Origin of the sequence: Parachlamydia acanthamoebae (genome assembly GCF_000875975.1) — a bacterium.
Lineage (GTDB): Bacteria > Chlamydiota > Chlamydiia > Chlamydiales > Parachlamydiaceae > Parachlamydia > Parachlamydia acanthamoebae.
The window spans coordinates 519,042-634,384 of record NZ_BAWW01000066.1 but is presented as its reverse complement, the minus strand read 5'-3'; the positions used below and the strand labels follow the sequence as shown (position 1 = coordinate 634,384).

Annotated in this window: 95 protein-coding genes, 3 tRNA genes and 5 pseudogenes (2 of these 103 cut by a window edge); 47 read left to right on the top strand and 56 right to left on the bottom strand. The window is 39.4% G+C overall.

All coding sequences use genetic code 11. From position 1 onward, the window contains the following. The 3 genes from AOM43_RS12375 to AOM43_RS12355 form a co-directional block, all read left to right on the top strand. Nucleotides 1-29 carry the end of a ribonucleoside-diphosphate reductase subunit alpha gene (locus AOM43_RS12375; RefSeq protein WP_013924059.1) on the top strand. It extends 2,827 nt beyond the left edge of the window, so the window shows 29 of its 2,856 coding nt (coding positions 2,828-2,856); its start codon lies off the left edge, out of view; the stop codon is at nt 27-29. A 44-nt stretch (nt 30-73) separates the two neighbouring features. Further along, entirely contained in the window at nt 74-1,111 is a 1,038-nt protein-coding gene (locus tag AOM43_RS12370; RefSeq protein ID WP_013924060.1) for a ribonucleotide-diphosphate reductase subunit beta, read from the top strand. A gap of 973 nt (nt 1,112-2,084) precedes the next feature. After that, nucleotides 2,085-2,402 (top strand): hypothetical protein, encoded by a 318-nt coding sequence (locus AOM43_RS12355; RefSeq protein WP_006340706.1) that lies wholly within the window; start codon nt 2,085-2,087, stop codon nt 2,400-2,402. Between the two features lie 57 nt (nt 2,403-2,459). On the opposite strand, the gene wecB is transcribed toward AOM43_RS12355, so the two are convergent. From wecB to AOM43_RS12335, 4 genes are read right to left on the bottom strand one after another with little or no spacing between them, the layout of a single operon-like run. Continuing rightward, nucleotides 2,460-3,536: a non-hydrolyzing UDP-N-acetylglucosamine 2-epimerase gene (gene wecB / locus AOM43_RS12350; RefSeq protein WP_059360512.1), complete on the bottom strand. Its 1,077-nt coding sequence runs from the start codon at nt 3,534-3,536 to the stop codon at nt 2,460-2,462. Between the two features lie 11 nt (nt 3,537-3,547). Beyond that, complete coding sequence (locus AOM43_RS14040; protein WP_013924062.1) at nt 3,548-5,215, bottom strand: Gfo/Idh/MocA family oxidoreductase; 1,668 nt, start codon at nt 5,213-5,215, stop codon at nt 3,548-3,550. 15 nt (nt 5,216-5,230) lie between these two features. Then, nucleotides 5,231-6,337 carry a DegT/DnrJ/EryC1/StrS family aminotransferase gene (locus AOM43_RS12340; RefSeq protein ID WP_059360510.1) on the bottom strand — a complete coding sequence of 369 codons (1,107 nt, stop codon included), beginning with the start codon at nt 6,335-6,337 and terminating at the stop codon, nt 5,231-5,233. Between the two features lie 21 nt (nt 6,338-6,358). Further along, nucleotides 6,359-7,657 carry a nucleotide sugar dehydrogenase gene (locus tag AOM43_RS12335; RefSeq protein WP_059360507.1) on the bottom strand — a complete coding sequence of 433 codons (1,299 nt, stop codon included), beginning with the start codon at nt 7,655-7,657 and terminating at the stop codon, nt 6,359-6,361. Nucleotides 7,658-7,866: 209 nt separating this feature from the next. Here AOM43_RS12335 and AOM43_RS12330 point away from each other — a divergent pair, with 209 nt between their 5' ends. Further along, nucleotides 7,867-8,343 (top strand): hypothetical protein, encoded by a 477-nt coding sequence (locus tag AOM43_RS12330; protein ID WP_013924065.1) that lies wholly within the window; start codon nt 7,867-7,869, stop codon nt 8,341-8,343. On the opposite strand, the gene AOM43_RS12325 is transcribed toward AOM43_RS12330, so the two are convergent. Beyond that, nucleotides 8,321-9,439 (bottom strand): hypothetical protein, encoded by a 1,119-nt coding sequence (locus tag AOM43_RS12325; protein WP_013924066.1) that lies wholly within the window; start codon nt 9,437-9,439, stop codon nt 8,321-8,323. The two genes, AOM43_RS12330 and AOM43_RS12325, sit on opposite strands and share 23 nt — an antisense overlap. Before the next feature lie 356 nt (nt 9,440-9,795). Between AOM43_RS12325 and AOM43_RS12320 the strand changes: the two genes are divergently transcribed. Beyond that, nucleotides 9,796-9,883, top strand: a tRNA-Ser gene (locus tag AOM43_RS12320). Between the two features lie 177 nt (nt 9,884-10,060). Here AOM43_RS12320 and AOM43_RS12315 read toward each other — a convergent pair. The 7 genes from AOM43_RS12315 to AOM43_RS12285 form a co-directional block, all read right to left on the bottom strand. Further along, complete coding sequence (locus tag AOM43_RS12315; RefSeq protein WP_059360504.1) at nt 10,061-12,391, bottom strand: S9 family peptidase; 2,331 nt, start codon at nt 12,389-12,391, stop codon at nt 10,061-10,063. Between the two features lie 307 nt (nt 12,392-12,698). Beyond that, nucleotides 12,699-13,979 carry a toxin-antitoxin system YwqK family antitoxin gene (locus AOM43_RS12310; RefSeq protein ID WP_059360502.1) on the bottom strand — a complete coding sequence of 427 codons (1,281 nt, stop codon included), beginning with the start codon at nt 13,977-13,979 and terminating at the stop codon, nt 12,699-12,701. 2 nt (nt 13,980-13,981) lie between these two features. Continuing rightward, nucleotides 13,982-14,605 (bottom strand): hypothetical protein, encoded by a 624-nt coding sequence (locus tag AOM43_RS12305; protein ID WP_013924069.1) that lies wholly within the window; start codon nt 14,603-14,605, stop codon nt 13,982-13,984. 6 nt (nt 14,606-14,611) lie between these two features. Further along, nucleotides 14,612-16,315: a type IV pilus biogenesis protein PilM gene (locus tag AOM43_RS12300; RefSeq protein WP_059360500.1), complete on the bottom strand. Its 1,704-nt coding sequence runs from the start codon at nt 16,313-16,315 to the stop codon at nt 14,612-14,614. A 104-nt stretch (nt 16,316-16,419) separates the two neighbouring features. Continuing rightward, nucleotides 16,420-16,818, bottom strand: coding sequence for a hypothetical protein (locus tag AOM43_RS12295; RefSeq protein ID WP_013924071.1), 399 nt, complete (start codon nt 16,816-16,818; stop codon nt 16,420-16,422). Nucleotides 16,819-16,930: 112 nt separating this feature from the next. Then, a complete protein-coding gene (locus AOM43_RS12290; RefSeq protein ID WP_226987529.1) occupies nt 16,931-17,974 on the bottom strand; it encodes a hypothetical protein in 1,044 nt (347 codons plus the stop codon). Nucleotides 17,975-18,117: 143 nt separating this feature from the next. Beyond that, the gene (locus AOM43_RS12285; RefSeq protein WP_006340720.1) at nt 18,118-18,897 is read right to left on the bottom strand and encodes a class I SAM-dependent methyltransferase; all 780 of its coding nucleotides are present in this window, start codon (nt 18,895-18,897) and stop codon (nt 18,118-18,120) included. A 159-nt stretch (nt 18,898-19,056) separates the two neighbouring features. Between AOM43_RS12285 and AOM43_RS12280 the strand changes: the two genes are divergently transcribed. The 3 genes from AOM43_RS12280 to AOM43_RS12270 are packed head-to-tail and all read left to right on the top strand — an operon-like array spanning nt 19,057 to nt 21,700. Continuing rightward, on the top strand, nt 19,057-19,806 hold the full coding sequence (locus tag AOM43_RS12280) for a glycosyltransferase family protein (RefSeq protein ID WP_013924074.1): 750 nt from the start codon (nt 19,057-19,059) through the stop codon (nt 19,804-19,806). Nucleotides 19,807-19,814: 8 nt separating this feature from the next. After that, entirely contained in the window at nt 19,815-20,699 is an 885-nt protein-coding gene (locus AOM43_RS12275; RefSeq protein ID WP_059360496.1) for a glycosyltransferase, read from the top strand. A 2-nt stretch (nt 20,700-20,701) separates the two neighbouring features. Then, complete coding sequence (locus tag AOM43_RS12270) at nt 20,702-21,700, top strand: hypothetical protein (RefSeq protein WP_036746024.1); 999 nt, start codon at nt 20,702-20,704, stop codon at nt 21,698-21,700. On the opposite strand, the gene AOM43_RS12265 is transcribed toward AOM43_RS12270, so the two are convergent. After that, complete coding sequence (locus AOM43_RS12265) at nt 21,697-23,037, bottom strand: alanine/glycine:cation symporter family protein (protein WP_059360494.1); 1,341 nt, start codon at nt 23,035-23,037, stop codon at nt 21,697-21,699. The two genes, AOM43_RS12270 and AOM43_RS12265, sit on opposite strands and share 4 nt — an antisense overlap. A 448-nt stretch (nt 23,038-23,485) precedes the next feature. On the opposite strand from AOM43_RS12265, the gene AOM43_RS12260 reads away from it, so the two are divergent. Continuing rightward, a complete protein-coding gene (locus AOM43_RS12260) occupies nt 23,486-23,839 on the top strand; it encodes a hypothetical protein (protein WP_006340725.1) in 354 nt (117 codons plus the stop codon). An 82-nt stretch (nt 23,840-23,921) separates the two neighbouring features. On the opposite strand, the gene AOM43_RS12255 is transcribed toward AOM43_RS12260, so the two are convergent. Next, nucleotides 23,922-24,887: a histone deacetylase family protein gene (locus AOM43_RS12255; RefSeq protein ID WP_059360492.1), complete on the bottom strand. Its 966-nt coding sequence runs from the start codon at nt 24,885-24,887 to the stop codon at nt 23,922-23,924. Between the two features lie 89 nt (nt 24,888-24,976). On the opposite strand from AOM43_RS12255, the gene AOM43_RS12250 reads away from it, so the two are divergent. After that, on the top strand, nt 24,977-25,957 hold the full coding sequence (locus AOM43_RS12250) for a KamA family radical SAM protein (protein ID WP_059360490.1): 981 nt from the start codon (nt 24,977-24,979) through the stop codon (nt 25,955-25,957). Here the strand turns inward: AOM43_RS12250 and AOM43_RS12245 are convergent. The 7 genes from AOM43_RS12245 to pyrH form a co-directional block, all read right to left on the bottom strand. Beyond that, nucleotides 25,954-27,039 (bottom strand): CDP-glycerol glycerophosphotransferase family protein, encoded by a 1,086-nt coding sequence (locus AOM43_RS12245; RefSeq protein WP_059360486.1) that lies wholly within the window; start codon nt 27,037-27,039, stop codon nt 25,954-25,956. The genes AOM43_RS12250 and AOM43_RS12245 overlap by 4 nt on opposite strands. A 6-nt stretch (nt 27,040-27,045) precedes the next feature. Next, complete coding sequence (locus tag AOM43_RS12240; protein ID WP_006340729.1) at nt 27,046-28,110, bottom strand: protein arginine kinase; 1,065 nt, start codon at nt 28,108-28,110, stop codon at nt 27,046-27,048. Continuing rightward, nucleotides 28,097-28,660, bottom strand: a complete 564-nt coding sequence (locus AOM43_RS12235; RefSeq protein ID WP_013924081.1) for a UvrB/UvrC motif-containing protein — start codon at nt 28,658-28,660, stop codon at nt 28,097-28,099. Before AOM43_RS12235 ends, AOM43_RS12240 begins: the two co-directional genes overlap by 14 nt. A gap of 163 nt (nt 28,661-28,823) precedes the next feature. Next, nucleotides 28,824-28,895, bottom strand: a tRNA-Lys gene (locus AOM43_RS12230). Between the two features lie 10 nt (nt 28,896-28,905). Beyond that, nucleotides 28,906-28,980, bottom strand: a tRNA-Glu gene (locus AOM43_RS12225). Nucleotides 28,981-29,074: 94 nt separating this feature from the next. Then, the gene (gene frr / locus AOM43_RS12220; RefSeq protein WP_006340731.1) at nt 29,075-29,626 is read right to left on the bottom strand and encodes a ribosome recycling factor; all 552 of its coding nucleotides are present in this window, start codon (nt 29,624-29,626) and stop codon (nt 29,075-29,077) included. Between the two features lie 18 nt (nt 29,627-29,644). Further along, complete coding sequence (gene pyrH / locus AOM43_RS12215) at nt 29,645-30,373, bottom strand: UMP kinase (protein WP_013924082.1); 729 nt, start codon at nt 30,371-30,373, stop codon at nt 29,645-29,647. A gap of 331 nt (nt 30,374-30,704) precedes the next feature. On the opposite strand from pyrH, the gene ung reads away from it, so the two are divergent. From ung to AOM43_RS12185, 6 genes are all read left to right on the top strand, one after another. Next, nucleotides 30,705-31,421, top strand: coding sequence for a uracil-DNA glycosylase (ung, locus tag AOM43_RS12210; protein ID WP_006340734.1), 717 nt, complete (start codon nt 30,705-30,707; stop codon nt 31,419-31,421). Between the two features lie 73 nt (nt 31,422-31,494). Continuing rightward, nucleotides 31,495-32,670, top strand: coding sequence for a TraB/GumN family protein (locus tag AOM43_RS12205; protein WP_006340735.1), 1,176 nt, complete (start codon nt 31,495-31,497; stop codon nt 32,668-32,670). Nucleotides 32,671-32,742: 72 nt separating this feature from the next. Further along, the gene (locus AOM43_RS12200; protein ID WP_013924083.1) at nt 32,743-32,982 is read left to right on the top strand and encodes a hypothetical protein; all 240 of its coding nucleotides are present in this window, start codon (nt 32,743-32,745) and stop codon (nt 32,980-32,982) included. A gap of 7 nt (nt 32,983-32,989) precedes the next feature. Next, nucleotides 32,990-34,252: an ArsB/NhaD family transporter gene (locus AOM43_RS12195; RefSeq protein ID WP_059360484.1), complete on the top strand. Its 1,263-nt coding sequence runs from the start codon at nt 32,990-32,992 to the stop codon at nt 34,250-34,252. A 2-nt stretch (nt 34,253-34,254) separates the two neighbouring features. Next, nucleotides 34,255-35,121, top strand: coding sequence for a DUF58 domain-containing protein (locus AOM43_RS12190; protein ID WP_013924085.1), 867 nt, complete (start codon nt 34,255-34,257; stop codon nt 35,119-35,121). After that, entirely contained in the window at nt 35,118-36,101 is a 984-nt protein-coding gene (locus tag AOM43_RS12185) for a hypothetical protein (RefSeq protein WP_039378003.1), read from the top strand. Before AOM43_RS12190 ends, AOM43_RS12185 begins: the two co-directional genes overlap by 4 nt. Here the strand turns inward: AOM43_RS12185 and AOM43_RS12180 are convergent. The 9 genes and pseudogenes from AOM43_RS12180 to AOM43_RS12135 form a co-directional block, all read right to left on the bottom strand. After that, nucleotides 36,088-37,047, bottom strand: coding sequence for a small ribosomal subunit Rsm22 family protein (locus tag AOM43_RS12180; RefSeq protein ID WP_059360482.1), 960 nt, complete (start codon nt 37,045-37,047; stop codon nt 36,088-36,090). The genes AOM43_RS12185 and AOM43_RS12180 overlap by 14 nt on opposite strands. Before the next feature lie 347 nt (nt 37,048-37,394). After that, entirely contained in the window at nt 37,395-38,720 is a 1,326-nt protein-coding gene (locus AOM43_RS12175) for a hypothetical protein (protein ID WP_152618871.1), read from the bottom strand. A 186-nt stretch (nt 38,721-38,906) separates the two neighbouring features. Next, nucleotides 38,907-39,650, bottom strand: a pseudogene (locus AOM43_RS13190) (IS5 family transposase). Between the two features lie 131 nt (nt 39,651-39,781). Next, complete coding sequence (locus AOM43_RS12160; RefSeq protein WP_059360478.1) at nt 39,782-41,179, bottom strand: hypothetical protein; 1,398 nt, start codon at nt 41,177-41,179, stop codon at nt 39,782-39,784. A 63-nt stretch (nt 41,180-41,242) separates the two neighbouring features. Further along, on the bottom strand, nt 41,243-41,662 hold the full coding sequence (locus AOM43_RS12155; RefSeq protein ID WP_059360476.1) for a hypothetical protein: 420 nt from the start codon (nt 41,660-41,662) through the stop codon (nt 41,243-41,245). Nucleotides 41,663-41,938: 276 nt separating this feature from the next. Beyond that, nucleotides 41,939-43,010 (bottom strand): annotated as a pseudogene (locus tag AOM43_RS14205) (IS701 family transposase). 271 nt (nt 43,011-43,281) lie between these two features. Further along, nucleotides 43,282-43,446: pseudogene (locus AOM43_RS12145) on the bottom strand (IS256 family transposase); the annotation flags it as partial. A 328-nt stretch (nt 43,447-43,774) separates the two neighbouring features. After that, complete coding sequence (locus AOM43_RS12140; protein WP_059360474.1) at nt 43,775-44,020, bottom strand: hypothetical protein; 246 nt, start codon at nt 44,018-44,020, stop codon at nt 43,775-43,777. A gap of 75 nt (nt 44,021-44,095) precedes the next feature. Beyond that, nucleotides 44,096-44,266, bottom strand: a complete 171-nt coding sequence (locus AOM43_RS12135) for a transposase (protein WP_152618869.1) — start codon at nt 44,264-44,266, stop codon at nt 44,096-44,098. A 179-nt stretch (nt 44,267-44,445) separates the two neighbouring features. Between AOM43_RS12135 and AOM43_RS12130 the strand changes: the two genes are divergently transcribed. From AOM43_RS12130 to sdhB, 4 genes are all read left to right on the top strand, one after another. Next, entirely contained in the window at nt 44,446-44,865 is a 420-nt protein-coding gene (locus AOM43_RS12130) for a hypothetical protein (RefSeq protein ID WP_226987527.1), read from the top strand. 208 nt (nt 44,866-45,073) lie between these two features. Then, on the top strand, nt 45,074-46,093 hold the full coding sequence (locus tag AOM43_RS12125; protein WP_059360472.1) for a succinate dehydrogenase/fumarate reductase transmembrane subunit: 1,020 nt from the start codon (nt 45,074-45,076) through the stop codon (nt 46,091-46,093). A 13-nt stretch (nt 46,094-46,106) separates the two neighbouring features. Beyond that, on the top strand, nt 46,107-48,005 hold the full coding sequence (gene sdhA, locus AOM43_RS12120; protein ID WP_059360470.1) for a succinate dehydrogenase flavoprotein subunit: 1,899 nt from the start codon (nt 46,107-46,109) through the stop codon (nt 48,003-48,005). An 11-nt stretch (nt 48,006-48,016) separates the two neighbouring features. Then, on the top strand, nt 48,017-48,793 hold the full coding sequence (sdhB, locus tag AOM43_RS12115) for a succinate dehydrogenase iron-sulfur subunit (protein ID WP_059360468.1): 777 nt from the start codon (nt 48,017-48,019) through the stop codon (nt 48,791-48,793). Here sdhB and AOM43_RS12110 read toward each other — a convergent pair whose 3' ends face one another. From AOM43_RS12110 to AOM43_RS13175, 7 genes and pseudogenes are all read right to left on the bottom strand, one after another. Beyond that, nucleotides 48,794-49,630 (bottom strand): GNAT family N-acetyltransferase, encoded by an 837-nt coding sequence (locus tag AOM43_RS12110; RefSeq protein WP_059360466.1) that lies wholly within the window; start codon nt 49,628-49,630, stop codon nt 48,794-48,796. 151 nt (nt 49,631-49,781) lie between these two features. Further along, a complete protein-coding gene (gene cyoE / locus AOM43_RS12105; protein ID WP_013924098.1) occupies nt 49,782-50,630 on the bottom strand; it encodes a heme o synthase in 849 nt (282 codons plus the stop codon). Next, on the bottom strand, nt 50,623-50,985 hold the full coding sequence (gene cyoD, locus AOM43_RS12100; protein ID WP_013924099.1) for a cytochrome o ubiquinol oxidase subunit IV: 363 nt from the start codon (nt 50,983-50,985) through the stop codon (nt 50,623-50,625). The genes cyoE and cyoD overlap by 8 nt, the downstream gene beginning before the upstream one ends. Continuing rightward, nucleotides 50,986-51,582: a cytochrome o ubiquinol oxidase subunit III gene (gene cyoC, locus AOM43_RS12095; RefSeq protein WP_013924100.1), complete on the bottom strand. Its 597-nt coding sequence runs from the start codon at nt 51,580-51,582 to the stop codon at nt 50,986-50,988. It lies immediately after the preceding gene. Next, nucleotides 51,579-53,549, bottom strand: a complete 1,971-nt coding sequence (cyoB, locus tag AOM43_RS12090) for a cytochrome o ubiquinol oxidase subunit I (RefSeq protein WP_013924101.1) — start codon at nt 53,547-53,549, stop codon at nt 51,579-51,581. Before cyoB ends, cyoC begins: the two co-directional genes overlap by 4 nt. A gap of 7 nt (nt 53,550-53,556) precedes the next feature. After that, nucleotides 53,557-54,444 (bottom strand): ubiquinol oxidase subunit II, encoded by an 888-nt coding sequence (gene cyoA / locus AOM43_RS12085; protein ID WP_013924102.1) that lies wholly within the window; start codon nt 54,442-54,444, stop codon nt 53,557-53,559. A gap of 570 nt (nt 54,445-55,014) precedes the next feature. Beyond that, nucleotides 55,015-55,853, bottom strand: a pseudogene (locus AOM43_RS13175) (IS5 family transposase). 195 nt (nt 55,854-56,048) lie between these two features. Between AOM43_RS13175 and AOM43_RS12065 the strand changes: the two are divergent. Both AOM43_RS12065 and AOM43_RS12060 read left to right on the top strand, forming a co-directional pair. Further along, nucleotides 56,049-57,566 (top strand): ArnT family glycosyltransferase, encoded by a 1,518-nt coding sequence (locus AOM43_RS12065; RefSeq protein WP_059360460.1) that lies wholly within the window; start codon nt 56,049-56,051, stop codon nt 57,564-57,566. Then, nucleotides 57,560-57,895 (top strand): DUF6176 family protein, encoded by a 336-nt coding sequence (locus AOM43_RS12060; RefSeq protein WP_226987526.1) that lies wholly within the window; start codon nt 57,560-57,562, stop codon nt 57,893-57,895. Before AOM43_RS12065 ends, AOM43_RS12060 begins: the two co-directional genes overlap by 7 nt. Here AOM43_RS12060 and AOM43_RS12055 read toward each other — a convergent pair. The 6 genes from AOM43_RS12055 to AOM43_RS12030 all read right to left on the bottom strand — a co-directional run bounded on the left by AOM43_RS12055 (nt 57,885) and on the right by AOM43_RS12030 (nt 66,341). Further along, on the bottom strand, nt 57,885-59,018 hold the full coding sequence (locus AOM43_RS12055; protein WP_226987525.1) for a glycosyltransferase family protein: 1,134 nt from the start codon (nt 59,016-59,018) through the stop codon (nt 57,885-57,887). The two genes, AOM43_RS12060 and AOM43_RS12055, sit on opposite strands and share 11 nt — an antisense overlap. A 29-nt stretch (nt 59,019-59,047) precedes the next feature. Next, on the bottom strand, nt 59,048-61,057 hold the full coding sequence (gene uvrB, locus AOM43_RS12050) for an excinuclease ABC subunit UvrB (protein WP_059360458.1): 2,010 nt from the start codon (nt 61,055-61,057) through the stop codon (nt 59,048-59,050). Beyond that, nucleotides 61,054-62,124 (bottom strand): tryptophan--tRNA ligase, encoded by a 1,071-nt coding sequence (gene trpS / locus AOM43_RS12045; RefSeq protein ID WP_226987524.1) that lies wholly within the window; start codon nt 62,122-62,124, stop codon nt 61,054-61,056. Before trpS ends, uvrB begins: the two co-directional genes overlap by 4 nt. A gap of 14 nt (nt 62,125-62,138) precedes the next feature. Then, nucleotides 62,139-63,356 carry an amino acid permease gene (locus AOM43_RS12040; RefSeq protein WP_006341673.1) on the bottom strand — a complete coding sequence of 406 codons (1,218 nt, stop codon included), beginning with the start codon at nt 63,354-63,356 and terminating at the stop codon, nt 62,139-62,141. 4 nt (nt 63,357-63,360) lie between these two features. Beyond that, nucleotides 63,361-64,581, bottom strand: coding sequence for an amino acid permease (locus AOM43_RS12035; RefSeq protein ID WP_013924112.1), 1,221 nt, complete (start codon nt 64,579-64,581; stop codon nt 63,361-63,363). A gap of 311 nt (nt 64,582-64,892) precedes the next feature. Then, entirely contained in the window at nt 64,893-66,341 is a 1,449-nt protein-coding gene (locus AOM43_RS12030) for an ankyrin repeat domain-containing protein (protein ID WP_059360456.1), read from the bottom strand. A gap of 200 nt (nt 66,342-66,541) precedes the next feature. On the opposite strand from AOM43_RS12030, the gene AOM43_RS12025 reads away from it, so the two are divergent. Continuing rightward, entirely contained in the window at nt 66,542-68,569 is a 2,028-nt protein-coding gene (locus tag AOM43_RS12025) for a methyl-accepting chemotaxis protein (RefSeq protein WP_158308653.1), read from the top strand. A gap of 7 nt (nt 68,570-68,576) precedes the next feature. Here the strand turns inward: AOM43_RS12025 and AOM43_RS12020 are convergent, their stop codons facing one another. Next, complete coding sequence (locus tag AOM43_RS12020; RefSeq protein WP_059360454.1) at nt 68,577-69,065, bottom strand: TspO/MBR family protein; 489 nt, start codon at nt 69,063-69,065, stop codon at nt 68,577-68,579. A 99-nt stretch (nt 69,066-69,164) separates the two neighbouring features. Further along, nucleotides 69,165-70,058 carry an ADP-ribosyltransferase domain-containing protein gene (locus tag AOM43_RS12015; protein ID WP_059360452.1) on the bottom strand — a complete coding sequence of 298 codons (894 nt, stop codon included), beginning with the start codon at nt 70,056-70,058 and terminating at the stop codon, nt 69,165-69,167. 119 nt (nt 70,059-70,177) lie between these two features. Here AOM43_RS12015 and AOM43_RS12010 point away from each other — a divergent pair, with 119 nt between their 5' ends. Then, on the top strand, nt 70,178-70,780 hold the full coding sequence (locus tag AOM43_RS12010; RefSeq protein WP_059360450.1) for an HAD family hydrolase: 603 nt from the start codon (nt 70,178-70,180) through the stop codon (nt 70,778-70,780). On the opposite strand, the gene AOM43_RS12005 is transcribed toward AOM43_RS12010, so the two are convergent. Further along, the gene (locus tag AOM43_RS12005) at nt 70,777-71,466 is read right to left on the bottom strand and encodes a response regulator transcription factor (RefSeq protein WP_006340752.1); all 690 of its coding nucleotides are present in this window, start codon (nt 71,464-71,466) and stop codon (nt 70,777-70,779) included. The two genes, AOM43_RS12010 and AOM43_RS12005, sit on opposite strands and share 4 nt — an antisense overlap. Before the next feature lie 160 nt (nt 71,467-71,626). Between AOM43_RS12005 and AOM43_RS12000 the strand changes: the two genes are divergently transcribed. From AOM43_RS12000 to AOM43_RS11980, 5 genes are all read left to right on the top strand, one after another. Further along, nucleotides 71,627-73,099, top strand: coding sequence for a lipopolysaccharide biosynthesis protein (locus AOM43_RS12000; RefSeq protein WP_059360448.1), 1,473 nt, complete (start codon nt 71,627-71,629; stop codon nt 73,097-73,099). A 3-nt stretch (nt 73,100-73,102) separates the two neighbouring features. Next, nucleotides 73,103-74,323, top strand: a complete 1,221-nt coding sequence (locus tag AOM43_RS11995) for a glycosyltransferase (RefSeq protein ID WP_059360446.1) — start codon at nt 73,103-73,105, stop codon at nt 74,321-74,323. Then, a complete protein-coding gene (locus tag AOM43_RS11990; RefSeq protein WP_059360444.1) occupies nt 74,301-75,590 on the top strand; it encodes a hypothetical protein in 1,290 nt (429 codons plus the stop codon). The genes AOM43_RS11995 and AOM43_RS11990 overlap by 23 nt, the downstream gene beginning before the upstream one ends. A 63-nt stretch (nt 75,591-75,653) precedes the next feature. Next, nucleotides 75,654-76,904 carry a TerC/Alx family metal homeostasis membrane protein gene (locus AOM43_RS11985; RefSeq protein ID WP_013924121.1) on the top strand — a complete coding sequence of 417 codons (1,251 nt, stop codon included), beginning with the start codon at nt 75,654-75,656 and terminating at the stop codon, nt 76,902-76,904. Next, nucleotides 76,897-78,060, top strand: a complete 1,164-nt coding sequence (locus tag AOM43_RS11980; RefSeq protein ID WP_059360607.1) for an MFS transporter — start codon at nt 76,897-76,899, stop codon at nt 78,058-78,060. Before AOM43_RS11985 ends, AOM43_RS11980 begins: the two co-directional genes overlap by 8 nt. Before the next feature lie 4 nt (nt 78,061-78,064). Here the strand turns inward: AOM43_RS11980 and AOM43_RS11975 are convergent, their stop codons facing one another. After that, entirely contained in the window at nt 78,065-79,462 is a 1,398-nt protein-coding gene (locus tag AOM43_RS11975) for an efflux transporter outer membrane subunit (protein ID WP_013924123.1), read from the bottom strand. A gap of 84 nt (nt 79,463-79,546) precedes the next feature. Between AOM43_RS11975 and AOM43_RS11970 the strand changes: the two genes are divergently transcribed. From AOM43_RS11970 to AOM43_RS11955, 4 genes are all read left to right on the top strand, one after another. Next, entirely contained in the window at nt 79,547-82,759 is a 3,213-nt protein-coding gene (locus AOM43_RS11970) for an efflux RND transporter permease subunit (RefSeq protein ID WP_013924124.1), read from the top strand. Next, nucleotides 82,752-83,945 carry an efflux RND transporter periplasmic adaptor subunit gene (locus tag AOM43_RS11965; protein ID WP_059360442.1) on the top strand — a complete coding sequence of 398 codons (1,194 nt, stop codon included), beginning with the start codon at nt 82,752-82,754 and terminating at the stop codon, nt 83,943-83,945. Before AOM43_RS11970 ends, AOM43_RS11965 begins: the two co-directional genes overlap by 8 nt. A gap of 167 nt (nt 83,946-84,112) precedes the next feature. Next, the gene (locus tag AOM43_RS11960; protein WP_013924125.1) at nt 84,113-84,412 is read left to right on the top strand and encodes a hypothetical protein; all 300 of its coding nucleotides are present in this window, start codon (nt 84,113-84,115) and stop codon (nt 84,410-84,412) included. A gap of 17 nt (nt 84,413-84,429) precedes the next feature. Beyond that, nucleotides 84,430-85,446: a U-box domain-containing protein gene (locus tag AOM43_RS11955; RefSeq protein WP_059360440.1), complete on the top strand. Its 1,017-nt coding sequence runs from the start codon at nt 84,430-84,432 to the stop codon at nt 85,444-85,446. Nucleotides 85,447-85,453: 7 nt separating this feature from the next. On the opposite strand, the gene recD is transcribed toward AOM43_RS11955, so the two are convergent. From recD to AOM43_RS11940, 3 genes are read right to left on the bottom strand one after another with little or no spacing between them, the layout of a single operon-like run. Then, nucleotides 85,454-87,247 (bottom strand): exodeoxyribonuclease V subunit alpha, encoded by a 1,794-nt coding sequence (recD, locus tag AOM43_RS11950; RefSeq protein ID WP_006341231.1) that lies wholly within the window; start codon nt 87,245-87,247, stop codon nt 85,454-85,456. Further along, complete coding sequence (locus tag AOM43_RS11945; RefSeq protein ID WP_059360438.1) at nt 87,235-90,738, bottom strand: UvrD-helicase domain-containing protein; 3,504 nt, start codon at nt 90,736-90,738, stop codon at nt 87,235-87,237. Before AOM43_RS11945 ends, recD begins: the two co-directional genes overlap by 13 nt. Next, nucleotides 90,731-94,165 carry an exodeoxyribonuclease V subunit gamma gene (locus AOM43_RS11940; RefSeq protein WP_059360436.1) on the bottom strand — a complete coding sequence of 1,145 codons (3,435 nt, stop codon included), beginning with the start codon at nt 94,163-94,165 and terminating at the stop codon, nt 90,731-90,733. Before AOM43_RS11940 ends, AOM43_RS11945 begins: the two co-directional genes overlap by 8 nt. A gap of 293 nt (nt 94,166-94,458) precedes the next feature. On the opposite strand from AOM43_RS11940, the gene AOM43_RS11935 reads away from it, so the two are divergent. The 4 genes and pseudogenes from AOM43_RS11935 to AOM43_RS11920 form a co-directional block, all read left to right on the top strand. Beyond that, nucleotides 94,459-94,941: a BON domain-containing protein gene (locus tag AOM43_RS11935; RefSeq protein WP_006341228.1), complete on the top strand. Its 483-nt coding sequence runs from the start codon at nt 94,459-94,461 to the stop codon at nt 94,939-94,941. A gap of 35 nt (nt 94,942-94,976) precedes the next feature. After that, nucleotides 94,977-95,531 (top strand): hypothetical protein, encoded by a 555-nt coding sequence (locus AOM43_RS11930; RefSeq protein ID WP_006341227.1) that lies wholly within the window; start codon nt 94,977-94,979, stop codon nt 95,529-95,531. Nucleotides 95,532-95,699: 168 nt separating this feature from the next. Beyond that, a complete protein-coding gene (locus AOM43_RS11925) occupies nt 95,700-96,212 on the top strand; it encodes a ferritin-like domain-containing protein (RefSeq protein ID WP_059360434.1) in 513 nt (170 codons plus the stop codon). Between the two features lie 55 nt (nt 96,213-96,267). Further along, nucleotides 96,268-96,459, top strand: a pseudogene (locus AOM43_RS11920) (CsbD family protein); the annotation flags it as partial. A 125-nt stretch (nt 96,460-96,584) separates the two neighbouring features. Here the strand turns inward: AOM43_RS11920 and AOM43_RS11915 are convergent. Next, nucleotides 96,585-97,658: an AI-2E family transporter gene (locus tag AOM43_RS11915; RefSeq protein ID WP_059360432.1), complete on the bottom strand. Its 1,074-nt coding sequence runs from the start codon at nt 97,656-97,658 to the stop codon at nt 96,585-96,587. Nucleotides 97,659-97,773: 115 nt separating this feature from the next. Here AOM43_RS11915 and AOM43_RS11910 point away from each other — a divergent pair, with 115 nt between their 5' ends. The 4 genes from AOM43_RS11910 to AOM43_RS11895 are packed head-to-tail and all read left to right on the top strand — an operon-like array spanning nt 97,774 to nt 99,707. After that, complete coding sequence (locus AOM43_RS11910) at nt 97,774-98,103, top strand: hypothetical protein (RefSeq protein ID WP_059360429.1); 330 nt, start codon at nt 97,774-97,776, stop codon at nt 98,101-98,103. 2 nt (nt 98,104-98,105) lie between these two features. After that, a complete protein-coding gene (locus AOM43_RS11905) occupies nt 98,106-98,696 on the top strand; it encodes a YtxH domain-containing protein (protein ID WP_013924134.1) in 591 nt (196 codons plus the stop codon). A 5-nt stretch (nt 98,697-98,701) separates the two neighbouring features. After that, the gene (locus AOM43_RS11900; protein WP_059360427.1) at nt 98,702-98,953 is read left to right on the top strand and encodes a YtxH domain-containing protein; all 252 of its coding nucleotides are present in this window, start codon (nt 98,702-98,704) and stop codon (nt 98,951-98,953) included. 52 nt (nt 98,954-99,005) lie between these two features. Further along, nucleotides 99,006-99,707, top strand: a complete 702-nt coding sequence (locus AOM43_RS11895; RefSeq protein ID WP_006341219.1) for a 2OG-Fe(II) oxygenase — start codon at nt 99,006-99,008, stop codon at nt 99,705-99,707. A 7-nt stretch (nt 99,708-99,714) separates the two neighbouring features. Here the strand turns inward: AOM43_RS11895 and AOM43_RS11890 are convergent, their stop codons facing one another. The 3 genes from AOM43_RS11890 to AOM43_RS11875 form a co-directional block, all read right to left on the bottom strand. Further along, nucleotides 99,715-100,902, bottom strand: coding sequence for an FIST signal transduction protein (locus AOM43_RS11890; RefSeq protein WP_059360425.1), 1,188 nt, complete (start codon nt 100,900-100,902; stop codon nt 99,715-99,717). 759 nt (nt 100,903-101,661) lie between these two features. After that, entirely contained in the window at nt 101,662-102,855 is a 1,194-nt protein-coding gene (locus AOM43_RS11880) for an FIST signal transduction protein (RefSeq protein ID WP_013924139.1), read from the bottom strand. A gap of 395 nt (nt 102,856-103,250) precedes the next feature. After that, nucleotides 103,251-104,504: a CinA family nicotinamide mononucleotide deamidase-related protein gene (locus AOM43_RS11875; protein ID WP_059360423.1), complete on the bottom strand. Its 1,254-nt coding sequence runs from the start codon at nt 104,502-104,504 to the stop codon at nt 103,251-103,253. Nucleotides 104,505-104,927: 423 nt separating this feature from the next. Between AOM43_RS11875 and AOM43_RS11870 the strand changes: the two genes are divergently transcribed. Genes AOM43_RS11870 through murI form a run of 3 tightly spaced genes read left to right on the top strand, consistent with a single transcriptional unit; the run spans nt 104,928 to nt 107,168 of the window. Then, nucleotides 104,928-105,644, top strand: a complete 717-nt coding sequence (locus AOM43_RS11870) for an OmpA family protein (RefSeq protein WP_006341532.1) — start codon at nt 104,928-104,930, stop codon at nt 105,642-105,644. Between the two features lie 8 nt (nt 105,645-105,652). Further along, complete coding sequence (locus tag AOM43_RS11865; protein WP_006341531.1) at nt 105,653-106,321, top strand: LysM peptidoglycan-binding domain-containing protein; 669 nt, start codon at nt 105,653-105,655, stop codon at nt 106,319-106,321. Between the two features lie 4 nt (nt 106,322-106,325). Continuing rightward, complete coding sequence (gene murI / locus AOM43_RS11860; RefSeq protein WP_006341530.1) at nt 106,326-107,168, top strand: glutamate racemase; 843 nt, start codon at nt 106,326-106,328, stop codon at nt 107,166-107,168. Here murI and AOM43_RS11855 read toward each other — a convergent pair. Together AOM43_RS11855 and AOM43_RS11850 are read right to left on the bottom strand one after the other, a co-directional pair. Further along, nucleotides 107,144-108,334, bottom strand: a complete 1,191-nt coding sequence (locus tag AOM43_RS11855; protein ID WP_013924142.1) for a Rho GTPase-activating protein — start codon at nt 108,332-108,334, stop codon at nt 107,144-107,146. The two genes, murI and AOM43_RS11855, sit on opposite strands and share 25 nt — an antisense overlap. 158 nt (nt 108,335-108,492) lie before the next feature. Beyond that, complete coding sequence (locus AOM43_RS11850; RefSeq protein ID WP_013924143.1) at nt 108,493-109,947, bottom strand: NADP-dependent isocitrate dehydrogenase; 1,455 nt, start codon at nt 109,945-109,947, stop codon at nt 108,493-108,495. 171 nt (nt 109,948-110,118) lie between these two features. Between AOM43_RS11850 and AOM43_RS11845 the strand changes: the two genes are divergently transcribed. The 3 genes from AOM43_RS11845 to AOM43_RS11835 all read left to right on the top strand — a co-directional run. Continuing rightward, the gene (locus AOM43_RS11845) at nt 110,119-111,078 is read left to right on the top strand and encodes a KpsF/GutQ family sugar-phosphate isomerase (protein WP_006341527.1); all 960 of its coding nucleotides are present in this window, start codon (nt 110,119-110,121) and stop codon (nt 111,076-111,078) included. A gap of 135 nt (nt 111,079-111,213) precedes the next feature. Further along, complete coding sequence (secA, locus tag AOM43_RS11840; RefSeq protein WP_039378110.1) at nt 111,214-114,285, top strand: preprotein translocase subunit SecA; 3,072 nt, start codon at nt 111,214-111,216, stop codon at nt 114,283-114,285. Nucleotides 114,286-114,287: 2 nt separating this feature from the next. Next, nucleotides 114,288-115,343, top strand: partial view of an amino acid aminotransferase gene (locus AOM43_RS11835; protein ID WP_013924146.1) — the 5' portion only. Its footprint extends 138 nt past the window's final position; the window shows 1,056 of its 1,194 coding nt (coding positions 1-1,056); its start codon is at nt 114,288-114,290; the stop codon falls past the right edge of the window.

The window sequence follows — 115,343 nt, the reverse complement described above, 5'->3', positions numbered from 1 at the left end:
CTGGCGATGAATGTGAAAGCTGTCAGTAAGGAAAAGATGAAAATATTTAAATTAGTAATTGGAGGAAGGAATCATGTCGAGTTGTCTTATTCCTGAGGAAGCGGAAGCAGCCGCACAACAAAAGCGCATTTTAAATTGCAAGCAAGTTGATGTGAATCAACTGATGCCTTTAAAATATCATTGGGCTTGGGAACATTATTTGAATGGGTGTCATAACAACTGGATGCCTTCAGAAGTTCCGATGCAGAAAGATATCGAATTATGGAAATCAAATCGTTTAAGCAACGACGAAAGACTTGTGATTATGCGCAACCTTGGCTTTTTCAGCACAGCTGAAAGCTTGGTGGGAAACAACATTGTTTTGGCTATTTTTAAGCACTTAACAAATGCTGAAGCGCGTCAGTATTTGCTAAGACAAGCTTTTGAAGAAGCTGTACATACGCATACTTTTCATTACATCGTGGAATCTCTTTCTCTTGATCAAAGAGAAGTTTTTGACATGTATAATGCTGTAAACTCCATTCATGCAAAAGATGCGTTTGAGATGAAGCTTACAGAAGAAGTTATGCAGGAAGGGTTCACGACAGATACTCCAGAAGGGGTTCAAACGTTTTTGAAGAACTTGATTGGATTTTACATCATTATGGAAGGAATCTTCTTCTATAGTGGATTTGTGATGATCCTCTCTTTCCATCGTAAAAATATTATGACGGGAATTGGCGAACAATTTCAGTACATTTTAAGGGACGAAAGTATCCACCTCAACTTCGGAATCGATTTGATTAATACAATCAAAGAAGAAAATCCAGAAGTGTGGACACCTGAGTTTAAAGATCAAATCATAGACATGGTAAAAGAAGCTGTTGAGCTTGAAATTCAGTATGCGGCTGATTGCTTGCCAAATGGAATTTTGGGTTTAAATGCGGCTCTTTTCCGCGACTATGTCGGTTATATTGCGGACCGACGATTAGAAAGAATTGGTTTAAAGCCTCAATATAATACAGCGAATCCATTCCCTTGGATGAGTGAAGTCATGGACTTAGACAAAGAGAAAAACTTCTTTGAAACACGTGTGACTCAATACCAAAGCGGCGCAGCCCTCGTTTGGTAATCTTCCAATAAAAGCCTAGAAGAACTTCCTCTCTTCTAGGCTTTTTATTTCTTAATCAAATTTATGAAATCCTTCCCATCTAAAAATAGTCCTCCTTGGCTGGGAGCAGAAAAATCTCTCGAGTGAACCACGAATTTGGCTTTTTCCCATCAGATTTGATGAGTGTCTTATTTTTTGAAATTTTTATTTCAAAATCTTTTGAGCATGGAGTCGAGATAATTTATTCAATCTGCATGTGGAGTTCGATTTTTCAGATAAACGAATGGTCGGTTCAAGGCCATTAACTCCACTAATTTAACGTGGTTGGTTGATCTTGGTATGGACGCCAGACTAATCCAAGTGGCGGTTCGATATATGAACGTTTGGTCTATCCCTTGGTGAGTTGCTATATGCATTAACCCCGCTTTTCTCCAAAAGATTTGAGTCGTGCGTGACCCTCTTGACTCCTAAGATGGATTGTTCCTTTATAGAGAGTTTCCCCGTTGACGAACTTCCAAAAAACAGATTCATCGGAAAATGTCAGCGATTGATTTTCATCAAGAGATTGCAAGCGGGAAGCCTATACGTGGCAGGACTGCGCGCATTAAAACATTTATTGCTATTCAAAAAAAGTAAACTTGTGCTCTCAACCGCTAGCGCTATGAGAGAAAAGAAGAGAAATTTTAATCTATGAACAATTGATTTGTTGAGTTAAGTTATTTTTAATTTCGATTAATTTTATTCAATCAATATAAAATGTGCGTTTTATTTAAAAAATATTTAATTAGCAAATGAAAAGTAGATACAATTCAATCTACTTTTGCGATCTTCCGTCAATTTTTCCAAATGTTGCCTTGGAGACTTAACATAATAAATCAGCCCAACTTGATGGATATAAATCGCTAAAGTTTTCCTTGAACAAGGAAAGAAAAACATTATTTGACAAAATAAAAAAAACATTTTAGCTTCCGATCAAACCTACAAGGAGGATTTTATGGATATCGTGAGTCTCATTATAAGTTTATTGAGCGGTGTTGCTGGAGGAAATCTTGCTGGTGCTGCAATGAAAGAAAAAGATCTAGGTGGATTAGGCAACACAATTGTTGGCTTAATCGGAGGTGGTGCAGGTGGGTCTCTTCTCCAAATGTTAGAGACATTGCATAAAAGTGGTGTAACGGATGCAATTGGACATGCTGCAGGCTCTGGCTTAGATATCGGTTCTATCCTTGCCAATATCGGAAGTAGCGGTATCGGCGGAGCTGTTTTAACAGCTGTTGTTGCTTTAATTAAAAGTGCGCTGAGCAAATCATAAGCGACCGAAAGAGTTTCTCTTTCCTTGGAACCCATGCAAGTGTTTGGATGGGTTTTTTTATTTTAGAAAGCTGACAATTGCTTTCGCAGCTTCTCCGTTCCCGTATAATGAAACATTCCAATCAGGATTCATGGAGCTGTGAGCATCATATTGCTCTTCAATAGCGCGGGCTTGAATCGGAACTAAGCGATTAAAACCGTAATCAACAAGCTCAACCCACTCCGTTTCTTCTCTTAAGGTTAAGCAGGGGACCTTAAAGAAATAGGCTTCTTTTTGTACGCCACCCGAATCTGTCAAAATCAACCTAGCGTGATTTTCAAGTTGCGTCATATCGAGATAGCCCACTGGATCAACTAACGTCACATGCTGTTTAATGGAGTCCAATAAAGCGAGTTTTTGAAGTGCTTGTTGTGTCCGAGGATGGAGGGGAACCACGACAGACGTACGACGCCCTATGGCAGATAACCCCAAAAATATCTCTCTCAGACGATCTGGGTCATCTGTATTTTCGGCACGGTGAATTGTGGCTAATACGAACTGCTTAGACTGGAGGTTGAGGCGATTAAGAATGGTGCTTGTTTGATGGGACTTTTCTAAATAGAAAAGGGCAGTATCATACATCACATCGCCTGCTTGAATAATTTTTTCTTCCGAAACACCTTCACGTTTAAGTTGTTGCGTTGCATAGGTTGTCGGAGTGAAAAGCAAATTCGAACAATGATCTGTCAAAATGCGATTAATTTCTTCTGGCATTTTGCGATTGAAAGAGCGGAGCCCTGCTTCAACATGTGCAACAGGAATGTGTAGCTTAACTGCTGCTAAGGCTCCCGCTAGGGTTGAATTTGTGTCGCCAAAGACGAGTACCCAATCCGGTTTTTCTTGCAGTAAAATTTCTTCAATTTTTTCAAGCATACGACCCGTCATAGCTCCTTGAGAACACCCTCCTACCCCAAGTTGGTAAGTGGGGGTAGGAATGCCCATTTCGGAAAAGAAAACATCCGACATATTGCGGTCATAATGTTGTCCCGTATGAATAAGAATTTCCTGAATATGATCGTGTTCCGAAATGGCACGACTTAAAGCTGCAGCTTTGATGAATTGAGGGCGCGCCCCGATAATTGTGGCAATTTTCATGAAAAAATTCCTTAGAATGCTTCTTGAAGAAGGTTTTCGGATGCTACTTGGGAAATATCTACTGGTACAATTCGATTCCCTTTTAATTGATAACGTTCTCCTGTGACAGGGCAGGATGCTTCAAGTATTTCATCTTCAGGAATAGAAACTGGCAAATCGAGTTTTTCTCCATGGCGGCTCATCCAACCAATCTGACGGCCAGGATTTCCTACGATAAGAGCATATGGAGGAATATCTTTTGTAATCACAGCGCCGGATCCAATAAAACAATATTCGCCAAGCTCAACACCACAAACAATGGTTGCATTGGCACCGATTGTAGCTCCCTTACGAACGAACGTTTTTTGATATTCGCCGCGTCTATTGACTGCACTGCGGGGATTAATCACGTTTGTGAAAACCATGCTAGGACCTAGAAAAACGTGGTCCTCGCAAATGACGCCCGTATAAACACTGACGTTGTTTTGAACTTTGACATTTTTCCCTAGCACAACAGAGGGGCTAATCACCACATTTTGACCGATATTGCATGCTTGGCCGACTTTTGCTCCATCCATGATGTGGCTGAAATGCCAAATTTTAGTGCCCACTTCAATTTCTGCTTGAGGACCAATTATAGCCGTGGGGTGGGCATAATATTGAGGAGAGGTTTGCTCTAAAGAAGATTTAATGGATGGATTTTTTTCCGCTCCGTCCTCATTTAAGCTAGCTTGAGCAGCTTGTAAAACCTTCAGCACTTGTAACCCTTCTTTACCATCAGTTCGGGGGGCAATCCGCTCTTGGCAGCATTTAATGAAGTGAAGGCATTCCTCTCTGAGAGGCTCAGCTTGAGGAACAACGACTTTTTCGGCTTCATTTTTGTTTGCCAAGGGAATATTTCCATCTGTCCAAGTTACGTGATTTCGATAAAGCACAAGCTTTTCATCCCACGGTTTTGTGTCGTCGAAAACCGCCATTCCAGTCGATCCAATCACCACAAGTTTTTGCTCTTTAAAAGGGTGCAACCAGCTGACATAAATATGAGCGCGCACATCATTGGCAAAGCGAAGAGTTGTCATGGTCGTATCGGCAACACCTTTAGAAAGGTAGTCAGCACCAGTACAACGCACTTGATGAGGAAGGTTGTGTCCTACTAAAGACAGAATGACGGAAATGTCATGTGGAGCAAAGCTCCACAGCGCATTTTCTTCTGTGCGAATGCTGCCGAGATTTAAACGGTTTGAAACGATATAGTGTAATTTTCCTAGCTCTCCTCGTCCCAAAAGCTCTTGCAAAGCTTTGATGCAAGGATGGTATTGCAAAAGGTGTCCTACCATGAGGATACAGCCTTTTTCTTCAGCTAAATGGATGAGCTCTTCCCCTTCTCGGCTATCTAAACACAAAGGTTTTTCGACATAAACATCTTTTCCAGCAAGAAGAGCCTTTTTTGCAAGAGCATAATGAGCAATAGCTGGTGCAGCAATGACCACAGATTGAATGTGTGAATTGTTCAGAACTTCATCATAAGAAGACGTCAGATGGAGTTCCGGGTAATTTTGCCGAAAGGTTTCTAAAGTGGTTGGATGAGAGTCGCATAATGTATGCAATACACCCAACTGATAGAAATTTCTGGCCAAGTTTTTTCCCCAGCGCCCACCGCCTATCAAAGCAAGGTTTTTATTATACGATAAAGTTGTCATTACAAAAAGCTCCTTTTAGCATGCAGCTGGGGCACAGCAAAATTCTTTAATCATGTTTATGATATGATGTTGATCTTCTTCTGTTAACCAAGGGTGCATTGGAAGGCTAATCACTTCATCTGCCATTTTTTCTGCAACAGGCATCGATCCCCTTGCATAGCCCAAAGGTTTGAAGACGGGTTGTTCATGCACACATTTTGGATAATAAATGCCTGTTGGCACACCTTTAGCTTGTAAATACTTGGCTAGTTCATCTCTTTCGGGTGTTCGAATGGTATACTGTGCATATACATGCGTATTGCCAGCTTGAATTTCGGGGATAACACAATAACCAGCTAGTTCTTGGGAATAAAAATGGCCAATGCTTGCGCGTGCTTGCGCTTCCTGATCAAAATGTGGAAACTTTGCTAATAAAATGGCTGCTTGCATGGTGTCTAAACGACCGTTCATCCCGAGGCACGTGTGATGGTGGCGTCTTTCACCGCCATGCGTGCGAATTGCGCGCATTTTTGCCGCTAAAGTGTCATCATTTGTAAAGAGGGCTCCGCCGTCACCATAGCAACCGAGAGGTTTAGCTGGGAAAAAACTCGTTGAACCAATGGTTGTAGCAGAACAGCTTTTTCGGCCGTGTTGAGTCGCTCCAAAACTTTGAGCACCGTCTTCAATGACGGGCAAGCCATATTTGTTGGCAATTTCATTAATGGCTGTGTAATCAGGCATTTGGCCAAATAGACTAACAGGAAGAATGGCTTTTGTTTTAGGTGTAATGGCTTTTTCAAGTTGTTCGACATCGATATTATAGGTGCGGTCTTCGATGTCGACAAAAACGGGTGTGGCTCCGACTAGACCAATGACTTCAGTCGAAGAAATCCAGGTGAAAGGCACGGTAATCACTTCATCACCAAAACCAACTCCAAGAGCCATAAGAGCAATTTGTAAACTGTCTGTCCCACTTGATACCGTAATGCAATGCTTGGTATTTGTATATTGAGCAAGAGTGCTTTCTAGAGTGCGTACTTGTTCGCCCATAATAAAATTTCCTTGGTCAAGAACTTCATGAATGGCCAAGTCGATCTCTTTTTTGTACAGTTGATACTGTTTTTTGATGTCAATGAACTCCATGATTCCTCCTTAAAAATTTCACTAGGCTTTAAAGACAAGTGAGTTTTCTGGTAAAAAATTTCTTGTGTCTACAGTGGGGACCCTAAATGATAAAATGTGATCTGCCGAAAAATAGCTGTGTTTAGTTGCCAAAACAAAGCAGTCATAATTTTCAGACAAGGAAACGCTTTTTTTGCCTTCTAAGAAGCTGTATTCTCTACTCATTCCAATTTCAGGAATGTGATTGTCGTGATAATCAACAACCGCTCCTTTTTCTTGCATCATTTTGATCAGCTCTAAGCTGGGACTTTCGCGCATATCGTCGATGTCAGATTTATAAGCGAGCCCTAAAATCAAAATTTTGGATCCTTTCATTGCTTTTTCAGATTGATTTAAGCAATCTTGAACTTTGCTTACCACATAGCGTGGCATGGATCGGTTGATTTCGCCGGCAAGTTCAATGAAGCGTGTTTGCACGCCAAATTCTTTGGCCTTCCATGTGAGGTAAAAAGGATCAATCGGAATACAGTGTCCGCCTAATCCTGGGCCTGGCCAAAAAGGCATGAAACCAAATGGCTTGGTGGCTGCTGCTCGAATGACTTCCCAAACGTCAATACCCATAGGGTCACAAATCAATTTTAATTCATTCACTAAGGCGATGTTAACACTGCGAAAGATATTTTCGAATAATTTAGCAGTCTCAGCTACGCGCATGCTGGAAAGGGGAACGATATTTTCGATTCCAAGTCGATATAATTCTACGGCAAGTTCTAAACTTTTTTCGTTTGCTCCACCCACAAGTTTCGGAATATTTTTTGTGCCAAAAGACTTGTTACCTGGGTCTTCCCTTTCAGGGCTAAAGCAAAGGTAAAGATTTTCATTAAGGCGCACTTTTCCGGATTTTTCTAAAATGGGAAGAACGACTTCATCAGTTGTGCCAGGCCATGTGGTGCTTTCTAAAGAAACTAAAGTGTAGGGTTGCAAATGAGGAGCAATCGATTCACATGTTTCTTCTACAAAGCGTAAATCAGGCTCCAAGTGATGATCAAGTGGCGTAGGGACGCAAATAATGACAGCATCGCAGTGGGAAATTTGTTCATAATTCGAAGTTGCAGTAAATTGATCGTTTTCTCGTACCTTTTGCAATCGACCATGATTAATATGATGAATGTAGCTTTTACCTTCTTGAATGGCAGAAATCTTGTTAACATCGATATCAAAACCAATAACACGAACATTTGCTTCAGCAAAAACTAGAGAAAGAGGAAAACCCACATAACCTAAACCCACAATGCCAATCGTAATTTGTTTGGATTTAATTCTTTCAATTGAAATGGGCATAATAAGTTCCTTAATTCGGGAGCATTTACAAATTAGATTTTACGGTTTCTTTCTTGATTTAGAAAAGGCCTCTAAGGCGCACGACTGTATCAAATTTTGAACCGGATTACAATAGATTTATGAATGAAAATTCAGCGAAAGAGAGATGATTTACAAGCGATGGGAATCATCTTTTCTTTTTTAATACAAACAAATAATAAGGAGTAACTATGAATCCAATATTAGAAAACTTATATAAATTAGATAGCAGTTTGGAAAAGCTAGGAATGACACCTCAATCTGCTAAAGAAGCACTAGAGTGGCATTATGCACCCGAAACCAAATTTCGGAAGCCAACTAAAGAATGGATCATCGAGAAAATGGATAATCTCTCAAGAGAAGACACGGATCGGATTATTGGGAATATTTTTAGAAAAAATGGATCGAAAGCAGAAGAAATCCCACTCTATCAAGGTTTTAAAAAAGGTATGGCTGAAGAAGCTGCTCATGTGTTTTCAGTAAGCTACATTAGTCAAAAACTTGCTCTTCCAGAGAATTGCCAACTTGTAAAACAAATTGCAGAAAAAGCCATGCCCATTATCCAAAAAGAAGTTGATGTTCAGATCGATATCCTCTATTCCCTTTTTGTGAAAGACAGAATTCATTACTTTCTAAGACCAGCTCCTAGCTTTTATCGTGAAGGCTAGGACCTTTGCTGACGTGAGTAATCATTTGCCCCTTTTCTCTGAAGTACTTTGCAGCCGCTTCGAGAAAATTGGGGCAACTCACTTCTAAAGGAACTGAAATGACGGTACGGCTGTCTGATGAGTCAAGGGGAGCATAATTGTAGAAGACCTTTGTTGTTGTTTCGGGAACAAAGATCACTTGGCATGTTTGAGGGACGTTAAGACTATCCCTCAGATGTTCAAATCTTTTGGGGAGCAAAACTACATCGAAGGATCTAGGATCAATATTGGCTAGAATTTTGATTTCACGACAGCCATCAAGTGCTTCAGTTTCTGTTTGCTCTTTAAAATCATGGATCACTGAGTTTTCAATCGAAAGAGATTCTCCACCGTTATCGACGAGTTGCATTTTTTGTGGTGTTGTTAAAATAAGTAAACTGCTATTTGCTCGATCAGATAAGATCGAGAGAGCTTCTTCAGTAAAAGTTGGCCCTTTATCCTTTAACTTCAATTTTGTGAATGTTTCTTTTAGGGTAGCTGGTAAACCTTCCAGGGATTTTTCTTCTTCAGGTGTGAGTTGAGCGGGAGGTAAGTCTTCAGTTAATGTATCATGTTTACGCTCGAGGGCAACGGATAAAGCTCCTTTTGCTTTGCTTGTCTCTGCTGAAGGTCCATTCACAGCAACTTGAATTCCTTTTAAATCCGAGATACAATTAACCTCAACTTCATTAGGAGGGCGTGGATTTTTGTCTAAGGAGCTAACTTGCTTAATTCCTAAAAGAATGGCTCGGTTAGAGCTGACGATGCCATGCTCAAATATCCCATTCAGGTAGTCAACAAATTTCTGTTCGTAATCTCTCACCTTTTCACTAACAACAGATTCGAGCATTTTTTCTCGAATATTTGTAGGTAAAATTTCTTCGTTAGAGGGAGGGAATTGATGATCAACGGGAATGGTTTCATTTTGATCCATTAGAGTCGCTTTAACCATTTCTAAGACGACTTGTTTCAGAGGCTTAAAAGATGTGGGGTGGGAAACCGCCCTTTCTTTTTCTTCTTCGAAGAACTGACCTTTTTGCATGGAGTCAACATAAGGAGAACCTTCATACTTATTCATTATATCACCATAGTTAAATAAATATTCAAGGCAGAAAGATTTGTTACTTTATTATAACAAAAAGATCTTTTTGTAATTAAATTATTTAAATACCTTCTTGGTGATGCAAATTATTTTTATCTGTATTATTCGTCCCATTTTCTTATGCTCCATATGAAGAGCGTTTATTGATAAATTTGTTATGAATGATTGTTAATGGCATTTATCATAAAATGCGAGCGATGCATTGCTCTGTTTATCTGAATGGGCAAGATTGATCTTTGCTAGCTTACGCAATGTAAAGCCGCTTTACATGAAACAGATTGATTTAGCTCTTGCAGGATAATCCAAATTCAACTACACTTTTCTTTCATTTCGGAGGAGTGTCTGAGCGGCCGAAAGAGCACGCTTGGAAAGCGTGTGTACGTTTATCGCGTACCGTGGGTTCGAATCCCACCTCCTCCATTCTTTTTTTCTTATTCCAGAAAACATCAATATTTTTTGATTCATACGAGGATCGAGCTCAGATCGGAAAAAGTGCGTTTTTATCTACTTGGGATTTGACAAAAAATTTTTCAAAATTTTGGAAGATGTCATATCTTTTTATTTAAATTCAATAGCCTACGAAATATAGCTTGATTTTCATCGATTTGATATTGTGTCCGTTGATGCCACTAATCTCTTTTCATCTGGTTTTTTGTCTTTAGGCAAAAGGTGATGGTCATAAAATGCAATAATCCGTTTTACTGCATCAATAGCATTAGAGTGATTCCAGTTGTTGATCACATGTCCTTCTTTCTTATAGACAGCAAGGTTAACTTTTTTACCAAGCCGCTTAAGCGCGGTAAACATCTTTTGAGCCTCTTGTACTTCGAAAGTTATATCTTTCTCTCCATGGATGAGCAAAAGTGGTGTATAAATATCTTTAGCTAGGTAATAGGGAGAATTTTCCAGATATCTAAACATATTTTCCCAAGGATGGGTTCCCATCCTCCCCTGCCTGTTTTCGTACCAATCTGTGTCTGCAAAACCTTCCCAATTTTTGCTAAAAATTCCATATGCTCCTGTCAAGTCGTATATTCCAGAGATAGATACAGAGGCTCGAAAAAGATTCGTTTTTGTTACAATTCCCGCTGCGCCATAACCACCAAAAGATTGGCCAATAAGGCCCAGGCGATTAATATCTATCAATCCTAAACAGGATGCCTGATAGATTTGAGGCAGCAATCGGTCGACTGTCTCTTGTATCGGATTGCCAGGTTCACCTTCAGGCCTACTTCGCAAATCCGGCAATACTATCGCATATCCCTGTTCTAATAAAAGTCGAGAAGGAAAAGAAGCAATATTTCCTCCCCCAAAGCGTTTTACTGCCGATTGAAGGTTTGCTCCTGGATATACTTCCACAATGGCTGGAAGCTGTTGATTCGGTTGTATTCCTTTTGGCAATAGAATGGTTGTGTCCACTTTTTCAAGTGTTCCATCGTAACGAGGGACTGTTGATTCAATGACTATAGCAGTGATTTCTTCTAAGAAGTCTTGCAGGGGGTCGATATGGGTCAAACGCGCGACAATTGAAAAATCAAATGAAGCCCGATAAATATTTTGGGAGGTGTTTAGGTTTTCATTGATATAAAAGACCTGGTTTGTTTCTTTGGAGGCAATCATTCCTTTAACATTAGACTGGCTCTTCCACAAGATTTCATAACAATTTGTTTCAAAATAAAATTTCACGATCGCGTTTTCTGTGCTATTTATTAGACTGATGACCACAACGTCTTTTTCGGGTTGCCAAAAGTCACCACCTTCTGTTTCCAATGTAGAATGATAACTCCATCCTTTGGGGATTATTATTTGATGAGGAGAGGCCCCTTCTAAAGAAAAGAGAAAGAGAGTCTGAGAGTACTCAGAATGGCCTAGGTCTGTAGTGTTGGTTCCAGCCAATAGAGTTTTACCATCTGGAGAAAATCTTAATGTGGTTGTTGAAAATATAGCTTCATAGCCCTTAGAAAGCTCTTTTAGTTCATATTCTCCATTTTTATCCCATGAGGCGATAAAAACCCTGCCTTTTTCTATAAAGGCTAGTTTATCCTGGTGAGGGTGCCAAACAATTTCTGCAGTCTTACCGCGAATCGTAAGGTGTTTTGTGATGTTAAATGTTTTTTTTGAATCAACAGAACACACTCTTAAATCACAAGGATTTGTAGATACATCATTTAAGAACGAAAGATAGGCAACATATAGGCCTGTTTTGGAGAGCGCAAACTGAAAGGATAGAGGATCATTTTCATTAATAGGTGCGATGATGTTACATTCGCCTGTTCTTAAATTGACTGAAGAGATTTTTCCAAATACTGGAATATTAAGCTGTGAAGGAGGACTCTCACTTGAATACAAACAAACTGTGGTTTCTTGATTTTTTTGGTTGCTATCACTCAGAGTACCAGCATGTTCTAAAGGAAGAATGGGGATATAAACAAGGCTGCTATCGGGACTCCAATAAGGACGATCCACTAATCCAAACAGATTTGTTCTAATCGCATTCTTACAAGCAAGAGATGATTGTGCTGAGGCTATATCATGAATCCATAAATTGGAAAATCCCTCTTTGTCACAATAAAAAGCTATTTTCTGACCATCAGGAGAAAAACAGGGGCGCCAACAATTCGCATCCTTAGGTCCAATTTGCGTGGTCTTTCCGGATTCTAGTTCATAGATGTAAAGATAACTGTGGAGTCTGTTAAAAGGAACTCCGGTAGGCATGATGTAAGCATCATCAGGAAAACCTTCTAAAGGTTTTTGATGAACTGTGTATATAATAGATTGTCCATTAGGATGAACAGCAATTTTTTCATGGCTTCCTATCTCTTTCGGAAGAAATGTAATTTGGAAAAGATCTTCTTGTGGAAGAGCGGAGAGAAAATTTTGGAGAGCTATTACAGAAAGCAAGATAATTGGAACCATTTTCTTATACATGAATCCCTCTCTTTTGTGGATTTAGTTTAAACAAGAAAATAATTTTTTTCTATTCAAAATAATTTTTTCTTAAGAGGGTGCCTCGTTAGTTAAGTCATATGATAAAGGCTTCTAAATAAACTGCTAAGCTATAACTATTTCAGCCTTAATTTTAGGTCGATTTCTCAATCACAAAGAGACCATTTATGTTTACCAGATCAGGGAAGGTGCAAGCAAAAATCTAGAGCAAAGCTCTTTGATTGAGTCTGAAAAAATTTGTTAAAGAGCGTGCCTAATGGCAACAAACATATGTGGGGATTTGGCGAAATCATTCGTCCGGTTTTCCCTTCGCATAGGTGAATTTATTCAGATAGTTACCATCTGCATCATACACAGTAACAAGACCAAATCCTTCTGCAACTTCGCTAATTGGGGTTTTTTCCCCTTTTTTGTAATACTTTCCTTTGAGAAGTTTGCCATGATCATATTCTTCAATCATCATCAAATTGCCATCGAGATAATAGGCTAGAGCAATTCCATTTTTCTTATTATTGCTCATCTCGCGTTGACTTTCTAATTGTCCATTGCGGTACCACGTTTTGCATACCCCTTGAATTTTATCTTCATACCATTGAATAGAAAGAAGAGGTTGAGGGATTTGGCTGCTAAACAATTGTTGGTAGTATTCGACTTCTTCCCCATGTTTTTTTTGGTTGAGCATATGGTAGGTATTGACGAGGAACCCTCTTTCATCAAAGACACATACTTTTCCTTCGAGTACGCCATTTTGATATTGTTGGAATTCATACACGCTTTCTCGGTTGAAAACAGCGCGAATTCCGTTTCCGTTTTCGATTTGGGCAATGAGGTTGTTCGATTTGTCAAAATAAAAGGCGGTGACAAGCAAGTCATTGCAGTAGATCTCTTCAGAAGCCACTTGACAAGGAGCCCAATATCTTTTGGCGACCCCTTCTTTTTTGCCTTCCACGTAATGTGTAACTTGGAGAAGTTCACCGTTATCTAGAAAAATTTCGGCATCTCCCTCAATTTTATCATCTTTATAAAAAATGCGTTTCCACAACTTTCCATTGGAATGATAATATAGAGATTCTCCCTCGAGGATTCCTTTGTAATAGCAAATACAGGCTTCAATACAACCTTCCTCACTCCACACTTTTGCAATTCCATCGAATAACCAACTTTTTTCAGCAGCTGTATTGATGTCAGCTACACCGCCAATGACTTTAGCTGCTAGCTTAAGCTTTCCTGTGGGATACCATTCTTTATATTCTCCAAAAGCGCGGTTATTGACCACTTCCAGATACTGCTGGATTTGCCCATTGGGGTGATAACTTGTGATTAAAGCTCTTGCATTACCAAACTCATCCTTTCCATACACCCGCATCACTTTTTGATAGGGTTGATTTGTCATGAAGTCGACATTTTCATATTGTCTAACACGCTCACGACTTGTAAATGTCTCCGAGAGGCCGTTTTGATCGATGATATTAATTGTAGAGAGTTCATCTGGATTATATTCACAATAGAAATAGCGTGCGCATCCTGTGAAGAGAAGGAGACTTAAGAGACATAAGGATCGAATGGACATGATTATAAGATTTCTCGCTTTAAGAGTTTCATGTTAAGGGCAAAAGTTTCGTTTTTATTAACCGAAGCTTTTTTCTCTAAGCTGAAATCAATTATAATCAGTTGAGGACGATTTGGTCCAGCTTCATGTTCGCCGATCTTTTGTCCCTCAATGAGAGCTAGAATGGTGGCAAGATCTGAAGCATCCACCTCTACTGGGTGAACCTGTGTGACAATGGTCTCTTGGAAACCCGGGAGGGTATCTACCACGCCTTCTGAAAAAAGAAGTTTGTTTCCTGGTCCAGTTAAGAAATCAAGCCGTTTGCGTACGTTTTCATCACCCGCATAATTTTTGTTTTCAATCACATCTTTTAAGCTTTGAATTTCTGGCTTAAGAAATGTCAATTGCTCCAGCTGTTTATCAATATAAAAGCGATCAGCGTCTCTAAAATGGTTGCTGACAGCCTTATTGTTTGCCTGTCTCTTTGCTTGTAAAAAAACCTGATTCTCTGTTTCTTCAATCGAATTTTTCAAGGAATCTACCGCATTTTCATTAGAAAAAAAGTAGATTGTTGAAAGAAATAAAGGCAAAGCTCCAAGAAGCATGAGGTAGAGCAAGAGTCTATTTTGAGGAATTTGACTGAACATATCGTCTCACTTAATAGATGATGGGTATAACGTGCGATCTTTTAAGAAAAAAGAAGTGTGGTAGCGACCTCGGTTTGTGCCCCATTTAATCTCACCCTTCGGATCAACCATTTCATTGGGAGCAATCAGTGAATCGTGAAATTCTCGTGCTTGCGTGGGAGTTGGAGCTGAAAAATCCAGATCGACACGCACTTGGTAAATTTCGTTTTTTTTACTTTTATCTGGTTTTTTGACCATCTTGTAAGTAAAGCTTTCAATTTTTAAGCCTTCTATTTTTTGTTCATCAGCATTTTCAGATGGGTTAAAGGAGGGGTGTTTAGCTAGCCAAGCTAAAACATCGCTGACAGCAGGCGTATTAGGAAATAAAGGATAAGAATCAGGAGATGTACTGACTAAGCTATTTAAAAACTGAACACGTGCAGAAAGATCATCAATAGACAGTTCCATAGGATCTAAATCTTCGTCGGTCGAAATAGGTTCTAATCCATTTTTTTTACGAAATAGCTCTTCGAACTCGGGGTATGATTGATGCATGGAAGCGAGTAGATTGACATAATCTGTGCGAAGATGGTCGGTCTGTTTACTGAGGTAGGCCGATCCAAAACAGTAAAGGGCAAAAGCAAGAAAAACGCAGGCACCAAAATAGGTCACAATCGATTTTTTTAAGCGTTTCCATGGGTGAGGATAGTTGTATTGTTTTTGCCGAAAATTAATCTGTTCTTTCCAGTTTGGAAGCCCTGTTAGGGCAATCCCAATAGGAATCGCATAAGATTGCAGTTCTTCTCGATTTAATATAAAGTTTTGATGTTCAATTGGTTGCAAAATCTTTAATTGCAGGTTTTGACAAATTTCATTGATTAAATCGGGATATTGTCCAATTTCCCCAGTTAAGAAAACTTCTTGGGGTTCAAATCCTTTAATCTGCTTTGAGATTCCTAAAACTATGCGCGTAACGTCAATTCTTAAGCGGTCTAGGTTTTCTGCAAAGCTTGGGAGATTCTTAAGCTCATCCGATTTTAGAGAAGCAAAGGATCTTTCTTTAAATAAGGGAGCTTGTAAGAGATCTTGCTGAAAAGCTTGCACAAGTTGTTCTATTCCACGCGGAACAGACTGGGCTGCAATAACCCTGCCTTCCTCAGCCATGACGCAAGAGGTTCCGGAGCTTCCGATGTGTAAAATTAATTGGGGCCCAGATAAGTCGCAAAACTGCGAACTAAACGCTGCAAGTGCAGCGGGCGCGCATGAAAGTAATTCTGGTTCCACATGAAATGCATTCCACTTGGCGAGCTCTTTCTCGACGTAATCTTTTCGGGCTGCAATGATCGTTAATTTAGAGCCATCTGTGGTTGTTCCAAGTTTTGTCCATTCAACAATGGCATTTTCAACAGGAAAAGGAAGTAGAGGTTCTGATTGAAAATCAATAATCGACGCAATTTCTTGCTCTTTTTTAAGTTTGACTTCTAACGGACGAATGAGGACTTCATCGGTTTTTAAAGCGACCCCTACAAGAGCATTTGCCGAAAGGGTATTAATTGTCTGTGCTGTCTCCTGGGAAAAAAAAGAGGAGTTGCTTCCATTAGATAATGTTTCGGAAAAAAGGATTCGAATCAGAGAAGGCTTGCCTTTAACTTCTGTTAATAAGACGCCCTTTAATTTGTTGGATTCGATATCCAAACCCAAAACATGCAAAGCGTTGGGTGAATCTAGCATGAAAAAATACTCTGTGATTTTGATCTAGGTTGTCAAAACCATAGATCAAAAATCAAGAGTATTCAAGATAAATCTTTCAATCTTAGTAAGATTTGTTCGTTTGCCTATTTAACGTGCGAATAGACAAGGTCATTTTTGTCATGTTCATCTAAAAACAATTTCCACTCGTCTGCTTGATGACTAAACTCTTCCAAAACGTCAATGAAAGTTCTGTGAGAAAGATTTTCGATATTACCAGTATAATTGAGGAAAATTTTAAATTGCCCTTCATCCATTGTTAAAAAAGTTTCAAGGGCGCTGTCATCAAAAGGGGCTTTACCAGTCAGGCATCGACGTACACTTTTTGGAATAAAGTTTCCGCCAAAATAGACCTGAGTGAGGAGTGAAATTTGTGAGATATGATCTGTTTTAACGAAGATATCAGATCCCATTAGCGAAATCTGAACGCAGTCTTCGTCATGTAGCCTATCGAATAGTTTTTTCAATTCACTATCTAGTATCATAACCGCACCATTTTGAGAACGTTATATTGAAGATAATTAAGAGCTAATACTCAATTATCTTTTATACTTTAATTATAATCGAAAAAACATATAAAATAAATTAAATTATTGGTTATTTTAATTTAAGTTCTGTTAGCACTTTTTCCCATTTTTGCAAGAGTCGCTTGCGATATTTTTGAGAAAAAGCCGCAATTTTTTTCCTTTGAAACGTATAGTCTGTATGATTGGCTTTATATTGCAAGTCCTGCCAAGAGTCAAAATAAATAAAAAGAGGAGCATGTAATTGATTATACCACTCCGATAAATGGATGAGGTTGTGATTGATAAGGTATGAGATATCTTGATGGAAGAAGGTGTTTTTTAGGGACAGTTCGAAAAGAAAGCTGGGTGAAGGAATAAAATAAGGAATTCCTAGCTGCAAATTTTCGAACAAGGAGAGATTAGACCAGGCATAAGGAATATGGATAATTCCTTTAAAATCTTTTAAGTCATAGGGACCATTATAACGTCCACAATAATTCGAAAGTCCCAGAGAATTGCAATGCCCAGACAAATCCATGAAATGGGTTTCATTATGATAGGGTGGAAGGAAAAAGGATTGGGGTTTAGAGACCATTGAAGGAATAAGCGAGTGTTTTGATTCTTGGCATGTTGTTAAACCTGGAGTAATGGTGAGTTTTCCTGTATGGACACCTTTGCTTAAGGCATAGTAATGTTCGAATTCTGTGTATGCAATCACTTTTACGTTGCTTTGAGAATGAGCTTTGGAAAAAAGAGAGTAATATTCAGGATCGGGAAATGTGCAATCTAAGCTTGCTTGATCCGTGTAATCAAAGCGATTGCATATCCAAACGATGAGAGGTTTTTTCCAATGATTTTGCAAAAAAATGCGCGCTAGTGGAGCTGTGTCTGTTGTGATAATGGCGTCAAAAGTTTCAAAAAAGGGTTTGTGCAATTGCCAGATTCTTTCTGCACGCGCATGATCGATATTGTATAAGGCACATCCTTGAGCTTGTCCATCAAACCATCCTGGAGGCAAATCTGGAATAAACCATGTTGTGAGATCAAGAGAAAATTCTTGAGCTAGAGCTTCTACTTCTGTTTGACATCCCCGATGAAAAGTGAGGTGCAAGACCTTAGGAGATGCGTCTAACATGCTAATGTTGAATATAATAAATATAAAGTAGATGAATGCGATATTTTTTTTCATTTTATGAAATTCTTTTTGATGATGTTAGTTTTTATCTTTCACCATCTCACAAAAATGCTCTATGAGATGGTGTAGATGCGTGCATGATTTTATTTTTTTCGTAACATCACTTGATATTCATCCATGACGATTTCAAAACCATGATCGAGCAAATAGGGAAGAGAATATTTCGCTTTGCCTAAGCCTGAACGATCTCCATATTTTCTTGGGGTTTGATTGCGCACGTCATCGATTAAAATAATGCCGTTTTTGGCAATGAGATTACGTTGGACAATGATTTTGGCTTCATTCAACTGTAATTCAGCGGTTGGTTCAATGGGTGTCATGTCTCCTGTATCTAAATAAAGGAGATCAATTCCATCCGGAAAAGAGCACTTCTTTAAATAATCTTCCGAAGAAGCAACGTGGTAAGTGAGAATATCTTTAAAGTCATATGTCATAATTTTGCAGCGTGTAATGTGCTGGGGAATTAAATCTACCGTATGAAATTGTGGCTGAAGATGATGGAGACATGTGGCCGCCATGCGTGTGAAAAAGCCTGCGCCCCAATCCCAGTTTTCAGGTTGTTGAGGTGTCCAATAAGTCGGATTGCTAGAATTACAGCCGGGGTGTCCACCATGTGTAAAGCTACGGGATGTTCCCAACTCAACAATCACTTTTCCGTCATTTGCAACAAAATGTTCAAAAGCTGCTTTGAACGTTTCATAGCGAGATTTTGGAATTGTTTCATATGCGCTCCAATCTTCTCCCACATAGGTTCCTTGCTCAAGGTAGTCTTTATAGGGATTTAATAAAGCTTCAACAGAATAATCAGCAAAAGCAAAACATGGAATCAAGCAGGCAATCATGCCGTAAATAATCGCTTTCATAGGTACTCCTGAGGTTCATAAAAGATGTTTCTGTTTGTTCAAAATAAGTGTTGCTCACTTTTACAATAAATTTGCGTATTTGACAAATTAATTATTTTGTGATTTGATCACTGGAAACAAGAAAAAGCCGTTTTAAAAATAGTAACAAGAGGTTTCTGTATGTTAACTAGAAGTTTAAAGATTCTAATCGGTTTGTGTTTGTTATTTAGCCACGCTCTTTATGCTGCCAATGTTGGCTTGCTTGTGATGGCTACAGGAAAGTATGTTTCCTTCGTTCCTCCTTTGGTTAAGTCTGCCGATCATTTTTTTTGTAAAAACCATAAGGTAACCTACTTTGTATTCACAGATGGATATTTAGAGCCGATGCCAAATGTTGTGCCCATTTTCCACGCTAAGATGGGATGGCCATATGATACCATGATGCGTTATCACGTTTATGATATGCATCGAGATGCTTTTGCTGGACAAGATTATTTGTACGCATGTGATGCTGATATGCTCTTTGTTGGTGAGGTAGGGGATGAAATTTTAGGAAACCGCGTAGCGACAAGGCATCCAGGCTTTATTAACCGGCCTAAGAGTAGCTATACCTATGAAAGAAATCCTCTTTCTACAGCTTACATTCCTCAAGGAGAAGGCAACGATTATTTCGCGGGGGGATTTTATGGCGGAACTAAAGATGAATTCTTAAATATTGTCCACACCAATGCAGTAAATATTGATCAAGATATGCAAAATGGGATTATTGCCGTATGGCACGATGAAAGTCATTGGAATCGATTTTGTATCAACAATCCTCCAACAGTTATTTTGTCTCCTTCCTATTGCTATCCGCAGGGCTTGAGAATTCCCTTTTTGCCAAAATTGATTGCATTGGATAAAAATCATGAAGAAATGCGAAAGGGATAAATTAAGTTATGAAATTAAAACATTTAATGGCGTTATTGTTCGTTTTTTGGGCATTTGCATTAGAAGCTAAGCTTCCAGAAAAAGAGATGGTTTTTATTGTACCATCTTATAAAAATGTGCATTGGCACCATGCGAACTTGCATTCTCTGCTTTCACAAGAATACGACAATTACCGCATTATCTATATTGATGATCATTCACCTGATAACACAGGGGCAGTTGTCGAATCTTATTTGATTGACAATATGATTCCTTATCAACTCATCGAATTTGATGAATCCGAGGACTATCGGGAATCAATTCTTCGCTTCTCTGAAGAAGTGAATCGAGAGCCGCATTTTTTTACATTAGTAATCAATAAAAAACGGTGTGGGGCTCTAGAAAACATCACAAGAGCTGTTCATAGTTGTCAAGACTACGAAATTGCGGTTACAGTTGATGGAGATGATTGGCTGCATGATCCACAAGTGTTGGATACACTCAATGAGGCTTATGAAGGAGATGTGTGGATGACGCATGGAACACTCATTCATTATCCTACACGTGTATTGGGTTGGTCAGAGCCAATTCCTCAAGACATTATCAAACGCAATGCATTTAGAGAATTTAAAAAATGTCCTTCGCATTTGAGAACTTTCTATGCGTGGATTTACAAAAAAATCAAACTTGAAGATCTGCGCTATGAAGGAAAATTTTTTCCTATGACATGGGATATGGCAATGATGTTTCCTATTGCAGAAATGTGTGGAGAAAGACATGCCTTCATTTCTCGTCCTGTCTATTGGTATAACATCGTCAATCAAATCAATGACAATAAAGTCAATCCTCAGTTACAAAACAATTTAGATCGTTACATCCGAAAGATGCCTCGTTATGAAAGATTGGAAGACTAACTATGAAAAAAACACCTTTCATTTTACGAGTGATATGTGTGTGTTATGTGCTTTTGGGAGCTTTGCTCCCAAACAGCCACCTAGAAGCTTTTGATAAAGTCGTGATTTGGGGACATAAGTTACATAGTCATACCCATTCGTATATTCACAACAGCTTTTATCAAGCTTTTAAACATTTGGGTTATACAACCTATTGGTTCGATGACCTAGATTATGTGGGGAATTTCGATTTTGCCAACTCTCTATTTATTACGGAAGGGCAAGCAGACCAGAATATTCCCATTAGACATGACTGTCAGTATATTTTACACAATTGCACTGCGCCAAAATATCAAGCTTTAAAACCTGAAAATTGGGTGATTTTGCAAGTCTATACAGACAGCGTGCTGGAGCGGCCTGATGCAATGAAAATGGAACCCTGCATCTATTTTGATTTGGTGGAGCGATGTCTCTATATGCCTTGGGCAACCGATCTATTTCCACATGAAATCGAGCAAATGAAACAAAAAATTGCGTCTCAAGTTATTCAGAAAACAATTTACTGGATTGGAACTGTTGGAGGAGGAGAATTTGGCAATCAAAGCCGTCTCGATCCTTTTATCCAAGCTTGCCGCGAAAACGGAATTCAATTTAGTCAACTTACAGGTATTAGTACTGAGAAGGCTGTGGATTTGATCTGCCAATCTTATATAGCTCCCACAATTGTTGGAGAATGGCAAGAAAAAGTGGGATATATTCCTTGCCGAATTTTTAAAAATATTAGCTATGGGAAAATGGGCGTCACCAATTCTCAGCGTGTACATGAGTTGTTTGAAGGCAAAATTGTGTACAATGCAGATACCTATCAACTCTTTTATGATGCCAAAAGGCATCTTGAAACCATGCCTCTGCAGGAAATTTATGATTTGATGGATCTAGTCAAAACCAAGCACACATATTTGAATCGAGTCAAAACGATGCTTGATTTTGCAGATTTAGTCAAAATAGCCTATCAAGATTAAGCCGAGCGTGTAGTGAGAAAATATTTTTGACTATCTTCGATCACGTATGAGGATAGCCCAGCGATGCCGATTAAATTTGTAATCAGCATGAGAGAAATCGAAATATCTGCTAACATCCAAACGAGTTCGACTTGGGCTAAAGCTCCCACTGGAATAAGTAAAATGTAAACATATTTAAACCACAGCGTTGAACGATCTCCACACAGAAAAGCGATTGCTTTTTCGGCGCAGCATGACCATGCTAAAATTGTTGTGTAGCCAAATAGTGCTAAAGCAACCATCACAAGATAGGCCCCTAGATCGCTTCCTAATCCTTTTTGAAATGCGTAGGTGACCATATTGGTACTTTGCAAATCAGGCTGATTCCAGGCCCCTGTAACCAAAAGAGTAAGACCTGTTGTTGTGCAGACTAGCATCACTAAAAGGGGAGCGGCCAAAGTGGCGATCCCATCAATCACAGGATTCGATGTACGGGCGCTTGCTTGCAAAATAGGGACAATACCCGTACCGGCATCAGTTGCAAAAAGTCCTCTTTCAAAACCGACAGTTAAAGCTTTTAAAACACTATATCCTAAAATGCCACCCACTGCAGGTTTAAAGGCGAAAGCTGATTCAAACATGAGTTGAAAAGCTGCCGGAATGCTTTCATAGTGCATGATTAGAATCAGTAGGGCACCTCCCAAATAGAGGGCTGCTTTAAATGGAACAATGATGGAAGCCAATTTGGCAATCCGTTGTATGCCACCTACAATGACGATTCCAACAAGAAAAGCCATGGTAATCCCCATGAATAAAGGGGGGATCCCCATTTTAGCTAGCGGTAAAGAAATGGAATTCACTTGGGCAAAGTTTCCGACAGTTAGGGCGCCTAAGATGGTAAAAATAGAAAAAATGAAACCGAGGGATTTTAATCCGAGCCCATTTTTTAGATAGTACATAGGGCCGCCCACATATTCGCCAGATGCATTGATTTCACGGTATTTAACAGCTAATAAGCAGCTTGCATATTGAATAGCAGCTCCCAAAAATGCCATGACCCACATCCAAACCAAAGCTCCTGGCCCTCCTGTTGATAAAGCAACGGCCATCCCCGAAATATTTCCGGTTCCAAAATTCCCAGCTAAGACAGCTGAAAGAGCTTCAAAGTGACTAATATTGCCTTGCTCACTTTCCCCTTTTTTTAGAAGTTGTTTAAAACTTGTCGAAAGTTTGGAGATTTGCACAAATTTTAACTGATAGGTGAGGTAAAGACCTAAAACAATAATGGAAGGAAAAATGATAAATGCGGTTAAAGTTTCATTCACGAATATCAGTAAACTTTTAAAAGTCAATTCCATGTGCTAATCCTCGGAAAAAGAAAAAAAACAATTATCCCATAAAATTGAATTCTTTACAAATAAGGATGGTATACAAAAGTAGGGATCTCTCTTTGAATAAGATTCACTATTTCTCCTGGTTAACAATTTTTATCTTTATGAAAATTACAATTTAAATTAAGGTTCTGATTTTTAATTTTAAAAGGCTTGGATGCCAAAACCAACTTTAGACTTTTTTCAATATCAAAATATGACAAGCAAGAGAGATTGGCATTAATCAGAGAGTTCAGTAGTCTATCGTTATAATTTTTATTGGCTAATTAATCTATAAGATCGTCAACATAAAGTCTTCAAATAGAATGATTAGCTCTATATATTTTAAAGGAGGGAGATCGTTATATTATTTTTGAATATCAGAATGAAGACATAACATAACAAATCTTAAACATATAACTTTTGCGAGGGTAGTGTGAGCGACTTTTATGAAAGACAACTCAATTTTATCCTAAAAAAAATCGAAGAATTTGAATTAAACAATGTCCCATTGTCTTGTTTCGTTTATGACTTTGATGGTTTACTATGCTTAATGGAGGATGTTAATCCAAGTTTAGAAAGAAAAATCAGAGTACACTGGTGGGAATTGGAACAAATTCAGACAACAGCCTGTGATCCAGAACAAAAAACAGTGGATTTCAATGAACAAAAAATCATTGAAGAAGCTTTAGAAAGTATCAAGCAGCTAATCCATCGAGAGTTGCTATTGGTTCAAATCAGCGGAAAGCATTCTCGCCCTCTCCGCAAAGTTGAACAATATGATTGGTGAAAACCAATATCCGAAATTTATCAGGAAGAACTCTCCATTCGCATACATCTAACAATTACTTCTTCCTGATTCAAACAAACTTTTACAGAGCTAAAGCCTCCACATGGGCGTTAGCTGATCGCGAAAGGGCTTCAAGATGATAACCTCCTTCCAAAACGGAAATAATGCGACTTTCTGCATATTGATGAGCAATCTGCTTTGTCAATTTGGTGAGCTCTGCAAAATCTATTTCTGTTAGATTAAAGTTTCCTAAAGGATCAAGGTAATGTGCATCAAATCCGGCAGAGATCATGACGAGATCTGGAGCAAAAGATTCCATGGCGGGAATCAATTTTTTATAGAAAGCTTTTAAGATTTCAAAGCGGGCGTTTTCTCCACCCTTTATCGGGCAATTTAGCATTGTTCCAGCCGCTTGTCCTTTTCCGATATCTTGGTTGTCTCCTGTTCCTGGATAATTGCCCTGCTCATGTGTGCTAAAATAAAAGACAGAGGGATCTTCCTCAAAAATATCCTGCGTTCCATCCCCATGGTGAAGATCCCAATCGACAATCAACACCTTCTTAATAGAAGGAACCCTTTTTTGAGCGTAGCGTGCGCCAATGGCAACGTTATTAAACAAGCAAAAACCCTTGCCCTGTGCTTTTTTGGCGTGATGGCCGGGAGGTCTCACAATACAAAAAGCATTTTGGGCTTCTTTGTTTAATACAGCATCTACAGCTGTTAAAACCCCTCCTACGGCCAGTAAAGCCACGTCAAAAGATTGTGGACAGATGTTCACATCACCCGTGCTTAATGTCGACGACCCATTCGATTCTGCAAATTTAACTTCATTCTGGACCAGGTGGTAATAGTCTTCCTTATGACAAAGCAGGATATCCTCTTTTGTGCCTTTTCGAGGATGGCGCGTATTTTGATCTGTTTTCAAGCCGGATAGAGCTAAGGCTTGTGAGATAACCGTAAAACGTTCGGGGCATTCCACATGAAGAGGTCCCGTTAAATGCTGGAGATAACGCGCGTCTTCAATAATAAGCGTATGTGAAGCAGGCATGTCTTGTTCCTTTCGAAGTTTAGAAAGAACCTGGTTTTTAATCAAAATTCTGCTAAAATAATGACTTTTTTATTTAGCGTGAGTTTGTTGTGTTAAAGTTAGTCCCTGATCATTGGAAAATTATTCTTCGCCAAAATTTTACTCAATGGAAAAAATTAGCTGATTTTCTCGAGCTTGATCCTTCTATTCAGCAGGAGATTTTTAAACGCCCCTCTTTCCCTTTGAATCTTCCTAAACGTTTAGCTGAAAAAATCAAAAAAAACACGCTTGATGATCCGATTTTGAAGCAATTTCTTCCGACATTAGCTGAGCAAAAACAGCTGGCGGGCTTTACTCTTGATCCAGTCGGTGATACGCAATTTACCAAAGCCCCAAAACTTTTGCATAAATACAATGGCAGAGCACTCATCGTCTGCACAAGCGCATGTGTGATGAATTGTCGTTTTTGTTTTAGACAAAATTTTGATTATGAAGTTCAAGAAAAAGGCTTTCAAAAAGAATTAGAAATAATAGCAGCGGATGAGACATTACAGGAGATTATTTTAAGTGGAGGAGACCCTCTTTCGCTGTCGGATACTGTTCTTGTCCATTTATTGGATGCCTTAAGTCATATCAAGCATGTGAAACGGGTCCGTTTTCATACTCGCTTCCCCATTGGGATTCCCGAACGCATCAATGATGCCTTTTTAAACCTGTTTGAAAATCGTCCTTTTATCACTTGGTTTGTTTTGCATACCAACCATCCAAATGAGCTTGATGATCATATTTTTCATCACTTGCATTTACTGCAAAGAAAGGGAGTCATTTTGTTGACTCAATCTGTTTTGCTAAAAGGGGTGAATGATTGTCCTAAAGTTTTATGTGAACTTTTTAATCAATTAGTTAATCGCGGAATCATCCCCTATTACCTTCATCAGTTGGATCGGGTCCAGGGAGGGGCGCACTTTGAGGTTTCTGAAGAACGGGGAAAAGAGCTCATTCAGGAAATAGCGAAAAGCCTTCCCGGTTATGCAGTTCCCAAATATGTGAGGGAAATAGCCGGGGAGCCTAATAAGACTCCCTTGTTTTAGCTATTATAGGCCGCGATAATTTCTTCTTTGATTTGTGGAAAAGGTTTTTCGGGTCCAAAAGTGTAGTCGTAAACCTCTTGACGAATGGCACCGAATTTTTCTTTATCTGTTGGAAGATTCTCTTCAATCGTTTGATAAAGTTTAGAGAATTGTTCTGGAGCAATCTCTGTACCGCAACGAAATAAGTAAAGCCCTCGATCCGTTTTAGAATCTCGCTGTTGTTTATTGAGGAAGAACATCGGTTTGTTAAATGCCAAAAAGTCGTATCCGACGGATGACATATCTCCGATGTAAATATCTGCATAGTCAAGAAGGGGATAAACCAAAGGAAAATCCTTTAAGAAGACAATATTACTTTTGCCCTGATGTTTGCCTAAAATCTGATAGTAAGCGACGGTATCGTCGAGTTCTAAACGAGGGTGTAGCTTTACAACCAAATTATAATCGCGTGGAAGGTCCTCTAAAATGTGTTTAGATGAATCGAAGAAGCTGGTTGATTCTTCTAAATCTTGCCATGTGGGGGCATATAAAATGGTGGGATTATCGGGATTGAATTGATGTAAAACTTCTTCTTTGATGATTTTATCGTAAAAGGCTTTGTTCTTCTTATAATAAGTATAGCGATAGTTTCCAGTGATGACATAAGCATTTAGGTTATCGTAGCTCTGGTAATGCTTGAGCTGATCTAGCATGTTTTGACCATAAATCAGCGTTATATCCTCGTTAGCACTTTTTTTTAGGTAAAAACCTTTATCGGAAAATCCATGCGGACAATGCACATTGCGAAGTCTTTTCTGATACTTCATTTCCAAGCTGAAATACTTTTCCCTAAACGCTTTTCGATCCCACAAATCAGACATAAACAAGACATCATAATTCGCGATTAAAAATTCGGGATCAAAAGCATCATAATCCACTTTTTGCCCGTTGAGGCCTGGGTAATATCTAGAGCCTAATTCGTAATCTAATTCGTCGATAAATAAAAGGGGAATGCCCATAAAAATACAGACCACGGCGAGGTGGTCTGTGTAGTGGATGTTTGCAGAAGGGTTAACACCAACCCCTTTTTTTTCTTCAGCCATATGCGTTTAAATCGTTAGAGTTGCGTTTTTTAATGCTTGATGAACAAATTCTGCACGTTTGTGCGGAATTTCTTCCTGAGGAATTTTTTCATCCCCATATTGAAATAGGAGATGAGCTCTTCGGCAAGAGAAAAAGAGTTCATTCAATTTGTCAATGGTGATACCTGTTAGCCATCCCAAATCGGCTCCGAGCTTTAACAGGCTGATTGCGTTTAGAGCTTCGATAGCTTCTAGTTTATAGGAGTGTACCAGAACACCAAAAGCGCGGCTGACACGATCCATGACTTCCGCATTTTTTTGTTGATGCAAGTGCATACGGGCCGTGCTTTCTTCGACGATCAGTTTGGTCACGAAAGAACGGAGGGATGCGATCACGTTTTCTTCTGTTACGCCAAGTGTGTAGCGATTGCGGATAGCAATGAGATCCCCAATAATTTCGTTTGGATTGCCTTGTAAGCTTGTAATGGTTAAGGTTTCATTTCCTAGGCGTGCGATGATTTCGTTGATTTCACCTGTTTGAATAAGTGCTGAGGGTTGTATTAAGACCGTAACGGTTAGAGCGGTTCCACATTGACTTGGATCAGTGGTAAGAAAACCAAAATTAGGAGAAAAAGCATAAGTCACAACTTTTCCTAATGCGCTTTCTAGCTTAACTAAGCGAGTCCATATTTGTTCAATTTCTCCCTGGCAATCGATCCAGGTGAACTGCATATGATCTTTAACGTTAAGGGCAAGCAAAAATTCTCCCGAAGCTTCAACAATGAAAGCTTCTCCACCGTGCGCTTGTTGATATCCTTCTTCAGATAAAAAATGCTCCACGAGGAATTCTTTTTCCAATGGACCAAGTTCCTCCGAACGAATAAGGACGGGATCTGTGATTTGGTTAGATTGCAAAAGATCGTGACTAACCAGCGAAATAATTTGTTTTTTCTGTTCAGAAGAGAGCTTGATCGGAAATTTAAATTTTTCGATATTTCGGTTTAAGGTTGCCGTTGTCGCTAACCAAATCGTATTGTGGTTATTGGCCCATGGTTTCTTTTGTTGGATCAGAAAATCACTATTTTTCGTCATGGCCTTCCTCCGCATCTTTAGTGAGCTCTTTAATTTGATCGCGCAGCAAGGCTGCTTGTTCATAATCTTCACGTTGTAACGTTTCGTTCAATGCTTCATTCAGAGCTAATAAGCGCAAAGAAGAATTAATAATGGGGGCTTCTTGTGGGGTACGACCAATGTGAAAGGGGATTGATTTTTTATTGCTCGCTAAACGCGCTGGAATTTTATTAGAGCTCACCATGTCGGCTAAAAGAGCTTCTCCAAACACATCGTAGCATGTGCTACAGCCCATACGGGAACCAATGCGAACTTCTTCTAATGTTGTACCGCAATTTCCGCAAGCTAAATTGGCGCCTCCATCTCCGACACTTACGCCGCCTTCTTTATGGCTTTGAACGCCGTAGAGCTTTTTCTTAAGTTCGGGGCAATCTGCACACATGCTGATATTGTTAATGCTGTTTCCGATAATTTCGGTATAACGTACCGCTATCGGTTTTTTACATTCTGTGCATTCGAGGGGGCGTTCTGGTTCTCTACCGGGAAAGAGTTGATTCTTTTTTTCTGCCATGATGGTTTTCACTTTTAATATGGATGCAGACCTATGAAGGATAAAACATCGACATATAGGATTAAAAAAATTATGGAAAAGGGATCCCTCTTAGTGAGAAGAATCAAGCTCACTATAGGAAATCAAAAGAATAAAAGTAAAGTGGGGATAAGAAAGAAAAAAATGAGTCTTGATGGACTCGAACCATCAACCCCCTCATTAAAAGTGAGGTGCTCTACCATTGAGCTAAAGACTCTTGAATGTTTTGACCCCAAGGGGATTCGAACCCCTGTTATCGGAATGAAAATCCGGTGTCCTAGACCTGACTAGACGATGGGGCCAGGGGACACAGTCTAGGGCTTGTTTCACTTGGTCACTTGCCCTTAACTTAAAGAAAACTATCTTACCGGACGTCATATTTTTGCGCAAGCATTTTTAAATCGTTGAAATCTCTTTTTCTTTTTTTGCCGCTATTTCATCAGCTAATTTACAATATTTATCTGTCAATTCTTGGATCTCTTTTTCCTGTTTTTTCATTTGATCTTCAGGGAGTTCTCCCGCTGCTTTTTGCTTACGAACCAAATCATTTGCATCGCGACGATGGTTGCGAATTGCAACTTTGGCTTCTTCTTGTTTTTTATGGCAAAGCTTAGCCATCTCTTTACGGAGAGATTCATCCATTGGAGGAATTTTGATACGCACAGCGTTTCCATCCACAATCGGCATAAATCCTAAGTTGGCTCTTTCAATCGATTTTCCAATCGCGCCTGCTGTCCCAGCATCGAAAGGTGTAATAAGTAGTTGGCGAGCTTCTGGGCTGTTAATGGTTGCGATATCTCGCAGACGCATTTGGCTGCCATAGACTTCAACCGTAATCCCATCCAACATCCCAGGATTAGCTTGACCTGTGCGAATGCTATTTAGATCATTTTTTAAATGCTCTAAGGCCGCTTCCATTTTTTCTTTAGTTTGTTTGACTGTACTCATTTTGAGTGCTCCTTAAATTTAATGTTCTTCAACATACGTGCCTTTTTCTATTAAAGAGGCGATATTAATTTGACCGCATTCTAGTAGCTGCATATTAAAAACGAGAATAGGGATATGATTATTTCGGCACAATGCAACGGATGTAGCATCCATGACTTCCAGTTTTTCTGCAAGAAATTGCGAGTAGCTCATCTTTCCATATTTGACCGCATCTGGATGCTTGATAGGGTCTTTGTTGTAAATGCCGTCCACTTTAGTGGCTTTAAGTAAAACATCTGCTTGAATCTCGCTGGCTCGCAATGCGGCAGCCGTATCTGTGGTAAAGTAGGGATTGCCAGTACCCCCCACAAAAATCAAAATTTTACCCTCTTTGAGCAAATTTGTGGCATCACTCCAGCGGTAGGAGGAGGCAATTTGAGGGCATTCGATCGCAGACATTACTTTTGATTGACATCCGATCGACTCCAAAGCCTGTTGTAGGACAATTCCATTCATTAAAGTGGCAAGCATGCCGACATGATCGGACGGGGTACGTGGCATGCCAAGTTCTTTTAAGTTGATTCCTCGAAAAATATTTCCTCCACCAATCACAATGCCTAGCTCATGTTGATTATCGTGAATTTTTTTCAGAGAGTGCGCAACAGATTGGCAGGCTGCATAATCGATTCCAAATTTTGTTGGACCGATCAGAATCTCACCAGAAAGTTTCAAAAGAATACGTTTATGTTTATTAGTGTGTATATCCATGCAATAGTCCGCTTAATAGTTGTTTGTCATCTAGCTAAAGCTGAATAAGTGAGTGTAAAGCTTGATTTGAGAATTTGCAAGTTCAGAATGAAGCAAAATGAGACAAAAATCAAATGACATTAAGATGAAATGCATATGCATAAAGTCTTTTTTAAATGAAAACGGCATTAGTTACAATTTATCTGTCTTTACTTCGTGTATTTTAAGAGAAGCAATTCTTTTGGTTAAAGAGGAAGGACCCCTGGAAGATTTCATTTAAGCAATTCGATTCTTGTGTAAATTGTGCCTTGCCTTTAAAATTAGGGCTCATTTTTTTAACGAGTAAACATTCATGCAAGTTATGCAATCTAATTTTTCCATGTTACCTTTTGAAATTGAGTCAAGCTGGCAAAAAGCTCTCGAGGAAGAGTTAAAAAAACCTTATCTCTTGGAGCTTGCTGTTTTTTTAGAAAAAGAACGGGCCATGGGGGCGCAGATCTATCCTCCAAAAAATTTAATTTTCAATGCACTTTGGAATACACCATTTGATCAAGTGAAAGTGGTCATTATTGGACAAGATCCTTATCACGGTCCTGGGCAAGCGCACGGATTGAGTTTTAGTGTTCCAGAAGGGATTCCCCAACCCCCTTCCCTGAAAAATATTTTCAAAGAATTAGCTGAAGATCTCGGAATTCCTGCACCCTCACATGGTTGCTTATTACATTGGGCCAAACAGGGCGTTCTGTTATTAAATGCAACCCTGACGGTTAGACAAGGAGAGCCTATGTCTCACGAAGGCAGAGGTTGGGAGCAATTTACCGATTCTATCGTAAAAGCTTTACTCATTCAAAAAAAACCAATGGTATTTATTTTGTGGGGCAAATGGGCTCAGAAAAAATGGGAACATTTCAAGAATTTGCAAGATCCCAATCAACACTTGGTACTTACAGCTGCGCATCCTTCTCCATTCTCAGCGCACCAAGGTTTTTTTGGATGCCATCATTTTTCGAAAACAAATCAGTGGCTAGAAAAACATCATTTAACTCCGATTGATTGGAAAATTGTTTAAATCCTTTTCGTTTTCTTAATAGAGTGTGGTATAATGTTCTTTTATACCATTTTTTATTTGGAGAACGATTTACATGATTTCTTTGCAAGATCTCCCATCTTCGGTTCAACATTGTGCACTTGAAGGACGCGACATTTATCTCGTCGGTACAGCTCACGTTTCTGCTCAGAGCGTGCAAGATGTGCGTGACACGATCGAAAAATTGCGACCCGATACAGTTTGCATCGAACTTTGTCCTTCTCGTTATCAATCGCTTAATCAGCAAGATGCCTGGAAGAAGATGGATCTTTTCGAAGTTGTTCGAAAAGGGAAAGCCCTCTACTTGATGGGGCACTTGATCATGAGTGGTTTTTATCAGAGAATCGGTCAGCAGCTTGGGGTAAAACCGGGAGCTGAAATGCTTGAAGGGGCACGTTTAGCTAATGAGTTAAATGCAGAGCTTGTTTTAGCTGATCGCTCGGTTGAAGTGACCATTAAGCGTGTTTGGAGAAATTTGAATTTTTGGAATCAAATGAAAGCAACCGCACACCTGCTGTCTGGTTTTTTCTTAGCAGAAGAGATCGATCAACAGTCGATTGAAGAATTAAAAAATCCTGAAAATCTTGAAAGTGCTTTACACGAATTTGCAAAAGAGTTCCCGCAAGCAAAAGAAAAAGTCATTGATGAACGGGACTGGTATTTAGCTGAAAAAATTCGAACAGCTCCTGGAAAAACAGTTGTTGCAGTCGTCGGAGCTGGACATGTGCCTGGTATTTTAACACACATTCACCATGAAACCTCTTTAAAAGAATTGGAAGAGGTACCTGCACCCTCAAAATGGCCAACTTATTTTAAATGGGGATTTTCAGCGTTACTCGTTGGTTTAGTTCTCTACGGTTTTCTCTCAGGGGCTTCAGAAAAGTCGATCCAATCCATTTATTTATGGGTTGCGAGCCACGCCCTTTTAGCTGGAGCTGGAACAGCACTTGCTTTTGGCCATCCTTTAGCGATTATTGCTTCATCGATCGCGGCTCCCTTTACCAGCTTAAATCCGATGATTGCTGCGGGGTGGATTGCAGGTCTTGTCCAAGCTTGGGTGAAACGCCCCACTGTTGCTGATCTTGAAAATGTTCCTTCTGCCATTACTTCTTTAAAAGGCTTTTGGACAAATCCTGTAACGCGTGTTTTATTAGTGGTGATTTTAGCGAATTTGGGTAGTTCTTTAGGCACATTTATTACGAGTGCTTGGATTCTCTCTCACTCGATATAGAACAAAAAATCTTTTGTTGAATTTCAAAAAATGGGATAAGTCGGACATAAATCAATCCGCCAAGGAGGAAATATGTCTGGCTTATCTGATCTCAAAGCATGCGTTTTTACATTTCTTATCAGTTTGCTATCCGTACAACCTGTCTATTCCGACTGCAAACTTTGTGAGAAAATTCGGGAAGAAAATGCCAAAAAAATAAATCCCTACGAGTACTACGAAGACTATTTAGAAGCCGAAAAGCAAGAGAGAGAGGATGGATCAGAAATAGAATTTTCTGAAGATGAAGTTCAGCAAAAAAAAGCGGCAGAGTAAATATTTTATGATTGCGTTGATTCTTTTTGCTGTTTGTTATTTTTTTTTCGTTCTTTTCCCAAATCGAAAAGCGGAAGTGGGTCTTTTGGGCTCGCTGGCTCTCGTTGTTCTTGGGCAAATTTCATGGGATACCGCTTTTTTTGAACTCGTCAATTGGAATGTGGTTGGCCTATTTTTAGGGACGCTTATTTTAGCGGAATTATTTTTGCTGTCGCGCGTACCCGCAGTGGTTTCCGAATGGTTAGTAGATCGTTCTAGTAATGCACGAACCGCATTGATGAGCATTTTTATTCTTGCAAGCTTCATTTCCATGTTTGTCGAAAACGTCGCCGTTGTCTTATTGGTGGGCCCTGTAGCCATGACCTTATGTGAAAAATTGCGTATTTCCGCCTTTAAGCCGATGGTTTTACTTGCCATGTTTTCGAATTTGCAGGGGACTGCGACATTAATTGGCGATCCTCCGAGTATGATCATGGGAGGGTACATGAAAATGACATTTAACGACTTTTTCGTTTATCAGGGAAAACCCAGCATTTTTTTTATTGTACAAGCTGGTGCAATTGGGGCCCTTCTATATGCCTGGTATCTCCTTAAAGATGAAAAGAAGCAGGTGAAGCTAATTCCTGTTGAAACCGTGCGATCGTGGATCCCCACTTTGTTGCTCGTTCTTTTAATCGTCATCTTGGCTCTAGGCTCTTTTATCGATAAAGAAGTGTCATGGTTGGCGGGAATTGCGGCGATGGGGCTTGCCTTAATTGGGATGCTATGGTTTTGGACAGGACCCCGGTGGATTCCTGTTGTAGAGATGTTGAAGAATATCGATTGGAAGACCACTCTTTTTTTTGCAAGCCTGTTTATTTTAGTGGGCGCTGTTCAAAAAGCAGGATGGATGGATGTTGCAGCAAAGGGACTATCCTCTGTTTTAGGAGAAAATAAGGTCATTCTTTTTATCGTGATCATTGGCTTGTCCATTCTGGTATCGGCGTTTGTGGATAATGTGCCTTTTTTACTCGCCGCAATTCCAGTTGTCATGGATCTCGCTAAAATCAATCAAATATCCGTTCCATTTCTTATGTTTGCATTATTGATCGGTACATGCCTAGGAGGAAATATTACCCCCATAGGAGCTGCTGCCAATATCGTTGCTGTGGGGATTTTAGAGAAAAAAGGGCAACCCGTCAGTTTTGGAGATTACGTTCCCATAGGAATTAAATTTACAGCCTGTGCTGTAATTCCCGCTGCAATCGTGCTTTGGATGATATGGGCATAAATATGGACACAGAACTTTTCAAAAAAATCCGACGCATTCAAATTCAAACCACGCACCTCGCTGAAGACATTTTGGCGGGGGCGTATCACTCGGCTTTCAAAGGCAAGGGAATGGAGTTTGAAGAAGTGCGGGAATACCAGCCCGGCGATGAAATTCGTCATATTGATTGGAATGTGACAGCCCGCATGGACCATCCCTATGTAAAAAATTTTAAAGAAGAAAGAGAGATTACCGTTATCCTTCTAGTGGATATTTCATCATCCTCAAGATTTGGCAGTCAAAATTTATTGAAAAGTGAACTGATTGCAGAAATCGGAGCCGTTTTAGCGTTTTCAGCCATTAAAAACCAAGACCGTGTGGGTTCCATTCTTTTTTCCGACCAGATTGAATCCTATTTATCTCCCAAAAAAGGATCTAGGCATGTTTTAAGGGTTGTACGGGATTTGCTTGTGTTTATCCCTCAACATCAAGGGACTGACTTAGGTGCAGCACTTGCTTTTCTGGGAAAGGTTCAACGAAAGTCCGCCATTTGCTTTTTGATTTCCGATTTTTTAACAACAGGGTATGAACATCAGGCGAAACTTATTGCTCAAGGGCATGATCTTATTTCGATTTGTATTCGAGATCCACATGAAGAGTCTTTTCCCAACTTAGGATTGCTCAATATGAAAGATCTTGAATCTAAGTCGGAAGCATTAGTCGATTCAAATCAGAATACGGATAAACTTAGGGTTGAAGCAGAAAAGCGTTTAAAGGATGCGCAATTTTTTATGAAAACCATTGGTGCTGATTTTGTTGAAATTCGCACTGATCAGCCCTATATTCCGATCTTGAGAAAGTTTTTTAAGATTCGAGGATTGAAGCGATGAAAAAAATAATCCTTTTATTTTTTTGCATGGTGACCCTCTTTTTGCAGGCTCAAGATCCCCTTTTGCAAGCAAGCATCAGGCTAATTCCAGAAAAAATTTCCTTAGATCAAACAGTTGACATTCAGTTAAATTTGAAATATCCGGAAGGATACCACACAGATATTTCGACATTGCAGGAACATTTGATGAGAAATTCCAGCTTTGATTTTTTTCCTTTTTCATTTATTTCAGAACCTAAGATTACCAAAACCTCTAGTCATGGCACCATTCAGGAAACCATCCTTTTTACTCTACAGCCAGAGATTCCAGGAACACACAAGCTTTCGTTTTTGAATATTCCTTTATATAAAGATACCACCCCGGAAAAACCAGTTGAAAATCTGATTTCGGGTATTTTTCAGGTGAGCGTCAGCATGCCTTCATCTTCGCTAAATGAAATCCATTTTGTTCCACCACTCCCGCTTTCTGGAAGGCTTCCGATCAATCTATCTGACTCAAATAAACGGGCGACAGAAACCCTCTTCTTTTCCGCAGCTTCTTTAAAAAAAACAGAAGCGGAATTGCAAGCTCGAAAATTCCCCTGGGAAAAGATTGGAGCTGCCATTTTATGTGTGTTAGCAGGATTGATTGCATGGGTCATGACGCGCGATAAACAAATCACACCTATTACAGCTCGAAAAAAAATAAAAGAATCGGAAAAAGCCTTTGTCAGCTTAAAGCGTGCTCACCTACTAGAGAAAGGGGAGCTCTCTTCTTTCATGGAACAATTAAGCGATGTTCTTAAAAAGTACTTGGAAGAACAATCTGGATTGCAGGCGGAAGTTTTGACAACCGATGAATTAGTTCCGCATGTTGCTTCCCAGAAGATTCAACAATTCTTCCTTAAGTCAGATCTTGTTAAATTTGCAGGCTATAGGCCTACTCTGGAAGAGTGTCAACAAGCCGAAGCACTTGTCAATACCTGCCTTAAACATTCTTAAGCGTATCGCCCCATTCCGCATCTTTTGCTTGCTTGTACAAATCCTTGTGTCGTTTTGAGATAATCGTTTTTTGGATGCCTTCAGATGTACATAAACGCAAATGAACATGTCCAGAACGTTTTTGAGGGTGTTCCAAAATGCGATTTTGAGACATTGTTAGAGGTTGTCTGGAAAAAATCACATAAGAAAATTTCTCATCTTCATAGCCCAATGCTCCTTCTTTGCATTGACGGTGGATACGAGAGCGCTCTACTCTTTTGGAGAAATGACACCAATCTCCTTGAGACATAGGGCATGCTCCCGCTTGCGGGCAAGGGCCTACAAGATAACCGCCCAACTTTAAAATTTGCTGACGGGCCTGAAGAATGGTTTTAAACCCTCTTTGAGAGCCTGGTTCGACAATGACTAAAAATTGTTCGGTAGATGTCCAACTTTTTTGCACTACCTCGGTGATGTCTTTAAGTTCACCCAGCACATAGGAAACGATGACCAAATCATGGGGAAGAGGGGTGAAAGTGGAAAGACATTGTGGCTTCCATTCAGTATCGGGAAATGCAGCATGTGTTGCAAGACGTTGTCCAATCTTAATCAATTGCGCATCTTGTTCGACTAGGGTGGCTTTAGTTATGTGCGGAAATAAAGCCGTCGCCGCCCAAGTTCCTGTTCCAGGACCCGCTCCCAAATCTAATACAGAAGAAATTTGTGTGGTGGGAATTTGCTGCAAAATGTGTTCGATTACTTTATATGTGGCCGGCATCCGTGTTACTAGGTAGGACATTCTTTCCACATTAGATTGCATCCAAGTTTCTTGATGTGCGGAAATGTAGTCTCGTTGTTCTTCTAGTCGATATCGATTCGTGAGGTTTTCGCGGGCCCTTTTCAACTCAGATAAAGAAAAGCAACCTATTTCCGACTCTATTGCCTGATTTAATTTCACAAAGCTCATAAAATTCTCTTAAAAAAATAAAAAGAAATAGTATGCACTTAGATCATTTTAAAATCCACCTAATTTATTTTGAAAAGAAAAACTAACAGAGAGAAGATCCTCCATTATGAATAATCGTTTTCGATTTGGTGCAACTGTATGGGGGGAACATTGGGGATCAGGAGAATGTTCATCGTGAGATTGAATGAAATTGTGCGCGTGCACCAAGCATAAAAAAGAATGAGCATACGCTGTAATTCAAGTGTTACCAACTTTTAAAAAAGTTTTATTGCCAATTAATTCAAATAAATTAATTGGCAAATCCTTTAAGGACGAGTTTCTTATTAGATCTTCGTGATTTAGCACTCTTACCCTTGAGTGCCGGCAGGAACTTCTGTAAAACTATTCGCGGGTTTTTGGGATTCAAGAAAATCAATATGAGCGTAATATTCTTCATCTGTAAATGTATAGTCATTTGTTTTTGTATAAAGCCATCTTTTTTTGCTTTTTGGAAGATTTATGTTTGCAATCGTTGCTTTCTCTGTTGACCAAGTGAAGCAACTGTGTTTTCCTTTGCTAAAAATAGAATCGGTGCCAGTTATTGAAAATTTAGGGGTATTGTGGACGTCTTTGTTTATTTCATCCAACATTTTTTTGCCGAGAGAGCTCGGAGCAAGCCATGTTTGGGTTCTGCGTTTGTACTTTAATTTTTTAGGATCGATCATTTTGGATTCAATTTCTCTTCCTGTATGATGTGAAAGACATACAAAATATTTCCCTTCTTTAACTGGTTTGCCGTCAGCTCCAGCTATTGTTCCATCGCTGAATCCCTCTGTTATTATTTCTGCATGATTACCCTTGCAGCACATTCCATAACTAATCCCTATTCCTCCTTCCGCAATTATGGTTATGGCCCATGTGTACTTGTCAATTTGTTTATGTTTATCCATATGAGGTATCATTCTCAAATGACCAATTTCGACTTTGAAAGGATTTAAAGAGCTAAATTCTTGAGGATTACTTGTGGTAAACAAGTGGTTAAAAATTTCGCCCAGTTTTTTGACTTTTCTTGAGCTTTTAGAGAGAGAGTAGTATGTTGCTTTTTTTTGTAAGTTTGCAGTAATTTCTTCAATCTTCTCTTTGCGTACTTCTAAGCTATCATCACTTGTAAATACAGTTTTTAACGCGAACAGGCCTATTTTTTGTTCATCCGAATGATGATCTGGTTCGGTGTCATCGGTGTTATATGAATAGCTTGCTTTGACTTGAGCATTCTTTTTTAGAAATCTGACTATTTCATCAGGAGAATCAGTATTTAATTCCTGCCATTCTTTTTTAAATGCTTCGTGTGAGGATTGATTGCATTTACTTTCAGTACACATTAATTGCAATAAGTTTATATCGAATGGCATCCTAGAATTTTTTTGCGTGCTTTTTTCAAATAACTGCCATATTAAATCTTTTTCCAGGTGCAAAAGACTCAGCTCTCCATTTTCCAATATCCATTTAGCACGAACTCGACCAAACTCAGGTTGTTTCTCATTACCTATTATTACCTCACATTTAGTTAAATGACGGATAATTTTTTCTATAGGTGTTCCAGGAAAAGTTGGTACATGGCCTCTTGACAAATTGTAAGAAATTTTATCGAGCAATTCATACTTAATTTCTCCGCCTTTTTGCGCAACGGTCAAGACCATGTCATCTGCAATCCATTCGCGAAAATAAGGTTTTTTTGTTTCTTTTGGCTCATCTTTTTTTGGGCTAACTATTTCTACAATACCGAGGACACTGTTTTGGCTGAGTTGATAGGTTGAAAGTGAACAATTCATAAATAAATTCCTTTATCAAATTAAGTTTTTTTTTACTAGGGCGTGTCGTCAATTAAGCCATATCACAGAAGCTGCTAAATAAATGGCAGATAAAAAGTTTCGACCAGTTTTATCATAACGAGTAGCGATCCCTCGATATTGTTTTAACTTGGCAAAAAAATTCTCAATAAGATGCCTAGACTTATAGAAATGCTTATCATAATCTCTCGGTTCTTTAGCATTACTCTTTGATGGAATTACGATGCCTTTGCAAGCTTTCTTCAACGGAAGAATTACCCTGTCTTCGGCGCCAAATGCTTTAAAAATTTCAGCCTGGATTTCAGGTAGTAGTAGATCAGCTCCATCTAGATCATGAGCTTGTCCTGGAGTTAAAGCAAAACTGGTCGGATTGCCTAAAGCATCTGTTGTAGCATGAATTTTGGTGCTTAACCTTCCTTTGCTCATTCCTATGGCTTGGTCTTCGCTTTGCTTTTTTATTGCACCGGCACTATGTTGATGAGCTCGTACAATTGTAGAATCGATCATCCCATATTCATTATCGGCATCAGCGGCTAAATATTTGAATATTTTCCCAAACACTGCTCGTAGCCCACCTACTCCATCTTCGGTGGATATTTTCTAATCCCCAAATCTTTCTGGCAACTCTCCAGGGTATACCTGCTCGATATCGGTAGAGCACAGCTTCAACAAACAATCGATTATCTTTAGCCATCCGCCCAACATACCCTCACGCCCAGGCAATAGATCTTTGATCCGTTCCCATTGATCATCTCTCAATGCATATCGCTTCATAAACTCTTTGGAATCGTTTAGTTTATTCGATATCTACCTGATTTTGGGTGTACAGTTTAAAGATGGGGAAGAAGTCTTTAACGTGAAATACACAGCTTAATTTTTAAAAAATTGGATGCGCTACTAGATGCTCAAAACACAACATTTGACAATATCTCCTCAAAATAAAGCGTTAAGCATTTCAAAAATTCAATGTCCTGATAATATTTTTCATCTGTAAATGTATAATCATTTGTTTTTGTGAAAAGCCATCTTTTTTTGCTTTTTGGAAGATTTATGTTTGCAATCACTAATTTCTCTATTAACCAAGTGAAGCAACTATGTTTTCCTTTGCTAAAAATAGAGTCGACGCCAGTTATTGAAAATTTAGGGATATTGTGGGAGTCTTTGTTTATTTCATCCAACATTTTTTTGCCGAGAGAGCTATCAACAAGCCATGTGTAGGTCCTGCGTTTGTACTTTAATTCTTCAGGATTGATCATTTTGGACTCAATGCTATTTCCTGTAAAATGTGAAAGACATACAAAGTATTTCCCCTCTTCAACCGGTTTGCCGTCAGTTCCAGCTACCGTTCCATCGCTGAATCCTTCTGTTATCATTTCTGCATGATTACCCTTGCAGCATATTCCATAACAAATCCCCATCCCTCCTTCCGCAATTATAGTTATGGCCCATGCGTACCTGTCAACTTGTTTATATTTATCCATACGAGGTATCATTCTCAGATGACCAATTTTGACTTTGAAAGGATTGAAAAGGATGAATTCTTTTTTTGAGCTTTTATAAAGAGAGTAGTATGTTGCTTTTTTTCGTAAGTTTGCATTAATTTCTTCCATCTTCTCTTTGCATATTTTTAAACTATCGTCACCTGTAAATACAGCCTTTAACGCAAGCAGGCCTATTTTTGCTTCATCCAAATACGGTTCGGTGTCATCGGTGTTATATGAATAGCTTACTTTGACTTGAGCATTTTTTTTTAGAAACCTGGCTATTGTATCAGGAGAATCAGTATTTAATTCCTGCCATTCTTTTTTAAATGCTTCGTGTGAGGATTGATTGCATTCACTTTTAGCACGCATTAATTGCAATAAGTTTATATCGAATGGCATCCTAGAATTTTTTTGCGTGCTTTTTTCAAATAATTGCCATATTAAATCATTCTTCAAGTGTAAAAGACTAAGCTCTCCATTTTCCAATATCCATTTAGCACGAACTCGACCAAACTCAGGTTGTTTCTCATCATTTATTATTGGTTCGGATTTAGTTAAATCGCGGATAGTTTTTTCTATAGATGTACCAGGAAAAGTTGGTACATGGCCTCTTGATAAACTGTAAGAAATTTTATCGAACAATACATAATTTAGTCTATTACCCTCTTGCGCAATGGTCAAGATCACGTCATCTGCGATCCATTCGCAAAAATAAGGTTTTTTTGTTTCTTTTGCTTCATCTTTTTTTTGGCTAACTATTAATGCAATGCCGGCGACACTGTTTTGGCTGAGTTGAGAGGTTAAAAATGAACAATTCATAAATAAATTCCTTTATCGAATTAAGTTATTTTTTACTAATGGCAGATAATTTTTTAAAAAAAATTAGCATTTTTCAGGAAATAACTTTAAACAAAATGAAGCTGTTTTATTAGGATGTTTTTCAATGGAATAATGAATCGATTTTTTTGTGCTTTTAGTTGACGATTCAATAGAAAGATCAATTCCTTTATGCGCCCATTTTTTTATTAATTTGCTAGCGGGTTCAGAACAAACGCTTGCACAGGTTACCACAATGGGTGCTGAGATACTTGGTGTGTATGCTAGAGAAGCATTCATAGCCATCAAACTAACGAAAGGACCTGCATATGTTAAGCATTCTTCCGCTCCATAGTGTGCTGCAGGTTTTATTGATGCCTCTACTATACGATCAATTTTTTCATTTGCTTTTTCTTGCATTTTTTTCTTGGATTTTTCATCGAAAAAAATTGAAGCCGGTGGCCCCTCTGAAATACGTGACGTCATATTATTTGTACCTCCAAAAGGTTATAGGCAAAAAAACGTTATCGCCACGATATAGTATGCATGCTAATAAATCAAACAAAATATTTTATGTTGGGTATTCTTAACAAAAAAAGATTGTATTAAACAGGGAATGCTTTAATAGTTATTCATTATAAGTAATTTATGCATTTAAGAGCTTGTTGAGAAACCTAAATTCGGCATTTTAACATTAATTTTGACATCGCCGAGTAAATGAAAGCTTCTGTAGTAGTCCGATATTCATAATCCTTACTGTCCTTACGCAGGAGCTACTTTTTCAAATAGTTTCTGTAATTTATGAAATACCATTCGATTCGCCTTTATAAGTAATTTATATTTGAGGGCAAAGTGATTCATTGATGTTTTCGTTTTAAGAAATTCTAGTTTGCAATATGCAACGATTGATGCAAAAATATGATTCTTTTGGGACCTCACAACCTTAGTAGGTGATTTTTCAAGACTTGCGTTTTGCTTGATTGACTTATGATATTCTTCTATGCGCCACCGTTTTTGATAGACTTCGTAGATTCGGTCAACACTACTTTCTAAGTCATTTGTAACAATGTATAGAGGCCCTGAGAGTTGTCTTCGTTTTTGAAGATCTTTTTGGTTAGGGCTATAAGAAAGGAAACGTCCTTAAGCCAGAGTGTCCTTTTCTCTCCATCTTTGATATCCAGTGTGTTTAGATTTTGGTACTGGCCATTTTTCTACCTTCTTCAGAACAAGTAACTAATCGATTAGCTTTGATCCAAATTATAAATTTCTTTTTCATATCATAATGTATAAACTCCATATTTTTTTTGGCTCCAAACCAATTATCGGCTAATACGTAATCAAATAAGACTTCATTTTTCAATGCCTGAGCAATAATGGTTCTAAACATCTCATTTTTGTTGATCGAAGATCGCTTCTTCTCCTTTTTTGTTTTAATATCGCAAAAAAGCCTATCTTTACAGATGGCTTCACAAGCAATTGGTAAGGTATTATCGTCATAACGAACGAGGCATGATAAAAGGTTAACTCCCTTAATACATCTATTTTTAGCATGCGAGTAGTGCCAGCAAATTATGTTATTTTCATCTGTGTAGCTCTTTTCTTCGATGGTATCAACAAGAATAAGTACCCCTCCTGCGGCTTGCTCAATCCTTCTGATTTCTGGTTTAATATATACCCACAAGTATTTAGAAGAAGCTTCTTTAGAGTTTAAAAATCTAGTGATTTTATCATGACTTATTTGGCCATCTAGCAGTTCTGAAAGACCGGCGGCTGTTGCATATTGATTTTGAGCGATTAAGTAGTCTGAGTAAATATCTAGATGCTTCTTGTCCATTCAATCTCCATTGGTTGAACAAAAACTTTTACTTTTGTGGAGAATGTTTAATCAAGTTATTTCTGAAAAAAAATTATCACTGCTTAAGGTTGGATTCTTACTCAACCTTCTATTATCTATCAAGCCATGCAAATGTTTGTTCAACGAATTATCTTCTTGGCAATACTTTGAGCTGTTTATTGATCCCATTTAACTACTTGAAGATCAATTCTAGAGATATTGTCAAATGTTGTGTTTTGAGCATCTAATAGCGCATCCAACTTGTTAAAAATTAAGCTGTGTATTTCATGTTAAAGACTTCTTCCCCATCTTTAAACTGCACACCCAAAATCAGTTTGTTAATCAACTCATGACCTTTTAATTTTCGCCATCGTTTTTGCGCTTCCATTGAAAGCTTGTAAGCCATGGCAAGTGTAGCTGTTCTGGACCCACAGCCTAATTGCCCATTCATCATCTGTAAGATCATCAGGATACGCTTTTCTCATGACGGTGTCTCTCAAGTAAAAAAAAAGACGAATATACATCAAAATTCAAATTTGAAGACACTCTCTTACCTGGTTGAATATACTTCCAACTAATTTTGTTATCCCATGACTATTTCAAAATGGCATTCCTAGTAAATTCCGTTCCATTATCACTTAAGATACACGTTGGCATTCCTCTTATCTCTATTAATTCTGATAGCTCCCTGGCAACTCAAACCCCATTGATTGATGTATCTACAACCATCTTAAGACTTTCCCTTGTAAAATCATCCACAATAGTTAAAGCCCTCTTTCGTCCCCCTCGTTTCCTGACTTTGAGGCCGGATTCTTTGTATAGCCGATATACCTTATACAAATTCTACGGTAGCCAAATCTTCTTCTTTCGTGTGTAATCGAAACAATTTTATCTTTCATTTCAGTATCATTCTTCATTTTATGCTTATAGCGCCCTACAGACCTATCAAATGCAAGCAAGCGACAAGCCCGCCTTTGACTTATTCCATGATTGACTATTAGGTCATTCATCGCCTTTTTCTTAGCCTACGGGCTTACCACTTTTTTGACAAAAGATCTTTCAAAGCTACATTATCAAAGGCATAATCAGCTTAGTCTTTGAGCTTCAGAGACACTCATCCCTCCAAATTTAGCTTTCCAGGAGTAATAAGTGGGTGGAGCCACGCTGTATTTACGGCAAACATCAGCTACTGCTGAGCCTGCTTCAACTTCTTTTAGTATTTGAATGATTTGTTCTTCTGAAAATATTTTTTTCATTTGTTCGCTCCTAAAATTTATTTATTTTAGCCGAACCCCTATTTCTTTTTGGATGGATTTTACGGGGCAAGATCCTTCTTGAATAAAGAAGATTAATTTTTAAATTGATTTATTTTCATGTGAGTTATATTGTGGCGATAATATTTTTTTGTCTATAACTTTTTGGAGGTACAAATAATATGACGTCACGTATTTCAGAGGGGCCACCGGCTTCAATTTTTTTCGATGAAAAGTCCAAGATAAAAATGCAAGTAAAAGCAAATGAAAAAATCGATCGTATAGTAGCAGAATCTGTAAAGCCTGTACTACACAATGCAACCGAGGAATGTATGACAAGAGCATCTCCCTGCATTCGACCAGCTGTCAAAGACTGTCTTCTTAGAAAAACACCAAAAAACCTAAGTCCTTGTGTTGAAATGGGTTATGATGCTTCCTATGAACAATCTTTTAACTCTGCTAAGAAAAGTGTTCACACAGGACTTGACGCTTCAGCAGATCAATTTGTTAAAATGTCAAAAAATACGGTTAATAAAAGTATCGAAGAAAAACCAGAAAGGATGAAAGCTATTTTTTCATTTTTTTTCCCTGAAGAAAGTTGAATCTAAATTCAAATATTCCACATTATTTTATGCATAATGTGGAATTCCTATATTTTTTATGTATTTGGGCTGTTGAAGTATGAAGATGCGGTTTCATTGATGACTCTCTAAGATTTTTTTAGAATCCATTGACAAAAATCTTCTTGAGAAGAATAAATATGCTTTTATAGAAATAATCTTCACGACTTCGAAGAGGATCTAAATCGCCATGACATGGATAGCTCAAGCACCTCCCCAAGCATTTATTTGGAGAAGATTACACTCTCTTACTGGCGCATGGCTTTCACTTTTTTTAATCGAACATTTGCTGGTTAATTCACAAGCCGCTCTTTTTATTGGAGACGATGGTTATGGCTTTGTTCATGCTGTAAATGCGATCAAAAATTTTCCTTATCTGCCTTTGATTGAAATATTTCTTCTAGGCGTCCCTATTTTGGTTCATTTGGTGTGGGGCATTAAATATTTGCAAACAAGCGCCATGAATTCATTCAAAACAGATGGATCTAAACCCGCGCTACCGCAATATTCTCGGAATCATGCTTATTCATGGCAACGGATTACTTCTTGGATCTTACTTTTTGGCCTTCTAGCCCATATTATTCACATGCGTTTTATCGAATATCCTCTTTCCACGCATGTAGGAACACAAAAACAATATATGGTGCGCCTAAATGCCGATAAAGGACTCTATACGCTGGCTGCGAGACTGGGTGTCAAGCTGTACAACGAAGAGCAAATCAAAATGGAAGAAAAAGTGACGATGAGTCGCGCTCATAATCGACCTTTGGGCGAAACTTGGAGTGGAATTGCGAGTTCAATTCCACAGATTTTCGAGAAAGACGCTGCAAAAAAAGACGAAAGTCCTCAAATGTTGATTTTTGAACAACAAAAGCAGGAAGAGCTTAAATGGTTAAAAGTCTTGCAAGAAAGATCATTGAAAGACAATGAGGTGATTGCGGTAACTGACAATTTTGGAGTGGTTGAACTGCTCATGGTGCGTGAAACATTTAAAATGCCTGTGATGATTGTTCTCTACACCATTTTTGTTTTAGCTGCCTGCTATCATGGATTTAATGGTCTCTGGACTTTTATGATTTCCTGGGGGGTTACCCTGACGGCTCTTTCACAAAGATATATGAGGCACTTGGCTACGGCGTTGATGGTGATTGTTGCATTTCTTGGAATGGCGGCAATTTGGGGAACGTATTGGATCAATTTGAAGAGTTAAATGGTATCGGTTTATGTCGCATAAAAAATCTCAAAAGAATGTCATTGTTGTAGGTGGTGGGTTAGCTGGATTATCGGCTGCTATGAAACTTGCTGAAAATGGGTGTCATGTCAAAATTATTTCTGTCACCAAAGTCAAAAGATCACATTCTGTTTGTGCTCAAGGGGGCATTAACGCGGCGATTAATTCGGTGGGTGAAGATGATTCCCCGCTCATTCATGCCTACGATACGATCAAAGGGGGAGACTTCTTAGCTAATCAACCCCCTGTTTTAGAGATGTGTTTGTGCGCGCCTCAGATTATTTATTTAATGGACCGTTTAGGTTGTACATTTAACCGTACTCCTGAGGGGAATCTCGATTTCAGAAGGTTTGGTGGTACGCTCTATAATCGTACGGCTTTTTGTGGGGCTTCTACAGGGCAGCAATTACTATACGCCTTAGATGAGCAGGTGCGTCGATATGAGGTCAAAGGATTGGTTGAAAAATTCGAAAACCATGAATTTATGCGCCTTGTTCTAGACGAAGCTGGGGTGACACGTGGTATTGTGTTGATGAATTTATTTAACCTCAAGTTGGAAGTGTTGAAAGCTGATGCTGTGGTGATTGCCACGGGGGGGCCTGGGTTAATCTTTAAAAAATCGACAAATTCGACTTTTTGTACAGGAGCCGCGAACGGCAGGCTATATCGGCAAGGAATGAAGTATGCGAATGGAGAGTTTATTCAAATCCATCCGACTGCGATACCTGGCGAAGATAAGCTGCGCCTAATGTCAGAATCTGCGCGAGGAGAAGGCGGGCGAATTTGGGTCTATGGAGATGCTTCAAAGTCGATTGTGGCTCCTGATGGGCGTACGATTCCATGTGGAAAAACGGGCGAGCCTTGGTATTTCCTAGAAGAAATGTATCCTGCATTCGGAAACCTTGTTCCCAGAGACATTGGGGCACGTGAAGTTTTACGTGTTTGTGAGATGGGATTGGGTATTAACGGTGAAATGCAGGTCTACCTGGATGTGTCACATCTTTCGGAAGAGCGTAAGCATAAGTTAGAAGCTATTTTAGAGATTTATAAAAAATTCACCGGTGAAGATCCTCGTAAAGTCCCCATGCGCATTTTCCCTGCTGTCCATTATTCAATGGGAGGTGGCTGGGTTGATTGGCCTGCTGTAGACGATCCCGATCGTCATTCTCGCTTCAGACAAATGACTAATATACCAGGTTGTTTTAACGTAGGAGAATCGGATTATCAGTATCATGGAGCAAATCGCTTAGGGGCAAATTCCTTGCTTTCATGCATATTTGGAGGATTGGTAACTGGTGTAGAAGTTCCTAATTATCTGAATTCCTTGAACTCTAACTGGGAAAATATGCCTTCTCAGATATTTGAAAGCACTCTTCAAATCGAAAAAGAACGTAAAGAGGACCTCTTATCTAGAAATGGACCAGAAAACGTGCACCTTTTACATTTAGAATTGTCTAAGTGGATGGTGGATAATGTAACCGTCAAAAGAAATAATACTGATCTTAAACGCACCATGGATAAGATTAAAGAATTGCAGGATCGGTATCAAAGAATTACGCTTGGCGATAAAACGCAATTTGCAAATCAAACGTACGCTTTTGCCAACCAATTTGAAGCTATGCTCGATCTTTCATTGGTCATCACTAAAGGGGCCTTGCTGCGTGATGAATTTCGGGGTTCACATTTCAAACCCGAATTTCCTTATCGAGACGATGAACATTGGCTTAAAACGACCATTGCTACTTTTGATTCGAATCAGGATGAACCCGTTATTTCCTATGAATCGGTCGACACACGCTACTTAGATCCCATTCCACGTGATTATACACATGCGAAAAAAGTTAAGCCTACTTTGAAAAATGTTCCCAGTGACATCAAGCTTCCTATTTAAATTGAGGTTGTATGGAAAACACTTATATTCTGAAAGTCTATCGAGGTCATCCAGGTAAGCAGTATTGGGAAGAATTTGAGTTAAAATTGGTACCTAGTGCCAACGTAATTTCTGCCCTCATGGAAATTCAGTGCAATCCCGTGAATCGTGAGGGAAAAATCGTTGAACCAGTTGTCTGGGAGCAGGGATGTCTGGAAGAAGTTTGTGGCTCTTGCTCTATGCTAATTAATGGATATCCAAGACAAGCATGTACGGCATTAATTCAAACCATTATTGATGAAACGGGCAATCGGACGATTACTTTATCTCCCTTCTCTAAATTCCCTTTGGTAAGGGACTTGATTGTAGATCGTGGGGTGATGTTCGATAATCTGAAGAAGGTACATGCTTGGGTGGATGTGGATAACACCTACAACCATGGACCTGGACCAAAGATTGATCCACGCAAACAAGAAGTGATGTATTCCTTGTCGACATGTATGACATGTGGATGTTGCGTGGAAGCTTGTCCTCAGGTGAATGAAAATTCAAAATTCGTCGGACCTCAAATCATGGCGCAAGTGCGTTTGTTTAATGCGAATCCTGTCGGAAAATATCAACGGCAAAAGCGGTTACGACCTTTGATGGAAGAAGGGGGGGGTTCGGATTGTGGAAATGCTCAAAACTGCGTACGTGTATGCCCAAAAGGAGTGCCTTTAACGGATTCGATAGCGGTTGTGGGTCGACAAGTGACCATGCAAGCTCTGAGAGATGCCTTTAGTTTTCCCGATACGGAAGAGTATAAATAATTAGCCGAGTTCAAAGGTTGTGACCCCAAATGTTTTTTCAATCAGCTGTTTGGGGGGGTGTTTGTTGTACATCCTTGCTGTTTCAAAAACCGGATGCAGATGGACTTTTTCTGCCAATTTAAGAGCTTCGAGATTGATTTCAGGGACATCCAGAAAAACGGGGGCGTTGTCAGCAAAACGGCAAAGCCCATAATAAATTTCCAAGGCAATTTCTAAATTGTCTGCAAATAAAGGGCCGATTTTATAACCATTATAACATTGGCGAATAACTCCATATCCTTTCACTTGATTTTGATGCATCTTTGTCAAAGAGGCAGCATTTGGCATCTGGATCCATTCTTGAAGAAATTTTTTTCTTTTTATACCCCATATACATGCGTCATATTCCAAAATCTTTTCAAAGGGCATCTGATGGAGATCAACCAAATGTGTGGCAATTGGATATGGTTTAACTCCCTCAAAACGAATATTTTTATAGTAAAATTGAAATCCTGATTTTTTATAGTTTTCTTGTTGGGTAATGACACCATCTAAACCGATAGAACGATTTCCTAAATAGTGCATGGCGTGCTTCCAAAGTTGAATGCCGTATCCTTGATTTCGATATGGAGGAAGGACGATATAGAAACCGATAAAGCCGAACGTGGCGTCATAGGCGACAGCGGATATGCAGCCTATGATATCTCCTTCAATCGTGCCAATAAAAAAACCATCTGGATCAGTTTGATAAAAAGGTGTCGCGTCGTATAAACCCGGATTCCAATTTTCGGCTTTTGCTTGAGAGATGATAAATTTCATCTCCTCAAATGTTGCTTTTGAAATGGAAAAATCAGACATATTACATTTCATGTGGTTTTGAAAGCTATAAAGGGGCAAATTCTTCATGGATGAATGTTTCTAACCGCATTTAGCGATTACACGAATCTTTGCCCCTTTGTTCAATAAATGATTGGCAACCGAACTTTTTGCGACCACGTAGATAGTTTGCCTAAGAGACAATATCAAAAGGGATCACAAGACATAGTGAGATAATCATGAGCAAGGAAAGTTGGTACATCTTTTTCCCCCATAACTGATCATTTTGGTTTTTAAAACCTTGCATACTAAGCCAAATCCAAGCAAGACCTACTAATGTGGTCACTGCTAGATAGATGTACCCTGTATAGTTGAAAAAGGTAAGCATCACAGCTGCCAATACAAAACTAATGACATAGATGATCATATGGATCTTTGTTCTAGAAATTCCTTTTACAATGGGGAGAACAGGAATCCCTGCTGCGGAATAATCATCAAAGTGATAGAGGGCGATCGCAAAAAAATGGGGCATTTGCCATAACACCAACAAAGTGAAAAGAATGGTTGCTCCCATATCGAAATGGTTGCTAACGGCACAATATCCAACCACAGGCGGTATCGCTCCAGCGACACTTCCAATGGCTGTTCCATAAATAGTGTGGCGTTTCCAAAGGCTATAGAGAATGACATATACAAAGAATCCGAATGCAGCCACATACACCGTTAAGAGATTCGTAAAGAAATAGAGGGTGGCTGTCCCCAGAATTTCGAGTAGGGTTGCAAAAAGGAGGGCATTGCGGGGGGAAATAAGGCCCGTTACAAGGGCTCGGTTCTTTGTACGTTCCATTTTTTTATCCATTTGGCGATCGATGTAATTATTAAACACACATGCGGATGCCATAATGAGAGAAAGTCCAAAAAGAGTTTCAAAGAAGAGCAAGAAGTCGATTGTTCCTTTTGATGCTAGCAAAAAACCAGCAGCAAGCGTGACAAGGTTCCCTAAGACAATTTTTGGCTTAGTTAATAAATAGTAATTAATCATGAGTCATTCCCATTGCCATATCTGACATAACGCGATCATTTAAATCGTACATGATCCACAAGGATCCCAGAGCGATAATTAGTAAGACTAAAAACATAAAGTAGAAAATGATGGTTTCCCAACGTGGTTTCGTTTCTTGCCCAAGATGCAAAAAGTAGCGCAATTGAATAACAGCTTGGATAAGGGCTAATCCCACTAGTGTATAAGCAAGAAAGCGACCAGAAAGGATTTTAGCGCTAGTCATAAAAAAAGAGATGACTGTAAGTATGATAGAGCCGATGAATCCAATCGCATATGATTTTAAAGTTCCGTGCCATTCTCTTTGAATGTCATGCAAACTACGTTCATTGTGCATTTAAATGACTCCCAGTAAGTAGACAAATGTAAAAATGAAAATCCACACTAGATCTAAGAAATGCCAGTACATGCTAAAAATCACAAGGCGTCTAAAGGTTGTGGTGGTGATATCATGGAAATAGAGTTGCAAGATCATCACGAGCATCCAGATAAGACCAATGGAAACGTGAAGTCCATGCGTTCCTACCAGAGTGAAGAAAGACGATAAAAAGGCACTTCTTTGCCAGCTATTGCCTTCATGCACCAAACTCGCAAATTCGTGTAATTCTAGGGCAATAAATGACGCCCCTAGCAAGAACGTCACGATTAGCCAGCCAATCACATGATTTTTCTTATTTTGCAAAGAGGATAGCATGGCTAATCCACACGTCACACTACTGCTTAAAAGAATCATTGTTTCACTGAACGCTGTTGAGAGGCTAAATAGATCGCGTGAAGAGGGACCGCCAAAGGTTTCAGTGTGAAGGACTGCATAAGTCGTAAAAAGTGATGTAAACAATATGCAGTCGGTCATTAAGTATATCCAAAACCCTAAAACGGTTCTGGAATAGGTTTCATGTTCAAATTCTGCCGAGTGAAAGAGAGATTTAATCATACCGCATTCAACTCCCTGAGATGTGCATCTTCCATTTGCTTAACTTGAGCAGCCGTGATTACTTCATGCTCATCCTCGCTAGAAAGGCGCGTGATGACACACGCCACAATTCCAATTAAGCTAGCAATGGCAAGCCACGAGATATACCAAGTCATGGCGAAGCCAAAAATAAGACTCAAAACGCCTATATAAAGGCCCATAGGAGTGTTTTTTGGCAAATAGATATCTTCATAATCTTTTTCTTGAGGAGGTGCCTCTCCTCTCTTGATTGCCCACAACGGATCACGGTGATTGACTCGAGGGGTAATTGCAAAATTGTAGATCGGAGGAGGGGAGGGAATGGACCACTCGAGTGTGCGGCCATTCCATGGATCACCCGTTTTATCCCGATTTGTTTTGCGCTCAGCAATGCTTTTGAATAATCCATAAATTTGAATGCAGATTCCACATAGGATGACTAAAGCGCCTATGCCCACAGTGACAAAAAGAGGGTGCCATCCAGTCGAGGCTTCATAGTGGTCTAAGCGTCTTGTTGCACCCATAAAACCTAGCATGTATAGAGGCATAAAAGCGAGCAGGAATCCCGTAAACCAGCACCAAAAAGCATAACGATTTAAGGTTTCGCTCAGGAAAAAGCCTGTAAATTTTGGAAACCAGTAGGTAAAGCCTGAAAAGAATCCAAAGAGGAGACCTCCAATGACCATTCCGTGGAAATGTGCAATTAAGAACAGGCTGTTATGGACCTGGAAGTCAACAGGTGGAGAAGAAAGCAAAATACCCGTCATTCCACCCACACTAAAGTTTAATACAAAAGCGAAAAACCATAGCATCGGAGAAGTGAAATGTACGCGTCCTCTAAATTTGGTGAATAGCCAATTGAAAATTTTTACACCCGTCGGAATCGCAATCAGCATAGTCATGATGGCAAAAAAGGCATTCACCTTGGGGCTAGCTCCCATTGTAAAGAAGTGATGCAACCATACGATGAAAGAAAGGAATGCGATAAAAATGAGCGCCCATACCATGGAGACATAACCGAATAACCGCTTTTCAGAAAATGTAGGTACCACTTCTGAGAATATTCCAAAGGCAGGTAAAATCAATATATATACTTCTGGATGACCCCAAGCCCAGATCAAGTTCACGTACATCATTGGATTTCCCCCATTTCCAGCCGTGAAAAAGTGCATGCCAAGGTAACGATCCAATGTCAGCATGGCAAGCGTTGCGGTCAAAATGGGGAATGCGAATATCACCAATACTACGGAGCATAGGGCGCTCCAGGTAAAGATTGGCATTTTCATGAAAGTCATGCCCGGGCAACGCATTGTTAAAATGGTCACTAGAAAATTCACACCCGAAAGGGTTGTTCCGACACCCGATATTTGGACTACCCAAATCCAGTAATCGATCCCTTCATCAGGACTATATTCAATTCCGGATAGAGGCGGATAGGCAAGCCAACCAGCTGATGAAAATTTTCCAATGGCCAATGAAACAAGTGTTAACATTGCTCCAGAAGCAAAGAGCCAAAAACTTAAAGCATTCAAAAAGGGAAAAGCGACATCCCTAGCTCCAATTTGAAGCGGAATTACAAGATTCAGAAGTCCAAAGACAACGCCCATTCCTACAAAGAATATCATGGTTGTGCCATGTGAAGAGAAAACTTCCTGAAAGTGTTCAGGAGAGATGAAACCATGTGCATCTCCTACTGAAAGAGCCTGTTGCAAACGCATCATCAGGGCATCTGCAAATCCTTTACAGAACATAAGCAAGGCCACAATGATGTACATTAGACCAATTCTTTTGGGATCGACGGATGTGAGCCATTCATCCCAAAGCCATTTCCAACTTTTGGTGTAGGTAATAGCGGCTATAATTCCGATGCCTGACACAATCATGCCAAAAACGGCCGCGTTTTGGCTTGCTTCGTGATGAAAGGCCTCCAGGGTTAATCTACCAAACATATCTGAATTAATCTCCCTTTGGATGCATGTATTTCATGAGAACTTGTTCAAACAAGTTATCGTCTTTCAATTGGTATATTTCGGGTGGGACATTGCTACTTGGAGCTGCTAATTTGTTATATTCATCTAAATTTAAGACATTTGAGGACTGTTTTACTGACTCTACCCACTTGTGATAATCCTCTTCGGAAGATGCTCGGGTGATGAAATGCATTCCAGCAAAACCCTCCCCACTGATATTGGCAGAAGACCCTCTAAAGTCTCCTGTAGCATTTGCAATGAGATGCAGTTGCGTTTTCATTTTAGGCATCGCATAGATTTGTCCACCCAGATGAGGAATCCAAAATGAGTTCATGGGAGCATCAGCTGTGATTTCAAAATGAATTGGAATTTGCTCAGGAATTTGCAGAAAATTTAAACTGGCAATTTTCTCTTCCGGATAAATGAATAACCATTTCCATTGTAAGGCAACAACCTGAATCGTGATGGGTTTTTTGTCTGATTCAAGTGGTCTTAAGGGGTCAAGTTCGTATGTTTTGACCCAAGTCAAAACTCCGATGATCAGCGTAAAAAAAAGAGGAATTCCCCACCAAAGATATTCGGCTAATCGGTTGTCGTCAAAGTCTGGGTCGTATTTTGCCTTGAGATTATTGGCACGGTATTTCCACGAAAAAATGAATGTCAAAACGTATACGGGAATAATTACCAGAAGCATGATTGCTTGAATGATCAAAAGCAGATTGCGCTCCTCTAAAGCAATAATCCCCTTAGGAAATAAAACCGCAATGCTATCCCGGTACTGCAAGATTGTTAAAGGCTGCATTATCAAGAATAGAAACAAGATGATGCTGGAGAAAACGAGCAAAAAAGGTACGAATCTTTTCCCTGGAGTCATGTTTGACAAACCCTCTAGATTATTTTTTACAAAAGTTCACTATAGTTTTTTTGGGAAGAATGTCAAGTTGAATTTTGATGGAATCGTTCAGGCTGATGTGTCGTGATGCGGATGAATTAAGCTGTTTGGTTTTGTAGGGAATAATGGTTCTTAAACCTGTGAAGGCAGTTTTTAAGGAGGATGAAGGCAATGAAAAAAAATTATTAAAGTAGACGAAAAGACTAAAGTGAGGAATTAAAAAAAGTGATTCAAAGTAGTGTGAAACAAGGTATATGTGCTTGACATTTTTTGGGTATAAATTGTGAGCGAATTTACTTATAAAAATTTCTCTGTCGGAAAAGGTCATTTTATCAAGGTAGCTTCATTTCGAAGACTTTAGTAAACGACTTTTATCCAGATAAGATTGATTTTAAGAAGCCAAAACCATAGATAGATGATTCTTTTTACTCATCTAAATTTTTTATTTTGACTTATAAAATGTACATATGCTGCTCTGAGCTGAATATAAAAATTTGTTGATCGATCTGAGAAAAATGATTAAGATGTTTTTCAAACTTTTAAGAGGGTGTTTTAAAATTTAACTAATGATAAATATCTACTTAACATTGTCTTTGTCATACAAAGATAGATCATGCACTCAGCTGTTTTTGGCAAGTATTCATAATCTTTGCTCATTCTACGATATCGCCCGATCCAGGCAAAAGTTCTTTCTACAACCCATCTTCTAGGCAATACTTGAAAAGATCTTTCGATTGGTATCGATTCTGCTTTCCAATCATCATTATATATTCTTACTCTTGCCTGAGGCCTTTTTACTACTTCTAGGTGTTTGCCATACTTTTCTGAATAACTTTTGAGAGCACTTCCTTGATAACCTGCATCTGCCCAAATTTTTTTTACCGACTTTAAACTTTTTCTCCTGACAAGCGATTGCAAACCTTTTTTGTCGCTGATATTTCCTGAGGTAATATGCGCCTGTAACAAGAAACCTTGTGTATCAACGGCAATGTGTCTTTTTCAGCCCTTAACCTTCTTATCCGCGTCGTATCCACAGAGCCCCCCCTTTCGGTAGTCTTTACACTTTGACTATCAATAATTGCTGCACTAGCCTCTGCCATCCTTCCTAATAGGATGCGCAAGTTTTTTCTTACATGCTCGCAGATTTTTGGGAAGAGTCCTTCCTTCTTCCATAACTTAAATTGCGAATAAACAGTTTGCCAAGGTGGAAAATCATAGGGAAGAAGACGCCAGGCGCATCCCGAGCGAAGTAAATAAAAAATAGCATCAAGCATCCTGCGCTTTCCGTATTTAGGTTTTCTTCCTTTGGGAGATCGCTTTTTCTCAACTAATGGCTTTATCAATTCCCATTCTTCATCCCTTAATTCACCAGGGTATCGTTTTCGTTCCATATTTTTTCCTCTATGTCGATAGCAAAAAGGATTAATATACAAAAAGTTAAATTTTAAAACACCCTCTTAGCAATCATCCAAATAAATGTAAATAAAATTTAATGTTGTCTTGACGTAACCGAAAAAGTCTAAGCATTAAATGAAAGGTATCGTATAATTTCTGATGTACCAAGAATTTTATAGGGATATTGTCAATTGAGCGAAAAAAAAACGATTATTCTACTCATTTCTCTTTTGCTGCTGAAGGCTGCTTGCATGGTTTGGGTTATTTCCACCGGCGAAATTGGTTTAGGACCCGACGAAGCGCAATATTGGACATGGAGTCAAGCTCTCGATTGGGGTTACTATAGCAAGCCTCCTGGCATTGCTTGGCAAATATGGAGTGGAACGCAGTTTTTTGGAAATACAGAACTTGGTGTTCGTTTTGCCTCCATTCTTTCTGGCGTGATTTTGCCTTTGCTGGTCTACGGATTGGCGAGAGCATGTGCTTTACTCCCTCGTACGGCTTTTTGGGCCGCTCTTATCATGGCATTGACTCCTTTAGGTGTGATGGGATCGCTTTTAGCGATTACAGATGTGGGTATGATGATTTTTTGGACGGCCGCCTGCATTGTGATTGTACGGGCACTCGAGCGCCATGCAGAACCCTCTTATGTGCTCATTGGAACATGCATTTTTCTGGGGGCCTTATTCAAATGGCCAATTTATTTCTTATGGATTTGGATCTTATTGGGCTGGTACTTTTTTTCCAATTTGAGAAGTAAGCATCTATTGGGTGGTATGCTCATTTCGTTACTGGGGCTATTGCCTAGTTTGGCGTGGAATACATCTCATCGTTGGGCAACATTTCATCACGTTTTCTCAACCGTTCAAGGAGCGGAAAATCGTGCCTTATTCCAAGGAAACGTTTTAGATTTTATTGGTGCACAGGCAGTCTTGATCTCTCCTCTGCTTTTTATCTTTTTGATATCTGCGTTGGTATACAGCTTCAGACATCCTTTAAAGCCTTCTCTTTTCTTTTGTGCATTTTCTAGCTTTGTAACTCTGGCCATTTTTTGCGCATATGCACTTTTAAAAAAAATGCAAGGAAACTGGTGTATCTTCATTTATCCCACATTGATCGTTTATCTAAGCTGGTATTTATGTGAGAAGGTAACGTGGGGCAAAAAAGCGCTAGTTGTTTCTTTAGCTTTATCGGTGGTTTTAGCTGGAGTGGGTTTGAGCATTCCTTTTCTGCAATCACACAATATTGCTAACCTCCACATCCCTTATAAGGCAAGTCCTTTTAAACATAATGTTGGCTGGAAGCGGATGCAAGTAGCTTTGGATCAACAAGGCTACCATGCGCATGAACATTTTCTATTTGGTGATCGGTATCAAATGAGCAGCCTCTTGAGTTTTTATAATACAGGACAGAAACGGGCATACTTTTTTAATTTGGATGGAATTCGGAAAAATCAATTTTCGTTTTGGCCTGATATGTCTCATGAGCAAGTGGGGAAGACCGGCTTTTTTGCCCATGTAGAAAATATTCCCTTTCACGAAGGTGAAGAGATCGCTTTCCACGAAAAACTTTCACCCTATTTTGAACATGTGGAATTTCTGGGCGCATTTCCTATTTTTGAGGCCTACAATCAACCTGTCAAGCGATTGCTATTGTTTAAGTGTTCGGTTTTTCTGGGGAAGCAGCCAAGCGAAGGAGCTGGATGGTGAAAGGTCTATGCATTAAGACAAAATTAAAAAAAGACCATATCGAAGAAATTCGTCATTGGTTTCGCGATTTGAACGAGCGCATGGATGAAGTCTTAGAGTCTTTAGAAAATGAAAAGATTTTTGTCGAATCTGCTTTTTTGGATATGCAAGGGGATGATTTGTATTTAATCTACTACATCAAAGCGGAAGATATTGCATACGCTTATCGAGTATTTGAGCACTCTGTCTTGCAAATCGATGTCGATTACAAAGCTTGTTGGCGCAAATATTGTGAGGGACGCGTTGTTTTGGAAACACTTTTAGATGTGGATCGATTCTCTAAGCTTTAGGGAAGTGAGACATGAGCTCTTTGGCTCGATGGTCCCATGTGTGGTGATTCAAGGTGATTGCACGTCCTTTTTCCACAATGCGTCGTCGTTCTTCTTCATGTGAGAGGTAGTAATTGACCTTTTCGTTGATTTCGTCCCAATGGCCATGTCGATAAAAGACAATGCTTTCATCGTCCTTGAAAAATTGTTTTAGATAGTTGTTCTCAGCTGTAATGACTAAAGCTCCACAGGCTATCCCTGAAAAGATCCGTTCATGTGCACCACTTTTCATGAAGGGTGTGCTATTCAGCAAAATTTTCGCGCGTTTCATGAGATTAATGGCTTCTGGAAATGGGACTTCTGAGTGAAGGATCACATTTTCAGGTGTTCCTTGTAAGCAAGCATCCCAATCAAATTGCCCATCTGCAGATCCAAAGACATGCACTTCGGCATCTTTAACACCTTTGATTAGCTTGACGCGATCTTCTCCTTTCACATACTTTTCCAGCTCAGTTAATAAGGCAATCGAATTCGCACCCTCGAAACTAGCATTAGGATTCAGTTTAGCATGCTCTTCATGGGCAATAGCAAAAGCTTTGATAAATGACGTCGTTTGATCGTTCAAGGTAATATGAGCGGCATCTTTCAGCGTTTTGACGATGTGGGGTGGATAACGCGTATGCCAACGTGTTTTTCTTGCCTTGTAACTAATTGCGGAGGCCAGCATTAAAACGGGATAAGTCTTTTCCTCATCGGGTGCTTCCAACAACAGGCTTTTTTCCACAGCGTGTGGCATAAAAAAAATCGGATTTTTAAAGAGTGGTGCAAAAAAATTGGCCTCAAATCTATCGGGACAGGTTAAGACGCTGTGTGTACTTTTTGCGAGGTCCAAAAAATAATGAGGCGAATCGACGAGGCAGGCAATATGCGGAATCTTTAAAAAGTCGGCTAAGAATTCCCCACTGCTAGAGGTTAGGCCGTTGAAGCAGAGCGTGCATTCAGGCAAATCTCGCGCGAGCTCTTCGTAAAAAGCCTTCGGATTTTCGTGCTGAATTTTCAAAAGCCGGCAATGGATGCCTAGTCTTGTTAAGGCGTCATGCATTTGAATAGTAAAGTGATCTAAAACACTATACTGACTATTCATGGGCAGAATAATATCCATCCTGCGAAACATTAAGATAGCCCTAGTTCTAGTTGTTGATAGTGTTTCATGAGGTCACGAAAGTGTGCGGCATCTTCAAATTGCATCTCTTTTGCTGCTTTTTTCATTAAGTTTTCATTTTCACGTACTTTTAAACGGATTTCATCGAGTGTGAGGTAGTCGTGATGACCTTCTGCGACTTTCAGATGGGCTTTGACCTCTGTTTGATCTTCGTAAATAATATCTGGCTCAACTAAAGGTGAGATTTCCCGTTTAACTGTTCGGGGAGTGATGCCATGTTCTAGATTATATTCATGCTGCATGGCTCGTCTGGATTCTGTAATGTCTAGTGTATGACGAATGGCCTTGGTGATTTTATTTGCGTACATGATGACCCGTCCCTCAGAATTACGCGCAGCACGGCCACACGTTTGGATAAGCGAAGTCTCACTACGTAAAAAACCTTCTTTGTCCGCATCTAAAATAGCAACGAGGGAAACCTCGGGGATGTCCAATCCTTCACGCAACAGGTTGATTCCAACGAGTACATCAAATGTCCCCGCACGAAGATCTTGGATGATCTGAGAGCGTTCGAGTGTATCGATGTCTGAGTGAAGGTATTTGGCTTTCACGTCGAGTTCTGTCAGATAAGTCGTCAGTTCTTCCGCTAGGCGCTTCGTTAGCGTGGTGACAAGCACGCGTCCTCCCTTTTCGACATGTGTTCGGATTTCTGCTAAGCTATCATCCACTTGCCCATCAGCAGGTCTAACCTCGATAATTGGGTCTAGAAGACCTGTGGGCCGAATGACTTGCTCAACAATTTCACCCTCGGCCTCTGCCACTTCCCACTCAGCAGGCGTTGCAGAAACATATACAACCTGGTGGAAATGTGAATAGCTTTCTTCAAATTTGAGAGGACGGTTGTCATATGCTGAGGGGAGACGAAAGCCAAAATCGACAAGCGCAGCTTTACGCGCTTTATCTCCATTGTACATTGCACGCATTTGAGGCAGCGTTTGGTGTGATTCATCGATAATCAGCAAAAAATCGGAGGGGAAATAGTCTATGAGGCATGGTGGCGGATCACCCGGCTGACGCTGACTGAAGTGACGTGAATAGTTTTCGATTCCTTTACAAAATCCAATTTCACGGATCATTTCCATATCGTGTTGTGTACGTTGCTGAATTCTTTGCCGTTCGATAAGGAGATTATTTTTCTCGAAAAATTCCATTCGCTCAGCTAGTTCAACTTTAATCGTTTCTAAAGCATGCCAACGCACTTCTTCAGGTGTGACGTGGTGAGAACTCGGATAAATGGTGATTTGTTGGATACGCTGTCTGACTTTGCCTGTGAGAGGATCTATTTCACTAATTCTTTCGATATCGTCTCCAAAGAATTCCACCCGAATCGATAAATCTTCTTCATAAGCAGGGAAAATTTCTAGAACATCACCTCTCACGCGAAATGTTGCACGAGAAAAATCATAGTCATTGCGTGTATATTGCATTTCCACAAGATGAAGGAGAATGTCGTCGCGTCGACGATTTTGACCTGTGGCAAGCGTTAGATTCATCCCACGGTAGTATTCTGGTGTACCTAAACCGTAAATGCAAGAAACGGAGGCGACAATCAACACATCGCGGCGCTCGAGCAATGAACGTGTTGCACTGAGACGCATTTTATCGATCCGATCATTGATGGCCATGTCCTTTTCAATGTACGTATCGGTACGGGCAATATAGGCTTCGGGCTGGTAGTAATCGTAGTAAGAAACAAAGTATTCGATGGCGTTATGAGGAAAAAAAGACTTAAATTCTTGATAAAGTTGTGCAGCCAAGGTTTTATTGTGCGCAATCACTAGTGTAGGGCGTTGCACTTGGGCAACCACATTCGCCATGGTATATGTTTTACCAGAGCCTGTAATCCCTAAAAGAACTTGAGATTTTTTTCCCTCAGTGATCCCTTGCACAATTTTTTCAATTGCTTGAGGTTGATCTCCGCCAGGAGGAAAATGTGATTCTAACTGAAAATTTCCGCTCACTTTTGTTGCTTTTCCATTCTCTCTTTTGCGTTTTTAGCAATTTTTTTCCAGGTTCCGCTTAAGCCCATTAAGCTAAGCATCTCTTTGACAGTCTCATTCGAGATCTCAATCATTTTTTGGGTGCCCTCGTAAATAACCTGGTCGACAAGCCCTTTTTCCTGTTCGTAATATTTTCTTTTTTCTCGAATTGGGTCAAGGAAATGATTTAGTGCACGTGTGAGTTTTTCTTTGACTTCTACATCACCCACTTTCCCTTCGCGGTAACGGGATTTTAGATCCTCTACTTCAGCTTTATCGGTGTTGAAAACGTCGTGATAGGCAAACACGGGATTTCCTTCAACCTTTCCAGGCATGTCTGCACGAATTCGATTAGGATCTGTGTACATTCCCTTGACCTTCTTTTCAACGGTTTTAGCATCATCCGCTAGAAAGATCGCGTTATTGGCAGATTTACTCATCTTTCCTTGACCATCTGTTCCAATTAAAGTTGGGACATCGCTTAGCAGGCATTCTGGCAAAGGGAAAAACTCGCCATAGTACATGTTAAAACGGCGCGCAATGTCGCGTGTTAACTCAATATGCGCCTCATTGTCTTTTCCTACTGGAACAAGGTGGGCTCTGGGCATTAAAATGTCTGCTGATTGGAGAACTGGATAACCGACAAGCCCATAAGGAATACTTTCGGATGACATGTGGGCATTGCGAGCCATCTCTTTCAAACTAGGCAGGCCTGTTAATCTGTTGAGAGAAATCAGCATTTGGAAAATCAAATTCATTTGATAAACAGCTGGTACGGCAGATTGCAGGTAAATAACGGATTTTTGAGGATCTATCCCGCAGGCTAAATAGTCGATCACCATTTGAGAGATATTCTCTCTAAGTTTTAGAATCGATTCTTTTTCAGGCTTAGTTGTCAGGACATGCAAATCTGCAATAATGAAATAGCAGTCAAATTTCTCTTGCAATTTCACTCTGTTTTTTAAAGAGCCTACATAGTGCCCAAGATGGAGTAAACCGGTTGGGCGGTCACCTGTGAGAATTCGTTTTTTAGGTTGATTTTCGCTCATGATCGTTCCTAATTCTAATAATTGATAAAATGATTCAGCCATCCCGCGCTATTGGCGATTTCCAATCCAATGAAAATCAAGGCAAAAGCAATCGTAAGAGTTAACGCACATTTTCCTCCGGGAGCCTTGAAGGAGGATTGATAGCCTTTTTGATATCTTCCCGCCCAAACGATTAAAGGCGGAAGCAATCCCAATAAAACCATCACACCATAAGCACCAGCATACTCTAAAGCCGTTAAAAATGCTCGTGGACAAATGAAAGTAAAAAGTAAAGGAGGCAAAAAGGTTAGGATGTAAAGCATCAATTTGCCTGCTTGATTTTTGCGTATACTTAATCCATCCGACAAAAAGTCTGACAAGCTTAAAGATACCCCTAAAAAAGAGGTGACGATGGCAAAGAAGGAAAAAAAACGGGCAATGACGGCAATAGAGGATTGTTGTAGAGTACCAGCCAATAAACGTGTTCCATCTGTGCCATGCAGGTAGCCCTCTAGAATTCCATGCTCTCCTTCGATTGGAATAATGCCAAGTGCGAGAACTTCCCAAAGACTATATACCACGAAAGGAATGATGCCTCCAATCAGGATAGCTACTTTAATTTGAGGAATATCTCGTTTAAAATAGGTTGTCAGAGTGGGGATAATGATGTGAAATCCAAAAGAGGTTGCGATGATAGAAGTTGCCAGGAGCAAATAGGACCATTCCACGTGGAGAAGCTTGGTAGGTTGAATATGTGGGGCAAGTAGAAAAATCATCGCCAAGTAGGCGATGATCAGTCCAGTCATTAGGATGCGATTCAGATAGTCAACCGATTCTGTTCCACGATAAACGAAGTATCCCAAAATAAGGATGAGCGGTAGAGCTCCAAGCCAGTGTGAAATATTGAGGCCAAAACAAGAATGGCCAATATCCACAAAAATTGGAATGCAAACAGCAATGTAGGCTGTCGTTAAAGAGTAGAGCAAAAATAGATAGGTGACCCAACTTAATCCCGCTCCCCAGCGACCAAGCGTATTGCGTGCCATGGTAATGAGATTCGTATCAGGTTCCATCCATAAATTCGCTTCCAAAATGAGGAATGCTGTATAGGTCATGTAGATCCAACAGATCGCAAGAAGAATAAACGAAGGAATGAATCCAGCTTGACCTGTTGCAACAGGTAAAGCGAGCATAGCAGCTCCGATCGTTGTTCCGGAGACGAGAAGGATTCCTCCGATCAGTTTCGTATTCATTCGATTATATTCCTTTAAGTTCACGCACAACTTGTAAAATCATAATGGCTAATGAGACAATCATGACAAATATTAAAGCACTTTTTCCGCCAGCGACTTTAAAATCGTTCGGCTGAGAAATGGAGTAGACATAACGGCCAGCCCACACCATGGCGGCGGGCAGAATTCCAAATAAAATAACAGCGCCAAAACCACCCGCATAGTTAAGAGCTAATAGAAAAATGTGGGGAAAGAGGCATGCAAAAATCCAAGGAGGAAAAAAGACCAGAAAAGAAAGAAAAATCTTCCCAGCCAAAGATTTTTTTACATTTAATCCATCGCTCAGGAAGTCAACAAAGCTTAAAGCAACACCTAAGCAAGAGGTAACGACAGCGAAGAAAGCAAAGTAATGGGCAATGTCGACCACCCATGAATGTCCAATGGCTTTTTGTAAGGCTGTCGTAGCCATTTCTCCGGAGTCTAATACCGTCTGAAAAGTTTCATTTTCCCCAAACGGAATCAGGCCTAAAATGACCCATTCCCATACAACGTACACCAGTAGAGGAATAAAGCTGCCGATCAGGATAATCTTTTGCATCTCTTTGGTGTTGCGATTAACGTATGTTGTGAGGCTTGGGACAAGATTATGAAAGCCAAAAGAGATAATCATAATGGGAAATGCAAAAGGGGCAATGAACCAATTTTGGCGTGTCAATAAATCCGGGTTAACGTGCATGCCTCCCAAAATGACCAAAAGGATATAAGTGCAAATCAAACCGCCCATTAAAACACGATTAAACTGATCTACGACATGCATGCCGATGCAAATGAGTCCTGCGAAAATAGAAATCAGAATGAGACTTCCCAGCCAAGCAGGAAAAGCAATGGAAAAGATTTGCTGAAGAAAATCGGAAATAAGCTGTCCGCTTCCCGAAATGTAGGCAACCATTAAAGAGTAGAAGAGAAATAGAAAAATGGCCCATGCGATGATTTTTCCGATCGGGCCTAGGGTTCTCTCTGCCATGCTGACAATGCTGATTTCATCTTGGAACCATAAATTGACCTCGAGGAGTAACAGAGCGGTGAAGCTCATAAATAACCAACTAAGCGTGAACAAAATGATGGAGGGTTTGAAGCCACCCAAAGCAGAAAGAATGGGTAATCCTAACATGCCAGCTCCAATACAGCAACCTGCTACAAGTAAAATTCCTCCTAAGGAACTCCCGGACGAATGCGAAGACGACATATTCATGAATCCTTATGTGTTAAAATGGCTGCCAATCATCACATGAAGAAAACAGAGTAGAGTGCAATAGATGAGAGGCTTTAAAATGACAAGAATGACAATTTAAAAGAACTGGAGGTATCAATTAGTGAATCCGCCAGAAGCGGAAATGGCCAAAAAAGGGAAAACCCCAGCATGTGTGAAAGTAATCGGTATGCATTTTGCTATGTCTTGAAATCAAAATTTATATGAATTTTAGCCCAGGCACACGATTTTTCGCAATATCGAAATGGGTGAGGTAAGGCATTGCAAATTGCTCTGCCCTAAATCATTTATTTTTGCAATAGAGTTAGAATGTCTGTGTTTCCGAATTCCTTAGCCCATTTAAGAATTTCATCTGTTACTTGAACTCCATGGTCGAGCAATAATTTCACTGCAGTGGCATTTTGCAATTCGATCGCTTTATCAATAGCACGAAAGCCATTCCACTCCAAATTAATAGAGGCTCCATTTTGAAGGAGATATTCTGTGATTTGATGGTAATTTTTAAGTATAGCAATGAAAAGAGGAGGAAATATCTTATCGATCCCATTCGGATTGGCTCCATTTTCAATAAGAAGTTGCACCGCTTTTAATTCTCCGGTTTCCATCACTCGCAAAAATTCAGTTGTGATCTGATTGTCGGTAATTTGCTGCTTAGAGCGTGCTACTTGAAGTAGAAATTCGGCAATATCCCATTTCTTTGACTCAAGGACCAAAGAAATAGAGCTCGTGTCACAATGCGCTCCATTGTTTATTAAAAATTTTACCATATCCATATCGTGCATCGTAATAGCAACGTGAAGGCCTGTTTTGCCATAATGGTTTTCATGGATATTTGCACCTCTATCGAGGAGCAATTGGATATGCGGATAGTTGCCAGAGCGGATGGCCATAATTAAAGGGGATGATGTTTCGGGGGTGTGATAATTCACATCTGCATGGTGCTCAACTAAAAATTCGACCATCTCAGTATCATTTTTTTCTAAAGCTTGTTGTAACAAAGTCTCAGAATAACGCGTGACGAGGTTAATATTCGCTCCCGCCTTTAAAAAAAGCTCCATGATTGCGTAGTTTTTATGGATAAAAGCGATCTGGAGAGGGGGGGTAGCAAAGGCATCGGGAATGCTGATATCTGCTCCATTTTTAATAAGAAGTTTGACAACTTCTTCTCGATTGTGCTTGATCGCTCTGTGCAATTCTGTTTCTGGAGAATAATGATTAAGTTTTCGATTAACATTGACACCTTTATCTAAAAGAAATTGAATTCGTCTCAGCTCATCCACTTCTGTTGCATCTGATTTTGGTTCTAAATAGGCTTGAATTTCGCTTTCAAGGTCATTTTCGGGTTCTAAAGGCATGACCTGTGGATTCCCCTTGAGTTCTGCTTCTTTTTGCTTAAGAAATTGCTCTGCCTTCGACTTATTAGAAAGAATTTTTCCAAAAAGATGAGGGATGAAATGAAAAAATTTCACGATCTTGGTTTGCTCTAATTTACAAGTCGCTAATTGGTCAAGTTTTTTTATTTTGTTTAAAATTTCGGAGATCTGATTGGCACTTTGCGCTTCTTTGGATTTTTCTCCTGTGATTTCAAGAAGATGATTTAAGCTAAAGGATCCTTGATAGCCATCACAGGTAAATCTGCGAGAACCCAAAAAGCCAATTTTTATTTTAACTTGATCAATGAATGCATTTATTTCATTCAGATTTTTATTTTTTAAGGTTTTTTTAATTGTAGTCATATTATCTCCAACATGCAAATAAGAGGATTGAATTGGTCAGTTTAGCTGATTTTAAGATAAATTTTAATAAAATTTATGGGAGAAAGACTGGAAGGGGAAAAGATGCAAGAAAATAATTGAGAGTATTGCCCCTGTTTTGTATGGTTCGAATAGATTGAAACTCTAATCTTTGAATGCATTTGCATTTTTTGGGGCACAAAATGGGGCATTTTTTTTTACGTTTTTCGAGCAAATTCACCTATTTGCAAAAACTCATTGTCATTGCGACATTAATTTTTTTGAGTTTAGCCATCAGCCTTTATTACAATTGGCAATTTTTTAACCAAAAAATTGAACGGCTTGAAAATCAGCAGTTAGGCAATCAAAGTGTGCAATTGATCAGGCGTCTGCTTGAAAATATCTCACGTCATGTTGTCATGCTTTCTACAATGCAATACGAGCAGGATATCTATCAAAATGATATTATTCAAATGCAGGCTCAAATCAGTTCTGATTTTCGAAAATTGGGATTAGGAACGTTTAAAAATCCTTTGCCCATTCTCGCTCCCTCTTCTTCTGATCTTTTAAATTCCGAATCAAACGAATTAACCCAAAATTGGAATCTGTTTTTGGAGAATGTTCAAGACAATAACCAAGTAGAATCAATCGATCGCTTCAAAGCGATCATGGATAGATTACAATTGCGCATGCTATACATGGGAATTGAATCCACACTTATCCAATCAGAGGACGTCCCATACTTTTTGACAAATTTAGCATTTATTGAGCTACCTAAAGGACAAAGCTTAATCGCTCAGTTTGTGATGTTGAATTCGGAAAAAATGCAAAAAAAGACATTACCCAATAAAGATCAGAAACGTTTAGAACTCCTTAAATCGCAATTAGAAGATCATTTGCGCAATTTAAGTGTCCTTAGCGAAAGTGCCAACATCAACAAAAATGTCGAGATAAAGAATAAAATTAATCGTTACGCGGGAAGTATTCATAACCTAATTTCAGAAGATGAACATCATGTCGGACTTTCCAAAAATAAAAAAACATTTTCTTGGTTTTCGGATAAAGGAATCAAGGCTTTAAGGGAAAGTTCTCTTGTTTGGGATACTTCTTTTGAGGAAATTAGCAGAAGTTTAAAAGAGTATTTGGAACACATTGAGAATATTAAAAATTGGGTAATAGGCATTAGTACAGCACTAGCATTGGCTGCTTTTTTAATTACTTTTCTCTGCATTTTGCAGGTTTGGAAGCCAATGGAGGGTATGATTCATACTCTACAAAAATTTAAAGCAGGAGATTTGTCTTTGCGCATGCCTGTCATGTATCAAGATGAGATTGGTGCGTTTGCTATTCTTTGCAATCAAGTTGGAGATAAATTTGAGGAAACTTTTAAGCAGTTTGAAAAAACAGGAAATGTTTTAACGAACTACTCAGATTTTATTTCAGATGCTTCTAAGCAGTTGGAGTCAACAGCTGTAGAACAGGAAATTACCTCAAAACAAATTGCAGTGACAGCCAAAGAGATTGCAGCTACAGCTAAGGAATTCTCTAATACTTTAAATACGATTAGTTCTAGAGGTGAAGAGACCTCTACTTTAGCCAATTCAGGGATGGAAGGATTGGCAAAAATGGAAAATACCATGCAGCAGATGATTGAGGCATCCACCAACATTACATCTAAACTCGCTGTACTTAGCGATAAAGCTCAAACTATTACAAACATTATCACAACGATTTCAAAAGTTGCCCAGCAAACGAATTTGCTTTCCTTGAATGCTGCCATTGAAGCTGAGAAAGCCGGAGAGCATGGAAGAAGTTTTGCTGTGATTTCGCGTGAAATTCGTCGGCTAGCCGAGCAGACTGCTTTTGCTACTGTAGATATTGAGAAAATGATTAATGAAATGGTATCAGCAGTGGCATCCAGTGTGATGGGAGTGGATAAATTTTCGGATGAAATTTATCAAGGAGTCTCATACGTACGCACTGTAGGGGAGCAATTGACTCAGATTATTGAGCAGGTTCAAAAGCAGATGATTAGTTTTGAAAATGTGAATATTGGGATGCAAAATCAGGTTCAAGGAGCCTCTCAAATTACAGAGGCGATTAATCAATGGAGTGAAAGCGCTCAACAAGTCACAAACTCGATTCGACGCTTTCATCAAACAATCGATCAACTTGCTCAAACCAACAAACAGATGCATGACGTCATTAAATACATTAAAGCTTACGGATAGAGTAAGCTTAATGATTTAACCACCAAATACCTGCATTGATTGAAGCGGCATAAGCGACCCATAGCCAGTAGGGAATCAATAAAGAAGCAGCCAGTCGTGAAATTCGCCAGAAGGAACAAATTGTCCATCCTAGGACAATGATTAATAGCAGAATATCCACAAGGGCCCAACCAGGACTTTTAAGATAAAAAAATATCCATGACCAAGCCAGGTTTAGGGCAAGCTGTAAGGTGAAAAGAAAGTATGGTTGAAAATGATACCCTGATAACTGTTCCCGATTCCATATTAGCCAAACTGAAATCGCCATTAAAAGGTACAAGACTGTCCAAACCGGTCCAAAAATCCATGCAGGCGGAATCCAAGAAGGCTTCATCAACTTGGGATACCAAGTATTCAAACTCACTTGGGTAAACCACCCTCCAGCGACTTCAACGAAAAGACACAGCAATATAAATAGCGCAAGCACGCCTATGGAGTAGGGGTGGGTTTTGTTCATCTCTGCATTATCTCCTTTTCCAAATTTTTCATTCCGGATCTTAGCGCATTTTTGGATTTGTCAAAAGGGCTTTATTGCGGTGTTTGAATGATGATCAGATTAGATCTCTTGAAGGATCACTTTCGTATAAGAGACCTTATGATATTTAAAGGTTACTTCCTTATCGGTTTTAATTTTAACAATGCGGAATTGTTGTTCTGGTAAGTACAGATGTTCTTTTTCTTTTTTGAGGATGCTGATGCCAGAGATGCTTTTAGCATGTTGAGATTTTTTGATTTTGAAAAGAACTTTTTGTTCTTCGTCTCGATTCAGAAATGTTTGTGCCATTTTCTTCTTTTTTGAAAAGCTCAGGAAAGCCTTATCTGAATACACATCCCTAATATTTAGAGAAATTTGTTTTGGGAATGCGACCCCTCTATAAAGGCATTCACTTTTCTTTGGGAGTTTGACAAGAGCATCTTTCATGGATTTTATGACAAATTTCATTTCCTTGTTTTGAACTGAATCTTCCCTAAGTAAGCAGTTAATTTGTTTAAAATGAAGATTAGAATAAAACTTTAAGGCTATGTATTCACTTTTTGTTAATTTTTCGAAAGACTTGGGTTTAATTTTTTTTAAATCGGAGTATATTTGAGCAAATTGTAAAGGAGAAGGAACTTTTCTTATTGAGCGCCGTGCCAGAAAAGAAAGCCATTTTCTGCGGATTTTTTTTATCAATCCTTCTTTTTTTGTTGTACTAAAACTTTTTGAGATGATTGCAAAAGATTTTTGTAAACTTTTAGCCTCTTTAAAGTTAAGTTGTTTATTTTTGTGAAGATCCTCAAAGAGTTTTCTAATCTGGGTAAAACCCAAGCTGTTTTTTTTATCTCCTGAGGCATGTACAGAATCAGAAAGCTCTAAATAAAGATGATTTTCCGGATTTATTTTGATTGAACGAGCCACTTTTTTAAACGCATCAATGCAGGCAGGTGTTTGAAGAGAAATAGACATCATATATAAATACCTCTAAAGTTGAAAATGTTATATCATAAAATTGAACTTAAATCAACTACTCTTTATTTTAATTGAGTTTTATTAAAGAGTTTTTAAAAAACAATAATAAGTGGTGACTCATGACAGAAAAACCAATAATTGCAGCATTTGATTTTGATGGAACTCTGACCTATAGAGATTCTCTTTTGCCTTTTTTGTTTTTTACCCATTCTCGTTTGGAAACCTTAAAAAAACTTTTCATCCTTCTTCCCCAGTTTGCAGAATTCGAGCTGGGGCTTGTGACAAGGCAAGCCATAAAGGAAGCCATTTTAACGCGGTTTTTTGAAGGAGATTCCATTGAGAAAGTGGCTGAATTAGGCAGAGCTTTTGCAGAGCAGATCTTAGATAGCAAAATTCGACCTAAGGGGGCGGAAAAAATTCAGTGGCACCTTGCGCAAGGGCATCGATGTGTACTTGTCAGTGCAAATTTAGAGATTTACTTGCGCCCGTGGGCACTGGCTCATGGCTTTTCAGATATTGTGGCTTCTGAACTTGAGTTAACGCAGAATAAGCGTATTACGGGGCAGCTTGCTGGGAAAAATTGTTGGGGACCGGAAAAAACTAAACGATTGGAGCAATTGCTTGGTCCTAAAGAAGGCTATGTACTTTATGCTTATGGAGATAGCCGAGGAGATCAAGAGCTCCTCGAACTCGCAGACTATCCCTTCTATCGCACTTTTTAGTCTTCGTCCTTAAATCGGTAGCCAACGCCCCGCACCGTTTCAATGCCGTCAAAATTAGGACCTAATTTTTTGCGCAAAGCGGCAATGTGCACATCGATATTGCGATCGACTATAAAAGCGTCGTCATTTTGGACATCATCGAGAAGTTGATTGCGTGTGAGTACTTTCCCCCGATTCATCAATAATCGGCGAAGAATGCCAAATTCGGAAAGGGTTAGGGAGATATATTTATCTTTATTTCGAATTGTATAACGATCAACTTCCATTGTATAAGGACCAAAAGTTAACACTCTCGGAGGTTTTTCCGTTTCTTTCCCTCTGCGTAAAACGGCTCGGATTCTTGAAAAAAGCACTTTGGGGGAAAAAGGTTTGGTCACATAGTCATCTGCCCCTAATTCTAGACCGAGCACGACATCTAGCTCTTCACTTTTAGCAGAAATCATGATGACAGGGATCGATTTTAGTTCGGCGGAACTTTTTATTTTGCGGCATACGTCTAATCCGCTCATGCCAGGGATCATAATATCTAAAATCACCAAGTCTGGTTTTTCTCGTTCGATCGCTCGAAAGCCATTCAAGCCATCTACTTCTGTTATAATTTTGTATCCCGATATCTCAGCCTGCAATTTAATTAATGCGGCAATATCTTCCTCGTCTTCAATAAGAAGAAGCGTCGGTTTTTGCATAATAGGTTGCTCCTAAATCCAAATCTTTGTCCCTGATAAGATTTCATTATAGCTGATTGAGTGATTTCTCGAAATGGCCTCAATAATAAAATTAAGATGACTAATCCTATTATAATATGCTAATGTCATTTATTTGCTTTTTCAATTTTGGTCTACACTCATGCATCTTTCACGACTTTTCCGAGGGACATTTATTTACGGGCTAGGACAATTTTTAGCGCGAGCCGTGACCTTCTTCTTGCTCCCCCTGTATACGTCTTATCTCAGCCCAGCAGATTATGGCGTTTTTGGATCTTTGGCCGTTCTTGGGATGATGATGAATGGTTTACTCACACTAGGTTTTGGGGGATCGCTAACACGTACCTACTGGACATTGGAAAAGGAAGAAGATAAAGGTGCATTGATATGGACTGGTTTTTTGACTTTGCTTTTCAATGCGTGCCTTTGGGATAGTTTTGCTTATCTATTTTCTGATCAATTAAGCATCTGGCTTTTTGGTGTTTCCGATTATGCTTGGCCTGTTTTTCTTTCATTTTTTGGAATCAGTTTATCTGCCACATTGTATCCTTTGCTAAGTTATTTTAGAATACGCGAGAAGGCTGTTTTGTCCATTACGTTGTATCTTTCCGAAGTGTTTGTTTCGATTGGGGCGACTCTATTTTTTGTCGTTTTCAAAGGAGATGGGGCATTAGGTCTGGTTAAAGGAGCTCTATCAGCTCAAGCGTGGGCTTTTTTTATTACATTCAGTGTTGCATTGAGACAAATTCCTCTCGGGGTTCATGTTAAATACTTACGTGAACTGATACTCGTTGGCTACCCTTTTATTTTAGGCTTATTTGGTTATTTTCTTTTGCAGTCCTCTGCAAGATATATCCTCCATTTATACACAGATTTGAAAGTAGTGGGACTTTTTTGTGTGGGGTTGTATTTTGCACGTCCGGTGGAATTGGCTGTAAATAGTTTTAATACAGCTTGGCAGCCTTTTTTTTCTTCCTATCTTTATCAGCAAGAAGAAGCTAAAGTCTTATTTGGAAAGGTCATGAGCTATTATTTAATGGGAATGTGCCTATTGATTGCACCTCTTTTTACCATGGCTAAAGCTCTTACCTATTACATGCTTCACCCAGCTTATCATCAAACATGGTCCACTATTGGTTTATTGGGAGTTTCGCAGTCTTTGTGGGGAGCTTATGTCATCTCTGCGGCACCATTCCTCTTTCATAAAAAATCGATCTGGCGGGTTAGTGTAGAAACGTTAGCGGGATTGGTGTGCGTAGGAATGAATTTTGCTTTAATTCCATCGCTAGGAAAAGAAGGGGGCGCTCTTGCCACATTTTTTGGTTTTGTGGCTGTGATTGTGTTGAGCATTTGGGCGACTCGACGATTGCTAAAAGTGCAATATGAAGTCGGACGTTTGCTAAAAATGCTCTGTGGTTTTTGTGTAACAGCAATCGCCTCTTTTATCCCGATAGACTTTGGTTTACAATATTTGTCTCTCATGTTTTTTGTCACATTTTTATACTATGCATTTTTGTGGAAAATATGTTTAACTCTGGATGAAAAAACACTGATAATTTCTAAAATCAGAGGACTTGTCGGATTGCAGCACAATTTAACGGTCACGAATCAATAAAAAATGACAGCAGCGCCTCTTCATGTCTTATGGCTTCCTTCCTGGTATCCGATTGAAGAAAACCCTTTGAAAGGGATTTTTTTTCAAGAGCAAGCCCAAGCTCTACATCAGGTGGGGATTGACATTGGAATTATCTATCCTGAGGTTCGTCCTTTAAAGGATTGGAGATGGGCGCAGGGTGTCAAAAATCATTTTCAGTCCTCTTTTTCAATCGAAAATCAGATCCCTACTTACCGTAAACATGGTTGGAACCTTTTTCCTAAAATGGCTAAGCAGCAAATGCGTTCTTGGATTGTGCAGGCAGAAGCTTTGTTTAAACGTTATGTAGCTAAACAGGGAAAACCAGCCCTGATACATGCTCATTCTGTATTATGGGGAGGGATTGCAGCGAAAGAAATATCTAAAAAATGGAACATCCCTTATCTCATTACAGAACATTTTACGGGAATTTTGAAAAAAAAACCTTTTGGCACCTTTTTAGATGATTGTTGGAGCAGACCTTATTTAAGTGAAGCTTATCGACAAGCATCGCAAGTTTTTTCAGTAGGAAGTGCTTTAAAAGATGTAGTTGAACATTATGCCCATCGTGACGTGCATGTGTTGCCAAATTTTTTTGACTCTGATTTTTTTGTTTTACCTAAACAACAAAAACAGTTTGTTCCTTTTCGATTTTTTTGTTTGGCTCATCTCACGGCAAACAAAAATTATCCTGTTTTGCTGAAGGCCTTTCAATTGGCGTATCAGAAAAACCCCCACATTTGCTTGGAAATTGGAGGAGAAGGGGAGTTGCGAGGTCAATTGGAGCAAATGGCCCGTGATTATCAGATTGCTCCCGCTGTCCATTTCTTAGGTCCCTTGTCGAGGACCGAAGTTTTGAAAGCGATGCATCGGGCCCATGCTTTTGTCTTACCAAGCAATTTTGAAACTTTTGGCGTTGTTTTAATCGAGGCTTTGGCAACAGGTTTGCCAGTCATTGCGACACGTTGTGGAGGCCCTGAAGACATCGTCAATAATGAAGTAGGCATTTTAATTCCGCCAAACGATCCGCTTGCTCTTTCTCAAGCCCTGAAAAATATACAAACCCAGATTAATCGATACGATCCTGAAAAATTACGTGAAAACGCTGTCAGTCGGTTTAGTAGACAAGTTGTCACACAGAAACTCATTCAATTTTATCGATTAACTTGCTCAAAAGGTGATCATGAATATTCTCGTCATTTATGACTATTATGCCCCTCAGGAACTTAGACAAACATTTTCTGATTTTTTGCATTGCTTTGGCAAATATTCCTCCCACCAAGTGTACTATTGTAATTATGCTTATGGAGTGCCCTCGTATTATTCCCATGTTGAATTCGATCTGATAATTTTTTTACATTTCTTTAGCATTCATTTTCGGATGAACGGTTTATCTTATGAAGATTATGTTTCCCGTTTAGGTCCCATAAAAGAATCAAAAGCGATAAAAGTTTTATTCTCACAAGATGAATTTTTTGCGATGGATCGGATCAATCGATTTATCCACGATTTTAATATTGAGGGAGTTTTTTCTGTTGCTGAAGAATCGGAGTGGTCCACCATTTATTATGATGTGGATCAAACGAAAGTTCATTTTCATAAAAATTTGACAGGTTACCTGGATGATGACATTTGTCATGTCATGTGTGATTTGAAAAAAGAGATTTCTAATCGTGATATTGATATTGGCTATCGGGCAACACGAGTGCCTGCGTGGCTTGGAAGGCAGGGTAAACTAAAGGTCGATATTGCTCCTGTCGTGAAGGAAGCTGCGCTTGCAAAAGGAATGCATGTGGATATCGCAACAGTTACAAAGGCCGAAGACTTCTTTTTGGGTTATGATTGGTATAAGTTTATGTTGCGCTGCAAGGCTTTTATCGGTGTAGAGGGTGGTAGCAGTATTTTTGATCGCGATGGCAGCTTGCGACACAAAGTGAACCAGTATGTGCAACAAAATCCTGATCAGAGCTTTGAGGAAATTGAGGCCGCTTGTTTTCCGGGAATGGATGGAAATTTAGCCTTGGCAGCTCTATCACCTAGACATCTAGAAGCTTGTGTAGCGAAGTGTTGTCAAATTCTTGTAGAAGGATCCTATGGAGGAATTTTAAAGCCTGGTATTCATTATCTTGAGTTGAAAAAAGATTTTAGCAACCTTAACGAAGTCCTTGAATTGGTTCAACGAGAGGATGTCAGAGAAGAATTGGCGGATCGTGCTTTTCATGATGTTGTAGAGTCAGGTCTATATACTTACAAATCGTTTGTCGAAGGGGCCATTCAAGATTGTTTATCCATCCGGCCTTCAAGCGTATCAAAAAAGAGCCCCATCTTTTATCGCATGAACCAATTTAGAGATTGGTTAACGTGGAAGTCTATGCCATGGGAATTTTACTTATTTAAAAGAATAAAAAAATGTTTACCCCAAAATATCATTACGACTTTAAAAACATTTAGAAATCGTAGTTCTTCTGTGTGAACTTTCCTTGAATTCCAAGAACGTGTATGTTCCGATTTTATTGGTATATGCAGAGGAATGAGCATGGAATCGTGGTTGTGGCTTGCTTTTATTGGTTTAATTCTTCTCCTGCTTGTTTTGGATTTGGGGTTTTTTCATCGAACTCCACGGGCTGTGAGCACACGTGAAGCACTTGCTTGGTCATTTTTTTGGATCATGCAAGCACTTGCCTTCAATTTATTTATCTATTTTCTTTACGAAAATCATTGGTTTGGTATGGGGCTCAATGCTTCACAGACCATTTTGGATGGTCAAGAAGCTGCATTGCAATTTTTAGCGGGTTATGTGATTGAAAAGTCGCTTAGCTTAGATAATATTGTGATTATTGCCTTGGTTTTTAGTTACTTTAAAGTTCCCTTAATTTACCAACATCGGGTGTTATTTTGGGGGATTTTAGGCGTTTTATTTCTTCGTCTGATCATGATTTTAGGAGGAATCGCGCTTGTTTCCACCTTTCACTGGATTAACTATGTGTTTGGTGCTTTCCTTATTTTCACAGCTATCAAGATGCTTGTTATTCGACATGACAATTTAGAACCTCAGAATAATCCTCTGGTGAGGCTTGCTTATCGTTATTTCCCTATGACTTCGGGTTTTCATGAGGATCGCTTTTTTATTAGAAATGAAGGTCGCTTGCAGATGACTCCTTTGTTTGTTGTTTTGCTAGTGATTGAAAGCTCAGATGTCCTTTTTGCGATTGATTCGATACCTGCCATATTTGCCGTTACAAAAGAACCATTCATTGTGTTTACCTCAAATATATTTGCTATTTTGGGCTTGCGCTCACTTTATTTTGCTTTAGCTAGCATGATGCAAAGATTTGCTTATCTGAAGGCTAGTTTGGCTTTTTTAATGGCTTTTGTTGGTGTGAAAATGTTGATTGCGAATCATTATCAAATTCCAATTGGAGTCTCTCTGGCAATGATTGGGGGAGTTTTATTAACAGGTATTCTGGCATCGATATTTGCACAAGGAAGAGATACCGCTCCTTTAGTTTCACCCATAGCCAATGAGCAGGAGGCTTTGTCTCAAGTGACCATGAGGCAAGTCCGCAAGATTATAACTTTGGTGGTCGGAAGTACCGTTCTTTTAGTCGGAATTGCCATGCTCGTTTTACCGGGCCCTGCATTTGTTGTGATTCCCATTGGGTTGGCTATTCTTGCTAAAGAATTTGTATGGGCCAAGCATTGGTACGAAAAAATTAAAGAGCATAGCAAAAATTTAGTGGATAAAGTTTCGGATGCAGTAAAAAAGAAAAATGATCAAGATGACTAAAAATTTTTCGAGACAAAAGGCCATCCATTTTGTAATTCTTTTTGGGTTTATCAGCTTATTTGCTGATATGACTTACGAGGGCGCGCGCAGCATATCGGGTCAATATCTGGCTCTTTTAGGGGCCAGTGGGGCGGTTGTTGGAACAGTCGCAGGTGCAGGAGAATTGATCGGATATGGATTTAGACTTGTTTCAGGATATATTAGTGATAGAACTGGTCGGTATTGGACAATTACTTTCATTGGATACTTCCTCAATTTTTTAGCAGTGCCCTTGATCGCTTTGGCTGGAAATTGGCCGTTGGCGGCATCTTTGATGATATTAGAACGATTTGGAAAAGCAATTCGTAATCCGGCTAAAGATGCACTTCTATCTTATGCCACTAAACAAACAGGGAGAGGGTGGGGGTTTGGCTTGCATGAAGCCATGGATCAAATTGGTGCGATTACAGGTCCACTCATTGTGAGTGGTGTACTTTATTTACAAGGAACCTATCAAGCCAGCTTCGCCGTCCTTTTGATTCCCGCCCTGTGTGCATTAAGTGTGTTAGTCGCTACCTGGTTCTTGTATCCAAATCCTGAAGAAATGGAGGAAGAGACTCCCAATCTAAATACGGAAGGCTTTACCAAAAAACATTGGTTATATATTGCTGCCATTTCATGCATTGCGGCAGGTTATGTGGATTTTCCTTTAATTGCTTTTCACTTTGAAAAAGCGGCACTTTTACCTGAAGTTTGGATACCCGTGCTCTTTGCGATTGCGATGGCCGCAGATGGTATTTCAGCTTTGATATGTGGATATTTATATGATAAAATTGGATTTTCAGTATTGATAGGGGTCTCTTTTATCGCCGCTTTTTTTGCCCCTTGTGTATTTTTGGGGGGATTATCTTTCATCGTATTGGGAGCGATTCTTTGGGGAATCGGTCTTGGCGCCCAAGAATCCATCGTGAGAGCTGTTATTGCCAATATGGTACGTATGAACAAAAGGGCAACGGCTTATGGTCTCATGAACATCTATTTTGGAATAGCTTGGTTCTTAGGGAGTGCGTTAATGGGGCTTCTTTATGATCGATCCCTGATTTTGCTAGTTGCTTTTTCGCTTATTGCACAATTTGCTGCGCTCCCTTTATTTTTTGCTGTGAAAAGAACCTCTTAGAGAGTTAGTCGCAATTCCAACTTCCTCCAAGTGCATTAATCAACTGAATGGTGGATACAAAACGTAAGCCCTGCAAATTATTCTGAATGATTTCTGCGCTTAGCTCATCTCGCTCACTATCCATTACATCCAAATAAAAAGTGACCCCTTGAAAATAACGATCTCGAGCAATTTTGGTGGTTGTTTTGGCCCATTCTACAGCTTTCTTGGAACTCTCATATTCTTCCGCATATTGTTGAATGTCGGATAAGGCATTTTCAACTTCTTGAAATGCGACAAAGACTTGTTGTTGGTATTGATATCCTATTTCTTTAAAAGTGGACCACTGGAGACACAGATTATCGGTTTTGCGAAAGCCATCAAATACCGTTTGATCCATGCTCGCTCCATACATCCACCAAAAGCTTTTGTGTTTGAGGAAGTATTTCAATGCAGGGCTGCTATACCCGACTAATCCTGTCAGTTCTAATGAGGGGAAAAAGGAGGCATAAGCCGCTTTTACCAGAGCATGGGCAGATGCCATATTTCTTTCGATTTCTGCAATGTCGGGGCGTTGTAAAAGAACTTCCGAAGGAATCCCTGCTGGAATACGTGGTGGAAGCGTTGTTAGGGGCATGTGTTCTAAAAAAAATTCAGAAGGCTGAACTCCAAGCAAGACCGCTATTCGATTTTCAAGCACATTGCGCTGTCGGACCATTTCTTCATATTGTGTCAGGGCATTTTGAACCTCTAGACCTGCACGCGAGACATCGGAATAATTGACAATTTTAGCTTCGTAGCGTGATTTATTAATATCAAAGGCTTTATTGCGTGTTTTTAACGTGGCGATTAATAAATCAATTTGAGAATCGGCCGCTCTCAATTGGTAATAAGCTGTGGCAAGATCGGTGGTTAAATTAAGGAGCACAAGACGATAGTCTTCAATCTGGGCTTCCCACGTATATTTTGCTGCATAATATTGATCTGTCAACCTACCCCAAAGATCCATTTGATAGCTTAAATTAAGGGGTAGATTGTAGAGCAATTCGTGCACCCTCAAAAATGTTGAGGGGGCTCCTAAAGTTTTTAAAAGGACCTCTTGGTTGCTATAGAGGGGATCTAATGTAAATTGAGGATACAAATCAGCCGCGACTACACCAGCTCGATAACGAGCTTCTTGTACACGTTCGAAAGCTGCAAATAGATTTCTGTTATTTGAAACAGCCAATGCTTCTAAATTGTTAAGCCGCTGGTCATCAAAAATTTCCCACCAGTTTTCAACCTCTTCACAAAAATCTGGACCTTCATTTGGACCCTTCCAAGCCGCAGGCGCATCGATACATGGAGGTCGATAATCTGGCCCTACCATACAACCTGAAGTTAAAAAGAGCGCGAAGAGGAGAAAATGTATAGAAAATTTCACAATATTTTCCTTTTTTAAAAGAAAGTAATTAGATATCTATATGTAAGAAAAAGACCTTTGATTGACAAATGCTATTTTTGATTTATGTGGATTGTTACCCTTGCGCTTAGGCGTCCCTATACTTTTGTAGTTGTCGCTCTTCTTATTACGATTTTAGGAAGTGTATTTTCATTTGTCACACCCAAAGATATTTTTCCCAATTTGGATATTCCCGTTGTGAGTGTCATTTGGTCTTATACGGGACTTCCTGCAGAAGAATTTGCACAACGTGTGACAACTTATAGTGAATATTCACTATCCAATAACGTTAACGATGTCGAGCGAATTGAGTCTCAAACGGTGGATGGGATTGGGATTATCCGCTTGTATTTTCATCCTGGTGCCGAAGTTCAAACGGCTGTAGCTCAGGCGACAGCTGTTTCTCAAGCTATTTTGAGGCGATTGCCTACAGGCATACTGCCGCCCATTATTTTGCGTTTTTATGCCAATACCGTTCCTCTCGTGCAAATGATTCTTTCAAGTCAGATCCATACTGAATCGGAATTATATGACTACGGAAATTTCCGTATTCGACAAGGATTAGCTACGATACCAGGAACGACTCTTCCAACACCTTATGGAGGAAAAGTCAGACAGGCCATGGTGGATGTGAATCCCGAAGCGATGCAAGCAAAGGGTATTTCTGCACGAGATATCAATACGGCAGTTACCAATCAGGTTGTCACTCTGCCCACGGGGGATGCGCGTATTGGGGATATCGATTATCGCTTAAACATGAATAATACTCCCGATTTGGTCTCTAATTTTAATGATATTCCCATCAAGGTGGTTGATAACGCTGTTGTTTATTTGCGTGATGTTGGATATGCGCACGATGGTTTTGCTCCTCAGACAAATATCGTACGTGAAGATGGACATCGAGCTGTTTTAATGACGATTCTTAAAAATGGGGCAGCGTCAACACTCGATATTGTGGGGGCCGTTTGGGATTTTTTGCCAACCATTCGAGCGGCAGCTCCCAAGGGAATGGAGATCAATTTACTCTTTGACCAATCTGTTTTTGTTAGACGCGCCATTGCTAGTGTTCTCGAAGAAGGTGCTTTAGCTGCTTTGTTGACGGGAATGATGATGTTGGTTTTTTTAGGCAGTTGGCGTAGCACACTCATTGTGCTGATTTCGATTCCTTTGTCTATCTTAACTTCAATTATTTTTTTAAGCTTAATTGGTCATACCTTGAATGTGATGACATTGGGGGGATTGGCATTGGCAATTGGAATTCTGGTGGATGATGCCACTGTAACTATTGAAAACATTCACCGAAACATAGAAATCGGAAAGAAAGACTTATTACATGCTGTGTTGGATGGATCGCATCAGGTTGCTATTCCTGCTTTCGTATCGACTCTTTCCATCTGCATTGTATTTATACCCGTAGTCCTCTTGACAGGCCCTTCTAAATTTCTGTTTGTTCCTTTTGCATTAGCTGTGGTTTTTGCCGTTTCCGCCTCCTATTTTTTATCACGAACTCTTGTACCAGTCATGATTAATTTTATGCTGCCTGCCGAGATATATCTTTACACTGGTGGAGGGCCGCGCACTTGGTTGGATCGGCAGCATGTCAAATTTGAAGAAGGTTTCCATCGGTTGAGGCATCAATACGCAAAGGCTTTACATTGGGCCTTGGAGCACCGTGGAACCGTATGTCTTTTATTTAGCCTTCTTTTTTTGAGTGCGCTAATGATTCTGCCTTTCATCGGAAGAGACTTTTTCCCTAGTGTGGATGCGAATCAATTGCGCTTACATGTGAAAGCACGCTCTGGGACTCGAATAGAAGTCACCGAAGAAATTTTTGGCCGAGTAGAAGATGAAATCAAGAAAGTGATTCCACCGTCTGAAATTGCCATGATGATTGATAACATTGGGCTGGCTTCCGAGCCCTATAGCTTGGCGTTTGGAGATAATGCGACTTTAGGAACATCAGATGGAGAGATATTAGTTGCTTTGAAGACCGATCGACAGCATAGCACACAAGAGTACATGCAAATGCTGCGAAAGCATTTAAATGAGAAGTTTAGTGATTTACTGTTTTATTTTCAGCCAGCAGATATGGTCAGTCAGATCCTGAATTTTGGTTTACCTACTCCAATAGACGTGCGAGTTATTGGCTATGATAAAGCTCATAACATCGAAATTGCCAAAGAACTTGTTCAGAAAATATCGCGCGTTCCGGGTGCTGTAGATGTTCATTTACATCAGATTTTGGATCAGCCTGAATTTTTCTTGAATGTTGACCGCACGCTTTTAGATAAAGTTGGAATTACACAACGTGATATTGTAAACGATGTTTTGAATACATATAGTACGAGCACAGTTGTTACACCCAACTTTTGGCTAGATCGCGTACAAGGTATCCCTTATCTGATTGCGGTACAGTTGCCCAAATATCAAGTTAATTCCCTCGATGAAGTGATGCGAATGCCCGTTTCAAGTCCCTTGACTCAGCAATCGCAATTGCTAAGCAATCTGGCAACTGTGGAAAGAAGATCCACGGTTGGAGTTGAAAATCATTTGAACATTCAGCCAGTTTATGATGTTTATGCAAATGTGTATGGGCGTGACTTGGGAGGTGTTGCAACAGATATTGAAAAAATCATTCAAGAATATAATAAAAAGATGAAGCCCGGAAATGAGATTGTGGCAAAAGGGCTTGTTGTGGATATGGAAACAGCATTTTTTCGCTTAGGGATTGGTTTTATTTTTGCCATTATGCTTGTGTATTTCATCATGGTGATTAACTTTCAATCTTGGCTCGATCCATTCATTATTGTTATGGCGCTTCCAGGCTCTATATCCGGAATTATTTGGATGCTATTTTTAACACGAACCACGTTTAGCATTCCATCTTTAATGGGAACCATTATGAGTATTGGGGTGGCCATTGCGAACAGTATTTTAGTGGTAACGTTTGCAAACTTTTTAATGAAAGAGGGTAAAACCAATGTGCAGGCAGCGTTATCTGCGTGTACTACACGACTAAGACCTGTGATGATGACAGCCCTAGCCATGGTTGTTGGGATGCTACCAATGGCTTTTGGATTAGGGGAAGGAGGAGAACAGAATGCTCCTTTGGGCCGTGCTGTCATTGGAGGATTGCTAATGGCTACCTTTACAACGCTATTTTTTGTTCCCGTCATATTTTCTCTATTACGCAAAAAACCTAATCCATACATCAATGCAGAACAAGAAGCTTATGTTCCACCAAAACACGAAGATGTGAGTAGTGAAGACGATGAATAAACCTGATGATCCCGAAGATTGCCCTATAGGCGAAAGACCTCCGACAAGCCTTTTTAAACGCTTTTTAATCGTCTTAGGACTCTGTGGGCTTTTATTTCTTCTTTTTTTAAGTGGGTGGATACCAAGGCTAAGGCAGCAAAGTGCGAATGATGTCCGTGCAAATGCGATCGACATTCCCAAAGTGACCATTATGGTTATGAAACCTGAAAGTCAATTAATCGATCTTGTTTTGCCCAGCTCGGCAGAAGCCTTTCATATTACCCCCCTTTGGGCGAGAACAAATGGGTATTTGATACAATATTACGTTGATATAGGAGATCACGTCAAAGAAGGCGATCTCTTGGCCGATATCGATACCCCTGAAGTGGATCAACAATTAGATCAAGCCATTGCCGATCTTAATAGTGCGATAGCCAAAATGGATCTGGCAGAAATTAGCAAAAACCGCTGGGAAACACTCTATAAGAAAAATTCTGAGGCTGTACCAGGGCAAGAAGTTGATGAGCGTCGATTGACCTATGAGTCATCTAAGGCTGATGTGGTGTCCTTCAGGAAAAATGTAGAAAGGTTGCGCTACATTCAGCAATTCAAGAAGATCTATGCTCCATTCACAGGCACAATCATCAAACGCGATGTAGATGTGGGGACACTCATCACAGCTGGTAGCAGTGGAAGCAACCCTCAGGAACTCTTTCAAATTGCAGAAATGCGAGTGATCCGTTTTTTTGTTGATGTTCCCCAGTCATTTGTTAGGCAAATTATGGATAATATGTTAGCAGATGTAGTGATACGAGAATTTCCAGATAAAGTTTATCAAGGAAAAGTCGTGCGGTTTGCCAAAGCATTGGATCCTATCGCTCGCACAATGCGTACAGAGGTTGATGTAGAAAATCCTAATGGGGAAATTTTTAACGGGCTTTATGCGGAAGTGCATTTTAAAATGAAACCCGAAAAGGACTCCTTTATTGTTCCTTCAGATGCCTTGATCCTTCGAGCTGATGGCCCACAGATGGGAGTTGTTGATCAAAATGGGATTGCACATATCAGGCAAATCCAGGTGGGACGTGATTTTGGTAAGACACTTGAGGTAACGGAAGGGCTGCAAGACAATGACCATTTGATTATTAATCCTACTGAAAAGATTCGGGAGGGCGTCAAAGTGATCGTCGTTTCTGAGAGAAAATAGCATATCTTCTGACCTAAAATTTTTTAAACATCTAATATTTTAAAAATTAGATGCTTAAAATTTATTTCTGCGAAATTAAATTTAAATCTTTTGCATATAAATTCAAGCCTTGTTATATAAATCCGGAAAAAAAATAAATAATTTTTAATTTTTTTTAAGGAGTTTATGTGTCTCTTAATTTATTTAATCTATCCGCCAGATCCCAAGCTGCTCAACAACATTTTAGAGAAATGAGTGTTCAAGAAATTGACAAAAAAATGTACGGCGTTGGCGCTAGAGTGAAGGTGGGAGCTGTTTTTGCTCTAATCATTCTTTCGGGGGGATTATTGATGGTTCCCATTGGAATGCGGCTTTATCATGATCGCAAAATTTGTTTTGATTCTCAAAATAAAGCATACAAACTACATCAATTTGTAAAAGATGTCACTCAGTTAGAAATGATAAGATATACAATTATTTGGTACTAAAAATAAAGGGGAAAAATATGAAAGTTTTGTCAGAACCAACCCGTCAAGAACCTATCATCCTTGATCCGGTTAACAATGAAGCGAAACCTCTTATTCCTGATATTAAGGGAAAGTATAGCCTACTATCATATGCATCTGCAACCAAGTTTAAAAAAAACAAATCACGTGTAGCTGCAGTAGCAGTAGGTGTAGGTTTAATTGCTGGGGGAGGTGCTGCAGGTGCTCTCGGAGGAGGTGGGGCTGGAGGAGGAATAGGTTTTGCTGTAGGAGGGCCCATTGGAGCGGCAATAGGTGCGGCTGCAGGTAGTGTAGGGGGCGGAATAATGGGCATTACGGCTGGTGCAAGTGCCACATGTGTGTCAACATATATCATTTTCAAAAAGAGTACCCAGTTTCAGGAATGGAAAGCAGAATTAATCAAGGAAAGCATTAAAAAAGCTTTTAATGATTTTATTGGTGGTAGAGAAAATTTAATGGAATTGTGCTGTCAAATTGAGGGGACTTTGTTTGAAAAGCCTGTGAGAGCTCCTGATGGAAGAGTTTATGAAGAAAAAGCCATTTTACAATGGCTAAGAACGAAACCGAAAAGTGCTCTTGGATCTCCTTTTAGAATTTGTGATTTTGAAGAAAAAGACCTCGTTTATGATTATAAAATGGCAGCTAAAGTAGCAGACGCTATTTTAAATGAAATGAATAATTTTAATTCGAGTAGTCTTCATCCACAAGTGAGAGCGGGTTTAAATAACTTGATGATGGATTTGACCATTGATAGAGATTATGCCATGGAAAATTGGATGAATGAACTGACTAGAAAACGAAAGAAAGAAAGTCAATGCCTCCATATTCTCTTGGAAAAATTTGCTTTTTTATGCCATGAATTTGGTGTTAAACCGGACGACATTGATGTAAAGTGCCAAGACCTTTTAAAAAAGGAGTGGGACAAAGAAGCGAAAAAGCATTTGCAATGGGCATATGATAAAAAAAAACCTGATGAATATTATGATGGCAAGCATATGTACGAAATCAATACGTAATTGATCATCATGATGGATGATTTGGTTCAGCTAAGTCATCCATTCTTTCAACGAAGCTTGAAAGGCGTTTGGAAGTTTGTTTTAATGTCATTGTAAACGTATTTGGATCGGTCCAAATCTGCAAATACTTCTTTGCTCGCGTGACAGCTGTATATAAAATTTCTCTGCCAAAAACTTCTGATCCAGAAGGAAGCATGAGAAAAATTTGATCAAATTCACTACCCTGGCTTTTGTGTACGGATAAGCAATAGGCATATTCAAATTGAGGAAGTAACAAAGCTGGAATGCGTCGAATGGTCTCCGAGCCATCCTTTGCTTTGCAGGGAAAAAGTGCGTAGTCTCCTGGTTGTAATCCTTCATTTTTTTGTAAGCGTACTAACACACCGATTTCCCCATTAAATAATTCAGATTTATGATCGTTCTTCGTCAGCAAAATCGGAGCGACAAAGGGAGAAAGAGTCGAGTGGTTTTGCATAAATCTTTCTAAAAGAAGGTGATTAAGTGTTTCAATTCCAAAGGGACCCTTGCGTAGAGGAGATAAAATGCGAACGCGATTAAAAACCGTCAAAAGCTCCTCTGGGGATCTATTCTGGATATTGTCAAACGAGAAAAAAGGTGCCGTCTTTTCCAAAAAAAACGTATAAAAATTGGAAAGAGACATTTTTTCATCCAGAAATACTTTTTCAATACCTTGCAAATGTGCATTTTCAAGAAGGGTTAAGGCGCCTGACGCATCACCAGATTTCACGGTCTCTGCAAAATCTAAAATCCCTTTTAATTCAGCTCTTAAGCATGTTTTAAGTTCAACGACTTGATCTGCATATTCCGATTTGTTTTGCATATATGTGCGTAAATCTCTAAACGGACTTCCTATTCCTACCGCTGGCAATTGATGGTGATCTCCTAATAAAATCAATTTTGCAGAAGGTTTTAAAGAAGAAAAAAGCTGAATCATCATGGGTAAATCGATCATGGAACTTTCATCAATTAGAATGAGATCGGCAGCTAAAGGTGAAAAACTTCTTTTTTTGGCATATTTATATGGGATGATATTTAGCAGAGCATGCAAGGTTTTGGCTTTAGGGATTTCCCAATTTGGAAGATTTTCAGTTGCCTTTGCTAAACTATTTTGTAAATTGGAAGCGGCTTTTCCTGTGGGGGCTGCTAACGCAATTTGAAAGGTTTTTTGTTTTTCGGGGGGCAAGTGATTCCATAACGTTTTAATCAATTGACCCGCGGTGTAAGTTTTTCCAGTGCCAGGTCCTCCACAAATTAAAAGCAGATTTTGTTGTGCAGCTTTTAGAATGGCTTGTGCCTGCTCGGGAAGAAGTTTTTGATTGTCAATTAAATGAGAAACTTCAGTTTGAATGGCATCCGAATCTATCCACTGATTAGCTGGCATAAGCACTTTTTTTACGCAGTTGATCCACAAGGTTTCTTGTTGCCAATGCTTTTGAAGATAGTAGGCATGTTCCCTTCGGTAAATGATTTGGGACAAGTCGTCCGATCTTTTTTGGACAGCCTCTTTCACAAGATCTAAAAGATGTAGAAGAAGTGGTTCAATCAGCTCTTTTTGGTGAGGTTCACCAATCCATACCTCATCGATAGAAGGGGAAACCACATCCTGTTTTATCCGTGTGCAGAGATGACCATTTTGAGTTGATAAAAGGAGGTGGCAGATGAAGGCTGCGGGAGCTTCATGTTCTACACTGAGCTTAGCAACAGCATAGGCTTCATAGGGTAAAATCTCTAATTCTAATAAGGCATTTAAAGTTGACCAGTGGGGAACTAATTTGTGCATAAGAATTTTCCTTCTGGCAATGCATAAAAACCGAATAGTTGACCCTCTTCAATATCTAAGCCTCTAAGAAACAGGTAATAAATCCCGCCAAAATTCGCTTTAAAGTCAAATTGATTAAATAGTTTAAGATAGCGCTTTAAGGATTCCACATAAATGGCACTTTGAAGGTGATAATGGTGTTGGTGCATCGATTGCTGTAAGGAAGTTGTGGAATAGGCTTGCAAATTAGGTCCTAGCCAGTTGGATTTCCAGTCAATCATATAAAATTTACCCGCATGCTCAAACATTAAATCGATTACGCCTTTAAGAAAGCCTTCAGGAATATGGAGATCTAAGAGACCTTTTTCGCAGGGATAAAGAAATTCCACTTCTTTAAAAATTTTAGTTTCCTGAACATCTTGCAGAGCGAAAGTCGCATCTTTAAAAGGTAAAGGCGTTTTTAATGTATTAAAAAGCATTTCCGCCAAAACTTGATCCCAGTCCTGAAACTCCGTGTTTTGCACGTAGGGTGTAATCCAGGAGCGCATTTCAGAGGGATTTTGCATATCGTTAGCTTTTTCAAATGGAAATTTTTCTAAAATTTCGTGTAAGAGCAGTCCTGTTATGTTGCCGGCAGGCAGCGTATGAAGGTTTTTAGTAGAGGCATCAAAATGATGGGGAGGAGATTCGGTCCAAACAGGTGTGATTTGATCCATTTGTTTTGAAATTTGAGAAAAAGATGAGATAGCCAGCATTTCCCCTGAAATGTGAATGGTTGGAGGAGGAAGCAGAATAGGAGAGGGCGTCGTGTTCATTTCGTAGCAAGGGGGTGTGACTTGACTTTCAATTGTATAAGTAATTGAAATGGAATTATCCAAGGCATCGATGAAAGAAATGAGAGACTCCGTTGAATTTGCATGGATTCTTTCGTAAAGCTGCGCATATGTGCAGGAAGGTTGTCCAAGTTTTGCTAAAAAGAGCTCAATAGGCGAGGCACAGCCATAAGCAGTTTGCTTTTCATAAGGACTCAATGCCGCGACATACAAACGATATTTTGCTCTCGTAAAAGCCACATAGAGCTGACGCATTTTTTCGGCGTCTAATTCTTGACAATAGTTAATGTAAGCAGGATCTTGCAGGTCATAGACCATTTGTAAAATAGATTGAGAGCCTTCTTGGGATTGAGGAATCAGTGGAGAAGGCGCTTGGTTTTTCTTGGTTAATCCAAGCACAAAAACAATTTCGAATTCCAATCCTTTGCTTGAATGCAAGGATAGAATCTGCACGGCTTTTCGATGTGTATCGACTTGTTTGTATAGTCTTTCATCGTCGTTTAATTTCAAGATTGGAAATTCATCCAAAAAAGCAATTAATCCCTCAGGAGGGCAATGTGTTTCATCTTGCTTTTGAATGAGCAGCTCAGCAATTTGGCAGAGCTCGTCCAAAAAGTCCGCACCGCTCTCCTGGTGAAGTATTTTTTCGATGAGTGTATGGCTATCTTGAAACAACTGATGGTGCATTAAAGCATCGTAAAAGGCTATAAAGCCTTCTGAAAGGAGTTTTTTACGTAAAAAATAGATCTCTGCGAGTGTTTTCTCATAGAAAAAGGGATCTTCCAGTCTGAGAATATCCTCATGATTCCATCCGAAAATTTTGCCTCCTAAAGCAATCTTCAAAGCACTGCTTTGACGTGCATGTAGAATGCCGTGCAAAATTTCTTGCCAACACTGAACTGCTGGGGAGTCCGCAAGATTTGCATTGCGCTGGGTCAGGGAGGGGATATTTAGAGTTTTAAAATAATCTGACATTCTCTGAGCTTGATAACGATCGGCAACAAGTACAGCAAAATCTTGATATTCAAATGTATTTTGATGGCATAGCTTTTGAATTTCTTGTGCGATGAATGGAAAGTACACTTTTTCTTCAAGGCTATCCAAGGAGGGTTTTTCTTGATCACTCAAAATAAAATGAATGGATCCCATTTCATCCGTTAATGTTTTGTCAAAGGTTTTATCTGCAGCTTGTACGTGCTGATAATTCAAGGTTTTTTGCCATTTTGGCAAATGGATGAAATCAGGAGCATTCTCTTGTGCAAATAGAACGTTAAGTCCTTGGACAAGCGATGGATGAGAGCGATAGTTGGTTGTTAAAGAAACTCGGTAATCTTCTCCAATAGCTTGTGCCGCTGAAAGATACGTATAAATATCCGCTTGTCTAAACGCGTAGATCGATTGTTTGGGATCCCCTACCAGATACAGGTAACCAGAATAAGCTTCGTGAAGAAAAAGAGACTCGAAAATTTTCCACTGAATCGGATCTGTATCCTGAAATTCATCAATTAAAGCTGCTCGATACTGATTACGAATGTTTTCTGTAAATGTGGGATCTTGCAATGCCTGCAGCATGTTGTGCAGGAGATCATCAAATCGAAATTTTTCTTCTTGTTGTTGATAGTGTTTTAGGAATTTTTGGCAATCGTACGCGAGTTTAGCGAATGTGCTTAAGGGGTTGACAAGTGGCTCTAAATGCCGTTTAAGAAGAGAAAGCATATTGGGTAAAATTAAAATGGGCGGAGGTGCTGAAAGAGCCTTTTGAGTTAAGGCAGAAGGATCTAGTGCTTTCACTAAAAATAGCTGATCTTCGATTACACTTTCATAATCTTGAAGGGACCATTCTTCCTGATCAAAGAGGGAGGCAAAGAGTTGAACTTTGGAAAGGATTTCCGCTTTGATTCTTTTTTGTCGATCCGTTAAGCCTTTATATAAAGGAATAAGCGTATGAAAATCGGTTAAGATAGAGTGAGAAGAAAATCCTCTATCTTTTAGAAGCAGCATGGCATTTTTAAACAAAGCATACTGTTCTTCAAAACTTGGTGAAGGGGCGAGTGGAATTCCTTGGGTCATCACTTTAACCAAAGCCGTTTCTAACTTTTCTATTGATTGCTCATGCTGCTTAAGTAAAAGTTGAAAATGTGTGGGGCCATAGATTGTGGGTTTGAGCTCTGTGCGAAAAAAGTTGCGAATGACTTTTAGGATTTCTGCCTGCGAGAGAGATTCTTTTTCCGTGAGTGTGTGTAGAGCCAGATCGCCTTCAAAAAAATGGGTTTTCAGTGTTCTAAGACAGAAAGAGTGAATAGTAAAAATTTGTGCTTGATCATATTCAAAAAGTGCATGTTCTAGCCGCTTTTTTATCTCTTTAATCTCTTCAGGATCCCTTCCCTGAATGGCTTTTAAATAATCTGGTGCCTCTTGATAGCAATGATGAGGAGAAAGCAGTAAGCCTTGTAAAAAGGATAGGGCTTTTTCAATATTTTCCCTAATGCGGACTTTAAGATCGTGCGTTGCGGCACGTGTAAAAGTGACAACTAAAATTTCTTGAATGGTAACAGGGGGATTTTCCAAAAGAAGACGTACGATAATATTTTCAATAGAAAATGTTTTACCTGTTCCAGCGGAGGCTTCTAGAACATGATGATGATGAATGTTGACTTGTCGATTGAGTACATCAAACATCTGCATCTCCTTTGCGTTTTGTAGCATACCAGTGGGTATAAATGGGAGAAAAGTAAGCGGTTGCTAATTCTTGCCATTCAGAGACAAGCGAGACATAGTCTAAATCAACATCTCCTCTTGTCATCCAATTTACATAGTCATTATAGAGGCTAAAATGCCCCGTTAAACTTTTCTGGATTTTGAGTTGGCACGATTTTGGATTTTCTATCATGTCGGGAATCCATTCAGGAAGTAGGGGAGAGACGTGTGTTTGGCAAATAAAATAGTAGTCTAAAAAGTGTTCAAGGAGTGTGAAAGGCTGATCAAAAAAAGGCGCTTTAATGCTGCCACTTTTGGCGAAAATTAGGTGTTTTCCAAACATATCTGGATAGACGTTAGCAAGACAATTGAGAATGAGATAGGCGGGCCACGCTTTGATCACTTCCTTTTTTTCATCGCGAATAAAAGCCAAAAGACCTTGAGGGGTAACTTCTGGAAGAATTCCTACAATTTTAATTCTTTTGTCGACTTGATAGGTTAATTCTAGAGGTGGTAAAAGCCAGCATGCTGGGTGAATTTGAGTCGGTTCGGAAACGGCATCTGTAAGTTCAATTTGGAAAATCTGATCTAAGGCAATCCCACAGTTCAGCAATAAGCTTTTATTTTGTTCTATTTCTTTTTTGAGCTGATCTAAGGATAGTGCTTTAAAATATCCGAAAGGAAGACGTCCTTTAATTTCATTCTGCGTCAATAAAGCATCTAAAGGGTGTTTTAAAGCCTCTTTTTTTAAGGATGCCTTAGAAAGAGATGTTAACGAAAAGAGATCGTCATCAGGGATTTTTCTCGACTCCTCTTTTTCTAAGTAAATGCCTAATCGCTTATTAAAATAATGTTCAAAAGGATTGCGTGCCAGGGCAATGAGTTGTCTAATTTCAAGTATGTGTTCTTCTTCAAGGCAAAGAGGAGTTCGCAAAGAAAGAAATTTAGGAATGAAGCAGTGTTTTGAGGTTTTTTCGGTTTTAAGGCTAGCAAGCGCAGAGCGGTAATTCTCTTGTGAAAAGCTATTGAGAGAGGAATTATCAAAATATTGCGGATTGTATCCATGAAACGGATGCTTAAAGAAACATCGCTTGGAGGGACATGTGTCTCCCAGACGATAACTTTTATCTAAATAGCTCATGAGTTCTTGAACAAGGAGGGAAGGAGGCTGCTCTTTTCCTGTCGAAGAAAAAGCCTGGTAGCTCAACAACAAGTATTCCCGAGCAGAGGTGAGCGTTTCAAGAAAAAGATAACGATCAAAGTCAATTTGCGAAGGAGAGTAATCCGCCTGTGGATGAAAAGCTAAAAGATGCAGGGAGGATTCTGGCAAAAATCGAGGGAAGGCGCCTTCTTCTAAACCTAATAATGCAATGCCTTTTGCCGGAATGGCTCGCATCGGGAGCATGGAGCAAAACTTAACAGCACGTAAGGAGGTTTCTCGGTAAGAAACATCTTCTTTTTTGAATAAAGAAAGCAAGATAGGTTGGATTGTTTTGAATGAAAACGTGTGTTGCGGCAAAAAGCCTTTAAAAAAAGGGTGAAGTAGGTGTTCCAATAATTCTTGATGTTCAGAAAGCTCTGGAAGGAGATAAAAATTGGACAGATGTTGTAAATAAGTTCCCCACTCTTGGATTGTGCGTTCAGATCCATCATTGAGAGGGATTAAATCTTGATGGAGAGAACGGACAATATAAATCCATTTTCCCAAAAGGGTGCTTTGCGTAATGTCAACAGATAAAATAGTATCGTTTTCTTCTAAAATAAGACCTTTTAGAAGCATTTGGAATCCGTGCTCCCAAGTCCCCGCAGGATTTTCATCGACAAGCGTATGAGCACAGTGGTCTTGTTTGAGAATCATCTGACGATGCGCAATATCCATTCCCCACCGTATGCCCGTTTCCTTAATCCACGTGCGAATTTGATCGATATCTTCAAAATGAAGTCCCCATTTGTTTCGAAATGGGAGGTAATCAAATAATGTGAGTAAGGAAACAGTGTCCCAACGAGAGGAGGACAGCTTTAGCAAGTGCAAAAAGCTTTGGATATACAAATTTTGTTCGGGGAGTTTGGCATCCATCATTTTGTAATCAAGAGGGCTGTTGGGATTGCTGAATACCATTTTGATAAAAGGCGCATATATGCGAATGTCGGGAGCCATGACGACCCATTCATTTGGAGAGAGAGGATTTTCTTTAGGGGCATTGTGAATGAGGCGAATCAAATTATCGTGCAAAATCTGTACTTCACGTAACAGAGAAGGGGTGGCGTGGATTTGAATGGTGGAATCATTTTCGGAGAGATCCAACGGAGGTGTATGATCGGGATTTCTAAAAAGCACCATATCCGTTTGAACGGCTTGCAGTAAGGTTAAATAGGGTCTATCAGAGGAGTGGAGAAGAATATCGGATGTGATGCTTTCTTCGTAGCAGGGAAAATCCAGCGCACGTGCAGGAAGTGTATAGCAGGCCGAGGTTCGAACATTGGAATCCTCTACAGCAACAGCCATTTCACGACCAAGACGTCCAAAATTGGCTAATAGAGGGTTTTTATCTCGCAAGAGTTCTTCTAAGGCTACTTGTTGAGCTTCTGGAGCATCTTGTTTTTTCCAATAACGTTGCATTCTTTTACTTTCTTTATCCGAGCAGGCATCGCTCCAAAAAGCTTCGCAAGGGGATAGCAAATAGAAAGAAACAGAAATGGCTTGTGCAATTTTTTGCAAAAAATTGTGATACAGAGCGGGAAGATAGCTCATCGCGAATAGATGGACTTGAAGTTGATCGATCCGTTTTTCAGGAATGGAGATTTGGTTGAGATAGTGATAAGGATATGTCCAATTATAGGCATTTCCTCTTTCAAAAATTTTTTTCCACAAGTAAACCTGCCAAGAAGAAGGGGGAGCTTGTCGCCAAGCTTCTAGAGCTTCTCCACCGGCAATCCCATATTCCAAAAAGAGACCAGCCAATTTTTCCACTAATGAAATGAGTCTTTTTTCTCCTTTAAGAGATAGAGTTTTGATTGATGGAGAGAATCTTAAGTAGCCAAATAGCGGCTTCCACAACTCGTGCTCCTCAGAGCTCAAGCTTTCACAACGCATGAGAATCTGTCGAACTTCTACCTCTAGGGCTAAAGTGAGTTCAAATGAAGAAGGATGATTAGCTAAGGTTTGATTTGGTTCAATGAGCTGGTATAGGCGTTGGATGCCCTGATCGAGATAAATGGTTTCAAATCCCATCGCAATGCCAGACTCCTCTGCCATTTTAAACATGACCCAAGATTTCATGGCGGGGCTGGGTACAATGATTAAGCGACGACAAAATGGGTGGGCTCCAAGTAATTGCTGCTTTAGGGGGTGAATTAGCAATTCGACTTGGTTACTAAAAAATACATGATGTTCAGAATGATGGATCATAAATTTCTCATTGATCAAAGAGCTTTTATCATAAACATTAAATGATTAAAACCCAATGATCTCTTTAGGGAAAAGGGAATTATTTTCCTTTTATTAAAAGAGATTTAATTTTTTTTAATTTACACAAATAATTTTATTTAATATTCTGAAATTATAAGTTCATAAACGATTTTAAATCGCTACCGATTTGAACATCATCTTATATTACTCACCTACACTTCATCTGTTATCAGTATAAAAATCATAAGCAGAATAGTTAATTAATTTTATTAAACCTCTACAAGGAGATAAAGATGAAATCTAAATTACTTATTCTTCCCGCTCTTTCAATCATGCTAGTTGGATGTGAGCAACACGTTACCAATCCACCTCCTCCTAAGTCTCCGACTCAGCAAAACAGCTCAATACTAGATGCGGCTCCTTCAGAGACGAATACAAACCGTAATTTGCAAGATCGTAGAGCATCCGATGATGCGGATAACACCAGTCGCAATGTACGTGATCGAATTGAAGGAGCCTTAACACCTTTTGATCAGTCGGAAAGCGTAGGTGATCGTATCACTTTACAAAGTATTCGAAAAGCATTGGTAGAGAACAAGATTTTGTCGACCTATGCAAAAAACATCAAAGTCATTACTGCGAATGGCGTTGTGACTCTTCGTGGACCTGTGAATAGCGCAGCTGAAAAAGAAGCAATTGAAAGAATTGTTTCGCTTATTCCTGGAGTGACAAAAGTGGATAATCAGCTCGAAGTTCTTCAGAATGCTGAGAAATAATCGATTAAAAATTTAATTTTTTGCAGGAGGCTATTATGACAAAGGCTGTATTTGGTCTCGCTAAAAATGAAAGTCAAGCACAGAGAATTGTGCAAAAATTGCAGGCTTCTGGCTTTGATACAGATGAAATTTCTGTACTCTTTGCAGATCGTACACATGAGGGCAAATTAACAGATGTCAGTACGAATAAGGGGGCGATCGGACATGAAAAGCACACTAAAGCCCCTGAAGGAGCGGCTACAGGAGCTGTCTCAGGAGGCATTATTGGTGGTTCGATAGGGATTTTGGCGGGTATTGGTGCATTAGCCATCCCTGGCCTAGGACCTTTTATTGCAGCAGGTCCGATTATGGCAGCCCTGGCTGGAAGCGGCATTGGAGGTTCGTTGGGCATGTTAATCGGAGCGCTTGTTGGAATGGGTATTCCAGAATATGAAGCAAAAAGATATGAAAACAGCCTAAAAGCTGGGGGCATATTGATTAGTGTACATACAAACAATGCTGAAGATGTTGACCGGGCTTCAGAACTCCTTAGAAAGGAAGGAGCTGAAGATATCTCGACTTCGTACGAAAAAAGTGAACGTTCAAGTTAATGGGGAATGGCTGAAAACAGGTGCTTTTAGAATATGTTTTCAGCCCTTGGTTTATTAAAATAAGGGGAAATTATGGGAAGAATGATTCTTTTATGGCTATTGGGGATACCCATTTCGGTTTTAATTATCTTAAAGCTTTTAGGAATCATTTGAGTATGGGGAGGAGATATGACTCAAAATGCCTTTTATAGATTATTTCTAAAAGAGATCAGTGATTTATATAGTGCAGAAAATCAACTAGTTGAAGCCTTACCTAAGATGGCAGAAGCCGCGACAACTCCAGAACTCAAGGAAGCCTTGGAACGTCATTTGAGTCAAACAAAAAAACACGTTGCCAGATTAGACAGCATTTTTTCTATGTTGAATGAAAATTCTTTTAAGGAAACTTGTGAAGCTATGGAAGGACTGATTTATGAGGCAAATGAAATTATTCAAAATGAAGCGCCTTCCGTTGTAAAAGATGCAGCTTTAATTGGAGCAACCCAGAGAATTGAGCACTATGAAATCGCCGGCTATGGAGTTGCAAAAACTTTTGCAACTCAGCTAGAGTTATACGATATTGCTGAACTTCTTAAAGAATCTTTAGAAGAAGAAGGAAATGCCGATAAGCATCTGACTGTGATTGCGGAAGGTGGATTTTTTACGACAGGAATTAACAAGCGTGCAAAGAATATCTCTTAAATGGAGATGGTTAAGAATGTTGCCTAAAATGTCCCTAAATTAACAGGAGGTTATCATGGTTAACAAAGACACACTTCAAGGTCAATGGAAACAATTACAAGGTAAAATCAAAGAAAAATGGGGAAAACTCACAGATGATGAGTTAACAAAAATCAACGGTCGTCGTGAAATGTTGATTGGAAAACTCCAAGAAAAATATGGAATGGCAAAAGATAGAGCTGAAAAAGAAGTTCAGAATCTAGAAGAAGCATTCCGTCATTCAAGCGAATCAAGCGAACATGAACATGAAGAAAAAGAACATGCTCATGGATCGTCAAAACGTCGATTCTAATCTGAACCAGTAATGGTGAGAAAAGGTGACTTTTCTCACCATTAGTCCTTTAAATTCTCTTTAGGGCTATAAAGTTGGGAGAGCTGTGTATAAATCTCTCTTAGAAATACATAGAGCGGTGTTATCCACAAAGGACCTGTTACTCCAAAGAGTGAAAAGCTTGCAACGATAAGCAAAATAATCGTGAGTGGATGAACATCTAAGCGTTTCATCATGACGTGAGGAGTGATAAGGTTTGCCTCAATCAAATGGATGGAAGTCATCACAATCGCGGCTGTTAGACCCATTAGATAGCTTGAGGTGAGCCCCACAAGTGTGGGAGGAATAATCGCGATAAGCGTGCCTAAATAAGGGATCAAGCCCAATAGAAAGGTTAAAAATGCCAAAAAAATCAAATTGTCTATCTGGATGATGGCTAAGCCAATCAGAGCCATTAGAGAGACAATGGCAGCTACAACAATTTGTCCATTAAAAAATGTGAGCAGCGTTTTATCTAGATGATGAAAAATTTTTTCGCATTGTGGACGATAAACCGGGGGAATCATTTCCATCGTCCAACCATAAAATTTTTGATCGTCTTTCAATAGATAGAATAGACAAAATGGAGTAAGAACAAAGATGAAGGCGATATGGGTGGCGGTTGAAATGATGAGATACGTATTAGCAAAAACAAATTGCTGTATTTTTTCTAAAAAATTAGTAATAAGAGATTTAACTTCATTATAAGAATAAAGGTTTAAATTAAAAATATTCAGGAAGCTGATGGTGGCTTCTTTGACTTCCTCTATTTTTTGAGCGGGTGAGGTTGTGACTTCTTGAAGGGATGTAATAATCGTAGGAATCAGAAATGTCGCGATGCTGGCAATGATCCCACCCAAAATAAGAAAAACAGAGCTAATTGCGATGGCACTAGGGATGTGGTGATTTGTCAGGTATTGGACAAGAGGTCTAAACATATAATACAGAACAATTCCTAAGATCAGAGGGCTGAAGAAAGCGACGACGAATTGAACAATCGGATAAAAAAAAGGTAATAGCTTAACGAATAGGAAAAGGATGAGCAATCCTAAAAGAATGTTCGTCGCGTATTTAATGAATGATGATTTGTACCACATATCTTCAACATAAGAAAGCAGTTAAAAAATCGCAATCTTTTTTTAAGTTAATTTTGTTGACATGGTTTCTTTTATTTAGTATGGGTTAGGTAATGAAATTAATTAAGTTTTTATTATGTTTATAGAAATTATGATTTTTATTTCGGTTATTGTTTTTGCTGTACTAGCTTATTTTGTTATACAAACGCTAATTACAGTTCAAAAAACTTTAAAAAAATTAGATTTTTTCATGGATGGAATGGAGCTGCGCATGGAAAAAATGGATCCCTTCATTCGATCGATCTCGAATGTGGGAGATATCTGTGAAGAAAAGACGCATCTGTTGCAGAAAGAATTCATAGAAAAAAAAAAGGTCATCGCATTTCAAGAAGAACCCACCGGTGATCTAACAGATTGGCTACTTTTAGGATTAATTTTAATAAAAAAAGTTTTAAAAAGGAGATGAATATGGGAACCCAGAACCATGTGAATTGCTTTTTAAAGGGAGCTCTCTTAGGCGGCTTAACAGGAAGTCTTGCAGCGTTGCTGCTTGCTCCAAAGTCTGGTCAAGAGCTAAGAAATGATTTATCAGATACAATCGAAGATATTCGCGAAAAATCGCAACATTTTAGTGATCAGGTGAAAGAGACTGGTCATAAGGCTTTGCATGCCTTTGATTATCACAATGGTTACCATGAAGAAGAAGAGGATGAGAGTCCCGCTACCATGTGGTTAGGGGGAGCATTTGGTGCTATTCTAGGAGCCACATCTGCATTATTATTAGCTCCACAATCTGGAGAAAAGTTACGTGAAGAGCTTGGAGAAAAATATGATGAGATTCGTGAGAAAGCCGAAAGCTTTATGGCGAATGTCAATCACAAAGGCCATGATGCCATGGAATATGCTGAGGATTGGAAGGATACACTTAATACAATCATCAGCAAACTCTCCACTTCTAATTCGAAAAGGAAACATGCTTCCAATTCACATCTTGAAGAAATTATTGATTGGGCAAGCTTAGGAATCAAAGTTTTGCAACAATTTCAAAATAGGAGATAATTCCCATGGTTAACAAAATTCAAGAAGATTTTTTATGGGGAACTCTGATTGGCACATTTTTAGGGGCTGCGACTGCCTTGTTGCTCACTCCTGCTTCTGGTGCAAAACTGAGACAGAAAATGCTCAATCAACTCAATCAAATCAATGGGAAAAAGACAAAGCATGTTGCATCACCACGATCTCGCTCGACAAAAGCTTTGAAATCCGTTATACCACAGCCTAAAAAACCACATCGTAAACATACCCGTGGCCATTAGAATCTAAGGAGGATTATTCCTCCTTTAAATTTTTTATGAAAGGATCCAGATTATGGAATTGATCAACGAGTCTGTCATACGTTCATTTCCGCTGGAATCTTTTTTAAAAAGATGGCCATTTCCGTGGCATAATTTTCATGAATTTTTAACGGAAGAAAGCTTTAAGCAATTGCATGATGAATTTCCTCCGTTAGAACTATTTGAGTATCATGAAAATTTGGCAAGGGGTAAAAACCAAAGACCGCACAATCGTTATTATTTGGCTTATGAAAAGTCAAAATATAGTGAGGATAAAGAAAAAGTAGGGGCAATTCACGCAGAATTTTTATCTCCAACATGGCAAAAATTTTTGCATGAAATTGAAACAAATGCACCTTATCAAAATTTAATGAAGCAGATTTTAGGAGAGCAAAGATACCAGATTCGGTACGCTTGGCACATGGGAATTTCGACCAATGAGGTCTCTCCCCATTGTGACAATGCTTCGAAGGTTGCGACCCACATTTTTTACTTTAACACTTCAGAAGATTGGGATCTTGCTTGGGGAGGGGCTTTGCTTGTACTTGGAGACAAACTTACACCTAATCAAAATCCAGATTTTCAAGATTTTATGACTTCTACGCCCATTAACTTCCTAGATAACTATAGTTTTTTATTCAAAAACACGCCGAATGCTTGGCATGGTGTAAAAGCGTTAAAATCCCCTCCAGGTAAGTATCGACGGCTCTTTAATGTGATTTATGATCTCGAGTAAGTTTCGTTTATTCGGGGATGAGCATGATCACGATCGAGGCATTGTGAAATCCCCCTGCAAGTACGTCAGGCTCTAACAAAATTTCTCCATAGGTTTCTACTCCAATCATGGGAGTATCAGGAAAGATGTCTTTGATCATTTCCACAGCTATGGAAAAACGTTCTTTTAAAATCATTCCTCGACAAGCGCAGTCAAAGACAACAATGCCAGCAATCTTTTCATTTTTGGCTAGTTTCAGGGCTTCTTTAGCAGCTTCTAGTGCTGATGTAATTTGATCAGAGGGGCGTGTACTCATGATTTTGATTAAGGAATTTTTTTCAACTTTACAAATAAAGTTTAAAGAACCATCCGGATTACATGAAATCGGAAAGCGGATTTCATAAGAATCGCCCGTAATCATTCCTGCCTTCATTAATAGTTTAGATAAAAATTCTGAGCTATGGTTAATGAGGTGCTTCCAATCCTGCTCTTGAATTTCATCCTGTAAGTATTCTTTCCATACATCTAATGCAATCTTTCCCTCGATTTCATAAAGAACATTGTCTTTAGCTTTCGTCACGCAAAGAGCTGGGGAGATCGGGTGGTGGCCATGCTTTACGCTACAAATAATCGGCTTTTTGGAAGCTATGAGGCATGTACTCACGGCATCGGAAAGGGCTAACCCTGAGCCAAATACACGAGTTTTCTTAAAATGCAGATTATCTCCTGCCGCTCCTCCGAATAATTTGACCTGACCCCCTAACATTCGAGAAGCTGCTTGCACGGCTTCTTCGCCTTTTCCTGTTAATCCATCGACGAACAGCATTACAGATTGCAAAGGAAAGTTGGGAACCGATTTTGGGAAGTTTGCTAGAGCAACATCGATGGCTTCATTTTGTTTGTTTTGCAGCCCAATACCAATGCCGGTATAAAAGTGATGTGTGTCCGATGTGATAAATGCACACGCAATCCCTCCTTGTGACATTTCTTTCTCGGTAAATTCTCCCGCTGAAGTGCATCCAATGATTTGAATTTCACCGATGATTTTAAAAAACGACTCAAAAACTTTTTTATAATCGTAATCGGGTGAACCAAAAATGATTGCGAGATCTGGTTTTTGCGTGGGCATTTTTTTGAGTGCCTCTAGACCAAGAGTTTCACCGGCGGCATGGCTATCTTTTTCTTTAACAATACTTGTTGTGAATATTGTGCTCATGATTTCTCCTGTAATCTCCTCAACATAAGTTGCCCTTATTTTGCGAGAACTCCATATCGTTTTTTTGAAAGATTGGGTTTGAATTTTAACCGTATATTCCAATTCTGAACAGTCTATTTGCAAACCACATAAATACCTAACTTTGAGATATAATATTCTATAAATAAAAGCGATTCATACGAATTTTAATATCAGGGATAATTCTTTGATTATGCAACATTATTTTTAGAATTCGATATTAATTTATCTATATTAAGGATAAGAAAACCTAGATGATATCACCATCTAATTGTTGAGGACAAATCATCAAAGAGTGAAAAAAAATGCCTTAAAAATGTATTTTGCTTGTTTTGATTAACGTATCTAACGGAAAAAGGGTGGGATTTTTCTGTTACGATGTGACTTATCAATATTAAATGACGCAAATTTTAGACGATCAAAGATATCAAATTCGGTATACGTGGCACATGGGAATTTCGATCAATAAGGTTGCTACCCATAGTGGCAATGCCTCGAAGATTGTGACCATTTTTCGTTTAACATTTCAGAAGATTGGGATTTTGCTTGGAGAGATGCTTTATGTGTTCTTGGAGACAAGTTTAATTCAGACTTTCAAGATTTCATGATTTCTACACCAATCAATTTTTTGAATAAATATAATTTTTATTCAAAAATACGCCGAATGCTTGGCATGGTGTGAAGGTATTGAAATCTTCTCCGGGTAAGTATCGGTATCTTTTTAATTCGAGTAAGCTTCTTTTATTCGGGGATGAGCATGATTACGATTGAGGCATTGTGAAATCCCCCTGCAGGTTCATCCGGATCTAACAAAATTTCTCCATAGGTTTCTACCCCAATCATGGGAGTATCAGGAAAGATATCTTTGATCATTTCTACAGCAACGGAAAAACGTTCTTTTAATATCATGCCTCGACAAGCACAGTCAAAAACCACTATGCCAGCGATCTTTTCATTTTTGGCTCGTGTCAGGGCTTCTTTAGCAGCTTCTAGTGCTGATGTAATTTGATCAGAGGGGCGAGCACTCATGATTTTGATTAAGGAATTTTTTTCAATGGTACAAATAAAGTTTAAAGAACCATCCGGATTACATGAAATCGGAAAGCGGATTTTGTAAGAATCGCCTGTAATCACTCCTGCCTCGTGTTTCAGTAATAGTTTAGATAAAAACTCTGAATCGTGATTAATGAGATGTTGCCAATCCTGCTCTTGAACTTCATCCTGTAAGTATTCTTTCCATACATCTAATGCGATCTTTCCTTCGATTTCATAAAGAATATTGTCTTTAGCTTTCGTCACGCAAAGAGCGGGAGAAATCGGGTGGTGACCATGCTTTACGCTACAAATAATTGGTTTTTTGGAAGCAATGAGACATGTGCTCACGGCATCGGAGAGGGCTAAACCTGAACCAAACACACGTGTTTTTTTAAAGCGGAGATTGTCTCCGGCGGCTCCTCCAAATAATTTGACCTGACCACCTAACATTTGAGAAGTCGCTTGCACGGCTTCTTCGCCTTTTCCTGTTAATCCATCGACGAATAGCATAGCAGATTGTAATGGGAAGTTGGGAACAGATTTTGGGAAGTTTGTTAGAGCAACATCGATGGCCTCATTTTGCTTGTTTTGCAGTCCAATACCGATCCCAGTATAAAAGTGATGCGTGTCCGACGTGATAAATGCACACGCAATCCCTCCTTGAGAGACTTCTTTCTCGGTAAATTCTCCCGCTGAAGTGCATCCAATGATTTGAATTTCACCAATGACCTTAAAAAGTGATTCAAAAACTTTTTTATAGTCATAATCGGGTGAACCAAAAATGATTGCGAGATCTGGTTTTTGCGAAGGCATTTTTTTGAGAGCCTCTAGACCGAGAGCTTCACCGGCGGCATGGCTATCTTTTTCTTTAACAATGCTTGTTGTGAATACTGTGCTCATGATTTCTCCTGTAATCGTCTCAACATAAGTTGCCCTTATTTTGTGAGAACGCTATACCAATTTTTTTGAAAGATTGCGTTTAAAATTTAACTGCATACTCCAATTCTGAACATCCTATTTGCAAGCCCCATAAATCCAGCGAAGAGATTAAATTTAGTAAAGCTTATATCAAACGTAGAGATATAATATTCTATAAATAAGGCGTTTCATACGAATTTTAGCCTTTGTTTTTAATATCTGGCGATAATTCCTTGAGTTTGCAACATTATTTTTAGGATTCGACATTAATTTATCCATATTAAAAGGATAAGGAAGAAAACCCATATGATAGATTAAGTGGTGAGCGTTAATGCAAGTGGATTGGAGGAAGGGTTTTTCATTATTTTTTAAAGATTTTATTTTTCTCCTAGTCGTTGATGGCAAATCTTCAAGAGTTGCCCTAAAATGGTGTTTATGGTCTTTTTTATGATGAGTTGTCGATTGCCTTTAGCTAAAAACTCCCATACAAAAGGGGGACGTCCGCGCTGAGCAATAGCCGCCCAAATTGTACCAACGGGTTTTTCGGTTGTTCCCCCATCCGGTCCTGCAATACCGGAAACAGCAAGGCTATAATCGCTATTTGCCAGGGTGAGCATATTTTCAGCCATTTGTGAAACGACGCGGGCGCTGACAGCCCCATCTTCCTCAATACTCTTTGGTGTGACCCCTAAAATGTGGATTTTTTGAGTGTTTGAATAGGGGACAATACCTCCTAGAAAATATTCTGAGGATCCTGGAAAATAGGTTAAAGCGCTAGCCAATTGGCCACCTGTGCACGATTCCGCACAGCTCAAAGTCCAGTTATGTTGGCAGAATAAATTGTGTATGGCTTCTTCAATTGTATTAGAGGGGGTGTCAAAAAAATGCCCGGAAAATGTATTTTTGATTGTTTGGATTAATGTATCTAATAGAAGAAGGGTTGGATCTTTCTGTTCTGATTTTTTAGTCACTTGTACGGTCAGCACACCTTGACTCGAATAAATGCCAAATTCTACTTCAGGGTAATTAGATTGTAATTGTTTTAAAACCACGTCGACAGTAGATTCTGTGAGTCCAAAAAAGTTACATTTGCGTGTGAATGTTTTGACACCATCTAAAAAATGGCTTTTTAAATAATCCAGCACCTGACCGAGCATTACTTTCATTTCTTCGGGAATCCCAGGAAGTAAAATGACAGTTGTTTGATTTTTCTGAACAATAAATCCTGGTGCCGTTCCGATGGTATTTTTCAAAATGATAGCGGGATGCAAAACAGTTGCTTGATCTTTAAGACTCATGAGATTGGCCCCATAACGTTGGGCAAGTTCTGCTGCAATCTCTTCGTCAAAACGAAAGGAGCATCCTAATAATTGAGCAACAATTTGACGTGTATTATCATCACAGGTTGGACCGAGGCCTCCTGTTACAATAACTAAAGATGCCCGAGCAACGATTTCCGTCAAAATAGCCTTTAAACGTTCTCCAGCATCAGGCGCGACGATTTGTCTGGAAACTTCAAGATTGATATCCATTAAGTGTTTAGCAATGTAGGCCGCATTTGTATTAACAGTATGTCCTGTTAAAATTTCCGTGCCAATTGCTAGAATTTCAATGTTTTCTTTCTTATCCATGGTCACACCTTTTTTGGTGAAATCGACTTATACGGATTGAAGGATTAAATTGCTATTTTATTTATAAAAAACTGAATATTTCGATTTTTCTAATAACAGATCATCTTTACGTTTACAGTCATCCTCTGGAAGGGATTTATTTGGAACTAAGAAAAATGCTTTCAAATTGAGGCATGATTCAGACATTTTTGCGCCACAATTAACTAAAAGTAAATATGTTGAAATTAGTTTGTAAAGACTTCTTCAAACAATCTAGTCCTAAAAAATCATAGTTTCGTTGTATTTTTTTGCTCCCATTGTGATAAGATCCAATTCTTAATCGAATCCCTTGCAAAATCGGGGAAAGATTGTGAGAATGCTTCTCTATAATTGTATGTATGGGAACTAACTCAACCAAGATGATTCAATTCTTTTAGAGGTTTTATGAAGACAAAACTCCTGATTTCAATCCAGTTGATTTTAGCTGTTATTTTTTGCTTTGGATGTATGCGAACGAAAGATGATGTGTGGGATGACACTAAATCTGCCGGACGCCATGTGCAAAGAGGCTTTCGCTCTTTAGCAGGAAAACATGGGGATTCTCGCCAGGTACGTTGCCGAGAAGAGTTTTCCGTGTATGATGAAGAATACAGTTTTTCTCCTGAAGAATGTGACTACGTTCCTCTCCAGGATTTAAATAATGACAATTTGATTGCGATGGCTGACGTATCTCGTCACCCAAAATATTCTCCAGGAGATCCTGGTAGTGCGATTCCTGGAATTGATGCTTTTTATGATCCCGCTACATATCCTGAATTAGCAGGAATTTTTGAAAGTGTGCGCTTTCCGTATAATAGCAACTTAATCAAGGGTGAAGAAAACCTACTTGCACTTCGCAAAGTTGCCAATTATTTAAAAAAGCACGATCGTGTGTATGTATTCATTGAAGGACATTGCGATGAAAGAGGGGCAGAGGCCTATAATCTAGCTCTAGGCTCTAGAAGAAGCAATGCTGTGCGTGAAATTTTGATCAAAGAGGGAGTTAATCCAGAGAATTTGTTCACCATTTCTTACGGAAAAGAACGTCCTTTGTTTCTGGATCATAATGAAGAATCGTGGGGACAAAACCGTCGCGCAGAATTTAAAATTTACCAGCGTTGAGGCTAACGATGGCTGGATCTATATTGATAAGAAAGGGAATGATTCCCTTTCTTTTTGTGTTGGTAAATCTATTTCAGCTTGAGGCCGCTAATCCTCCAAGGACTCAAAATCAACGGGTATTGCTTGAGCAAGAGATGAAGGCTTCGTTAAATATCCTTCGACATGAATTTAATAATCATGAGAAAGAAATTACCCTTTTAGAGCAAAAATGTGAAAGCTTGCAGGAAACGCTCCACGTTTTAAGTAAGCAGATGATGGATAATCAGGATAAACAAAAAGAGTTTGTGAAGTCAAACACGAGCAGTCAAGAGACACGTTTAAGCGAGCTTGAGTCAACCTCAAAAAAAATTGTGCAAGACTTAAAAAATCTGCAAACACATCTCAATGAATCCACCACGGTTATTTCAAAGCTGGATCAAAAGCTTAGCCAGCTGACTCAGGCATCTGAGCTTCAACATAAAAATATGGAAAACATGCAAATAGCCCTCGCGGCTCTTATGGATGTTTTACAACCTCCACAAGATGTGGCACAGGAGTTTAAATTGTATGAAGTCAAAGATGGAGATAGCTTAGGTAAAATTGCCCAAGTGCATAAAACAAGCATCAAGGTTTTGAAGGAACTGAATGGTTTGAGTCAAGACAAGATCCGTAAAGGACAAAAACTTAAACTTCCTTAGTGATATGTTTCAAAAAGAAAAAATATGGAATAACAACCCGATTGGGATGTTCGATTCAGGAATAGGGGGATTGACCGTAATGCGGGCTGTCATGCAGTTATTGCCCTATGAATCTGTTTTGTATTTTGGAGACACCGCGCATTTTCCTTACGGGAATAATGCCGCCGAAACCATTATTCAGTATTCGCTTGCCAATGCTCATTTCTTGATGGAGCAAGACATTAAATTGCTGGTGATTGCTTGTAATACGGCATCTGCCTTTGCTTTTTCAACTTTGCAGGATCAATTTCTCATTCCCATTATTGACGTGATTTCTCCCAGTATCGAAGCGGCAATTGCACAAACTCAAAGCGGTTCCATTGCTGTTTTGGGGACTAAAGGGACGATCCGATCAGGTGTGTATAAGCAGAAAATACTCGATCTTATGCCACAAGCACGCGTGGTTTCGCTAGCGTGTCCTTTATTGGCACCGCTGGTAGAGGAACAGTGGTTAGAGCATCCAGCAACGCGTTTAATTGTGCAGGAATACCTACAACCATTAAAAAAGAGTGACGTGGATACCCTCATTTTGGGCTGTACCCATTATCCTTTACTCAAATCTTTGATAGAAGAAGAAATGGAGGGGCAGGTTAAAATTATTGATTCCGCTTCTGCTTGTGCCCTTAAAGTCGAAGAGATATTAGGCAACCAACAATTGCAGTCTTTAAAAGAAAAAACTCCCCATTTCCGTTATTACGTTTCGGATGATCCGGAACGTTTTCAACAGGCAGGGGAGCAATTTTTACGAAGTCCAATCACGCATGTTCAAAGCCATCAAGACACTCAAATTTCAGTTTTTTCTGTTTGAAAGATCTTTTCTCGATTATTGACTAAAAATTCAACATAACCCAAATTTACAGTTTTTTGAGTGCCCATACTTGCAAAAAGAGCATCTGCAAGACTTTCATGAGAAAAAACATTTGTGAGAGAGGGGGTTCCTTGCAAATAGGCTGTAAAAGGATCTTTATCTCCAGGCGCTTGTTCCTTTGGCCAAGACTTCTGATAAGTCAGATCGATCATTTTTAAGTAATCTTTTAAAAAGTTTCTCTCTTCAGAGTCTAGTTTGAAAATTGCTCCTTGGATATTTTGTATAATTTCTTCTTCTGATTTTTTTTGATCAACCGCTTCAGCATGTACTGCAGGAATATTTAAATCTTTAATTTTTTGCATGGGAGGAGCTTTTTGTGACATCACTGTGTTTTTAATCATAGAGGTGGCATCATGCCAATCGCTTGGAAGATCTTGATGTCCTTCGGTCTCTTTAAAATCTGTAACCGCTTTTTCGACAGTAGTTTTACTTCCACTCACTCGAAATAATCCAAGTGGAATGGAACCTTTTTTTTCGCCTTGTTCAAGTCTATTAATCATTTGTTTAACTAGATTATGATAAGGTTCAATATTGGAAGGTAGAGATTTTTCAACCTCCTTTGTTTCTTCAACAACAGCTTTTTTTGTTCGTGTTATGCGTGCTAAAGGATTATGAGATTTAACAAACTTAATAATACCTTGTATGAATGATTTGATTCCGGAACTTTTTTTCTTTGTTTCCTGAGCTTCCGGGGTTGCCATTTTTTTGATTGCTTCTGAGGAAACTTTGTTTTCATCATGGAATGCTGCATTCGTTTGCCATTTCATTTCGGTCATTTCCGTTTCAAAAGAATCTTGTTCGGTTTTTTGTTTTTTAGAGCGTTTGCCTATATGAGTAAAAAACTGAAGGAATTTACTTAGATTGCTTTGAGTGGCTTTATTTTGATTTCTTTCCTTAACGCTATCTGCATTATCGGATAAAGGACGAGTGGGAATAGATTTGCGCTCGGAAGCTGATTTATTTAAGACCTTATCAGCAGCTTGCTCAACACTTGCATCGATTTCATTTGTTTGAACAGTTTTATTTGCTGAAGCTATTTCGCCAAGATTAGCAGCTTCAACTTTATATTCGCCTGATGAACGTGGTGAATTAACTGGACTGCTCATAAATAAAAACCCCCGATAATATTTTTGTATAACTCATTATAGCATTATTTTTATTTGCTATTAAAGTAATATTTAAATATTGATTGTTTTTATAATAAAAAAGATGAGTATTAGAAAGAAAAACAAAGGACTTGATCAAGTCCTTTGTAGAAAAGCATTTATTGTTCATCTTGTGCTAAAGTGTAGCCCGGTGAACCATCGAATGAGCACAGATGTTCCGTTTTGACAAAATCGATTTGTGCATCTGCAAATTTTTGCAAGAGGCGAGCAATTTGATGATGGGAAAGATTGGAACCTTTTTTTGACGCGATATAGCGGCAACGCCAGCTGTCAGAGCAAGCTGTCTCTGGCATTTTAACCGGCCAAACGCGTACGCCTCGATTGCTGATCATTGATAGCTTAAAGTCTGGATCTTGAACTTTAGTGAGTTTTTTCTCTAACTCTTCTACCTCTTGATTAGAATCGACAAAGATGTCAATTCCTTGCGTTGTCTTGTGGATGCCGGTTTGTTTAGATTCATGTTTTTGTGTGAGAATTGCATTAAATTCTCCATAGCTTGCTTCTTTAAGAATTTTAGGCTTTTGGCCAATTCTTTGAGCTACCGCTTCTGCAAATTCTTTAGTTCCAACGAGTTGCTTACTGATGTTTTCTTTGTAAATGTCATAGGTATGGATCCCTTGTTCGAGAGTAGTTAACCACGCATTGTGCACAAGAGTGGCAAAGTCAGGTAAACCTACATGCACAAGCATTAAAATTGCTCCCATTAGTAAACCTGATGGATTGGCCATGTTTTTTCCTGCGCGGCGTGGTGCAGACCCATGAATGGCTTCAAACATGGCCGCATGCTCGCCAATATTGGCAGAACCCGCAAGACCGACAGAGCCAGCGATTTGTGCCGCAACATCAGATAAAATGTCTCCATATAAATTTGGCATGACGATTACGTCAAATGCTTCAGGGGTATCGGCCATTTTAGCTGCACCAATATCAATAATCCAATGTTCATTTTCAATAGAAGGGTATTCTTGTGCAATTTCTTCGAAAACTTTGTGAAATAGACCATCGGTGAGTTTTAAGATGTTATCTTTAGTAAAGCATGTCACTTTTTTCCGCTTATTTGCCAGGGCATATTCGAATGCATACCGAATGATTTTTTCGCAACCTGGCCGCGTGATAATTTTTAATGCATGGTATGTATCGAGTGTTTGACGATATTCAATCCCTGTATAAAGATCCTCTTCGTTTTCTCGCACGATCACCACATCCATTTTGGGATGTTTGGTTTGGACAAAGGGGGAGTAAGAAACGCAAGGACGGACGTTGGCATAAAGCCCAAGTGATGTTCGTACTGTGACATTTAAGCTTTTAAAACCCCCCCCCTGCGGAGTCGTAATAGGAGCTTTAAGGAATGCTTTTGTTTTGCGAATAATATCCCAGGTTTCTGGGCTGATTCCTGTTTTTTCCCCTTTTTGATAAACTTTTTCCCCTATTTCCACTGTTGTGATATCTAGAGGTGCTTTGGCTGCTGAAAGAATGTGCAAGACAGCTTGCATGATTTCAGGTCCAATGCCGTCACCTTCGGCAACTGTAATCGGAATTAGTTTTTGTCCCATTTTCACTCCTATTTTAATCCCTTTACGGGAATCGTCCTTTCCCAAGAAAAACAATCTTGAGCCTAATACTTTTTTAATTTAATATCCAATGTCTACTGAAGAAAGAAAAATTCTCCACAAAGTTTTTCTCTGTCTATTTTTAAAATTTTAATATCCCATCTAAGGAAATCCATGCTGAAAGATCTCTTTGCACATGCAAAAAATTACCTCGATTATTTTTTCAGCCACCTAGACATGCAAAAGTCTGAGAAAGTTCTTGAAATTTGTCAGAATTGCAAGGGAGTTTTAATTTTTACGGGAGTAGGGAAAAGCGGTTATGTGGCCAAAAAAGTGGCGGCGACCATGACTTCTACAGGAACTCGCGCACTTTTTCTTTCGCCAACCGATGCTTTGCACGGAGATATTGGAATTGTCACCTCTGACGATGTTTTTTTAATTCTAAGCAAAAGTGGAGAAACCGATGAATTGTTGAATTTAATGCCATGCTTGCGGAATAAAGGTGCCACAATTATCGGGATTGTTTCCAATGCAAAAAGTCGTTTGGCAAAAGCTTGCGATATTTTTATTGAGTTACCGCTTCAAAAAGAGCTATGTCCTTTTGATTTGGTTCCGACAACTTCTACAACTATCCAAATGATTTTTGGGGATGTTTTGGCGGTGGAGCTCATGACGCATAAGAATTTTAGCAAAGATCAATACGGATTAAATCATCCGGCTGGGACAATAGGGAAGCGTGTCAATGTCAAAGTCAAAGACCTCATGTTAACGGGATCGGCCATTCCCATTTGCTATCCAGAAAACAAATTGGTCGACATTTTGGTTGAATTGTCTAATAAAAAATGTGGATGTGTTTTAATTGTAGATAATCAATTTATTTTGAAAGGAATTTTCACGGACGGAGATTTGCGACGTGCCCTCCAAAAAAATGGTGTACAGGTTTTGGAAACCCCTATCGGTCAAATTATGTCGCAAAAACCGCAGTTGATTACCCCTGATGTTTTAGCCTTCGAAGCTATGCGTCAAATGGAATCCGATCAGAAACATCCCATTACCGTGCTACCTGTTGTGGATGATAATCACAAGGTCGTAGGGCTGATTAAAATGCACGATCTTGTCCAATCAGGCATTTAACTCCTTTTTTTTATTTCCTTCCTGCGTTAAAAACAAGAGGGACCGCTTGAATAAAAAAGGGCGCTAACGTAAAATTTATCCTTAATAATATAGGAGAATTTTTTCATAAAATTCTCAATTACAATGGGAAGAGATATGTTCGGAATCCTCAAGAAAATTTTCGGCACAGCACAAGATCGTCTTGTGAGAAAATACTTTAAAAGTGTGGCATTAGTTAACGAATGGGATGCGAAATTTACTTCGCTTAGCGATGAGGCCCTGCGTGCTAAGACAAATGAATTTAAGCAACGGTTAGCTAACGGGGAAACTTTAGAACAGATCCTCCCAGAAGCTTATGCAGTCGTGAAAAATACATGCAGACGCCTTTGCGGAACAGAAGTTCACGTTTCAGGCTATGATCAGAAATGGGATATGGTCCCTTATGATGTGCAAATTGTAGGTGCGATAGCTCTCCATCATGGATGCATTGCAGAGATGATGACCGGGGAAGGAAAAACCTTAACCGCTTCGATGCCGCTTTATTTAAACGCTTTAACAGGCGAATCCGTGCACTTGGTCACCGTTAACGATTATTTGGCTAAACGGGACTGTGAATGGATTGGAACAATATTCCGCTGGTTGGGACTAACAACAGCTTCCATTACCAATGATACCTCGACAGAGGAAAGAAAGAAACTTTATGAAGCGGATATTGTTTATGGCACAGCTTCCGAATTTGGTTTCGACTATCTGCGCGATAACTCAATGGCTTCTCGGAAAGAAGAGCAAGTACAACGTGGGTATTATTTTGCGATTATCGACGAAGTCGACTCCATTTTAATCGATGAAGCGCGTACACCTTTGATTATTTCCGGTCCAGTGCCTGTGAGTCGCCAAATGTACGATGAGTTGAAAACAGGAGCCGCTGATTTAGTCCGAATGCAAAGAGATTTGTGCAATCGTCTGGCAAGTGAAGCGCGCAAGAGTTTAGAAAGTTTAGTTGATGCGGAAGGCAAAATCCGCGATAAGCGCGATAAAAAAGAGGAAGAAATCTACCAGGAAGCGCTCAGAAAATTTTGGTTAGTCGGGAAAGGAACCCCGCATAACAAAATTTTAAAACGTGTGAAAGAGGACCCCGATCTGCGCGCAGCGATTGATAAATGGGATCTTTATTACTATGGGGACACCAACAAAGAAGAAAAGGCCCGCGCGCTTTCTGAGCTTTTCATGGTTGTCGATGAAAAAAGTAGTGAATACGAATTAACAGACAAGGGGATTGCTGCATGGCAGAACGTGGCAAAAGAAGGGTCTGCAGATGATTTCGTCATGCTCGACATCAGCCACGAATATTTGCTCATCGACGAAGATCCAAATTTAGATACCAATGCTAAAATGGAACGGAAGTTGGCCGTTCAGGAAGAAGATGCGAAGCGTAAAGAACGCGCTCATAATCTCAGACAGCTTTTGAGAGCCCATCTGCTTATGGAACGAGATGTTGATTATATCGTTCAAGATGGAAAAATTGTCATTATCGATGAGCACACAGGGCGTCCACAACCTGGTCGACGTTTCTCGGATGGCTTGCACCAAGCCATTGAAGCGAAAGAGGCTGTTTCCATCCAGAAAGAAACGCAGACTTATGCGACTGTTACTCTGCAAAACTTCTTTAGGATGTATAAAAAACTTGCAGGCATGACGGGCACGGCAACGACTGAAGCGGGAGAATTCAAGCAAATCTATAAATTAGAAGTCTTGGAAATTCCGACACATAGAACATGCGTACGTAAGGATTTCAATGATGAAATCTACATGACCGAGCGTGAGAAATACAATGCGATTTTGAAAGAAGTTCGTGAAGTGCATGAGCAAGGGCGTCCGATTCTAATTGGTACAGAATCTGTGGAAGTCTCTGAAAAATTATCCAGAATTTTTAAACAAAATAAGCTTCCTCATACTGTTTTGAATGCAAAACAAAATGATAAAGAAGCGGAAATTGTCGCACATGCTGGAACGCGGGGTGCGATCACTATTGCAACAAACATGGCCGGCCGAGGAACTGATATTAAATTAGCTCCTGGTGTAGCGGAATTAGGTGGATTATACGTGATGGGCACGACACGACACCAATCTCGCCGTATTGACAGACAGTTGCGTGGTCGTTGTGCGCGTCAGGGGGATCCTGGAACATCAAAGTTCTATGTGTCGTTTGAAGATGCTTTATTGCGTCTTTTTGCCTCTCCTCGTTTGACAGGAATTTTGCAGAAATTTAGACCCCCAGAAGGAGAGCCGATTTCTGCATCTATTCTGAATAAGTCAATCGAAACGGCTCAAAAAAGAGTGGAACAGCGCAATTACACCATTCGAAAGCATACGCTTGAATATGACGATGTGATGAATAAACAACGCCAGGAAGTTTATGCCTTTAGAAATGAGATCATTCATACAGAACATCCGGAAGTGATTGCTGTAGATATTTTAAATACTGTTTGTCAGACTGCTGCTGATAAGTATTTCAAAAATCATTCAGAAGAAGGTGCTTGGGATCCTGAAGGCTATCGTCAATGGCTCATTCAGCATTTTCCTGTGAGTTTTGAGGACGGTTATTTCGATAATGACCATCTCGAGATTGAAGATTTAGAAAAAATGGCTTCTGAAAAAGTGATTGCAGCTTTTGAAGAAAAGTTAAAACGAGAAAATCAAAAGGTTGTCTCTGCAGAAAATTCTTCATTGAGTCCTGCAAAGCCTGCTCATGAAGCGATTCGCAATATGATGATTCGAAAAAATGACCGGCTATGGCAAGAGCATTTGCTAACAATGGACCATTTGCGTTCTGAAGTTGGCTTAAGAGCAGTTGGACAACGAGATCCTTTGATGGAATTTAAACAAGAGGCATTCACTAGTTTTGATGAATTTGGACAAAATCTGCGTAGTGAAGTGGCGCATGACTTATTCCGCTTTGAGATCATTACAAGACAAGTCTCGATTCAAGATTTACTAGCAGGGCTTCAGCTTGAAACAAACCGTTCTCTTTTTGCAGGATTAGAGGTGCGCCCTCCTCAAGAGGGGCCTGGAGCACCTGTCCAGCAGATTGAAGGGCCGTCTGACATGGTTGAACAACCTGTCATGGTACAAGGACCGCGTGTAGGTCGGAATGATACATGTCCATGCGGAAGCGGTAAAAAGTATAAAAAATGCTGTGGTCTTCATAAGGATGACGATGAGAATTAAACATGTTTAATCAAATCGATTTACTTCCTGATGATCCCATTTTTGGTTTGAATATTCTCTTTTCTCAGGACACACGTCCTGAGAAAGTGAATTTAGGGATTGGGGCCTATAAAGATGAATGGGGAAATCCCGTTGTTTTATCTTCTGTACGAAAGGCTGAACAGCTCCTCCTCGAACAAAAATTGGATAAGGAATACCCTCCGATGGAGGGCGTTGTCGATTTTATTCAAACCTCTCTTAAGCTTGTTTTTGGCTCCAATCACTTTCTTTTAAAAGATAAACGGATTGCTGCGATTCAATCGGTTGGTGGCACAGGAGCATTAAGAATCGGAGCGGAATTTTATAAAGAAATAGCTTCAGGTCCAGTTTTCCTTTCGACGCCCACGTGGCCAAATCATCTGCAAATTTTCAGATCTGCTGGCATGCAGGTGAACTTTTATCCTTACTATTCTGAAGAAACGCATGGCTTTGATTTCGATCGTATGTGTGCGGCTATTCGAACGATGCCACCTAAAAGCCTGATTATTCTGCATGCGTGCTGCCATAATCCCACGGGTGTCGATCCTACTTTTGAGCAATGGAAAATTCTTTCGGAATTAATTAAAGAGCATCAACTAGTTCCCTTTTTTGATTTCGCCTATCAAGGCTTTGGTGCTAACTTGGAGCAAGATGCTCAAGCAATTCGCCTTTTTGCAGAAGAGGGACATGAAATGTTCGTGGCTAGTTCTTACTCGAAAAACTTTGGACTTTACGGAGAGCGTGTCGGGACTTTAGCTATCGTGACTCCAGATGCATCAACAGCTTTGAAAGTTAAAAGCCATCTCAAACAACGGATTCGTAGCAGTTATTCCATGCCTCCCTTGCATGGAGCGCGTATTGTATCCACAATTGTTCAATCTTTGTCCCTTCAGCAGGAATGGCTGCAAGAATTAGAAAAAATGCGTTCAAGAATTAGAAATATTCGAAAAGCCTTTGTAAATAGGCTTTCAGAGGCTTATTGTGCTTTGGATTTTAGTTTTATGAATGAACAGCTTGGCATGTTTTCTTTTTCCGGGCTT

Excerpts from the sequence above, each read along its gene's own strand:
- AOM43_RS12275 (WP_059360496.1), top strand. The coding sequence starts at position 19,815 with ATGAAATTAAAACATTTAATGGCGTTATTGTTCGTTTTTTGGGCATTT.
- cyoC (WP_013924100.1), bottom strand. The coding sequence starts at position 51,582 with ATGATTAAATCTCTCTTTCACTCGGCAGAATTTGAACATGAAACCTAT.
- AOM43_RS12055 (WP_226987525.1), bottom strand. The coding sequence starts at position 59,018 with ATGAATAGTCAGTATAGTGTTTTAGATCACTTTACTATTCAAATGCAT.
- AOM43_RS12205 (WP_006340735.1), top strand. The coding sequence starts at position 31,495 with ATGATTTCTTTGCAAGATCTCCCATCTTCGGTTCAACATTGTGCACTT.
- AOM43_RS12285 (WP_006340720.1), bottom strand. The coding sequence starts at position 18,897 with ATGAAAGCGATTATTTACGGCATGATTGCCTGCTTGATTCCATGTTTT.
- AOM43_RS11905 (WP_013924134.1), top strand. The coding sequence starts at position 98,106 with ATGGGAACCCAGAACCATGTGAATTGCTTTTTAAAGGGAGCTCTCTTA.
- AOM43_RS12190 (WP_013924085.1), top strand. The coding sequence starts at position 34,255 with ATGGACACAGAACTTTTCAAAAAAATCCGACGCATTCAAATTCAAACC.
- AOM43_RS12315 (WP_059360504.1), bottom strand. The coding sequence starts at position 12,391 with ATGTATAAGAAAATGGTTCCAATTATCTTGCTTTCTGTAATAGCTCTC.
- AOM43_RS12140 (WP_059360474.1), bottom strand. The coding sequence starts at position 44,020 with ATGAATGACCTAATAGTCAATCATGGAATAAGTCAAAGGCGGGCTTGT.
- AOM43_RS11890 (WP_059360425.1), bottom strand. The coding sequence starts at position 100,902 with ATGAGCACAATATTCACAACAAGTATTGTTAAAGAAAAAGATAGCCAT.
- AOM43_RS12030 (WP_059360456.1), bottom strand. The coding sequence starts at position 66,341 with ATGACTACAATTAAAAAAACCTTAAAAAATAAAAATCTGAATGAAATA.
- AOM43_RS12155 (WP_059360476.1), bottom strand. The coding sequence starts at position 41,662 with ATGACGTCACGTATTTCAGAGGGGCCACCGGCTTCAATTTTTTTCGAT.
- cyoD (WP_013924099.1), bottom strand. The coding sequence starts at position 50,985 with ATGCACAATGAACGTAGTTTGCATGACATTCAAAGAGAATGGCACGGA.
- AOM43_RS12125 (WP_059360472.1), top strand. The coding sequence starts at position 45,074 with ATGACATGGATAGCTCAAGCACCTCCCCAAGCATTTATTTGGAGAAGA.
- AOM43_RS12280 (WP_013924074.1), top strand. The coding sequence starts at position 19,057 with ATGTTAACTAGAAGTTTAAAGATTCTAATCGGTTTGTGTTTGTTATTT.
- AOM43_RS12270 (WP_036746024.1), top strand. The coding sequence starts at position 20,702 with ATGAAAAAAACACCTTTCATTTTACGAGTGATATGTGTGTGTTATGTG.
- AOM43_RS12200 (WP_013924083.1), top strand. The coding sequence starts at position 32,743 with ATGTCTGGCTTATCTGATCTCAAAGCATGCGTTTTTACATTTCTTATC.
- AOM43_RS12330 (WP_013924065.1), top strand. The coding sequence starts at position 7,867 with ATGAATCCAATATTAGAAAACTTATATAAATTAGATAGCAGTTTGGAA.
- AOM43_RS12305 (WP_013924069.1), bottom strand. The coding sequence starts at position 14,605 with ATGTTCAGTCAAATTCCTCAAAATAGACTCTTGCTCTACCTCATGCTT.
- AOM43_RS12015 (WP_059360452.1), bottom strand. The coding sequence starts at position 70,058 with ATGATGTCTATTTCTCTTCAAACACCTGCCTGCATTGATGCGTTTAAA.
- AOM43_RS12005 (WP_006340752.1), bottom strand. The coding sequence starts at position 71,466 with ATGCAAAAACCGACGCTTCTTCTTATTGAAGACGAGGAAGATATTGCC.
- AOM43_RS12265 (WP_059360494.1), bottom strand. The coding sequence starts at position 23,037 with ATGGAATTGACTTTTAAAAGTTTACTGATATTCGTGAATGAAACTTTA.
- frr (WP_006340731.1), bottom strand. The coding sequence starts at position 29,626 with ATGAGTACAGTCAAACAAACTAAAGAAAAAATGGAAGCGGCCTTAGAG.
- AOM43_RS11880 (WP_013924139.1), bottom strand. The coding sequence starts at position 102,855 with ATGAGCACAGTATTCACAACAAGCATTGTTAAAGAAAAAGATAGCCAT.
- AOM43_RS12355 (WP_006340706.1), top strand. The coding sequence starts at position 2,085 with ATGGATATCGTGAGTCTCATTATAAGTTTATTGAGCGGTGTTGCTGGA.
- murI (WP_006341530.1), top strand. The coding sequence starts at position 106,326 with ATGTTTCAAAAAGAAAAAATATGGAATAACAACCCGATTGGGATGTTC.
- AOM43_RS12195 (WP_059360484.1), top strand. The coding sequence starts at position 32,990 with ATGATTGCGTTGATTCTTTTTGCTGTTTGTTATTTTTTTTTCGTTCTT.
- AOM43_RS11970 (WP_013924124.1), top strand. The coding sequence starts at position 79,547 with ATGTGGATTGTTACCCTTGCGCTTAGGCGTCCCTATACTTTTGTAGTT.
- AOM43_RS12185 (WP_039378003.1), top strand. The coding sequence starts at position 35,118 with ATGAAAAAAATAATCCTTTTATTTTTTTGCATGGTGACCCTCTTTTTG.
- AOM43_RS11900 (WP_059360427.1), top strand. The coding sequence starts at position 98,702 with ATGGTTAACAAAATTCAAGAAGATTTTTTATGGGGAACTCTGATTGGC.
- AOM43_RS12010 (WP_059360450.1), top strand. The coding sequence starts at position 70,178 with ATGACAGAAAAACCAATAATTGCAGCATTTGATTTTGATGGAACTCTG.
- sdhA (WP_059360470.1), top strand. The coding sequence starts at position 46,107 with ATGTCGCATAAAAAATCTCAAAAGAATGTCATTGTTGTAGGTGGTGGG.
- AOM43_RS11850 (WP_013924143.1), bottom strand. The coding sequence starts at position 109,947 with ATGGGACAAAAACTAATTCCGATTACAGTTGCCGAAGGTGACGGCATT.
- trpS (WP_226987524.1), bottom strand. The coding sequence starts at position 62,124 with ATGAGCGAAAATCAACCTAAAAAACGAATTCTCACAGGTGACCGCCCA.
- secA (WP_039378110.1), top strand. The coding sequence starts at position 111,214 with ATGTTCGGAATCCTCAAGAAAATTTTCGGCACAGCACAAGATCGTCTT.
- AOM43_RS12295 (WP_013924071.1), bottom strand. The coding sequence starts at position 16,818 with ATGATACTAGATAGTGAATTGAAAAAACTATTCGATAGGCTACATGAC.
- sdhB (WP_059360468.1), top strand. The coding sequence starts at position 48,017 with ATGGAAAACACTTATATTCTGAAAGTCTATCGAGGTCATCCAGGTAAG.
- AOM43_RS12135 (WP_152618869.1), bottom strand. The coding sequence starts at position 44,266 with ATGAAAAAAATATTTTCAGAAGAACAAATCATTCAAATACTAAAAGAA.
- AOM43_RS12020 (WP_059360454.1), bottom strand. The coding sequence starts at position 69,065 with ATGAACAAAACCCACCCCTACTCCATAGGCGTGCTTGCGCTATTTATA.
- AOM43_RS12240 (WP_006340729.1), bottom strand. The coding sequence starts at position 28,110 with ATGACGAAAAATAGTGATTTTCTGATCCAACAAAAGAAACCATGGGCC.
- AOM43_RS11980 (WP_059360607.1), top strand. The coding sequence starts at position 76,897 with ATGACTAAAAATTTTTCGAGACAAAAGGCCATCCATTTTGTAATTCTT.
- AOM43_RS12110 (WP_059360466.1), bottom strand. The coding sequence starts at position 49,630 with ATGTCTGATTTTTCCATTTCAAAAGCAACATTTGAGGAGATGAAATTT.
- AOM43_RS12025 (WP_158308653.1), top strand. The coding sequence starts at position 66,542 with ATGGGGCATTTTTTTTTACGTTTTTCGAGCAAATTCACCTATTTGCAA.
- AOM43_RS12245 (WP_059360486.1), bottom strand. The coding sequence starts at position 27,039 with ATGGCTGAAGAAAAAAAAGGGGTTGGTGTTAACCCTTCTGCAAACATC.
- wecB (WP_059360512.1), bottom strand. The coding sequence starts at position 3,536 with ATGAAAATTGCCACAATTATCGGGGCGCGCCCTCAATTCATCAAAGCT.
- AOM43_RS11870 (WP_006341532.1), top strand. The coding sequence starts at position 104,928 with ATGAAGACAAAACTCCTGATTTCAATCCAGTTGATTTTAGCTGTTATT.
- cyoB (WP_013924101.1), bottom strand. The coding sequence starts at position 53,549 with ATGTTTGGTAGATTAACCCTGGAGGCCTTTCATCACGAAGCAAGCCAA.
- AOM43_RS11855 (WP_013924142.1), bottom strand. The coding sequence starts at position 108,334 with ATGAGCAGTCCAGTTAATTCACCACGTTCATCAGGCGAATATAAAGTT.
- AOM43_RS11940 (WP_059360436.1), bottom strand. The coding sequence starts at position 94,165 with ATGATCCATCATTCTGAACATCATGTATTTTTTAGTAACCAAGTCGAA.
- AOM43_RS11865 (WP_006341531.1), top strand. The coding sequence starts at position 105,653 with ATGGCTGGATCTATATTGATAAGAAAGGGAATGATTCCCTTTCTTTTT.
- AOM43_RS12300 (WP_059360500.1), bottom strand. The coding sequence starts at position 16,315 with ATGCTAGATTCACCCAACGCTTTGCATGTTTTGGGTTTGGATATCGAA.
- AOM43_RS12310 (WP_059360502.1), bottom strand. The coding sequence starts at position 13,979 with ATGTCCATTCGATCCTTATGTCTCTTAAGTCTCCTTCTCTTCACAGGA.
- AOM43_RS11965 (WP_059360442.1), top strand. The coding sequence starts at position 82,752 with ATGAATAAACCTGATGATCCCGAAGATTGCCCTATAGGCGAAAGACCT.
- AOM43_RS12180 (WP_059360482.1), bottom strand. The coding sequence starts at position 37,047 with ATGAGCTTTGTGAAATTAAATCAGGCAATAGAGTCGGAAATAGGTTGC.
- AOM43_RS11875 (WP_059360423.1), bottom strand. The coding sequence starts at position 104,504 with ATGGATAAGAAAGAAAACATTGAAATTCTAGCAATTGGCACGGAAATT.
- AOM43_RS11990 (WP_059360444.1), top strand. The coding sequence starts at position 74,301 with ATGAATATTCTCGTCATTTATGACTATTATGCCCCTCAGGAACTTAGA.
- pyrH (WP_013924082.1), bottom strand. The coding sequence starts at position 30,373 with ATGGATATACACACTAATAAACATAAACGTATTCTTTTGAAACTTTCT.
- AOM43_RS11985 (WP_013924121.1), top strand. The coding sequence starts at position 75,654 with ATGGAATCGTGGTTGTGGCTTGCTTTTATTGGTTTAATTCTTCTCCTG.
- AOM43_RS12000 (WP_059360448.1), top strand. The coding sequence starts at position 71,627 with ATGCATCTTTCACGACTTTTCCGAGGGACATTTATTTACGGGCTAGGA.
- AOM43_RS11935 (WP_006341228.1), top strand. The coding sequence starts at position 94,459 with ATGAAATCTAAATTACTTATTCTTCCCGCTCTTTCAATCATGCTAGTT.
- AOM43_RS12255 (WP_059360492.1), bottom strand. The coding sequence starts at position 24,887 with ATGCCTGCTTCACATACGCTTATTATTGAAGACGCGCGTTATCTCCAG.
- cyoA (WP_013924102.1), bottom strand. The coding sequence starts at position 54,444 with ATGACTCCAGGGAAAAGATTCGTACCTTTTTTGCTCGTTTTCTCCAGC.
- AOM43_RS12335 (WP_059360507.1), bottom strand. The coding sequence starts at position 7,657 with ATGCCCATTTCAATTGAAAGAATTAAATCCAAACAAATTACGATTGGC.
- AOM43_RS11945 (WP_059360438.1), bottom strand. The coding sequence starts at position 90,738 with ATGTTTGATGTACTCAATCGACAAGTCAACATTCATCATCATCATGTT.
- AOM43_RS12130 (WP_226987527.1), top strand. The coding sequence starts at position 44,446 with ATGACGTCACGTATTTCAGAGGGGCCACCGGCTTCAATTTTTTTCGAT.
- AOM43_RS12160 (WP_059360478.1), bottom strand. The coding sequence starts at position 41,179 with ATGAATTGTTCATTTTTAACCTCTCAACTCAGCCAAAACAGTGTCGCC.
- AOM43_RS12040 (WP_006341673.1), bottom strand. The coding sequence starts at position 63,356 with ATGAATACGAAACTGATCGGAGGAATCCTTCTCGTCTCCGGAACAACG.
- AOM43_RS12370 (WP_013924060.1), top strand. The coding sequence starts at position 74 with ATGTCGAGTTGTCTTATTCCTGAGGAAGCGGAAGCAGCCGCACAACAA.
- AOM43_RS11925 (WP_059360434.1), top strand. The coding sequence starts at position 95,700 with ATGACTCAAAATGCCTTTTATAGATTATTTCTAAAAGAGATCAGTGAT.
- AOM43_RS11910 (WP_059360429.1), top strand. The coding sequence starts at position 97,774 with ATGTTTATAGAAATTATGATTTTTATTTCGGTTATTGTTTTTGCTGTA.
- AOM43_RS12290 (WP_226987529.1), bottom strand. The coding sequence starts at position 17,974 with ATGTTAGACGCATCTCCTAAGGTCTTGCACCTCACTTTTCATCGGGGA.
- AOM43_RS12325 (WP_013924066.1), bottom strand. The coding sequence starts at position 9,439 with ATGAATAAGTATGAAGGTTCTCCTTATGTTGACTCCATGCAAAAAGGT.
- AOM43_RS11995 (WP_059360446.1), top strand. The coding sequence starts at position 73,103 with ATGACAGCAGCGCCTCTTCATGTCTTATGGCTTCCTTCCTGGTATCCG.
- AOM43_RS11930 (WP_006341227.1), top strand. The coding sequence starts at position 94,977 with ATGACAAAGGCTGTATTTGGTCTCGCTAAAAATGAAAGTCAAGCACAG.
- AOM43_RS11915 (WP_059360432.1), bottom strand. The coding sequence starts at position 97,658 with ATGTGGTACAAATCATCATTCATTAAATACGCGACGAACATTCTTTTA.
- AOM43_RS12235 (WP_013924081.1), bottom strand. The coding sequence starts at position 28,660 with ATGGCAGAAAAAAAGAATCAACTCTTTCCCGGTAGAGAACCAGAACGC.
- AOM43_RS11955 (WP_059360440.1), top strand. The coding sequence starts at position 84,430 with ATGAAAGTTTTGTCAGAACCAACCCGTCAAGAACCTATCATCCTTGAT.
- recD (WP_006341231.1), bottom strand. The coding sequence starts at position 87,247 with ATGCACAAATTAGTTCCCCACTGGTCAACTTTAAATGCCTTATTAGAA.
- ung (WP_006340734.1), top strand. The coding sequence starts at position 30,705 with ATGCAAGTTATGCAATCTAATTTTTCCATGTTACCTTTTGAAATTGAG.
- AOM43_RS11895 (WP_006341219.1), top strand. The coding sequence starts at position 99,006 with ATGGAATTGATCAACGAGTCTGTCATACGTTCATTTCCGCTGGAATCT.
- AOM43_RS14040 (WP_013924062.1), bottom strand. The coding sequence starts at position 5,215 with ATGACAACTTTATCGTATAATAAAAACCTTGCTTTGATAGGCGGTGGG.
- AOM43_RS12060 (WP_226987526.1), top strand. The coding sequence starts at position 57,560 with ATGGTGAAAGGTCTATGCATTAAGACAAAATTAAAAAAAGACCATATC.
- AOM43_RS12035 (WP_013924112.1), bottom strand. The coding sequence starts at position 64,581 with ATGTCGTCTTCGCATTCGTCCGGGAGTTCCTTAGGAGGAATTTTACTT.
- AOM43_RS11845 (WP_006341527.1), top strand. The coding sequence starts at position 110,119 with ATGCTGAAAGATCTCTTTGCACATGCAAAAAATTACCTCGATTATTTT.
- cyoE (WP_013924098.1), bottom strand. The coding sequence starts at position 50,630 with ATGATTAATTACTATTTATTAACTAAGCCAAAAATTGTCTTAGGGAAC.
- AOM43_RS12340 (WP_059360510.1), bottom strand. The coding sequence starts at position 6,337 with ATGGAGTTCATTGACATCAAAAAACAGTATCAACTGTACAAAAAAGAG.